The 111,080-nt window shown below is 56.9% G+C and carries 120 protein-coding genes and 1 tRNA gene (1 of these 121 running past the window's edge); 67 read left to right on the top strand and 54 right to left on the bottom strand.

Translation table 11 applies throughout. The features are described 5' to 3' along the window. From Q1B21_RS18935 to Q1B21_RS18920, 4 genes are all read right to left on the bottom strand, one after another. Positions 1-409 carry the 5' end (the start) of a type II and III secretion system protein family protein gene (locus tag Q1B21_RS18935; protein WP_299892130.1) on the bottom strand. The gene continues 998 nt to the left of window position 1, outside the view, so only the first 409 of its 1,407 coding nucleotides appear in the window; the start codon lies at positions 407-409; its stop codon lies off the left edge, out of view. 194 nt (positions 410-603) lie between these two features. Further along, positions 604-1,488, bottom strand: a complete 885-nt coding sequence (cpaB, locus tag Q1B21_RS18930) for a Flp pilus assembly protein CpaB (RefSeq protein WP_299892127.1) — start codon at positions 1,486-1,488, stop codon at positions 604-606. Between the two features lie 280 nt (positions 1,489-1,768). Further along, the gene (locus tag Q1B21_RS18925; RefSeq protein ID WP_299892125.1) at positions 1,769-2,011 is read right to left on the bottom strand and encodes a hypothetical protein; all 243 of its coding nucleotides are present in this window, start codon (positions 2,009-2,011) and stop codon (positions 1,769-1,771) included. Positions 2,012-2,396: 385 nt separating this feature from the next. Continuing rightward, positions 2,397-2,630, bottom strand: a complete 234-nt coding sequence (locus Q1B21_RS18920; protein ID WP_299892122.1) for a hypothetical protein — start codon at positions 2,628-2,630, stop codon at positions 2,397-2,399. Positions 2,631-2,983: 353 nt separating this feature from the next. On the opposite strand from Q1B21_RS18920, the gene Q1B21_RS18915 reads away from it, so the two are divergent. Further along, positions 2,984-3,850 (top strand): lytic transglycosylase domain-containing protein, encoded by an 867-nt coding sequence (locus tag Q1B21_RS18915; RefSeq protein WP_298937036.1) that lies wholly within the window; start codon positions 2,984-2,986, stop codon positions 3,848-3,850. 53 nt (positions 3,851-3,903) lie between these two features. Here Q1B21_RS18915 and Q1B21_RS18910 read toward each other — a convergent pair whose 3' ends face one another. The 5 genes from Q1B21_RS18910 to tldD form a co-directional block, all read right to left on the bottom strand. Continuing rightward, on the bottom strand, positions 3,904-4,530 hold the full coding sequence (locus tag Q1B21_RS18910) for a 3-oxoacid CoA-transferase subunit B (protein ID WP_298937035.1): 627 nt from the start codon (positions 4,528-4,530) through the stop codon (positions 3,904-3,906). Next, positions 4,530-5,234, bottom strand: coding sequence for a CoA transferase subunit A (locus Q1B21_RS18905; RefSeq protein ID WP_298937034.1), 705 nt, complete (start codon positions 5,232-5,234; stop codon positions 4,530-4,532). The genes Q1B21_RS18910 and Q1B21_RS18905 overlap by 1 nt, the downstream gene beginning before the upstream one ends. A 98-nt stretch (positions 5,235-5,332) precedes the next feature. Next, complete coding sequence (gene topA, locus Q1B21_RS18900; RefSeq protein WP_299892117.1) at positions 5,333-7,972, bottom strand: type I DNA topoisomerase; 2,640 nt, start codon at positions 7,970-7,972, stop codon at positions 5,333-5,335. Positions 7,973-8,157: 185 nt separating this feature from the next. Next, positions 8,158-9,291 carry a DNA-processing protein DprA gene (gene dprA / locus Q1B21_RS18895; protein ID WP_299892114.1) on the bottom strand — a complete coding sequence of 378 codons (1,134 nt, stop codon included), beginning with the start codon at positions 9,289-9,291 and terminating at the stop codon, positions 8,158-8,160. 238 nt (positions 9,292-9,529) lie between these two features. Further along, positions 9,530-10,951 (bottom strand): metalloprotease TldD, encoded by a 1,422-nt coding sequence (gene tldD / locus Q1B21_RS18890; RefSeq protein ID WP_299892111.1) that lies wholly within the window; start codon positions 10,949-10,951, stop codon positions 9,530-9,532. Positions 10,952-11,127: 176 nt separating this feature from the next. On the opposite strand from tldD, the gene coxB reads away from it, so the two are divergent. The 12 genes from coxB (at position 11,128) to Q1B21_RS18830 (ending at position 21,712) form a co-directional block, all read left to right on the top strand. Further along, positions 11,128-12,039, top strand: coding sequence for a cytochrome c oxidase subunit II (gene coxB, locus Q1B21_RS18885; RefSeq protein ID WP_299892108.1), 912 nt, complete (start codon positions 11,128-11,130; stop codon positions 12,037-12,039). Between the two features lie 86 nt (positions 12,040-12,125). Continuing rightward, positions 12,126-13,082, top strand: a complete 957-nt coding sequence (gene cyoE / locus Q1B21_RS18880; RefSeq protein ID WP_299892105.1) for a heme o synthase — start codon at positions 12,126-12,128, stop codon at positions 13,080-13,082. Beyond that, positions 13,079-13,240, top strand: coding sequence for a hypothetical protein (locus Q1B21_RS18875; RefSeq protein ID WP_299892102.1), 162 nt, complete (start codon positions 13,079-13,081; stop codon positions 13,238-13,240). The genes cyoE and Q1B21_RS18875 overlap by 4 nt, the downstream gene beginning before the upstream one ends. Then, complete coding sequence (locus Q1B21_RS18870) at positions 13,240-13,815, top strand: cytochrome c oxidase assembly protein (RefSeq protein WP_299892099.1); 576 nt, start codon at positions 13,240-13,242, stop codon at positions 13,813-13,815. Before Q1B21_RS18875 ends, Q1B21_RS18870 begins: the two co-directional genes overlap by 1 nt. A gap of 22 nt (positions 13,816-13,837) precedes the next feature. Beyond that, a complete protein-coding gene (locus Q1B21_RS18865) occupies positions 13,838-14,653 on the top strand; it encodes a cytochrome c oxidase subunit 3 (protein ID WP_299892096.1) in 816 nt (271 codons plus the stop codon). 165 nt (positions 14,654-14,818) lie between these two features. After that, positions 14,819-15,496, top strand: a complete 678-nt coding sequence (locus Q1B21_RS18860) for an SURF1 family protein (RefSeq protein ID WP_299892093.1) — start codon at positions 14,819-14,821, stop codon at positions 15,494-15,496. Then, the gene (gene thrC / locus Q1B21_RS18855; protein ID WP_299892090.1) at positions 15,493-16,881 is read left to right on the top strand and encodes a threonine synthase; all 1,389 of its coding nucleotides are present in this window, start codon (positions 15,493-15,495) and stop codon (positions 16,879-16,881) included. Before Q1B21_RS18860 ends, thrC begins: the two co-directional genes overlap by 4 nt. Continuing rightward, positions 16,878-18,140, top strand: a complete 1,263-nt coding sequence (locus Q1B21_RS18850) for a pitrilysin family protein (RefSeq protein ID WP_299082789.1) — start codon at positions 16,878-16,880, stop codon at positions 18,138-18,140. Before thrC ends, Q1B21_RS18850 begins: the two co-directional genes overlap by 4 nt. Then, the gene (locus Q1B21_RS18845) at positions 18,140-18,724 is read left to right on the top strand and encodes a GNAT family protein (RefSeq protein ID WP_298937023.1); all 585 of its coding nucleotides are present in this window, start codon (positions 18,140-18,142) and stop codon (positions 18,722-18,724) included. The genes Q1B21_RS18850 and Q1B21_RS18845 overlap by 1 nt, the downstream gene beginning before the upstream one ends. A gap of 25 nt (positions 18,725-18,749) precedes the next feature. Beyond that, a complete protein-coding gene (locus Q1B21_RS18840) occupies positions 18,750-19,277 on the top strand; it encodes a hypothetical protein (RefSeq protein ID WP_299892087.1) in 528 nt (175 codons plus the stop codon). Between the two features lie 162 nt (positions 19,278-19,439). Next, positions 19,440-20,258 (top strand): MBL fold metallo-hydrolase, encoded by an 819-nt coding sequence (locus Q1B21_RS18835; protein WP_299892084.1) that lies wholly within the window; start codon positions 19,440-19,442, stop codon positions 20,256-20,258. Between the two features lie 38 nt (positions 20,259-20,296). Next, entirely contained in the window at positions 20,297-21,712 is a 1,416-nt protein-coding gene (locus tag Q1B21_RS18830) for an FAD-binding oxidoreductase (protein ID WP_299892081.1), read from the top strand. Between the two features lie 39 nt (positions 21,713-21,751). Here the strand turns inward: Q1B21_RS18830 and Q1B21_RS18825 are convergent, their stop codons facing one another. From Q1B21_RS18825 to Q1B21_RS18815, 3 genes are all read right to left on the bottom strand, one after another. Then, positions 21,752-22,234, bottom strand: coding sequence for a fasciclin domain-containing protein (locus Q1B21_RS18825; protein WP_298937020.1), 483 nt, complete (start codon positions 22,232-22,234; stop codon positions 21,752-21,754). Between the two features lie 170 nt (positions 22,235-22,404). Next, the gene (locus Q1B21_RS18820; RefSeq protein ID WP_298937019.1) at positions 22,405-22,944 is read right to left on the bottom strand and encodes an adenine phosphoribosyltransferase; all 540 of its coding nucleotides are present in this window, start codon (positions 22,942-22,944) and stop codon (positions 22,405-22,407) included. 82 nt (positions 22,945-23,026) lie between these two features. Next, positions 23,027-23,161, bottom strand: a complete 135-nt coding sequence (locus Q1B21_RS18815; RefSeq protein ID WP_298937018.1) for a hypothetical protein — start codon at positions 23,159-23,161, stop codon at positions 23,027-23,029. Between the two features lie 107 nt (positions 23,162-23,268). Between Q1B21_RS18815 and Q1B21_RS18810 the strand changes: the two genes are divergently transcribed. Further along, positions 23,269-23,442: a hypothetical protein gene (locus Q1B21_RS18810; protein ID WP_298937017.1), complete on the top strand. Its 174-nt coding sequence runs from the start codon at positions 23,269-23,271 to the stop codon at positions 23,440-23,442. 9 nt (positions 23,443-23,451) lie between these two features. On the opposite strand, the gene Q1B21_RS18805 is transcribed toward Q1B21_RS18810, so the two are convergent. Further along, positions 23,452-24,081 (bottom strand): LysE family translocator, encoded by a 630-nt coding sequence (locus Q1B21_RS18805; protein WP_299082779.1) that lies wholly within the window; start codon positions 24,079-24,081, stop codon positions 23,452-23,454. Between the two features lie 245 nt (positions 24,082-24,326). On the opposite strand from Q1B21_RS18805, the gene Q1B21_RS18800 reads away from it, so the two are divergent. Then, positions 24,327-25,070 (top strand): hypothetical protein, encoded by a 744-nt coding sequence (locus tag Q1B21_RS18800; protein ID WP_299892076.1) that lies wholly within the window; start codon positions 24,327-24,329, stop codon positions 25,068-25,070. A 33-nt stretch (positions 25,071-25,103) separates the two neighbouring features. Here the strand turns inward: Q1B21_RS18800 and Q1B21_RS18795 are convergent, their stop codons facing one another. Both Q1B21_RS18795 and Q1B21_RS18790 read right to left on the bottom strand, forming a co-directional pair. Continuing rightward, a complete protein-coding gene (locus tag Q1B21_RS18795) occupies positions 25,104-25,976 on the bottom strand; it encodes an S-methyl-5'-thioadenosine phosphorylase (RefSeq protein WP_299892075.1) in 873 nt (290 codons plus the stop codon). A 107-nt stretch (positions 25,977-26,083) separates the two neighbouring features. Then, complete coding sequence (locus Q1B21_RS18790) at positions 26,084-26,971, bottom strand: sulfotransferase domain-containing protein (protein WP_299892072.1); 888 nt, start codon at positions 26,969-26,971, stop codon at positions 26,084-26,086. A 290-nt stretch (positions 26,972-27,261) separates the two neighbouring features. Here Q1B21_RS18790 and Q1B21_RS18785 point away from each other — a divergent pair, with 290 nt between their 5' ends. Next, positions 27,262-28,896 (top strand): SulP family inorganic anion transporter, encoded by a 1,635-nt coding sequence (locus Q1B21_RS18785; RefSeq protein WP_299892069.1) that lies wholly within the window; start codon positions 27,262-27,264, stop codon positions 28,894-28,896. A 30-nt stretch (positions 28,897-28,926) separates the two neighbouring features. Here the strand turns inward: Q1B21_RS18785 and Q1B21_RS18780 are convergent, their stop codons facing one another. Then, a complete protein-coding gene (locus tag Q1B21_RS18780; RefSeq protein ID WP_299892067.1) occupies positions 28,927-29,568 on the bottom strand; it encodes a CatB-related O-acetyltransferase in 642 nt (213 codons plus the stop codon). Continuing rightward, a complete protein-coding gene (locus tag Q1B21_RS18775; RefSeq protein WP_299082767.1) occupies positions 29,568-30,173 on the bottom strand; it encodes a flavin reductase family protein in 606 nt (201 codons plus the stop codon). The genes Q1B21_RS18780 and Q1B21_RS18775 overlap by 1 nt, the downstream gene beginning before the upstream one ends. Before the next feature lie 71 nt (positions 30,174-30,244). Here Q1B21_RS18775 and Q1B21_RS18770 point away from each other — a divergent pair, with 71 nt between their 5' ends. The 5 genes from Q1B21_RS18770 (at position 30,245) to Q1B21_RS18750 (ending at position 33,305) form a co-directional block, all read left to right on the top strand. Continuing rightward, entirely contained in the window at positions 30,245-30,739 is a 495-nt protein-coding gene (locus Q1B21_RS18770; RefSeq protein ID WP_299082765.1) for a GNAT family N-acetyltransferase, read from the top strand. Between the two features lie 53 nt (positions 30,740-30,792). Beyond that, positions 30,793-31,536, top strand: a complete 744-nt coding sequence (locus tag Q1B21_RS18765) for an EcsC family protein (RefSeq protein WP_299082763.1) — start codon at positions 30,793-30,795, stop codon at positions 31,534-31,536. Positions 31,537-31,673: 137 nt separating this feature from the next. After that, the gene (locus tag Q1B21_RS18760; RefSeq protein WP_299892062.1) at positions 31,674-32,135 is read left to right on the top strand and encodes an NUDIX hydrolase; all 462 of its coding nucleotides are present in this window, start codon (positions 31,674-31,676) and stop codon (positions 32,133-32,135) included. A 72-nt stretch (positions 32,136-32,207) separates the two neighbouring features. Continuing rightward, entirely contained in the window at positions 32,208-32,663 is a 456-nt protein-coding gene (locus tag Q1B21_RS18755) for a DUF1178 family protein (protein ID WP_299892059.1), read from the top strand. Positions 32,664-32,666: 3 nt separating this feature from the next. After that, positions 32,667-33,305 (top strand): SDR family NAD(P)-dependent oxidoreductase, encoded by a 639-nt coding sequence (locus Q1B21_RS18750; protein WP_299892056.1) that lies wholly within the window; start codon positions 32,667-32,669, stop codon positions 33,303-33,305. Here Q1B21_RS18750 and Q1B21_RS18745 read toward each other — a convergent pair. Then, positions 33,299-33,655 carry a hypothetical protein gene (locus Q1B21_RS18745; RefSeq protein WP_299892054.1) on the bottom strand — a complete coding sequence of 119 codons (357 nt, stop codon included), beginning with the start codon at positions 33,653-33,655 and terminating at the stop codon, positions 33,299-33,301. The genes Q1B21_RS18750 and Q1B21_RS18745 overlap by 7 nt on opposite strands. Before the next feature lie 165 nt (positions 33,656-33,820). On the opposite strand from Q1B21_RS18745, the gene Q1B21_RS18740 reads away from it, so the two are divergent. The 6 genes from Q1B21_RS18740 to Q1B21_RS18715 all read left to right on the top strand — a co-directional run bounded on the left by Q1B21_RS18740 (position 33,821) and on the right by Q1B21_RS18715 (position 42,653). Beyond that, on the top strand, positions 33,821-35,059 hold the full coding sequence (locus Q1B21_RS18740; RefSeq protein WP_299892051.1) for an aspartate kinase: 1,239 nt from the start codon (positions 33,821-33,823) through the stop codon (positions 35,057-35,059). 46 nt (positions 35,060-35,105) lie between these two features. Beyond that, on the top strand, positions 35,106-37,349 hold the full coding sequence (ptsP, locus tag Q1B21_RS18735) for a phosphoenolpyruvate--protein phosphotransferase (protein WP_299892050.1): 2,244 nt from the start codon (positions 35,106-35,108) through the stop codon (positions 37,347-37,349). Between the two features lie 161 nt (positions 37,350-37,510). After that, positions 37,511-38,956 (top strand): glucose-6-phosphate dehydrogenase, encoded by a 1,446-nt coding sequence (zwf, locus tag Q1B21_RS18730; RefSeq protein WP_299892046.1) that lies wholly within the window; start codon positions 37,511-37,513, stop codon positions 38,954-38,956. Between the two features lie 2 nt (positions 38,957-38,958). Beyond that, positions 38,959-40,764, top strand: a complete 1,806-nt coding sequence (gene edd, locus Q1B21_RS18725) for a phosphogluconate dehydratase (RefSeq protein ID WP_299082748.1) — start codon at positions 38,959-38,961, stop codon at positions 40,762-40,764. 5 nt (positions 40,765-40,769) lie between these two features. Beyond that, positions 40,770-41,405, top strand: coding sequence for a bifunctional 4-hydroxy-2-oxoglutarate aldolase/2-dehydro-3-deoxy-phosphogluconate aldolase (locus tag Q1B21_RS18720; protein WP_299892043.1), 636 nt, complete (start codon positions 40,770-40,772; stop codon positions 41,403-41,405). A gap of 51 nt (positions 41,406-41,456) precedes the next feature. Beyond that, positions 41,457-42,653, top strand: coding sequence for an aminotransferase class V-fold PLP-dependent enzyme (locus Q1B21_RS18715; RefSeq protein ID WP_299892040.1), 1,197 nt, complete (start codon positions 41,457-41,459; stop codon positions 42,651-42,653). Positions 42,654-42,758: 105 nt separating this feature from the next. Here Q1B21_RS18715 and Q1B21_RS18710 read toward each other — a convergent pair whose 3' ends face one another. Further along, the gene (locus Q1B21_RS18710) at positions 42,759-43,871 is read right to left on the bottom strand and encodes a pyridoxal phosphate-dependent aminotransferase (protein WP_299892038.1); all 1,113 of its coding nucleotides are present in this window, start codon (positions 43,869-43,871) and stop codon (positions 42,759-42,761) included. Between the two features lie 93 nt (positions 43,872-43,964). Between Q1B21_RS18710 and Q1B21_RS18705 the strand changes: the two genes are divergently transcribed. The 3 genes from Q1B21_RS18705 to Q1B21_RS18695 all read left to right on the top strand — a co-directional run bounded on the left by Q1B21_RS18705 (position 43,965) and on the right by Q1B21_RS18695 (position 46,251). Continuing rightward, a complete protein-coding gene (locus Q1B21_RS18705) occupies positions 43,965-45,035 on the top strand; it encodes an SMP-30/gluconolactonase/LRE family protein (RefSeq protein ID WP_299892035.1) in 1,071 nt (356 codons plus the stop codon). A 65-nt stretch (positions 45,036-45,100) separates the two neighbouring features. Next, positions 45,101-45,883 (top strand): crotonase/enoyl-CoA hydratase family protein, encoded by a 783-nt coding sequence (locus Q1B21_RS18700; RefSeq protein ID WP_299892033.1) that lies wholly within the window; start codon positions 45,101-45,103, stop codon positions 45,881-45,883. After that, positions 45,880-46,251 carry a VOC family protein gene (locus tag Q1B21_RS18695; protein WP_299892030.1) on the top strand — a complete coding sequence of 124 codons (372 nt, stop codon included), beginning with the start codon at positions 45,880-45,882 and terminating at the stop codon, positions 46,249-46,251. The genes Q1B21_RS18700 and Q1B21_RS18695 overlap by 4 nt, the downstream gene beginning before the upstream one ends. A 106-nt stretch (positions 46,252-46,357) precedes the next feature. On the opposite strand, the gene Q1B21_RS18690 is transcribed toward Q1B21_RS18695, so the two are convergent. From Q1B21_RS18690 to Q1B21_RS18680, 3 genes are all read right to left on the bottom strand, one after another. Continuing rightward, complete coding sequence (locus tag Q1B21_RS18690) at positions 46,358-47,521, bottom strand: benzoate/H(+) symporter BenE family transporter (protein WP_299892027.1); 1,164 nt, start codon at positions 47,519-47,521, stop codon at positions 46,358-46,360. Between the two features lie 139 nt (positions 47,522-47,660). Continuing rightward, positions 47,661-50,756: a valine--tRNA ligase gene (locus tag Q1B21_RS18685; protein WP_299892024.1), complete on the bottom strand. Its 3,096-nt coding sequence runs from the start codon at positions 50,754-50,756 to the stop codon at positions 47,661-47,663. Between the two features lie 81 nt (positions 50,757-50,837). Then, positions 50,838-51,566, bottom strand: a complete 729-nt coding sequence (locus Q1B21_RS18680; RefSeq protein WP_299082731.1) for a dienelactone hydrolase family protein — start codon at positions 51,564-51,566, stop codon at positions 50,838-50,840. A 114-nt stretch (positions 51,567-51,680) separates the two neighbouring features. Between Q1B21_RS18680 and Q1B21_RS18675 the strand changes: the two genes are divergently transcribed. Both Q1B21_RS18675 and Q1B21_RS18670 read left to right on the top strand, forming a co-directional pair. Further along, complete coding sequence (locus Q1B21_RS18675) at positions 51,681-53,972, top strand: xanthine dehydrogenase family protein molybdopterin-binding subunit (RefSeq protein WP_299892020.1); 2,292 nt, start codon at positions 51,681-51,683, stop codon at positions 53,970-53,972. Then, positions 53,950-55,026 (top strand): DUF2235 domain-containing protein, encoded by a 1,077-nt coding sequence (locus Q1B21_RS18670; protein WP_299892017.1) that lies wholly within the window; start codon positions 53,950-53,952, stop codon positions 55,024-55,026. Before Q1B21_RS18675 ends, Q1B21_RS18670 begins: the two co-directional genes overlap by 23 nt. Positions 55,027-55,028: 2 nt before the next feature. On the opposite strand, the gene Q1B21_RS18665 is transcribed toward Q1B21_RS18670, so the two are convergent. The 3 genes from Q1B21_RS18665 to Q1B21_RS18655 are packed head-to-tail and all read right to left on the bottom strand — an operon-like array spanning position 55,029 to position 56,999. Then, a complete protein-coding gene (locus tag Q1B21_RS18665; protein ID WP_299892014.1) occupies positions 55,029-55,835 on the bottom strand; it encodes a hypothetical protein in 807 nt (268 codons plus the stop codon). Next, positions 55,780-56,424 carry an NUDIX hydrolase gene (locus tag Q1B21_RS18660; RefSeq protein WP_299892011.1) on the bottom strand — a complete coding sequence of 215 codons (645 nt, stop codon included), beginning with the start codon at positions 56,422-56,424 and terminating at the stop codon, positions 55,780-55,782. Before Q1B21_RS18660 ends, Q1B21_RS18665 begins: the two co-directional genes overlap by 56 nt. A gap of 5 nt (positions 56,425-56,429) precedes the next feature. After that, a complete protein-coding gene (locus tag Q1B21_RS18655) occupies positions 56,430-56,999 on the bottom strand; it encodes a GcrA family cell cycle regulator (RefSeq protein WP_010441710.1) in 570 nt (189 codons plus the stop codon). Positions 57,000-57,126: 127 nt separating this feature from the next. Between Q1B21_RS18655 and Q1B21_RS18650 the strand changes: the two genes are divergently transcribed. Next, on the top strand, positions 57,127-57,930 hold the full coding sequence (locus tag Q1B21_RS18650) for an ABC transporter permease (RefSeq protein ID WP_299892008.1): 804 nt from the start codon (positions 57,127-57,129) through the stop codon (positions 57,928-57,930). Between the two features lie 27 nt (positions 57,931-57,957). Here Q1B21_RS18650 and Q1B21_RS18645 read toward each other — a convergent pair whose 3' ends face one another. Next, positions 57,958-58,836, bottom strand: a complete 879-nt coding sequence (locus Q1B21_RS18645) for a DMT family transporter (protein WP_299892005.1) — start codon at positions 58,834-58,836, stop codon at positions 57,958-57,960. A 300-nt stretch (positions 58,837-59,136) separates the two neighbouring features. On the opposite strand from Q1B21_RS18645, the gene Q1B21_RS18640 reads away from it, so the two are divergent. Then, positions 59,137-60,324, top strand: coding sequence for an aspartate aminotransferase family protein (locus Q1B21_RS18640; protein WP_299892002.1), 1,188 nt, complete (start codon positions 59,137-59,139; stop codon positions 60,322-60,324). Between the two features lie 75 nt (positions 60,325-60,399). Further along, on the top strand, positions 60,400-61,326 hold the full coding sequence (gene argF, locus Q1B21_RS18635; protein WP_299891999.1) for an ornithine carbamoyltransferase: 927 nt from the start codon (positions 60,400-60,402) through the stop codon (positions 61,324-61,326). Here the strand turns inward: argF and Q1B21_RS18630 are convergent. Then, complete coding sequence (locus Q1B21_RS18630) at positions 61,323-61,934, bottom strand: ferric reductase-like transmembrane domain-containing protein (RefSeq protein WP_299891997.1); 612 nt, start codon at positions 61,932-61,934, stop codon at positions 61,323-61,325. The genes argF and Q1B21_RS18630 overlap by 4 nt on opposite strands. Before the next feature lie 19 nt (positions 61,935-61,953). Continuing rightward, the gene (locus Q1B21_RS18625) at positions 61,954-62,433 is read right to left on the bottom strand and encodes a twin-arginine translocation pathway signal (RefSeq protein WP_299082711.1); all 480 of its coding nucleotides are present in this window, start codon (positions 62,431-62,433) and stop codon (positions 61,954-61,956) included. A gap of 232 nt (positions 62,434-62,665) precedes the next feature. Between Q1B21_RS18625 and Q1B21_RS18620 the strand changes: the two genes are divergently transcribed. The 4 genes from Q1B21_RS18620 (at position 62,666) to Q1B21_RS18605 (ending at position 66,679) form a co-directional block, all read left to right on the top strand. Continuing rightward, the gene (locus tag Q1B21_RS18620; RefSeq protein WP_299891995.1) at positions 62,666-63,499 is read left to right on the top strand and encodes a phytanoyl-CoA dioxygenase family protein; all 834 of its coding nucleotides are present in this window, start codon (positions 62,666-62,668) and stop codon (positions 63,497-63,499) included. A 122-nt stretch (positions 63,500-63,621) separates the two neighbouring features. Next, the gene (locus Q1B21_RS18615) at positions 63,622-64,584 is read left to right on the top strand and encodes a pirin family protein (protein ID WP_299891993.1); all 963 of its coding nucleotides are present in this window, start codon (positions 63,622-63,624) and stop codon (positions 64,582-64,584) included. Between the two features lie 151 nt (positions 64,585-64,735). Further along, on the top strand, positions 64,736-65,590 hold the full coding sequence (locus Q1B21_RS18610; RefSeq protein WP_299891992.1) for an MBL fold metallo-hydrolase: 855 nt from the start codon (positions 64,736-64,738) through the stop codon (positions 65,588-65,590). Between the two features lie 114 nt (positions 65,591-65,704). After that, complete coding sequence (locus Q1B21_RS18605; protein ID WP_299891990.1) at positions 65,705-66,679, top strand: 2-dehydropantoate 2-reductase; 975 nt, start codon at positions 65,705-65,707, stop codon at positions 66,677-66,679. A 31-nt stretch (positions 66,680-66,710) separates the two neighbouring features. Here Q1B21_RS18605 and Q1B21_RS18600 read toward each other — a convergent pair whose 3' ends face one another. The 3 genes from Q1B21_RS18600 to hrpB all read right to left on the bottom strand — a co-directional run bounded on the left by Q1B21_RS18600 (position 66,711) and on the right by hrpB (position 71,320). Then, a complete protein-coding gene (locus tag Q1B21_RS18600) occupies positions 66,711-68,168 on the bottom strand; it encodes an inorganic phosphate transporter (RefSeq protein WP_299891988.1) in 1,458 nt (485 codons plus the stop codon). Between the two features lie 92 nt (positions 68,169-68,260). Next, complete coding sequence (locus Q1B21_RS18595; RefSeq protein ID WP_298936976.1) at positions 68,261-68,719, bottom strand: NUDIX hydrolase; 459 nt, start codon at positions 68,717-68,719, stop codon at positions 68,261-68,263. 153 nt (positions 68,720-68,872) lie between these two features. Then, positions 68,873-71,320 carry an ATP-dependent helicase HrpB gene (hrpB, locus tag Q1B21_RS18590; protein ID WP_299892162.1) on the bottom strand — a complete coding sequence of 816 codons (2,448 nt, stop codon included), beginning with the start codon at positions 71,318-71,320 and terminating at the stop codon, positions 68,873-68,875. Positions 71,321-71,523: 203 nt separating this feature from the next. Here hrpB and meaB point away from each other — a divergent pair, with 203 nt between their 5' ends. Next, positions 71,524-72,504: a methylmalonyl Co-A mutase-associated GTPase MeaB gene (gene meaB / locus Q1B21_RS18585; RefSeq protein WP_299891985.1), complete on the top strand. Its 981-nt coding sequence runs from the start codon at positions 71,524-71,526 to the stop codon at positions 72,502-72,504. A 3-nt stretch (positions 72,505-72,507) separates the two neighbouring features. Here meaB and Q1B21_RS18580 read toward each other — a convergent pair whose 3' ends face one another. After that, a complete protein-coding gene (locus tag Q1B21_RS18580) occupies positions 72,508-73,050 on the bottom strand; it encodes an AAA family ATPase (protein ID WP_299891983.1) in 543 nt (180 codons plus the stop codon). Positions 73,051-73,766: 716 nt separating this feature from the next. Here Q1B21_RS18580 and Q1B21_RS18575 point away from each other — a divergent pair. From Q1B21_RS18575 to Q1B21_RS18560, 4 genes are all read left to right on the top strand, one after another. After that, positions 73,767-74,912 (top strand): Hint domain-containing protein, encoded by a 1,146-nt coding sequence (locus Q1B21_RS18575; RefSeq protein WP_299891981.1) that lies wholly within the window; start codon positions 73,767-73,769, stop codon positions 74,910-74,912. A 170-nt stretch (positions 74,913-75,082) separates the two neighbouring features. Further along, a complete protein-coding gene (gene rpmB, locus Q1B21_RS18570) occupies positions 75,083-75,370 on the top strand; it encodes a 50S ribosomal protein L28 (protein WP_299891968.1) in 288 nt (95 codons plus the stop codon). Positions 75,371-75,741: 371 nt separating this feature from the next. Next, the gene (locus Q1B21_RS18565) at positions 75,742-76,131 is read left to right on the top strand and encodes a hypothetical protein (protein WP_299891965.1); all 390 of its coding nucleotides are present in this window, start codon (positions 75,742-75,744) and stop codon (positions 76,129-76,131) included. Positions 76,132-76,172: 41 nt separating this feature from the next. Further along, positions 76,173-76,646 carry a copper chaperone PCu(A)C gene (locus Q1B21_RS18560; protein ID WP_299891962.1) on the top strand — a complete coding sequence of 158 codons (474 nt, stop codon included), beginning with the start codon at positions 76,173-76,175 and terminating at the stop codon, positions 76,644-76,646. Between the two features lie 112 nt (positions 76,647-76,758). Here Q1B21_RS18560 and Q1B21_RS18555 read toward each other — a convergent pair whose 3' ends face one another. After that, a complete protein-coding gene (locus Q1B21_RS18555; protein WP_299891959.1) occupies positions 76,759-77,367 on the bottom strand; it encodes an HdeD family acid-resistance protein in 609 nt (202 codons plus the stop codon). A gap of 76 nt (positions 77,368-77,443) precedes the next feature. Then, the gene (locus Q1B21_RS18550; RefSeq protein WP_299891956.1) at positions 77,444-78,142 is read right to left on the bottom strand and encodes an NAD-dependent deacylase; all 699 of its coding nucleotides are present in this window, start codon (positions 78,140-78,142) and stop codon (positions 77,444-77,446) included. 28 nt (positions 78,143-78,170) lie between these two features. Between Q1B21_RS18550 and Q1B21_RS18545 the strand changes: the two genes are divergently transcribed. Next, complete coding sequence (locus Q1B21_RS18545; protein ID WP_299891953.1) at positions 78,171-78,614, top strand: low molecular weight protein-tyrosine-phosphatase; 444 nt, start codon at positions 78,171-78,173, stop codon at positions 78,612-78,614. On the opposite strand, the gene Q1B21_RS18540 is transcribed toward Q1B21_RS18545, so the two are convergent. After that, complete coding sequence (locus Q1B21_RS18540) at positions 78,611-79,561, bottom strand: LysR family transcriptional regulator (protein WP_299891950.1); 951 nt, start codon at positions 79,559-79,561, stop codon at positions 78,611-78,613. The two genes, Q1B21_RS18545 and Q1B21_RS18540, sit on opposite strands and share 4 nt — an antisense overlap. A 68-nt stretch (positions 79,562-79,629) precedes the next feature. Next, positions 79,630-79,941 (bottom strand): hypothetical protein, encoded by a 312-nt coding sequence (locus tag Q1B21_RS18535; RefSeq protein ID WP_298936964.1) that lies wholly within the window; start codon positions 79,939-79,941, stop codon positions 79,630-79,632. Positions 79,942-80,183: 242 nt separating this feature from the next. Here Q1B21_RS18535 and Q1B21_RS18530 point away from each other — a divergent pair, with 242 nt between their 5' ends. From Q1B21_RS18530 to Q1B21_RS18505, 6 genes are all read left to right on the top strand, one after another. Beyond that, entirely contained in the window at positions 80,184-80,738 is a 555-nt protein-coding gene (locus Q1B21_RS18530) for an RNA ligase family protein (protein WP_366525417.1), read from the top strand. 87 nt (positions 80,739-80,825) lie between these two features. Further along, a complete protein-coding gene (gene lepA / locus Q1B21_RS18525; protein WP_299891944.1) occupies positions 80,826-82,625 on the top strand; it encodes a translation elongation factor 4 in 1,800 nt (599 codons plus the stop codon). Between the two features lie 115 nt (positions 82,626-82,740). Beyond that, on the top strand, positions 82,741-83,427 hold the full coding sequence (locus tag Q1B21_RS18520) for a hypothetical protein (protein ID WP_299891941.1): 687 nt from the start codon (positions 82,741-82,743) through the stop codon (positions 83,425-83,427). Positions 83,428-83,760: 333 nt separating this feature from the next. Continuing rightward, a complete protein-coding gene (locus Q1B21_RS18515; RefSeq protein ID WP_299891938.1) occupies positions 83,761-83,931 on the top strand; it encodes a hypothetical protein in 171 nt (56 codons plus the stop codon). A 108-nt stretch (positions 83,932-84,039) separates the two neighbouring features. Next, the gene (locus Q1B21_RS18510; protein ID WP_299891935.1) at positions 84,040-84,360 is read left to right on the top strand and encodes a hypothetical protein; all 321 of its coding nucleotides are present in this window, start codon (positions 84,040-84,042) and stop codon (positions 84,358-84,360) included. Positions 84,361-84,472: 112 nt separating this feature from the next. Next, the gene (locus tag Q1B21_RS18505; protein ID WP_298936959.1) at positions 84,473-84,925 is read left to right on the top strand and encodes a hypothetical protein; all 453 of its coding nucleotides are present in this window, start codon (positions 84,473-84,475) and stop codon (positions 84,923-84,925) included. 494 nt (positions 84,926-85,419) lie between these two features. Here Q1B21_RS18505 and Q1B21_RS18500 read toward each other — a convergent pair whose 3' ends face one another. Continuing rightward, positions 85,420-85,557: an entericidin A/B family lipoprotein gene (locus Q1B21_RS18500; protein WP_120633371.1), complete on the bottom strand. Its 138-nt coding sequence runs from the start codon at positions 85,555-85,557 to the stop codon at positions 85,420-85,422. A gap of 177 nt (positions 85,558-85,734) precedes the next feature. Continuing rightward, a complete protein-coding gene (locus Q1B21_RS18495) occupies positions 85,735-86,076 on the bottom strand; it encodes a helix-turn-helix transcriptional regulator (protein WP_299891930.1) in 342 nt (113 codons plus the stop codon). A 368-nt stretch (positions 86,077-86,444) separates the two neighbouring features. Here Q1B21_RS18495 and Q1B21_RS18490 point away from each other — a divergent pair, with 368 nt between their 5' ends. From Q1B21_RS18490 to Q1B21_RS18465, 6 genes are all read left to right on the top strand, one after another. Then, entirely contained in the window at positions 86,445-87,077 is a 633-nt protein-coding gene (locus tag Q1B21_RS18490) for an ATP-dependent Clp protease proteolytic subunit (protein ID WP_298936956.1), read from the top strand. Positions 87,078-87,209: 132 nt separating this feature from the next. Beyond that, positions 87,210-88,478 carry an ATP-dependent Clp protease ATP-binding subunit ClpX gene (gene clpX / locus Q1B21_RS18485; protein ID WP_298936955.1) on the top strand — a complete coding sequence of 423 codons (1,269 nt, stop codon included), beginning with the start codon at positions 87,210-87,212 and terminating at the stop codon, positions 88,476-88,478. Positions 88,479-88,545: 67 nt separating this feature from the next. Then, a complete protein-coding gene (locus tag Q1B21_RS18480; RefSeq protein WP_299082665.1) occupies positions 88,546-88,917 on the top strand; it encodes a Rid family hydrolase in 372 nt (123 codons plus the stop codon). Between the two features lie 80 nt (positions 88,918-88,997). Then, positions 88,998-89,381, top strand: a complete 384-nt coding sequence (locus Q1B21_RS18475; RefSeq protein WP_299891925.1) for an NADH:ubiquinone oxidoreductase subunit NDUFA12 — start codon at positions 88,998-89,000, stop codon at positions 89,379-89,381. 12 nt (positions 89,382-89,393) lie between these two features. Further along, entirely contained in the window at positions 89,394-89,843 is a 450-nt protein-coding gene (gene mlaD / locus Q1B21_RS18470; RefSeq protein ID WP_298936952.1) for an outer membrane lipid asymmetry maintenance protein MlaD, read from the top strand. Continuing rightward, complete coding sequence (locus tag Q1B21_RS18465) at positions 89,840-90,208, top strand: DUF2155 domain-containing protein (protein WP_299891921.1); 369 nt, start codon at positions 89,840-89,842, stop codon at positions 90,206-90,208. Before mlaD ends, Q1B21_RS18465 begins: the two co-directional genes overlap by 4 nt. Here Q1B21_RS18465 and aat read toward each other — a convergent pair. From aat to Q1B21_RS18445, 4 genes are all read right to left on the bottom strand, one after another. Next, positions 90,163-90,795, bottom strand: coding sequence for a leucyl/phenylalanyl-tRNA--protein transferase (gene aat, locus Q1B21_RS18460; RefSeq protein WP_299891918.1), 633 nt, complete (start codon positions 90,793-90,795; stop codon positions 90,163-90,165). The two genes, Q1B21_RS18465 and aat, sit on opposite strands and share 46 nt — an antisense overlap. Before the next feature lie 45 nt (positions 90,796-90,840). After that, positions 90,841-92,190 carry an acetyl-CoA carboxylase biotin carboxylase subunit gene (accC, locus tag Q1B21_RS18455; protein ID WP_299891915.1) on the bottom strand — a complete coding sequence of 450 codons (1,350 nt, stop codon included), beginning with the start codon at positions 92,188-92,190 and terminating at the stop codon, positions 90,841-90,843. Between the two features lie 9 nt (positions 92,191-92,199). Beyond that, positions 92,200-92,694, bottom strand: coding sequence for an acetyl-CoA carboxylase biotin carboxyl carrier protein (accB, locus tag Q1B21_RS18450; protein ID WP_299891912.1), 495 nt, complete (start codon positions 92,692-92,694; stop codon positions 92,200-92,202). A 151-nt stretch (positions 92,695-92,845) separates the two neighbouring features. Next, positions 92,846-93,382 carry a LuxR C-terminal-related transcriptional regulator gene (locus Q1B21_RS18445; RefSeq protein WP_299082659.1) on the bottom strand — a complete coding sequence of 179 codons (537 nt, stop codon included), beginning with the start codon at positions 93,380-93,382 and terminating at the stop codon, positions 92,846-92,848. A gap of 213 nt (positions 93,383-93,595) precedes the next feature. Here Q1B21_RS18445 and Q1B21_RS18440 point away from each other — a divergent pair, with 213 nt between their 5' ends. The 5 genes from Q1B21_RS18440 to Q1B21_RS18420 all read left to right on the top strand — a co-directional run bounded on the left by Q1B21_RS18440 (position 93,596) and on the right by Q1B21_RS18420 (position 99,521). Continuing rightward, a complete protein-coding gene (locus Q1B21_RS18440; RefSeq protein ID WP_299891907.1) occupies positions 93,596-94,888 on the top strand; it encodes a helix-turn-helix transcriptional regulator in 1,293 nt (430 codons plus the stop codon). Positions 94,889-94,966: 78 nt separating this feature from the next. Beyond that, positions 94,967-95,347: a response regulator transcription factor gene (locus tag Q1B21_RS18435; protein WP_298936945.1), complete on the top strand. Its 381-nt coding sequence runs from the start codon at positions 94,967-94,969 to the stop codon at positions 95,345-95,347. After that, positions 95,344-95,664, top strand: a complete 321-nt coding sequence (locus tag Q1B21_RS18430) for a hypothetical protein (protein WP_299891904.1) — start codon at positions 95,344-95,346, stop codon at positions 95,662-95,664. The genes Q1B21_RS18435 and Q1B21_RS18430 overlap by 4 nt, the downstream gene beginning before the upstream one ends. Further along, complete coding sequence (locus Q1B21_RS18425; RefSeq protein WP_299891901.1) at positions 95,652-98,330, top strand: ATP-binding protein; 2,679 nt, start codon at positions 95,652-95,654, stop codon at positions 98,328-98,330. The genes Q1B21_RS18430 and Q1B21_RS18425 overlap by 13 nt, the downstream gene beginning before the upstream one ends. 78 nt (positions 98,331-98,408) lie before the next feature. After that, positions 98,409-99,521 carry a FliM/FliN family flagellar motor C-terminal domain-containing protein gene (locus Q1B21_RS18420; protein WP_299891898.1) on the top strand — a complete coding sequence of 371 codons (1,113 nt, stop codon included), beginning with the start codon at positions 98,409-98,411 and terminating at the stop codon, positions 99,519-99,521. A 13-nt stretch (positions 99,522-99,534) separates the two neighbouring features. On the opposite strand, the gene Q1B21_RS18415 is transcribed toward Q1B21_RS18420, so the two are convergent. Then, entirely contained in the window at positions 99,535-99,966 is a 432-nt protein-coding gene (locus Q1B21_RS18415) for a TIGR01244 family sulfur transferase (protein WP_298936941.1), read from the bottom strand. 193 nt (positions 99,967-100,159) lie between these two features. After that, positions 100,160-101,023: an MBL fold metallo-hydrolase gene (locus tag Q1B21_RS18410; RefSeq protein ID WP_299891895.1), complete on the bottom strand. Its 864-nt coding sequence runs from the start codon at positions 101,021-101,023 to the stop codon at positions 100,160-100,162. Positions 101,024-101,268: 245 nt separating this feature from the next. On the opposite strand from Q1B21_RS18410, the gene Q1B21_RS18405 reads away from it, so the two are divergent. Continuing rightward, positions 101,269-101,484, top strand: a complete 216-nt coding sequence (locus Q1B21_RS18405) for a hypothetical protein (protein WP_298936939.1) — start codon at positions 101,269-101,271, stop codon at positions 101,482-101,484. A 9-nt stretch (positions 101,485-101,493) separates the two neighbouring features. Here Q1B21_RS18405 and Q1B21_RS18400 read toward each other — a convergent pair whose 3' ends face one another. Next, positions 101,494-101,712 carry a hypothetical protein gene (locus tag Q1B21_RS18400; RefSeq protein ID WP_298937052.1) on the bottom strand — a complete coding sequence of 73 codons (219 nt, stop codon included), beginning with the start codon at positions 101,710-101,712 and terminating at the stop codon, positions 101,494-101,496. Between the two features lie 163 nt (positions 101,713-101,875). Between Q1B21_RS18400 and Q1B21_RS18395 the strand changes: the two genes are divergently transcribed. Further along, a complete protein-coding gene (locus Q1B21_RS18395; protein WP_120633351.1) occupies positions 101,876-102,142 on the top strand; it encodes a DUF2312 domain-containing protein in 267 nt (88 codons plus the stop codon). A 9-nt stretch (positions 102,143-102,151) separates the two neighbouring features. Here the strand turns inward: Q1B21_RS18395 and Q1B21_RS18390 are convergent, their stop codons facing one another. After that, positions 102,152-103,027: a hypothetical protein gene (locus Q1B21_RS18390; protein WP_299891891.1), complete on the bottom strand. Its 876-nt coding sequence runs from the start codon at positions 103,025-103,027 to the stop codon at positions 102,152-102,154. A gap of 174 nt (positions 103,028-103,201) precedes the next feature. On the opposite strand from Q1B21_RS18390, the gene Q1B21_RS18385 reads away from it, so the two are divergent. Beyond that, positions 103,202-103,277, top strand: a tRNA-Thr gene (locus tag Q1B21_RS18385). Between the two features lie 438 nt (positions 103,278-103,715). On the opposite strand, the gene Q1B21_RS18380 is transcribed toward Q1B21_RS18385, so the two are convergent. After that, positions 103,716-104,198: a hypothetical protein gene (locus Q1B21_RS18380; RefSeq protein WP_299891888.1), complete on the bottom strand. Its 483-nt coding sequence runs from the start codon at positions 104,196-104,198 to the stop codon at positions 103,716-103,718. 156 nt (positions 104,199-104,354) lie between these two features. Between Q1B21_RS18380 and Q1B21_RS18375 the strand changes: the two genes are divergently transcribed. Then, positions 104,355-104,612 carry a hypothetical protein gene (locus Q1B21_RS18375; protein ID WP_299891885.1) on the top strand — a complete coding sequence of 86 codons (258 nt, stop codon included), beginning with the start codon at positions 104,355-104,357 and terminating at the stop codon, positions 104,610-104,612. A gap of 230 nt (positions 104,613-104,842) precedes the next feature. Here Q1B21_RS18375 and Q1B21_RS18370 read toward each other — a convergent pair whose 3' ends face one another. From Q1B21_RS18370 to Q1B21_RS18355, 4 genes are all read right to left on the bottom strand, one after another. Continuing rightward, entirely contained in the window at positions 104,843-105,706 is an 864-nt protein-coding gene (locus Q1B21_RS18370; RefSeq protein WP_299891883.1) for a hypothetical protein, read from the bottom strand. A gap of 363 nt (positions 105,707-106,069) precedes the next feature. Then, the gene (locus Q1B21_RS18365; protein WP_299891880.1) at positions 106,070-106,561 is read right to left on the bottom strand and encodes a hypothetical protein; all 492 of its coding nucleotides are present in this window, start codon (positions 106,559-106,561) and stop codon (positions 106,070-106,072) included. Positions 106,562-106,664: 103 nt separating this feature from the next. Next, a complete protein-coding gene (locus Q1B21_RS18360; RefSeq protein WP_299891878.1) occupies positions 106,665-107,075 on the bottom strand; it encodes a hypothetical protein in 411 nt (136 codons plus the stop codon). A gap of 9 nt (positions 107,076-107,084) precedes the next feature. After that, entirely contained in the window at positions 107,085-107,450 is a 366-nt protein-coding gene (locus tag Q1B21_RS18355) for a hypothetical protein (RefSeq protein WP_299891876.1), read from the bottom strand. Between the two features lie 180 nt (positions 107,451-107,630). Between Q1B21_RS18355 and Q1B21_RS18350 the strand changes: the two genes are divergently transcribed. Next, positions 107,631-107,894 (top strand): helix-turn-helix domain-containing protein, encoded by a 264-nt coding sequence (locus Q1B21_RS18350; RefSeq protein ID WP_299891874.1) that lies wholly within the window; start codon positions 107,631-107,633, stop codon positions 107,892-107,894. A gap of 10 nt (positions 107,895-107,904) precedes the next feature. On the opposite strand, the gene Q1B21_RS18345 is transcribed toward Q1B21_RS18350, so the two are convergent. From Q1B21_RS18345 to Q1B21_RS18335, 3 genes are all read right to left on the bottom strand, one after another. Beyond that, positions 107,905-108,600 (bottom strand): hypothetical protein, encoded by a 696-nt coding sequence (locus tag Q1B21_RS18345; protein ID WP_299891870.1) that lies wholly within the window; start codon positions 108,598-108,600, stop codon positions 107,905-107,907. Between the two features lie 904 nt (positions 108,601-109,504). Beyond that, positions 109,505-110,020, bottom strand: coding sequence for a hypothetical protein (locus Q1B21_RS18340; RefSeq protein ID WP_299891868.1), 516 nt, complete (start codon positions 110,018-110,020; stop codon positions 109,505-109,507). Further along, entirely contained in the window at positions 110,017-110,484 is a 468-nt protein-coding gene (locus tag Q1B21_RS18335) for a type VI secretion system amidase effector protein Tae4 (RefSeq protein WP_299891866.1), read from the bottom strand. The genes Q1B21_RS18340 and Q1B21_RS18335 overlap by 4 nt, the downstream gene beginning before the upstream one ends. Between the last annotated feature and the right edge of the window lie 596 nt (positions 110,485-111,080).

The raw sequence follows: 111,080 nt of genomic DNA, 5'->3' as shown, positions 1-111,080 counted from the left end.
CAATGCCGTCATTGGCTGTACGAACTTCAATTTGCTCAGTTGGAAGAATTTGGCGCAACCGCTCTTTGAATTCGGTCACATCTGGTGCAACGCGAACCCGAACATTGGCGATCAGATTTCCGGCGCCATCAAACAGTGTCATCGTTGTTGTGCCAGGTGCTTTACCTAACACGTAAATGGTACGATCAGAAAGCGATGAGATATCAGCAATGCCTGCGTTGGCAATACTAAGCTCTGCAAACGGTTGTTCGCTTTCAACAACGATCGCGCGGCTCATCGGCACATCCAGTGTTTCCACTGTGCCTTTCTTTACCACGCGAAGAGTTTCAGCCCAGGCGGCATCGCCGACCGGGCCCACAACAAGCGACAACCCCAGCAGGGTTGCGCTGATCCAGGAACGTATTGTCATGTGACCTGCCTCTCCGATCACGCCTCGTTTTTTGGGTCTTATGCCCTATGTTGAATGAGACTGCGCGAATTCCGAATTTATTGCAATAATCAATGGTTTCTGGAATTTTCCTTATGTGGACAATAGGCAACAACTAAAACGATCTAAGCCGCGCTATCGGCGCGGCTTAGATCAACTAACACTCTGAATTAAAGTCAATTTGTGCAGGGGATCTCGGTTACGACGATATCTCCGCCACGGCGTGTCTTGATGGTGCAAACTTGTTTCGGAGCCTTCTTTGGCGCGGGCGCAACATCCACAATACCAAGAAGCGACTTTTGGTCGACCTCAATAGTCGCCGTCGCGACGGCTTCTTCCTCAACGCCCACCAAGGCCAGCGACAGGCGACCTGTATTTTGGGCCTGGGCAAGCGATGCGACTTGCTGAGGCGTCGCGGCCACGGTGACCGTGCGTGCGATTGTGGCACCTGTAACGTCTGATCCCGCAGTTTGATCAACTGCGATCAGTTGGATTTTCGGCTGGATGAGGCGTGTGATCTCGCCTTCGGCACCGTCTACGATACCCCTAAGCGATCCCGTCCAATAGACATCGACATTGTCGCCAGGCCGCAAAAAACCGGACACGCCGGATGCCACGTCAACACTGATTGCAAAGGCGCGCATGCCTTTTTCGAGGCGCGACGTCAAACCGGCCTTTTCACCTGGTTCGGTGATTTTGACATCCATGAGTGCTTCGTCTTTTTCCATGGTCCTAAGAACGTACCGATCACCATTGGCCGTTTCAGGAAAAAGCGCAGTCATCTCAAGGAAACTTCCTTCGGGCACGGCATTCTCTGGCCAGTCCACGATTCGCACATCTTCTTGGGCTAACTTTTCACCGTACTTCAGTAGCCGGTTCGAAACGATGACGCTGACTGTAGGAATCACTTCCACCTGAGCATTTGCCAAAGCTTCTTGCGCCGCCAAGCGTTCCCGCGCGAGCTCGGCTTGATATGCTGAGATATAGTTGCGCGCCATATAAACCGCTCCGCCGGCCAGGGCGATCCCAACGATTAAGACAAGTCCAAAAACTGCTCGCATATAGGCACCTCTTTAATGCTTTGGCGACACGTGTACCGGCCTAAGCAAAATGATGAAACAGCGTATTCTTTAGAATGAAATTGTGTCGAAAAGTTGGACAAAAACACAGTTTGCGCGCTTCGATGCTATTTCGGCATCAATTTTACTTATCAGAAGTGCGGTTTTGCACACCTAAACGACGCTGTGGCGCCATTGATTATGGCGTTGCATCAATCGTCTGAACAGAACTCGTCCTTAGACGCGCTTAAGTGTGACATCTCAGTGAAACTCGAAAAGGCGATTAACCGCCACCGCCGGCTGTGCCTGCCGTTGCGAAGCCGCCACCGCCAGCGGCACTTGTGCCGGTACTGACGGTTGAACTGCTTAAGGCAGAGTTCACATTACCGCTTAAGCCAATCGTTCCTGTCTGGATTGCAAAGTATAGCAACGTGGCCAGGCCGATGATCAAAGCGGTTAACACAACCCAATCCACGGTTACGGCGCCGTCTTCTGACGCTTTGAAGGCTTTGAAAAACCGGTTCATGTTTTGCCTTTCTAGCGGTATGCCGTCAGGTGATACCCGACGAGAAGTTGAAAATCGAGTGACGCCAAATTTGACGTTCTGTTCATATATTTGTGATTGTTTGGGATGGCGGGAATTGGGCAAAACATTGATTTATCTGCCGTAATCTTGACTTTTTGGGCGACAATCAAGCGCTGGAATGCGGTATTATTCTTGTAACGAAAACCGTGTTTTAAGGGACCAAGCAAGCTATGTTGCGCTACCGTTAAACTTCCAACCATTCATTGGCCGCATTACTGAGTAGGGTCAAAGAAATGTTGGGTGACGTAAGGGGTTTTCCGACAACAAGAAATAGGCCGCGCCCCAAAGGGCACGGCCTCGTCTCTGTAAAAGAGACATATCAGGCTTAGTTGCTGGTGCCTGCGCCAGTGATACCACCGGCAGTACCGTTGGTGTCGCCGGTGCTGATGGTTGCACCTGACAGAGCAGTGTTCACGTCGGTGGCCAGGCCAACCGCACCGCCAGAAATCTGTGTGTAAGCAACGGTGCCCAGGCCGATGACTGCAGCGGTCAGAACGACCCAGTCAACTGTTACGGCGCCGTCTTCGTCTTTGCGGAAGTTCTTGATGAACTTGATCATGTTATGTCCCTCCTAAAGGATCTAAAAAAAGTCTGTTGAACCTCGGCGTCTTCCAGAGCTTTCTCTCTCAGTCCGCTCAAGTCCGTCTCGGTATGGGACAAGTTTTGCCCTTCACGCGTGGCAGGAATTGGGCCAAACGCGGATTTTTTGTCGTCGGGCTTAACTTTTTGATGATAAATTGCCTAACAATATGATTTTAAACAGTAAAAATTTCATTAACCAATGTCAGAGGTTGTTGTAGCGATGCAAAATTGCGGCAAATGAGGCGAAATTGCCCCATTTCGCTTTGTTTTTCTGGCCTTGCGGGAAGATTCGGGGTTCAAATCGCGGAAAAGAAAACATGAGGCAGGCAAATGAATTCCCGGGACGCACTTATATGCGCCGGCGTGTTGGCGTTTATGACATCGGGCGTGGCGCCAGCAATCGCGACCGAAGTTGAGCCGCGTGGTGTGTACAAGCGGATCAAGGCCCCAGCGCCTGGGGATCGCCCGCGCATCACCGTGCAGATCACCGAAGAAGAGCACGCTGCCAGACCTTCCGCCCCTAGTACAGGTGTTGAACTGGCTGTCCCGGAAGTCGCCACGCCTGCAAAAATCACTCCGCCTTCCGCCCCAGGTGCTGGTGTCAAAGCAAATCCAAAAGGGGCGTACACAGCTTTTTGGGACAGGATCTCGCCTGAACTGGCCCAGGCAGGATCAGGGCGGTTGGACGACGCCATCAACGCTCTGGCCGCAACCAGCGTAAGATCACCCCGGCTGCAGACGTTACAGAACATCGCGCAAGAGCAAGGGATTGAGATCCTGCGCTCTACGGTTGGCACCAACGTATCACCTGCGCTGGTCCTAGCAGTCATTTCGGTGGAATCTGCCGGTCGTGTGGATGCCGTTAGCTCCGCTGGTGCGCAGGGGCTCATGCAATTGATGCCTGCCACTGCCAAACGGTTTGGCGTTCAGGACAGTCTCAAACCAGAGCAGAACATTGCAGGGGGCGTGAAATATCTGAACTGGTTGATGGGAGAGTTCGGAAACGATCCGATTCTGGTCTTGGCTGGCTACAATGCCGGAGAAGGCGCCGTACGCAAACACAGTGGCGTGCCACCTTATTCTGAAACACGGGACTATGTTCCCAAGGTTCTTGCCGCGTTTCAAATCGCCCGAGCGCTGTGCACCACGCCTCCTGATCTGATTTCAGATGGCTGCGTATTTCAGACGTCAAACTAACAAAGCCCGCCAAATCCGGCGGGCTTTTGATTTGGATCCGGTCTCTTAAGGGGCTAGGTGACGATCTTTGCTTCGGTTGCGGCGCGCATTTCATCTTCGCTGACACCATCCGCCAGTTCGACGATCTTCAGGCCACCCTCGACCACATCCAAAACACCGAGATTGGTTATGATGCGATCCACAACGCCTTTGCCCGTCAACGGCAAAGTGCATTTTGACAGAACTTTTGAATCACCGTGCTTGTTGGTGTGGTCCATTACGACGATGACGCGGCCTACGCCCGCCACAAGATCCATGGCGCCACCCATTCCCTTAACCAGCTTCCCAGGGATCATCCAGTTGGCCAGATCGCCTTTTTCATCCACTTCCATTGCGCCTAGAATTGCAGCGGCGATTTTGCCACCCCGGATCATTGCAAACGATGTGGCACTGTCGAAATAGGCGGTGCGGGACAATTCCGTGATCGTCTGCTTACCCGCATTGATCAGGTCAGGGTCCTCTTCGCCCTCGAACGGGAAGGGCCCCATACCAAGCATGCCGTTTTCGGATTGCAGCGTGATGTCTTTGTCACCCACGTAGTTCGCCACCAGGGTCGGGATCCCGATGCCGAGGTTTACATACATGCCGTCTTCAAGCTCATCCGCTGCACGAGCAGCCATCTGATTTCGGTCCCAGGGCATTATGCGTCCTCCTTCTTGCGGGTGGTGCGTTGTTCAATACGCTTTTCATGGCTGCCTTGAACAATGCGATTCACATAGATGCCGGGCAGGTGGATCGAATCCGGGTCCAGCGAGCCGCGTGGAACAATCTCTTCCACCTCGGCTACACAGATTTTGCCGCAGGTTGCCGCTGGTACATTGAAGTTCCGAGCAGTTTTCCGAAACACCAGATTGCCTGTATCGTCCGCTTTCCACGCTTTGACGATGGCCAGGTCAGCGAAAAGGCCTTCTTCAAGGATATAGGTTTCGCCGTTGAAATCCTTATGTTCCTTGCCATCGGCAATCACTGTGCCCACACCAGTCTTGGTATAAAAGCCAGGAATACCCGCACCGCCGGCACGCATGCGTTCGGCCAGTGTGCCTTGAGGGTTGAACTCTAGCTCCAGTTCGCCGCTGAGGTACTGACGCATGAACTCTGCGTTTTCGCCAACATATGAACTGATCATTTTCTTGACCTGCTTGGTTTGCAGCAGAATACCGATGCCGAAATCATCAACGCCTGCATTGTTCGAGGCAAAGGTCAGATTCTGAGCACCGGAGTCTTTGATTGCCTCAAGCAGCAGCTCGGGAATGCCGCACAGGCCGAACCCGCCTGCGGCAATCAGCATGCCATCCGACAACACCCCATCGAGCGCCTCGGCGGCATTGGCATAGACTTTCTTCATGGAAAACTCCCCCAATGACATGGTGATGGGCAGGTTGTGCCGCCACGTCACGGGGAAGTCAATGAAACCAAGGGGGTGATGGTATTTCTACCTAACGGCTAACTGGCGGCCTTCTTGGTCGTTTTCTTCGGTGCCGTTTTTTTCTTTGGCGCCGCTTTTTTCTTGGAGCCTTTCTTGGCCGCCTTCTCGTTGGCCAGCTCGACCGCCATTTCCAGCGTTACATCCTCGGGCTTGATGTCTTTTGGCAAGGTCGCATTGACCTTTTCCCATTTGACATAAGGCCCATAGCGCCCATCCAGCACCTGAATCGCGCCGCCATCGGGATGCTCACCTAAATCTTTCAGCGGTTTTGCAGCCGCCTGTCCGCGCCGACCCGGATTGGCGCGTTTTTCGGCCAATAGCTCAACGGCGCGGTTCATACCGATCTCGAACACATCATTTGGGTCTTTGAGGTTGGCATAGACAGGTTTGGCTTCATCGGCCAACTGATGCATCAGGTAAGGACCAAACCGTCCGAAATTTGAGGTGATCATACCGCCTTCGGGATGATCGCCAATCTGGCGTGGCAGGCTGAGCAGGGTCAGCGCCTTTTCCAGATCAAGGTCATCCTTACTCCAACCGCGCGGCAGGGATGCGCGTGGCGGCTTTTTGTTCTCGGGCGTGGGCTCACCACGTTGCACATAAGGTCCGAACCGGCCGGACTTCAGCCAGATTTCATCGCCTGCGTCTTCGCCCAGCAGGCGCTCTTCACCCTGTGCGCCTTCGCCGGCGATAGGCCGCGTATAGGTACATTCAGGGTAATTGCCACAGCCGACGAACCCGCCGGTGCGTGACGTTTTCAGGTGGAGCTGCCCAGCACCGCATTTCGGACAGATACGCGGGTCACTGCCATCCTCGCGCGGAGGATAAAGCTGCGGGGCAAGCGCCTCGTCGAGCTTGTCCAGCACTTCGGAAATGCGAAGCTCGGACGTTTCGCCAATTGCTGTCGAGAAATCGCGCCAGAACTTGCTCAGCAACTCTTTGTAGTCGCGGCCACCGGCGCTCACGTCGTCTAGCTGCTCTTCTAACGTGGCGGTGAATTCATAGCCCACATATTGCCGGAAGAAATTCAGCAGGAAGATCGTAACGATGCGCCCCTTCTCTTCGGGGATTAGCCGGTTCTTGTCCTTGTGCACATATTCGCGATCCTGAATCGTAGTCACGATCGAGGCATAGGTTGACGGCCGTCCGATGCCTAGCTCTTCCATGCGTTTGACCAGCGTTGCCTCAGTATAACGCGGGGGCGGTTGGGTATGGTGTTGCAGGGCCAACACGGATTCGTTGTCAGATATGACCGCCTCTTTCGCAACTCTGTCACCGCCGTCGCTTGTCGCCTTGGCGAACTGGTCGCGCAGCGAAGCCTTGGCAAATGGCGCCGGATCGCCCTGCATGATTTGCGGCAGGCGCTTGTCGTCCTCATCGGCGACATCGTCACGGCCTTCTTCGTAAACCCGCATGAAACCATCGAACATCACCACTTGCCCGGTGGCGCGTAGCCCGACCTGTCCATCAGCGCTGCCGATCTCAACCGTGGTGCGTTCAAGACGCGCCGCCGCCATCTGGCAGGCGATGGTACGTTTCCAGATCAGGTCATACAGCTTGCGCTGATCCTCATCCGTCAGCTTCAGCGTCTTGGCATCGCGGGACATATCCGTTGGACGTATACACTCGTGCGCTTCTTGGGCGTTCTTGGCCTTGTTCTTGTACATACGCGGGCTGTCCGGCACGTATTCAGCGCCATAGCGGTCGCCAATCACATCGCGTGTGGCCGTCACAGCCTCGGGCGCCATGTCGATCCCGTCTGTCCGCATATAAGTAATGTAGCCAGCCTCATACAGACGTTGCGCCACCTGCATCGCATGGCGCGCGCCCATGCCGAACTTGCGGCTGGCTTCCTGCTGCAAGGTTGACGTCATAAACGGGGCGCTGGGATTGCGGGCGGCGGGCTTGGCCTCGACCGAGGTGACGCTCAGTGCGCGGCTGGTGATCGCTTGAACCGCTAACTCTGCCTGCGTCGCATTCGTCAGGTCGTGTTTATCCAGTTTTTTGCCGGCCAGAGTGACAAGACGCGCCTCATAGGTCTGACCGCGTGGCGTTTCGAACAACGCGCGCACCGACCAGTATTCGACGGGCTTGAACGCCTCGATCTCCATCTCGCGTTCGACGATCAGGCGCAGGCAAACCGATTGCACGCGGCCTGCAGATTTCGCTCCGGGCAGTTTCCGCCACAGAACAGGCGACAGATTAAAGCCGACAAGATAGTCCAATGCACGACGGGCCAGATAGGCCTCGACCAGCGGCATATCGACCTGACGTGGGTTCTGCATCGCCTCGGTCACGGCGTCTTTTGTGATCGCGTTAAAGGTCACGCGGCTAACTGGCGTGTCCTTCTTGATCGACCGGCGCTTGGTCAATGCCTCCTGCAAGTGCCAGCTGATCGCCTCTCCCTCGCGATCGGGGTCAGTGGCGAGGATCAGGGAGTTATCTTCTTTCAGTGCGTCGGCAATGGCTTTGACATGTTTGCGACTGTCGCTACCGACTTCCCATTTCATGGAAAATTCATCATCGGTATCAACCGATCCATCCTTGGGCGGCAGGTCCCGCACATGGCCGTAAGAGGCCAAAACTGTGTAGTCGGGGCCAAGGTATTTATTGATCGTTTTAGCTTTGGCCGGAGATTCTACAACAACTACAGGCATTTAAGGGAAGACCTCGCTCGACGGATATGGCGCCTTATATGGCGGTGCAAAATGTGTGGGGCAAGATCGAATTGTCAATGCGTTCCTTTTGACCAACGAGTTGGGGCCAAAAAACCATTCTACTACAACCTGGTCATACGCGAACTAATTTGAGGTTCACGCAGGGTTGCAGCCTTGTGGCGGCTTCAAGCCGACAGCGCCAGCAGGCCGCCTGGTTGTCGCTGTATGCGTCCATCCAGCTCTAGGTCGACCAGAGCCGGGCCGATTTCGCCAGCGCTTGCTGCGATGTCGCGGATCAATTGATCCTCGGCGATCGGTGAAGGACCAAGCCGTGTCAGAATCTCGTGATGCAGGGTTGCTGGCGATGCCCCACGCGAGGGCGTGGCAACCAGCGGTGCGATCACTTCCTTTTCAACCGTGTTCTGCCGCTGCGGCAGGGCGTCAACGACGTCGTTGGCTGATCGGACCAGTGTTGCACCATCGCGAATCAACAGGTTGCACCCTGCGGCCCTGGCGTCAAAGGGATGGCCGGGAACAGCGAGCACCTCGCGCCCCTGATCCAGCGCATCCCGCGCAGTAATCAGGCTGCCCGATTTCGCCGCTGCTTCAACCACCACCACGGCCTGCGCCAACCCTGATATGATGCGATTCCGGCGCGGAAAGTGCCGCGCCTGAGGCGTTACACCCATCGGTTGCTCTGACAATCGTAGCCCGGTTGTCGCAATGTCATGCGCCAGGTCCGCGTTTTCTGCCGGATAGATCACGTCGACGCCACCGGCCATTACGGCCACGGTGCCGGTGTTCAGTGCGGCCATATGGGCTGAGGTATCGATGCCGCGCGCCAGTCCTGAGACTACGGTATATCCCTGTTCCCCCAGCTCTTTGGCCAGACCACGCGCCATTCTTGCGCCCAGAGAGGAACAATTGCGTGCGCCGACCATTGCAATCGCGGGACGCTCCAGGATCGAGATGTCGCCAATGGCCCACAAAAGTGGCGGAGTGTCTGATACATCGTACAGAGCTTTGGGAAAATCGGCGGCGCCAAGGCACAAAAGCCCTGCTTTGGCAGCCTTTGCGGCCTTGATCTCCGCCTCGACGACGCCCGGAGGGCATATTTCATACCCTTCTATCCCGGCGGCGCGTGCCATTTCAGGCAGCGCGGCCAGCGCGTTCTGCGCTGACCCGTGCTCGCTGAGCAGGCGCCGGAACGTTGCCGGGCCAACCTTGCGCGAGCGCAACAGACGGAGCCAGGAAAACCGGTCCTCTTCCGTGGTGGGTGGGAGTGGGGGGTGATTGGAAGAAAGCTGCTCTTCGGTCATCCGATGCTCCGCCTGATTGCAGAACTGGTTTACGGGAGACCGGGTTAACACCTTGTGAATCTCAATAAATTATCCGCAATCCTTTCTGAGATTACTACGACAAACATGTTTATCTATATGTAAAATAAACAGGAAATGGTTTTGTCGGTATTCAGGGATACGTCAGGCAAAAAGAAAATGCGTCAAACAAAAAAGGCGCAAGGTTAACCCTGCGCCTTGTGAAAGGCCCGGTTCCGACTCAGGCGGCCGATCCTCCGATGGTCAGGCCATCCATCAGGACCGTGGGTTGACCAACACCAACCGGCACCCATTGTCCGTCCTTGCCGCAGGTGCCCATGCCGGGGTCCAGCGCCATGTCATTGCCCAGTCCGCGAATACGTTTCAGCGCCGATGGGCCATCGCCGATCAGCGTTGCACCCTTGACAGGTGCGCCGATCTTGCCGTTTTCAACACGATACGCTTCGGTGCAGGAAAACACGAATTTGCCGTTGGTGATGTCCACCTGACCACCGCCAAAGCCGACCGCCCAGATGCCATCCTTGATCTCGGACACCAACTCTGCGGGATCGGCGTCGCCGCCCAGCATGATCGTGTTGGTCATCCGAGGCATCGGTTTGTGCGCATAGCTTTGCCGCCGACCATTGCCGGTTGGTGAAACGCCCATCAAACGCGCGTTCTGTCGGTCCTGCATGTACCCGGTCAGGATACCATCTTCGATCAGCACCGTCCGCGAGCTTGGCGTGCCCTCATCATCTACCGAGATCGACCCGCGCCGATCTGCAATTGTGCCGTCATCCACAACGGTCACACCTTTCGAGGCGATCTGCTGGCCCATCAGCCCAGAAAAGGCCGAGCTGCCTTTGCGGTTAAAATCTCCCTCCAGCCCATGACCGATTGCCTCGTGCAGCAGGATACCGGGCCAGCCGGGACCTAGTGCCACTTCCATCACGCCCGCCGGGGCAGGGACCGCATCCAGGTTGACCAGAGCGACCCGCAGAGCCTCGCGGGCCTTGTCCTGCCAATCGGTTGGATCAATCAGCCCGCTTAGCCCCACGCGGCCGCCGCCACCTGCCGAGCCGCTCTCGCGCCGTCCGTTCTGTTCGACGATGACAGAGATGTTCACGCGTGTCATTGGACGCACATCGCGCACCAGCACGCCGCCGGGGCGCAGGATTTCGACCTCTTGCACCGCAGCGGCAATCGTCGCGCTGACTTGCACAACACGAGAATCCAGATCACGGGCAAAGGCGTCAATCTCGCGCAGCGTTTCAACCTTCACAGGGAAACTGGCCGAGTCGATCGGATCTTCGTCCGTGTACAGACGTTTGTTGGTGGCCATCGGCGCCCCGGCAAGCGTGCCCGCGCCATCGCCTACGGCCAACCGCGCGGTTTCTGCGGCCCGCTTCAGGGAGGGGATCGAAACATCGGTTGAATGGGCGTAACCCGCCACTTCTCCCTGCACTGCCCGCAGCCCGAACCCTTCGGATGCGTCATACGAGGCCGTGCGCAGACGGCCATCGTCAAAGACCAGCGCCTCGGATTTGCGCCGTTCTACAAACAGCTCACCGTCTTCCGCGCCGGCTGTTGCCGACCGCAGAACGGCCAGTGCTTCATCATGCGGAAGTGCGCTCTCAAATGGGCGAAACGGGGCTTGAGACATGGGTTGCGGCCTTTCCGGTTTGATCCAGATCAAAAATAGCGTCTGTTTGACGCAAGCATTTTGCTTTATCTACCCGACGGAATATGGTTTTTAACGCGGCCAAAGACAACGGGTGAGGTGTGACCGATTCACACCTTTTCGCCAGGGACGTAAAGATCAAACGATCAGGACAGAACATGAAGAATGCTTTGATGCTTTCGGGGTTAGTGACAGCCCTCTCCAGCCTTCCCGCCATGGCTCAGGAGCTTGAAATTATTGGCAAGCCAGTTGATGGCGGTTGGGGCTTTCAGCCAGCGGCCACTGTACTTGCCGATCAGATACATCGTCTCGATACGATGATTTTGGTGATCATCACCGTGATCTGTGTGTTCGTTGCGGGGCTTCTGGTCTATTGCATCGTGCGCTACAACAAGCGCGTCAATCCAACGCCAGCGGGCTTTTCACACTACACCCCGGTGGAAATTGCGTGGACGCTTGGACCTATCGTGATTCTGGTTTTTATCGGCGCTTTCTCATTGCCCGTTCTGTTCCAGCAACAGGAAATTCCTAAGGGCGATGTCGTCATTAAAGTTGTCGGCAACCAGTGGTACTGGACCTACGAATATGTCGATCATGATTTTGCGTTCGACAGCTATCTGCTGGGCCACCCGGCGACGTTGGACGAAGGAACGCGCCCCGCGGATGCCGATGTGACCCCGTTTGTTCTGGACGATGCAATGCGCGCCAAGCTGTCCGACGCCGGCTACAGCTCGGATGAATGGCTGCTGGCGACAGATACCGCAGTTGTTGTGCCGGTGAACAAAGTGGTGGTGATGCAAGTGACCGCATCAGACGTGATCCATTCGTGGACGATCCCATCCTTCGGCGTGAAGCAGGATGGTGTGCCGGGCCGCTTGGCCGAGCTGTGGTTTGAAGCTGAGAAAGAAGGCATCTATTTTGGCCAGTGTTCGGAATTGTGCGGCAAAGACCACGCCTATATGCCGATCACCGTCAAGGTGGTGAGCCAGGAAGCGTATGACGAATGGCTGACAGGCGCGATCGACGAGTACGCAGGCCTAACGCAGAGCTTTAAGGTCGCCTCGAACTGAGCGCGGATAGGGTAGGGTCTGCCTACCCGACCTAAAATGCAAGCTGCGCGAGGTTTCGCGCAGCTTTCGCCCCAGAAGGACCGGAAATGACCGACGCAAGCATCAATGCCAGCACCGTGACCGCGCAACCCCGCGTGGACGAGGCCAGCTTTGGCGATTACTTCGCCCTGCTGAAACCGCGCGTGATGTCTCTTGTTGTCTTCACGGCTCTGGTCGGATTGCTGGCCGCGCCGGTCCCGGTTCATCCGTTTGTCGGGTTCTGCGCTATTTTGTTCATCGCGATAGGCGGCGGTGCTTCGGGTGCCCTGAACATGTGGTGGGACGCGGATATCGACAAGGTGATGAAACGCACCAAAGGTCGTCCGATCCCCTCCGGCAAGGTTGAAGAAGGCGAAGCACTGGCGTTGGGGCTGGCGCTGTCCGGCCTTTCCGTGATCATGCTGGGGCTGGCGACCAACTGGATAGCCGGCGCATTTCTGGCTTTCACGATTTTCTTCTATGTTGTCGTCTATACGATGTGGCTGAAACGTTCGACGCCGCAGAACATCGTGATTGGCGGTGCTGCCGGGGCATTTCCGCCGGTCATCGGCTGGGTCGCAGCCACAGGCTCGATGCCACTTGAGCCGTGGTTGATGTTTGCCCTGACCTTCATGTGGACGCCACCGCATTTCTGGGCGCTGGCGCTGTTCATGCGGTCGGATTACGACGATGCGGGCGTGCCGATGCTAACCGTGACACATGGCCGACGCGCAACCCGGACGCATATCCTGATCTACACTGTCCTGCTTTCGGTACTGGCCGTTGGAACTGCGTTCTCCAATATTGGCGGTCCCGTGTATCTGACGGTTGCCCTTATCCTGAATGCGCTGTTCCTAAGCGGCGCCTGGAAGATTTCGCGCCGGACCGAAGCCGACTCGGAAGCGGATAACTTCAAGGTCGAGCGGTCTTTCTTCAAGCTGTCATTGCTCTATCTCTTCCTACATTTCGGTGCGATCCTGGTAGAAGCGTTGCTGAAACCCTACGGATTGGGAGGTTGGTCATGAGCTTGCGCAAAAGCCACGAACTGCATCAGCGCCGTTTCGGGCGCAATCTGGGCGTGGGGCTGACGTTGGCAGCGTTCATCTTCATCATTTTCGGCCTGACCGTCGTCAAGGTCTCGGGCACCGATTTTGGAATGGCGCAGCAAGAGGTTCAGAACTAATGGCACTGACCGGTCCTCAGAAGACTGTTGCGCAAACGGTGGGTGTGGTTGTTCTGATGGGTGGCCTGGCTTGGGCATCTGTGCCCTTCTATGACTGGTTCTGCCGCGTCACCGGGTTTGGTGGCACAACAGGTGTAGCTGAGGCCGCCCCCGAAGACATTCTGGATCGGACCGTGACAGTGCGCTTCGATGCGTCCAAAGACAAGGACATGGCCTGGGAATTCAAACCGGTTGCGCGCGAGATGGAGGTCCGCATCGGTGAAACCGGATTAGCCTTTTACGAGGCCTATAACCCGACTGACCGCCCCATTGCTGGACAAGCGTCATATAACGTGGCGCCCTATTCTGCAGGTGGGTATTTTCAGAAAATTGCTTGCTTCTGCTTTGAAGAGCAGGTGCTGCAACCCGGGGAACGGGTTGAGATGCCGGTAAGTTTCTTCGTCGATCCTGAAATCGTCGAAGATCTTGAAGCCAAATATGTGCATACGATCACTCTGTCGTATACATTCTACGAAATTGATCTGCCCGAGGGCTATGCCGCCCTTGACGCGCAGTCCGATAAAAAAACGAACTAACGCCTGTAGGTGAGGGACGCTGATGGCACACGCTAAAGACCATGACTACCATATTCTGAACCCATCAATCTGGCCGCTGATCGGTGCCGTTGGCGGATTTGTGATGCTGTTCGGAGCTGTACTTTGGATGCACGACAAAACACCGTGGGTGTTCTGGGCTGGCCTGATTGCCGTGCTTTACACCATGTTCGCATGGTGGTCCGAAGTTGTTGTTGAAAGCCGTCAAGGGGATCACACGCCGGTTGTCCGCATCGGCCTGCGCTACGGCTTCATCCTTTTTGTGATGTCCGAGGTAATGTTCTTCTTTGCCTGGTTCTGGTCGTTCTTCAAACATCGCATGTATCCGATGTATGACTATGCCGGCACGGAATACATCCAGCCGGATATTCACGCTGTCGACCCGTTCCACCTACCTTTGATCAACACGCTGGTCCTGCTGCTGTCAGGCTGCGCCATCACTTGGGCGCACCATGCGCTGGTGCATGACAATGACCGCAAGGCGCTGATCAATGGTCTGGCTATTGGTATTGTCCTTGGGGTTGCGTTCACCGCGCTGCAGGCGTTCGAGTATTACGAATTGCTGGCGCATGAGGGTTGGAAGTTCGGCGATGATCAATTCTATTCGAACTTCTTCATGGCAACGGGTTTCCACGGTTTCCACGTCCTTATCGGAACGATCTTCCTGTCGGTTTGTTTGATCCGGGCGCTGCGCGGGGACTTTACGCCAGAAAAGCATGTCGGGTTCGAAGCCGCAGCCTGGTACTGGCACTTCGTGGACGTTGTTTGGCTGTTCCTGTTCTTCGCTGTCTACATCTGGGGCCAGGCCCCGTTGATGTAGCGCCTGTCAGGCTATCCAATTGCAAAAGCCGCCCTGAGGGGCGGCTTTTTCTCTATCCGGGGCGCAAGATTGCGCCCCATACAATTGCGCGGTTGCATTTACGTCTGCGCAGACTTTAACAAGGCGCCGGTTCTGACGCCTAACTGCAACAAATACGGGTTCGAAATGCGCCGCATCCTGTTCCTGCTGATCTTCGGAATTGCCGGTTTGGCGATCCTGCTGTCGCTTGGCGCATGGCAGGTGCAGCGTTTGCATTGGAAAGAGGGTTTGTTGGCAGATATCGACACCCGCATCGCAGGAGATCCGGTAAGACTGCCTGACCTAATCGATCCCGAAACGCATCGTTATCTGCCGGTTGTTGTGGCCGGAGAGATGCTGCGGGGGGAAATCCATGTTCTGGTCTCGGTCAAGCAGGTGGGTCCCGGATATCGTATCATTGCACCGTTCAAATCGGGTGAGCGTACGTTGCTGATCGACCGTGGCTTTGTCTCGACGACAGCCAAATCAACCCTGCGTCAGATTGGCGAGATGGAGATCATCGGCAATCTGCATTGGCCGGATGAGATCGATGGTTACACGCCCGCGCCGGACATGGATGAAAACATCTGGTTTGCCCGCGACGTCCCTGCATTGGCCAGTGAATTGGGAACCGAGCCGGTGTTGCTGATCGCCCGCTCGCAAACCGACCCCGACATCACCCCACTGCCTGTGCTGACCGCAGGCATACCGAATGATCACCTGCAATATGCGGTGACCTGGTTTGGTCTGGCCCTGGTCTGGGCCGCGATGACTGGGTATTTTCTGTGGCGCAGCCGCGCCCTGTCTGAGAGTGAAACGCAATGAAATACATCTCGACCCGTGGGCAAGCGCCCGAACTGAGCTTTGAAGACGCGATGCTGACCGGGTTGGCCCGCGACGGCGGCCTCTATGTACCTGCCGAAATCCCGGTGATGTCGCAGGATGACATCGCTGCTTTGGCTGGTCTGCCCTATGAGGACATCGCGTTTCGGGTGATGTGGCCTTATGTGAGCGGATCGTTTGCTGAAGATGAGTTCAAGGAGATCATCGCCCGTGCTTACAAGGGCTTCGGTCACGACGCCCGGGCGCCGCTGAAACAGCTGAATGAGAACCACTTTCTACTGGAACTGTTTCACGGACCGACATTGGCCTTCAAGGATTTCGCCATGCAGTTGATTGGTCAGCTGTTTCAGGTGGCGCTTAAGCGGCGCGGGGATCGCGTGACCATCGTGGGCGCGACGAGTGGCGACACCGGCTCGGCCGCGATTGAGGCGTTCCGGGGGTTAGACGCGGTTGACGTGTTCATTCTGTATCCGCATGGCCGCGTGTCCGAGGTGCAACGCCGTCAGATGACGACGCCCGCGGACAGCAACGTACATGCACTGGCGGTTGATGGCGATTTTGACGATTGTCAGGCTGCCCTGAAAGACATGTTCAACGACTTCGACTTCCGCGATGGCGTGAAACTGGCCGGCGTGAACTCGATCAATTTCGCCCGGGTTCTGGCGCAGATCGTGTATTATTTCTCTGCCGCCGCCAGTCTGGGTGCGCCGCATCGCAAGGTCAGTTTCACCGTGCCCACCGGAAACTTCGGGGATATCTTCGCAGGCTACCTTGCTAAGCGCATGGGCCTGCCGATCGACCGTCTGGTGGTTGCGACAAACCAGAATGATATCTTGCACCGCTGCTTGTCGGGGCACGGGTATTTCAAGGGCGACACGATCCCCTCGATCAGCCCCTCGATGGATATTCAGGTCAGCTCGAATTTTGAACGCGCGCTGTTTTATGCTTATGGCGAGGACGGAAGCGCCGTTGCGCAGTTGATGGACGAATTGAAACAGGGCGGGTTCAACATCAGCCAGGGCGCGATGCAGGCCCTGAGTGAGAGTTTCGACTCGGGACGGGTGTCGGAAGAAGAAACTCTTGCGACAATCAAATCCACCTTGGCCAACAGCGTAGAACTGGTTTGCCCACACACCGCTGTTGGGATCAAAGTGGCCGAGGATCACCGCACGGCTGACGTCCCAATGATCACGCTGGCCACCGCGCATCCCGCGAAATTCCCCGCTGCGGTCGAGCAGGCCAGCGGCGTACATCCGCCTCTTCCCTCTCGCATGTCTGATCTGTATGAACGTCCGGAACGGGTGACCCGCATTGCAAATGATCTGGGCGCCCTCGAGGATCATATCAAAGGGCATATCGCCGAGTGACTGTCAGACAAGACCAACTGAAGAACGGATTTCGTATCGTCAGTGAACATATGCCGGGGCTGCAATCGGCAGCCATCGGCATCTGGGTAACCGCCGGTGCGCGCAATGAGCGGATCGAACAGAATGGCATCGCCCATTTCCTTGAGCATATGGCGTTCAAGGGAACCGAGCGCCGGTCTGCGCTGCAGATCGCAGAAGCGATCGAGGATGTGGGCGGTTATATCAACGCCTATACCTCGCGCGAGGTGACGGCCTACTATGCGCGTGTTTTGAAGGACGACGTTGCGCTGGCGATGGATGTGATCGGCGACATCGTTCTGAATCCGATCTTTGATCCGCGCGAGATCGAGGTTGAACGCGGCGTAATCCTGCAAGAGATCGGCCAGGCATATGACACGCCCGACGATGTGATCTTTGACTGGCTGCAAGAGCAGAGCTATCACGACCAACCTTTGGGCCGGACTATTCTTGGCCCGACTGAGCGGGTCAGCGCGTTTTCGAAAGAAGATCTGTCGGGGTTTGTCGCGGAACATTATGGCCCTGACCAAATGATCTTGTCTGCCGCAGGCGCAGTGGATCATGACGTATTGATGAAAACAGCCGAAGAGATGTTCGGCCACCTTCAGCCACGCAAGGGCCTGATCGCCGAGGCCGCCCGGTTCACTGGGGGCGAAGCGCGTCAGGACAAAGAGCTGGAACAGGCCCATTTCGCCCTGGCGCTGGAAAGCCCGGGCTATCGCGACGATGCGATCTATACGGCGCAGATTTATTCGACAGCGCTGGGCGGTGGCATGTCTTCGCGTCTGTTCCAGGAAGTCCGTGAAACGCGCGGGCTTTGCTATACGATCTTTGCGCAGACCGGGGCCTACGCCGATACCGGCACGACCACGATCTATGCGGGAACATCCGCCGATCAGATCAGCGAGTTGGCCAACATCACCATCGATGAGATGAAGCGCGCCGCCGAAGACATGACGGAAGAAGAAGTCGCCCGCGCCCGTGCCCAGATGAAAGCCGGAATGTTGATGGGGTTGGAAAGCCCGTCAAACCGTGCCGAGCGTCTGGCGCGGCTGGTACAGATCTGGGGGCAGGTGCCTTCGCTTGAAGACACGGTGTCCAAGATCAACGCGGTCTGCACCGAAGACGTGCGCGCCTTTGCCGAAGATATGGCTGTTCAGGCCCCGGCAGCGCTGGCTTTGTACGGCCCGGTCTCGGGCGCGCCGACGCTGGCTGAATTGCAGGAGAGGCGCGCGGCGTGATGCTGTTAGGCAGACGCAAGCTGAAACTCGAAACCGAGCGCCTGAGCTTGCGCCCGCCCGTGCATTCCGATTTCAACGAATGGGCGGCGCTGCGGCGATCGTCTAGAGATTATCTGACTCCGTGGGAACCGATCTGGGCCAGGGATCACCTGACTCGCAAGTCGTTCACCAATCGTGTTTATTGGGCTCAGCGCTCGGTCGCAGGCGGCACAGCGATCCCGCTGTTCTTGTTCCGCCGATCCGATGAGGCTCTGTTAGGGGCGATCACGTTGGACAATGTCCGCCGTGGGCCGGCGCAGGCCGGGACATTGGGCTATTGGACGGGGCAATCCTTTGCCCGTCAGGGATACATGCGCGAGGCCATTGGCGCCGTGTTGCACCACGCCTTCACCCGCCTTGACCTCAGCCGAATCGAGGCTGCCTGTTTGCCTGAAAACGCCGCTTCGCGCGGGTTGCTGGAAAGCTCAGGGTTCAAATACGAGGGCGTGGCGCAGTCGTATTTGCAGATCAACGGGCGGTGGCGCACGCATGTTCTGTACGCCAGCCTGCGATCAGACCGGCGCGGCCGCACAGACGCGGGGTAGAACCATGGTTCGGATGAAGCGACCAATGATTTGGATCAGCTTTGCAATGTATAGCACTGCGAGTTTGAAAGGATTCCGTTCTGATCAGTGGCTCAATGACATAAAATTCGTAGCTGATGCCAACAAAAGAAATGAGCAAGGGGAGCATTTGACATCTGACTTCTTCCCAACAGAAGAATTTGCTAAATACAAAGACAAGAAGGAAAAGAGGCAACCTGACCTATTTAAGGCGGCAGGGGCGTGGACAGTGTCGGCGGCCTATGCTGTAGTGTTGCGTCAGTTCGATCTGAGTGCGGGCAATCTCTATCCGATCAAACTGTTTCAACACGATCGCAAGACACCTGTCGACGGCGAATACTTCTGCTTGAACTTTGGCGCTCGGAAGACTGCGGTGCTAACGGATCAATCGCCGCGTATTGGTAAGCCCTATCCGAACCATGACATCTGGCAACCCCCCGGGGTATGCAGGACAACGATATTGCCGTCAGAGAGGAGGCGCTGGAAGGGCCGGATCTCTGGATTGATACCCAGATGCGTAGCGCGTTTTTCGTAAGCGATGCCCTGGCGCAAGCGTTGCGTGCGGCGAGAGTTTCGCGCCCGTTCAAGCTGCGCAAGTGCATTGTCGTCTAAATCTCCCCACACATTTGCTCTCTCAATTGGTTGAGCGCCGGATTCAGTGGGGTGACTTACACTTGCTGTGCGCTACACTTGGCTCATGCGGTGGATCGTTGCGGTATTGCTGGTGATCGGGGGCGGGGCTGTGGCGCAGGAGCGTCGGCCGAGCCATTGTATTGCCATTGCGGATGCGGCGCCGGGGATCGAATATCTGCACAAGGCAGCCTGGAGTGATCCGGTTCCCGAATACTCTGTACGCATCAGTTATATCGCCCATGCATCCTTTCTGATCCAGACCCAGGGTGGGCTGAATGCGGTGACAGATTTCACAGGGTTCATCGGCAGCGCGGCGCTGATCCCTGATATCGTCACCATGAACCATGCTCATGATACCCATTGGACGGCGCATCCCGATCCGGCCATCCCGCATGTTTTGCCAGGTTGGGGTGAGTTTGGGCAGGGTATCGAACATCACCTCGATCTGGGCGAAATGCTGGTGCGCAATGTGTCTACGGATATCCGTTCGGTCTATGGCGGGATTGAGGAACGCGGCAACTCGATCTTTGTGTTCGAGGTCGAAGGCCTTTGCATCGGACATCTCGGCCACTTGCACCATGTCCCGTCGGATGAACAATTCGCTGCTCTGGGGCGGTTGGACGTGGTGATGGCGGCGGTGGATGGCGGCACAACCATGCCATTGCCGGAAATGATTTCGGTACTGAAGAGGCTAAAAAGCTCGGTCATTATTCCGATGCACTGGTTTTCGGGATTTTCGTTGGACCGATTTCTGGTCGACATCCGCAATGACTTTCCGGTGGAACGCAAAGGAGTCTCGGAAATCACTGTGTCACTCAGCGACTTACCAGATCGGCCCACCGTCGTGGTGCTTGAGCCGCGCTATCTGATCGAGCTGGAATAGGGCTTGTCGTTGGGGCATGCGTTGGGCAAGGAAGGGGTATGAGTTTAAACCCTGCTGATGACCGCCTTGCTGCCCTGATCCGCTCAGAACTGGGTGACGATATTTTACGCCCGGTCTCTGACCGCTACCTTGACGAACCTCGGAACCGATTTGTGGGCCATATCGGCCTGCTGGCCCTGCCGCGCAACGTGGAAGACGTCGCTACGCTGGTGCGCCTTGCCGCCGCGGCACAGGTGCCGGTGGTGCCCTACGGTGGCGGAACTGGATTGGTCGGCGGGCAGGTAATGACCCAAGGCCCGGCACCACTGCTGATTTCGTTGGAACGGATGACGGCCATTCGGGCGGTGTATCCGACCGAAAACGTTCTGGTGGCCGAAGCGGGTGCTGTGCTGTCCGACGTTCAAGATGCCGCCGGAACGGCTGATCGCCTGTTTCCGCTGTCTTTGGCCGCGCAAGGGTCCTGTCGGATCGGAGGTAACCTGTCCACCAATGCGGGCGGGGTCAATGTCTTGCGCTATGGCAACGCGCGCGACCTGTGCCTTGGGTTGGAAGCTGTGCTGCCCGACGGTCAGATTTGGAATGGCCTCAGCCGTTTGCGCAAGGACAACACTGGGTACGACCTGCGCAACCTGTTGATCGGGGCTGAAGGCACGCTGGGGATCATAACCGCCGCCGCGCTGAAACTGTTCCCGCGTCCGGCTGCAACTGGAACTGCGGTGTTTCAGGTGCCGTCACCTGAGGCAGCAATCGATCTGCTCGCTGCCGCGCGAGATCAGGTAGGAGAAACCGTCAGTACGTTTGAACTGATCCACCGGCAGGGGCTTGATTTCCTGACCGAGGTCTTGCCGGATGTCCGCCAACCCTTTGAGGTCAAACCCAAATGGTGTGTGTTGATTGAACTGGGGCTGCCGAAGGGTCAGTCGCCTGCCGATGCGCTCACAACTCTTTTCGAACATGCCGAAGCGCAAGGATTGGTCAGCGATGGGGTCATTGCCCAAAGCGAAGCACAGCGGGCCGATCTGTGGGCGGTGCGAGAGCGTATCCCCGAAGCCAATCGTTTGATTGGATCGGTATCGAGCCACGATATCTCGGTCCCGATCTCAAGAATCCCTGAATTCATCCGACAAGGCGCAGACGTAGTGGCCGCGCTTGGCCCGTTCCGGATCAATTGCTTTGGTCATTTGGGGGATGGGAATTTGCACTACAACGTGTTCCCGCCCAAAGGTCAGAACCGGTCGGATTATGAGAAGGATCGTAGCTTAGTCAAAACCGCTGTGCATGACCTTGCGGATAGGTTCGATGGGTCCGTCAGCGCGGAACATGGGATTGGGCGCCTGAAGACATCTGATTTGGAGCGCTACGGCGATCCTGCAAAGCTCAGCGCTATGCGAGCGATCAAGGCCGCACTTGATCCCAAAGGCATCATGAATCCCGGTGCCGTGCTGATAGGGTGAACACGGCCTGGTCAGACCAAGCCGTGTTTGGACGTTCGGTTACGAACCGGGCAGGATCACTTTGTCGATGACGTGGATCACGCCATTCGAAGTCTCGATATCAGCCTGAACGACATTTGCATCATTGACCATCACACCCGAATCCAGATCGATGGTGATGTCACCGCCCTGCACGGTGGCCGCGGTCATGTCGTCGGACAGATCCCCCGACATCACTTTGCCCGGGACCACGTGATAGGTCAGGACAGCAACCAGCTGATCCTTGTTTTCTGGCTTCAACAGATCGGCCACAGTCCCTTCCGGCAACGCGGCAAACGCATCATCGGTGGGGGCAAACACGGTGAACGGGCCTTCGCCTTTAAGCGTGTCGACCAATTCAGCGGCCTGAACGGCGGCAACGAGGGTTTCAAAACTGCCAGCTGCGACGGCAGTGTCCACGATGTCCTTGCCGTGACCATCGGCCATGGCAGAGGTAGTGAACAGGATCGAAGCGACACCGGCGACGGCGAATTTGCGGAACATGATGTAGTCTCCCTGAGTTGAAATGCTTCATGCAGCATCAACAAGGATACGGAGCGACCACACAATAAGATCACCGGGCAAAAGCGGTATTCATGCTTGAAGTCGCGTCAAAGCGCACTAAGCCATCCGCTTCGCGATTATCCACTCACAAGTTTGTGAAATCAGAGGCGTCAAAGCCCTTCAAATTCGCACAGGACATGGACATCCATGCCCATATCCTCAAGCACTTTACGACCACCCAGTTCCGGCAGGTCGATGATGAACGCGCATGAGATAATCTCACCGCCCAGCCGTTCGATCAGCTTGATCCCTGCGGCCGCAGTGCCGCCGGTGGCCAACAGATCGTCCACCACCAGAATCTTCTCTCCGGGTTGGATCGCGTCATCGTGGATTTCAACGATCGCTTCGCCATATTCCAGTTTATAGTCCTGGCTGATCGTTGTGCCGGGCAGTTTGCCTTTTTTGCGGATCGGGACAAACCCGACGCTTAACTGATGCGCAATGGCTCCGCCCAAAATAAACCCGCGTGCTTCGAGGCCGACCACCTTGTCGATACGCTCACCAGCATAAGGGTGCAGCATCTGGTCAATAGCAACGCGAAACCCGCGCGGGTCGGCGAACAGGGTCGTTACATCGCGAAACATGATCCCTTCATGCGGGAAATCGACAATGGTCCGGATGTAGTCTTTGACCGTCTTGTTTCTGGACATGAGCCAACCCTTTTACGTCAAAACACGCGGGGCTGTTTGGCCCATTGGGGTCAGTCATGCAACAAAAGAATGCCTTGTGGGGCTATTTGCGGCCACCAGGCAGGGCTTTGGGCAATCCATAATAGCGATACAGCGCGACCGGCAGCCACGAAAGGTGGGGTTTGCGCCAGTTACGTTGGTCGCGCAAAAGGAATGCCTGAGCGACATTAAGATTCATTGCCATCATCCTATTTTTGTTGTTAGGTGCCCGATATCTACATTCTCTATGCTATGTATATACAATGCATAGAGAAAAGAATCAAGAAGTTGACAGGACCAAGGCGCGTGGCAAAGAAAGACGGTAAGGTATCTACCAAGAAAAACAGTCAGTTGGTCTTGCGGTTGGACAAAGATGAGCGTGACGCATTTGTAGATCTCTGCAAGAATCTGGACACCTCGGCCGCGCGGGAAATCCGGCGCTTCATTCGTAGTTTTATGAAAGAAAACGCTGAGGATTAACGCCCTGTGTCAGGCCGGTCGGCGCAGGATAGCTGTTGCGACGCCCATCCCGATCAACGTCAGCCCGCCGAACCGCGTCATCGCCGTGATGACACCCGCGCGTCCGATCATCCGGCGCAAACGATCGGCCAAGAGCGCATAGGCCAGCGCATTCAACCACGCCAGCCCGACGAACGTCGCGATCAGGATGGCAAATTGTGGGCCCAGCGGGTCGGCAGGGCGCAGGAATTGCGGCACGAAGGCAATGAAGAAAGCAATGGATTTTGGGTTCAACGCGGTCACGGCGGCGGTATGGCCAAAGACGTTGCGGGCGGTCACGCCTTGCCCGGTTTCAACGGGCGTGAGACCGCCTGACGGCGCGCTGCGCAGCAATTTGACGCCCAGCCATACCAGATAGGCCGCACCGACCCATTTCAGCACAGAAAACAAAGTGGCCGAGGCCAGCACCAGCGCACCCAATCCCAGCAATGACGCGGTCATTGCCACAAAGTCGCCCACTGCGACCCCGGTCGCCGATGCCACCGCAACGCTACGCCCTTTGGACAAAGCATAGCTAAGCACCAATAACACGGTTGGTCCGGGGATCAGCAGAAGCGCAGTCGAGGCTGCAACAAAGGTAAGCCAGAGATCTAAAGACATTTTTTGCAACTCCCGGATTCTACGACAATTTCCGTCAGCTAAGACACGGTCTGTTTCAAAGTCAATCCAGAGGGGAACGCCAACAGCCATCGGATTCGATCTGTAAGATTGCCAGCGAGTCGCTTTTTTCTGCGTTTTATGTTAAAATTGAAGCTTATTTTATTCGGAGTATTTCTTATGAAGTGGTTTGCAGCGGGGCTTATGCTCCTTATTTTTCTCGTTCCTGTAAGTGTTAGTGCCCAAGGATGCCCAAACGGTTATTCGGATTGCGGGGGCAACCTGTGTTGTCCAACGGTGCAGCAATGAACTTGTCTGGTTTTGGAGAAGCAGTGCGATCCCGCGCGGGCTACTTGCTTGCTGTCGCTGGTGTGATCGCAGTTGTGGCGGTCTGTGCGCCGCTCATTCTGGATGCGGACGAAGCTGATTTGCGCTATGACCGACACAGCATTCCGGCGCATCGACTTGATAGTCCCAATCCGGGTGACGCATACGCGTTTGACCATTCCACAGGCGATTTCTTTCCCATCAAACTGTGCAAACTGCACATGGCCGACTCTTACCCGATCGCGCCCGTAAGGTTTGCTGGTATCAATGAGTGGGGAAAGGGCTTTAACGACGCAATCTCTCAGGTCGGGCAGTTTGTTGGTGAGAAGATTCTCGCGAACATGAATCTGGACGATGCGCGTGTGGTTTGGGAATACAACAAGATCTACCGCAGTGCTGAGCTGAACTCGAAACTCGAACGCGAGTGCCTGGACCGGGTGATTGAACGCGTGCGGATGCCTGATCAGTCGGTGTACATCGTTGACATGGTCTATTTCCGACCAGACAGTCCCGATCGGCCTGAACTGGTGCAATTGTCACGCTCCAGTATCATTCCAAAAGACTGTGGCGCACACTGCGTGAATCCGACGCCGAAACATCAGGTCCTTAAGATTGGTTGGCTGACGCGCGTAAAAGCGGATTGGGAATTGGTGCGCATCGAATAGGCGCACAGAATTCTCTGTGGCTGAACTGGGCGGTTACAGAATTCGCCCAGCCACTGCATCCAACTTGGCCAGCAATGCTGGGTCGCGTTTTTCTGGGGCGGTCAGGATGGCATATTCCAACGCCCGATCGCAGCCATGGGGGCAGGGCGCGCGCTCAACTCCTAAAAGGGCGGGCAATCCCTTGACCAAGGCGCGACCTTTCTCGGCGTTGTCCGTCAGCGTCGCGATGATCGCGGTGACGTCGACCTCTCCGTGGTCGGGATGCCAGCTGTCAAAATCTGTGACCATTGCGACTGAGGCATAACAAAGCTCTGCTTCGCGGGCGAGTTTCGCTTCGGGCATGTTGGTCATGCCGATCACATCACATCCCCACTGCTCACGGTACATTTTGGATTCGGCAAGGCTGGAAAACTGCGGGCCTTCCATTGCCAGGTAGGTGCCGCCGCGATGAACGGTGATCCCAGCGGCTTTGCCAGCTGTTTCGCACGCGTCGCTCAGACGCGGGCAGGTGGGATGGGCGACGCTGACATGGGCCACACACCCGGTGCCAAAAAAACTTTTTTCGCGCGCGAAAGTGCGATCGATGAACTGATCGACGATCACGAAATCCCCCGGCGCCATATTTTCGCGAAACGATCCGCAGGCAGACACCGAGATCACATCCGTCACGCCCAGCCGCTTCAGCGCGTCGATATTGGAGCGGTAAGGCACCTCGGTTGGCGAATGCACATGGCCGCGCCCATGGCGGGGCAGAAAGGCCATGTCCACCCCGTTCAGCGATCCGGTCAAAATCTGATCTGACGGATCGCCCCACGGTGTTTCAACTGTAACCCACTCGGCATTTTCCAGGCCGTCGATGTCATAGATACCCGATCCTCCGATAACGGCGATTTTAGTTTGGGTCACGTGTCGTCTCCGCTTGATGAATCCGTTCAGACCTATCTGCGGCTCAGTTGCTCATTTGGCAAGTGGCACTTGCACCGTCTTGCGTGATCGGCTGCGGTTGAGATGGATCACGAGGCCACGGTTCCGTGTGATCCATATTCCAACCACGCGCGATCTTCACGCGTAAGATGTGCCTCCATGATCGCGTCATAAGCGGCCAAGTCTTTGTCTGTCAGCCTACCGCGCCACTTGCCGCTGGTACCGCTGTGAAAAAACTCTGAGTCTGATTTCATGAACCCTTTGCCGCCTGATGGAGCAAAACGCACAGCATTGGCCTTCATATTGTTGAAGGTTGCTGCCTGAACCAACTGGTCCATAACAGCGGTAGAATGTGATACGTCCAATATATCGGCCAGTCTGGCAAAGGTACTGGCCAGATCGCGGGTCATGTCGGCATAGTGAAAGAGCGACACGTTTGGTCGATCGGCAACGGCCATTGCAGCTTTGTAATGCTGAAGTATGTGCGCGAGTGGCATTGCATCCCCATCGAACCCTTCTGCTCCGCCATCCAAAAAACGGCGAAAGGTGATGCCGTCAGTATCATCCTCGGGGTACCATGTATCAAACCACGGCAACGGAATGTTGCGTACGTGTTTGCGAAACGAGAAATGCGCATCAAGGGGGTGACGAAACACGCAGATGTACTGTGCCCTATTGTCCAGCGGCAACCCGTCCATCGGCGTGTGGCTTTTCATGCTGCGCCGATGCTGCATGGCTTCAAGCCGATCAGCAACCTCTGGCATCTCGCGGATACGAATATCGACCCATGGCATTTTCACAGATAACTCTGTCTCGACCTCTGGATCACCGGAGAACAGCAGGGACACAATGGTTTGCATCCAGGTGGTTCCGCATTTCGGAGGGGTCACGACGAGCACATCGTCCGGGCGGATGTTGACCATATCCCAACGTCTGTTGTCGGTCAGAGGGCCGAGATAGAGCTTTCGGGTCGTCATGTTTGACTTCTCCTGCATGCGGGTTGCGTCAGGAAAGGTGGAGTGAAGGCAGAACGCAACAAAATTTGGCCTGTCACAGGCAGAAGAATATCCAATCAGTGCTTGCCGCTTTGTCGGGATAAGTTCGCTTTAGGCTTTGACGCGGATATTGGTTTAAGATCATGGGGCGCTTTACGCATAGCTATGCGTAAAGCGCATATCTGCATCCCGGTTGGCGCGGTATCCCGATGGGGCTATGACAGGTACAAGGGCGCCTTCGCGCCAACAGACCCAAGCCACAGGACAACCCGATGCCCCGAGCCATGCTGGCAAGCTTTGCCAAACGCCTTGCCATTCCCGATCTGCGCTGGTCGCCTGACGAAGGCCTGACCGTATCGCGGTTGCGGATCGAGTTGCTGTCGGGCCTGACTGTGGCTTTGGCATTGGTGCCCGAGGCGGTGGCTTTTGCCTTCGTCGCAGGTGTCCACCCACTGGTCGGCCTCTATGCGGCATTTCTGGTGGGCCTGATCACCGCACTGATCGGTGGCCGCCCGGGCATGATTTCGGGCGCGACTGGGGCGCTGGCCGTGGTGATGGTGGCGCTGGTCGCGCAGCACGGGGTCGAGTACCTTTTCGCGACAGTTGTTTTGATGGGTATTTTGCAAGTCACCGCAGGCGCGATGCATTGGGGGCGGTTCATCCGGTTGGTGCCGCATCCGGTGATGCTGGGCTTTGTGAACGGTCTGGCGATTGTGATTTTTCTAGCCCAGATGGGGCAGTTCAAAGTCCCGGGCACCATGGAAAACACCGGTCATGGCATGAGTGGGGGCGAGTGGCTTTCGGGTCTGCAGCTATATACCATGCTGGGTCTTGTCGGTTTGACCATGGCCGTGATCTGGGTGATGCCGCGCGTCACACGCGTTATTCCGGCACCGCTGGCCGGGATCGTCGTGGTCGCAGCGCTGGTGATCGGTTTTGGCCTGAACGTGCCGCGTGTTGGCGATCTGGCCTCAATCGAAGGTGGATTGCCGATGTTCCACATCCCGATGGTTCCACTGAACTGGCAAACGTTTGAGATCATCCTGCCATATGCCGTCATTCTGGCCGCGATTGGCTTGATTGAATCGCTGCTGACGCTGAATCTTGTAGGTGAGATCACGGGCAAGCGGGGTGGGGCATCGCAGGAATGTATCGCGCAGGGTGTTGCTAACGTGACCACTGGTTTCTTTGGCGGTATGGGCGGTTGCGCAATGATCGGTCAGTCGATGATCAACGTGAAATCCGGTGGTCGCACGAGGGTGGCCGGGATCGCTGCAGCCATGTTCTTGCTGATATTCATCTTGTTCGCCGCACCTTTGATCGAACAAATCCCACTGGCTGCTCTTGTCGGTGTGATGTTCATGGTTGTGATTGGCACCTTCGCCTGGAACTCGTTCAACATCATGCGCAAGGTGCCGCTGACCGACGCGTTTGTGATCGTTCTGGTGACGGTTGTCACCGTGATGGAGGACCTCGCGGTCGCTGTTGTGGTTGGCGTGATCGTCTCGGCACTGGCCTATGCCTGGAACAACGCGAAACGCATCCACGCGATCACCCGTGAATCCGAGACCGAAAAGGGTGCCAAAGTATATGAGATCCAAGGCCCGCTGTTCTTTGGCTCGTCCGAAGGCTTTTTGGAAATCTTCAACGTATCAAACGATCCTGAAACCGTCATTATTGATTTTGCGGCCAGCCGCGTGGTCGATCAATCGGCTTTGCAGGCGATCGAGAATATCGCGGGCAAATATGAAGCTGCTGGCAAACGCGTCATGCTGCGACACCTCAGTCGGGATTGCCACAAGCTGCTGAACAAGGCCGGGCACCTGATGGTCGACAGTGACGATGACCCGGATTACGAGTTGGCCGTCGACTATTCCGTCAGAACCGGCATTCTGGGCGGGCACTGAGTTTTGAAAGGCGGCCTATTTGGCCGTCTTTTACTTAGGCGCTATGTTTTCCAAGGCGCGAATATCCCCGGCCATCAAGGCACTTTCGGCCTTGGTGATGATCTCGGGTGGCCAATCCCACCACTCAAGCGCCAACAGGGCATCGATTGTATCATCTTCAAACCGAAGCCTGCTTATCTCGGCCGGGTTGCCGGCGACAATTGCATAGGGCGGAATAGCGCCCCGTACCACCGAACCAGCGCCGATGATTGCACCAGTGCCGATCTGCGCCCCTGGCAGAATCAGCGCGCCATATCCAATCCAGACGTCATGTCCGACAACCGTATCGCGTGTATCTGGTTGAAACCCAGACATGCGGTCCGGATCAAAGACCTGAAACGGAAAACAGGTCAGCCCGTCCATAGCGTGATTGGCCGAAGATGTGATGAACCGCACGCCATGTGCAATCTGGCAGAACTTGCCCAGCACCAGCTTTTCCCGCGAAAAGGGAAACAGGTAGGGGGCGAGCCGCGTGGCCCAATCCTCGTGCGCATCAAAATCCGAGGCATAGCTATAGGCCCCGGCCTCAAAACAGGGATGATCTATCGCTTGGGACAGAAAGACCGTGCCCTTGTGATCGGACCCATCGGGCAGCGTAATCGGGTACCGGCGTTTGGGATCAGGTAGCGGCATCAGTCGTCAGGCCTTGAAAGACTGAACAACTCGTTCACTACGGAATAGTCCCGATACCCCAACCGTGCCAGAGGCCGGAACGAGGTGACGTCGAATTTGCCATCACGCATATGGTCGTCATGCAGATGCACACCGGTCACTTGCCCAAAAACCACCCGGTTGGCCTCACCCTGCAATGTCACGATCTGGGTCAGCTTGCATTCCAACGACGCCGGGGCGCCTTGGATGCGGGCACAGGGGATGGTTTCGCATTCAACGGGGACCAGACCGGCATGATCAAACTCATCGACATGCTTCGCCACCCCCGCAGAGCTGGCATTCATCGCATCCCGATGGGCATATCCCACGACGTTGACGCAAAACACTCCTGTTGCTTCGATATTGGCGATACTGTCCTTGCCGCCATCTTGATCGTGCTTGGTTCCGGTAGATGCGAACATCACTTGCGGTGGTGTGTAGGCGACCCCATTGAAAAACGAATACGGTGCCAGATTATTGACCCCATCCGCATCGCGGGACGAGATCCAGCCAATCGGGCGTGGCGTGATAATGGCGTTGAACGGATTGTGCGGCAAACCGTGACCGTCTTCGGGGCGATAGAACATCTGATCTCCAAGCGTTTGCCCAAGGCGTACCGAAGTGCTAGGGCGAATTCCAGTAAGGAAAAGAGGGCAGGTTGCAGCAGTTCAGGATCAGACCGGAAGAGCCGGATGATTGGTGGGAGGTCGAAGCGCTCTATGACCTGTGCTTCGCCCCTGGGCGCGAGGCGCTGTCCTCGTACCGCCTGCGCGATGATGTGCCCGCCGTGGCGGGCCTGTCTCTGGTCGCGCGCGACGGGCAGGGCATTCTGGCTGGCGCCATCCGCTTCTGGCCTGTCCATGTCGGTGAACATGATGCATTACTGCTGGGCCCGGTTGCCGTTCACCCTACCCATCAAGGCGAAGGCTTGGGTGGTTATCTAATCCATGCCGGGGTCGAGGCCGGTCGTGCCAAAGGCTGGCAAAGGGTCATGTTGGTGGGGGATGCGCCCTACTACAAGCGATTTGGGTTTATACCGTTGCAGGGGGTTCAAATGCCACCGCCGACCAACCCTGACCGTGTTCTGGGCATGGAATTGATCCCCGGCGTCTGGGCCGATGTTCGCGGTGCGGTTAAGCGCTGGACCCAATGACCTATTGAAACGAAGGTGCTAAATGCCAATGTTTAACCGGCAGGAGGGCACAGATGCACGATATGGTTCTTGTCGAAAAAGTGGATGCCGAGGCGGAGCTTGACCGGTTGGCGGATCACTATCGTTCGGCCGGTGGAACTGGTGTCAAACTGTTGAACAAGCTGGGCGGGTCAGCAGAATCGCTGCTCGACCAATTGCCGGATCCGGTGCGGCAAGGCCTGACCGGGGCGACTGAGCATGCGTTGTGGGCGGCCATTCACGCAGCTCAGGGATCGCGACGGGCGGTTCCTGATCAAAAACCCTGGGTCAACACCGCTGTAACAACCGCAATGGGTGCGGCCGGGGGCTTGGGTGGGGTTTCCACGGCCCTGGTTGAACTGCCTGCAACAACGACCATGCTGTTGCGCTCGATCCAGGGTGCTGCTGCGCGCGAAGGATTTGATCCGGCAGAGGAAAACGTGAAGTTCGATTGTGTTCGGGTTTTGTCCGCCGCTGGCCCGTTGTCTTACGATGATGGCGCAGATTTGGGCTTTTTCTCTGTGCGCCTCACACTGACCGGCCCGGCGATGCAAAGGCTGATTGCTGCTGTCGCACCGCGGCTTTCAGTTGTACTGGGGCAAAAACTGGCGGCGCAATCCATCCCTGTGTTAGGGGCGCTGGCCGGAGGCGGAACCAATTTTGTTTACGCACGCTACTATCAACAGATTGCCCATGTTCATTTTGGCCTGCGACGTTTGGCAATTGATGCCGACATTCCACATGACGAACTGGTTCGAAAATTGTCTGCCCGCATGTGATCCAGAGCTGCTTAGGCGGCCGAACTTGGCTATAAACGCATCATATGGTATGCAATGTGTAGTCGGCCGCAAAATATGAACAACAAAAGTGGCCCGGCAAACAGGTAAAGAATCCAATTGAAGGGCGTGTCGGCGCGATGAATGCACGGCTTCTGCCAAATGCACTGCACGGGAACAGGAAATGCCCTGTTCTGCCGCAATCGGCCGCTTTGTGTTATAGGATCGAGCGTGGTCGCACCGAGGTTTTGTTGATCACCACAAGACGGTCGCGTCGCTGGATTGTCCCTAAAGGCTGGTTGATCAACGGCCTGACCCCAGCGGAAACAGCAGCAAAGGAAGCATGGGAGGAGGCCGGAGTAGAAGGCAAATGCAGTTCAGACAAACTGGGCCAGTTCACGTATCTTAAGCAACGTCCAGGTCAGGGGATCGTACTATGCGTGGTGGATGTGTTTCCGCTATATGTGCGCTCTTTGGCATCGAGTTATCCCGAAAAAACGGAACGCAGTCGCAAATGGTGCTCGCCTAAGAAAGCGGCATCAAAGGTCCGATCACCGGATCTTGCAGCCATCTTGCGAAGTTTTAAACGATTTTTGCACTGATGAGACAATAGGATGTCTTGATATTGCCAAGCCGGTCGGTATCTATTCGCCAACCGGTGTTTTGGAAAGACTATGATTCAATACGCACTAAAATGCACTGACGGCCATACATTTGACAGCTGGTTTCAATCGGCTGAAGCCTTCGACAAACTCGCAGCAGCGGGCATGGTGACCTGCGCGATTTGCGGGTCGGATGAGGTTGAAAAAGCCATCATGACACCGCGCGTCCGCCCGGCGCGTGCGGAAAAGACCCAACTCGAGCCTGCATCTCCGCCGTCAGGCGACATCGCTGTGGCGACAGCCGCGCCTGACGTTGAAAAAGTTCTGGCCGAGCTGCGGCGCAAGGTAGAAGAGAACTCGGATTACGTCGGCAAGGATTTTGCCAGCGAGGCGCGTAAGATTCATCTGGGCGAAGCGCCTGATCGCGCAATCTATGGTGAAGCCAAGCCCGAAGATGCCAAAGCATTGGTGGAAGATGGCGTGCCGGTTGCTCCGCTTCCGTTTGTACCCAGTAGGAAGACAAATTAAGCCATGCATATCGTGATCACCGGGGCCAATCGTGGAATCGGGCTGGCCTTGGCAGATCGGTTTCGTGATCGCGGCGACGACGTGACAGGAACAGCGCGCGACGAAAGTGCACAGGTTCGGCTGGACGTCTCAAACCCTGAACAGCAAGCGGCTATGGCTGGACAATTGAAGGGGCAACCCATCGATCTGCTGATCTGCAATGCCGGTGTTTATCTGGACAAAGGCCAAAGCATCGACGGATATCCGGCAGATATGTGGGCCGAAAGCTTTGCGGTCAATGTTACGGGGGTGTTTCTGACGGTTCAGTCCCTACTGCCCAACTTGCGCGCCGCGCAGGGAAAAATAGCGATTATTTCTTCGCAGATGGCATCGCATACCCGCGCACCAGGCGGGAGCTATATCTACCGTGCATCCAAGGCGGCGGCTTTGAATCTGGGGCGCAATTTGGCCGCCGATCTCAAAAGTGACGGGATCGCCGTGGGCATCTATCACCCGGGTTGGGTGCAAACGGATATGGGTGGATCAGCTGCTGCCATCAATGTCGATCAGGCCGCAACAGGTCTGATCGATCGTTTTGACGCCTTATCCTTGGATGCCACGGGTTGCTTTGAGACCTATGACGGGCAACCGCACGCTTACTGAGTGTTCAGCGCCGCTTTGGGGATTTCATAAACCTCACCCGGTTCGATGAAAATCACCAGCAGATCGCCGCGGGTCTCATAAGTGAGCTGTGAGGTCGAGCTGCTGGAATCCGGCACGCCGTCAGTGAAGTAGATGTTTCGCACGTCGCCATTTCCAATGGCCACGGCCAGTGTCGCTGTGCCGTCATCGCGTCGACGCAGTTCTGCGTTACAGCTTTGCAACGGATCGCCTGCTTTGGCAGCGCAAGGCACGGTCCCCAGTGCACTTTGACCGTCGGTTCCGGTCTGCGTTGCAACCTGCGCCAGGACAGGGGACGAGATGAGGGCAAAGGCGATAGCTAAGCGGTACATGAATAACCTCTTGGAACAACTGTTGCTGACAGGCTGGCACTGCGCCAACACATTGTAAAGCGGCCCTGCGCTGCAGGCGGGTCCTGTTTGCGCCCTTGCCCTTGCGGGTCCCCTCGCATAAGACGCACGGGACCAGAAATCCAAGGCGCGGAGACACTTGCCCCCATGCCCGTACTCGTGATGAAATTCGGTGGCACATCGGTTGCCAATCTTGATCGCATCCGCCGCGCGGCCAAACGCGTTGGCGTCGAAGTGGCCAAGGGATATGACGTTATCGTCATCGTTTCGGCGATGTCGGGCAAGACGAACGAGCTGGTGGGATGGGTCAACGAAACATCACCCTTGTTCGACGCGCGCGAATACGATGCGGTCGTATCTTCGGGCGAAAACGTGACCGCCGGTCTGATGGCTCTGACGCTTCAGGAGATGGACGTGCCCGCACGCAGCTGGCAAGGCTGGCAGGTGCCGTTACTGACCACCAGCGCTCACAGCCAGGCGCGGATCGAAGAAATTCCGACCGAGAATATCAGCCAGAAATTCGACGAAGGTATGAAGGTGGCCGTGGTGGCCGGTTTTCAGGGTCTCAGCCCCGAAGGCCGTATCACCACGCTGGGCCGGGGTGGGTCGGACACTACAGCCGTCGCGTTTGCGGCCGCATTTGGGGCCGATCGTTGCGATATCTATACCGATGTGGATGGCGTCTATACCACGGACCCGCGCATCTGCGAAAAGGCCCGCAAGCTGGACCGGATCGCATTCGAAGAAATGCTCGAACTGGCCTCGCTGGGGGCCAAAGTGCTGCAGACCCGTTCTGTCGAGCTGGCGATGCGCAACAAGGTGAAACTGCGCGTTCTTTCAAGTTTTGAAGAACAAACAGACGAGGCCGGGACACTGGTCTGTGACGAGGAGGATATTATGGAATCCAATGTTGTGGCCGGTGTGGCTTATTCCCGCGACGAAGCCAAAATGACCGCGGTGTCGGTGGCCGACCGTCCGGGCATCGCCTCAATCATTTTCACGGCGCTCAGCGATGCGGGCGTCAATGTGGACATGATCGTGCAGAACATCTCGGACGAAGGGCGCACTGATATGACCTTTTCCTGCCCGACCGATCAGGTGGCACGAGCAGAGCAGGCGCTGACAGGTATCAAGGACAGCGGCGAGTTGAATTTTGCCGAACTGGTTGCCGACGAAGATGTCTGCAAGGTCTCGGTTGTGGGCATTGGCATGCGCTCGCAATCCGGTGTGGCGGCGAAAATGTTCAAGGTGCTCTCGGATGAGGGTATTAACATTAAGGTCATTACAACCTCTGAGATAAAAATTTCCGTCCTCGTGGATCGGAAATACATGGAACTTGCGGTTCAGGCACTGCATGATGCCTTTGAACTGGACAAGGCGGCCTGAGCATCTCAGCCAAGGATCTCGCCTAACACACTAAATTGGTTGGGCCATGGTGGACGGCACCGAAACAGAATCCCGCAAGCTGCTTGGGCGGTTACGCGAAGAGATGGCGAGCGAAGCCGCCGGTCAGGAACGGCTTGACCGGATCACGCATCTGATTGCCGATAGCATTCAGCGCGAGGTCTGCTCGATTTATCTGTTCCGTGACGAAGACACGCTCGAACTATGCGCGACCGAGGGCCTGTCTCCGGAATCGGTGCACAAAACCCGCTTGCGTCTGGGCGAAGGGCTTGTGGGCCGTGTCGCCAAGTCCGGCAAAGTGGTCAACACGGCCGATGCACCGTCGGCCAAGGGGTTCCGTTTCATGCCCGAGACGGGTGAGGAACGGTATTCGTCTTTCCTTGGTGTGCCGGTACAGCGTCTGGGTCAGAAGCTGGGCGTTCTTGTCGTTCAATCACGTGAAGCGCGCGAGTTTACTGCCGATGAGATTTACGCATTAGAAGTGGTTGCCATGGTCCTGGCCGAAATGGCCGAACTGGGCGCATTTGTTGGTGAGGGCGCCGCTTTGTCGCCGCTGCACCAGCAATCTGTTTTGTTGCGCGGTGGCCCGGCACAGGAAGGATCGGCCGAAGGCCATGTCTGGCTGCACGAACCGCGCGTCGTTGTCACCAATCCCATTGCCGAAGATCCCCATCGTGAACGCGAACGTTTGACCGAGGCGGTCGAGGAACTGCGTGTTGGCGTCGACAAGATGCTGGAAATTTCCCAAGGGGGCGACAAGGACCAACTGAAGGTTCTGGAAGCTTATCGTATGTTCGCTAATTCCAAAGGCTGGATGCGCCGAATGGAAGAGGACATTGCGCTTGGCCTTAGCGCTGAGGCTGCGGTGGAAAAGGAACAGTCTCAGGCGCGTGCCCGCATGGGACAGGTTACAGATCCTTACCTGCGCGAGCGCTTGGCCGATCTGGATGACCTCAGCAATCGGCTTCTGCGCATTCTGACAGGGCAGGGCAAGACTGACAGTGCCGACTTGCCGCCAGACCCGATCCTGATCGCGCGAAACATCGGCCCTGGAGATTTGCTGGAATATGGCCGCTCGCTCAAAGGGATCGTGCTTGAAGAAGGCTCAGTCGGCAGTCATGCGACCATTGTGGCCCGCGCGCTGGCGATTCCGCTGGTGGTGCATGTGGGCCGGATCACGACCGAAGCCCTGAACGGGGATCATGTTCTGGTCGATGGTGATCAGGGAGTTGTGCATCTGCGGCCTGAGGATACCGTAGTCAGTGCCTTTCGCGACAAGATCGCCATGCAGGCCAAGGCGCAGGAACGCTATGCCTCGATCCGGGAAACGCCAACGGTCACGCAGGATGGATCACGGATCAACATGGTCATGAACGCCGGGTTGATGGCCGATCTGCCGTCCCTTGAAACATCAGGGGCCGAAGGGGTCGGATTGTTCCGGACCGAGCTGCAGTTCCTGGTGCGCAACAAAATGCCCAAGCGTTCCGAACTTGTGACGCAATATCAGCGTGTTCTGGACGCGGCAGGGGAAAAACGTGTGGTCTTCCGCACGTTGGATATCGGGTCGGACAAGGTTCTGCCCTACATGAAGCACGTGGCCGAGCCGAACCCAGCTTTGGGCTGGCGTGCGATCCGCGTCGGTCTGGACAAGCGCGGCGTGATGCGGATGCAATTGCAGGCATTGCTGCGCGCGGCAAACGGCCGTCCGCTGACCATCATGTTTCCGTTTGTGGCGCAGGCAGATGAATTTCGCGAGGCCCGATGGGAGGTCAACAAGACCATTGAACGCGAAAAGCGACTGGGTCATGCGCTTCCGGAAACGCTTGAGGTCGGCGCGATGTTGGAAACACCCTCATTGGGCTTTGCGCCGCAGAAGTTTTTTGATGAGGTGGATTTCATTTCTATTGGCGGCAACGATCTAAAGCAGTTTTTCTTCGCAGCCGATCGCGAAAACGAATTGGTGCGCCGCCGCTATGACACGCTCAATGTCAGCTTCCTCAGCTTCATTGAACGCGTTGTCGAACGCTGCGAAATCTCAGACACTCCGCTCAGTTTTTGCGGCGAAGACGCTGGTCGACCGGTTGAGGCGTTGTGTCTAGCCGCAATGGGCATTCGCTCACTGTCAATGCGCCCAGCGTCTATTGGTCCAGTCAAAAGCTTGCTTTTGCGGTCGAACTTGCAAGAGGTCCGCAAGATCATTGCCGATGCTCGCCATCGCGGTGAGCAATCCGTTCGACCTGCCGTAATGGAGTGGCTACGCAGTCAGGCCTGATCTGGAAAACAGCATCATCCGCGAAACTGTGCTTGATTTTTGCGCCTCTCCTTTCTATCTACGCGGTAAATGTTAGCGATAACATGTCTTGCTTTGTGTGTTTCGCACCAGTGCAAACACCGTGGTAAGCTGACCGCAGTGAACTCAAAAGGAGCCCGGTGATGGTTTCACGCGTAATTCCGGTAGATCCGTTCGATCTGGTATTGTTCGGCGCAACCGGCGATTTGGCGCAACGCAAGATCCTGCCCGGCCTGTATCACCGCTTTGAAGTGGGGCAGATGCCGGACAAGGCGCGTATCATCGGCACCGCAAGGTCTGACATGGACAGCGACGGGTTCCGTGATCTTTTGCGGGCTTCGATGCAAAAGTTTGCGCCGAGTTTTAAAAAAGATACTCTCGATCGGTTCTTGAAACAGGTTGAATATGTATCAGTCGATGCGCTTGGTGATGCAGGATGGAAGGCCCTTGGTAAATCGCTTCGCGACGATGCCGTTCGGGCCTTTTACTTGTCGGTCGGCCCCAGCCTGTTTTCCGGCATTGCCCAACGTCTGCATGATCACGGAATGGCCACACCGGACAGCCGTATCGTTGTTGAAAAACCATTTGGGCATGACCTGGCCTCGGCCAAGGCCTTGAACGAAGGGTTACGGGCCTGTTTCGACGAGCATCAGATTTATCGGATTGATCATTATCTGGGCAAGGAAACCGTGCAGAACTTGATGGCGCTGCGTTTTGCCAATTCCCTGTTCGAACCACTGTGGAATTCGACCCATGTCGACCATGTTCAGATCACCGTGGCCGAAACCGTAGGTGTCGAAGGGCGGGGGGCATATTACGACCAGTCCGGCGCGATGCGGGACATGATCCAGAACCACCTTGTGCAGCTGTTATGTCTGACGGCGATGGAACCGCCCTCTAAGTTCTCCTCGAATGCGGTTCGGGACGAAAAGGTCAAGGTGATCGAAGCGCTGGAACCCGTGACGCAAGCTGACATCGCCCGTGGGCAATACCGGGCCAATAAGGGCGAAGGCGGGTATGTTGATCATGTCGGCGACCCGGCTAGTCGCACCGAGAGTTACATCGCGCTCAAGGTTCATGTGGGCAACTGGCGTTGGGCCGGGGTGCCGTTTTATCTGCGCACCGGCAAGCGCCTGCGCGCCCGCGAATCCGAGATTGCGGTGTTCTTCCGCGACCCACCTCACACGATCTTTCCCAATGTCGGTCCATTGCATGGCAACGTGCTGGTGATCCGACTGCAACCGGACGAAGGCATCACCCTGCGCACCACGATCAAAGAACCCGGGCAGGGCGGGTTCCGCCTGTCCGACGTTGCGCTGGACATGAGCTTTGCCGACGCGCTGGGTAACGACTCACAATCCCCCGATGCCTATGAACGCCTGATCATGGACGTGATCCGTGGCGACCAGACCCTGTTCATGCGCGGGGATGAGGCCGAGGCCGCCTGGGCCTGGGTCGATCCCATCATTCATGGTTGGGAAGAGCGCGGCGACCGCCCGTCCCGCTATGATCAGGGCAGCTCTGGCCCGGAAGAAGCACTGATGCTGATGCATCGCGATGGTCGCCGCTGGCGCCAGATCGGAGGGTAATCATGGTTCATTCAGTCATTACCGACGTCACCCAGAGGATTATCGACCGCAGCGGGCCCTCACGCGGTCCGCATCTGGAGCGGATGGAACAGGCCAAGTCAAAAGGCCCTGCGCGCGCGCATCTGTCCTGCAGTGGTCAGGCCCATGCCTATGCTGGCGCGGGCGAAGATCAGCAGTCGATGGCCACCGGCACTGCAGGAAATCTGGGCATTGTAACGGCCTATAACGATATGCTCTCGGCACATCAGCCGTTCGAACGCTACCCCGGTCTGATCCGCGATGCGATTCGGGCCGCCGGAGGCACAGCGCAGGTCGCAGGCGGTGTGCCCGCCATGTGCGATGGCGTCACGCAGGGCGAGGCGGGGATGGAGCTTTCCCTGTTCTCGCGCGATGTGATCGCTCTGGCCACTGGTGTCGCACTTAGTCACAACACCTATGATGCTGCCGTGTTCCTCGGTGTCTGCGACAAAATCGTGCCCGGACTGGTGATCGGCGCTCAAGCCTTTGGTCATCTGCCTGCCGTTTTCCTGCCCGCTGGCCCGATGACCAGCGGACTGCCAAACGATGAAAAGGCCAAGATCCGCCAAAAATTTGCGGCAGGTGAGATCGGCCGAGAGGAATTGATGGCCGCGGAAATGGCCGCTTATCACGGCCCTGGCACCTGTACGTTCTACGGCACTGCCAACACCAACCAGATGCTGATGGAGTTTATGGGTCTGCACCTGCCGGGCTCCAGCTTCATCAATCCCAACACGCCCCTGCGCGATGCGCTGACCGAGGAAGGCGCTCGCCGTGCATTGTCCCTCAGCGCGCTGGGCAACAGTTATACCCCAGTTTACCAAGTCCTGGATGAACGTGCCTTTGTAAACGGTATCGTGGGCTTGATGGCTACGGGCGGTTCAACCAATTTGCTCATCCATCTCATCGCTATGGCGCGGGCAGGTGGTATCGTGCTGGATTGGCAGGATTTTTCCGACATTTCAGCGGTCGTACCGCTGGTGGCGCGGGTTTATCCCAATGGTCTGGCCGACGTGAACCATTTTCATGCAGCAGGTGGGCTGGGGTACACAATCGGAACGCTTCTCGAAGATGGCTTGCTGCATCCCGACACGCTGACGGTCGCCGGGCAGGGCCTGCACAATTACACCCAAGAACCCAAGCTGATCGAAGGTGAATTGGTCTGGCAGGATGGCGCAGGTCACAGCCTGAATGAAAAGATTATCCGCCCGGCCAAAGACCCGTTCCAGCCAACCGGAGGCCTGTCGCGCCTGACCGGCAATCTGGGAACTGGTGTGATGAAAGTCTCGGCCGTCGCCCCTGAACATCAGGTTGTCGAAGCACCTGTTCGCGTCTTCCACGATCAAGTTGAAGTCAAGGCCGCGTTCAAGGCCGGAGAATTCACCGATGATGTAATCGTAGTCGTCCGGTTCCAGGGCCCCAAGGCCAACGGCATGCCCGAGCTGCATTCGTTGACACCGATCCTGTCGATTCTTCAGGGCAGGGGGCAAAAGGTGGCTCTGGTCACCGATGGCCGCATGTCGGGCGCGTCCGGCAAGGTTCCTGCCGCGATCCATGTCTGTCCCGAGGCTTTGGATGGGGGGCCGATCGCCTATCTACAAGACGGTGATCTGTTGCGTGTTGATGCCGTGAACGGCGAGCTTGAAATCCTCACCGAAGGGGCTTTGGACCGCGCTCCTGCGACCGCCGATCTGTCGGCAAATCAGCACGGCATCGGGCGAGACCTGTTCACCCCTTTCCGCAACGCCGTCGGCTCGGCCGATAACGGTGCCAGCATATTCGGAGCCTGAGCCTCATGTCTGACAAAACCCAACGCACTCGCGAAATCTGTGCCCTTGCACCTATCGTTCCGGTCCTTGTGGTCGATGATGCATCCCAAGCGCGTCCGCTAGCCGAGGCATTGGTCGCCGGTGGCCTGCCAGCGCTTGAAGTTACGCTGCGCACACCCGCTGCGCTCGACGCTATTCGCGCGATGTCGCAGGTTCCGGGGGGAGTTGTTGGCGCAGGCACGCTGATCACGCCCGAAGATGTCCGTGCCGCCAAAGAGGCAGGCGCTCAGTTTGGCGTCTCGCCCGGTGCCACAGACGCGCTGATTGCGGCCTGTGAGGCTGAAGGCTTGCCCTTGCTGCCGGGCGCTGCTACCGCCAGCGAAGCCATGCGCCTGCTCGAACTTGGCTACGACATGCTGAAATTTTTCCCAGCCGAAGCTTCAGGTGGCGCGCCCGCGCTGAAAGCGATTGGCGCACCGCTGCCGCAGATCAGATTCTGCCCAACCGGTGGCGTGTCACCATCGAACGCGCGCGACTATCTGACCTTGTCGAACGTGGTTTGCGCCGGGGGCAGTTGGGTCGCGCCCAAACAGATGGTCGAAGGTGGTGACTGGGCGGGTATAGAATCGCTGGCGCGTGAGGCGTCAAAGCTGACGGATTGACGCCGCCTTTAGCGACGCTAGGGTAGGGCTCAATTCAAACAGGTTGACCTCATGACAAACAAAACCACTCTCGCGCAGGGGCGCGAGTATCTGGCCATTCCCGGGCCCTCGGTCATGCCCGACGCCGTCTTGCAGGCGATGCACCGCCCGTCCCCCAACATCTATGATGGCGCATTGATCGAGATGATGCCCGCCCTGACCGCAGATCTGCGTCAGGTTGCCCGCACGCAGTGTGATGTGGCGATCTACATTGCCAACGGTCACGGCACGTGGGAGGCCGCGCTATCCAACGTGATCGCCCCCGGTGAAACCGTTCTGGCCCCGGCCTCGGGCCGCTTCACCCATGGTTGGGCCGAGATGGCCAAAGGCATCGGCGCCGAGGTCGAGATACTGGATTTTGGTACCGCTTCCCCGTGGGATTTTGGCCGCATCGCCGAGGCGCTTCGGGCCGACACACACCGCCAGATCAAAGCCGTGCTTGCGGTGCATGTGGACACATCCAGTTCAATCCGTAACAACATTCCCGCGTTGCGTGCTCTGCTGGATGATCTGGATCATCCTGCGCTTTTGATGGCCGATTGCATTGCCTCGCTGGGTTGCGAGCGGTTCGAAATGGACGCCTGGGGCGTCGATGTTATGGTCACAGCCTGCCAGAAGGGGTTGATGACCCCGCCCGGTGTCGGATTTGTCTTTTTCAACGATAAGGCGCAGGCCAAACGGGCGGCGATGCCGCGCGTGTCGCAATATTGGGACTGGCAGCCGCGCGCCAATCCCGAACTGTTCTACCAGTATTTCAATGGAACCGCTCCGACCCACCACTTGTACGGGCTACGCGCCGCATTGGATATGATCGGTGCAGAAGGGATCGAGAATGTCTGGTCCCGACACGAACATCTGGCCGCAGCGGTCTGGACAGCTTGCGAAATCTGGTCTGGCGAGGGGGCATTGCAGCTCAATGTCACTGACCGCGAATATCGCAGCCATGCTGTCACATCCCTGCGTCTGACCGAAGAACGCGGGACCCCCCTGCGCGCCTTCACTGAAAATCAGTTGGGTCTAACGTTGGGGATCGGCCTTGGTATGGCGGATGCCGAAGGGTGTTTCCGCCTGGGCCATATGGGCCATGTAAACGGGCAGATGACTATGGCCATGCTGGGCGGCGTTGAAACGGCCATGGCTGCACTGAACATCCCACGGGGCTCAGGCGCACTGGATGCCGCTGCGGCCGTGTTGGCGGGACAAATCTAGCGGCAAGTAAAGACCCGCCCCCGCTTCATCTGGCTACAAATATCCTCGGGGGTGAATTGGCCTTAAGGCCAAGAGGGGGCAGACAGCCCCCTTAACCGTCATTACTCAGGCGTTGCCAGCGGCCACGGACAGCGCCACCGGCAGCGCAGCTGCAAAAGCATCCAAATCCGCCTCAGTGCCACAGCTCACCCGAATGCAGCGGTTTTGAGGGGCCGCAAACGGCATTCGCACAAAGACGCCCTGCGCGACCAGCGCATCTAAAACAGCCTTGGCAAACACCCCATCTCGTCCACAGTCGATGGCAACGAAATTGGTGGCCGAAGGCAAAGGCTGTAACCCGTTCTCCTCGGCAATCTTACCAATCCGCCTACGCGCCTGGCCGATCTTCTGCTGCACGTCGGCCAGCCAGGTCTGATCGCGCAATGCCGCCAACGCACCTGTCTGTGCCGCGCGGTTCATTCCGAAATGATTGCGCACCTTATTGAAAGCCGAAATCAAGCTCGGCGCGCCAAGGGCATAACCGACCCGAGCACCCGCCATACCGTAACCTTTTGAAAAGGTGCGCATTCGGATCACGCGCAGATCATCCGCAGCGACCGGTGCCGCAGTGCCGTCCGGGGCGCATTCTAGATAGGCTTCGTCCAGCACCATCAGGCAGCCCTCGGGCAAAGCGTCCAACGCCGCCACGATGTCCGCCCCGCGATGCCAGCTGCCCATGGGGTTGTCCGGATTTGCTAGGTAAACCAGTTTGGCGCCAACCTCAGCGGCTTTGGCAATCAGCGCAGTGGGGTCCTCTTGGTCATCGGAATAGGGAACCTTGTGCAAAATCCCGCCAAATCCTGCGACGTGATAGTTGAAGGTCGGGTAAGCACCGTCCGAGGTTACGACCGGATCCCCCGGACCCACGACCAGACGCACCAGATACCCCAGCAATCCATCGATCCCTTCGCCCACCACGATGTGGTCGGGCGTGACCTCGTGATGATCCGCCAGGGCATGGCGTAGATCGTGATTCTCCGGGTCACCATACATCCAGATCTCACCTGCTGCCTGTTGCATCGCTTCGATCGCCCGTGGGGATGGGCCAAAAACACTTTCGTTGGCGCCAAGCCGCGCATCAAAGCGCGCGCCGCGCAGGCGTTCCTGCGTTTCAGGACCCACGAAAGGGACGGTTGCGGGAAGGGATTGGGCAAGCGGGGTGTATCGGGGACCAGTCATGCGCGCACCTAATCGCAAGGCGGGCGGCGGGGCAAGCCTTGCACCCCCGGACATTCGCCGCCAGTGTGCAGGCAATTAAGCAAAGAGGATTTCATGCGCTATTTCATCGGTCTCATTCTCATCGGCCTTGCCTATCTGTTGTTCTGGCCCATCCCTGTTGAACCAATCGCGTACGAGCCGCCCGAAACGCAAGGTTTCACTGGCGATTTCGCTGAGAACAATGCTCTGGATCGGCTGGACCTAATCTCTTTGCCGGGCGGAGAAATCGGCCCGGAAGATATCGCTGTCCTGCCAGATGGCAGCATCTACACCACCAGCCTGTCCGGCGTCCTTTACCGCATTGACGGCGCAGAACCGGTTGAAATCGATCAATTGGGCGGGCGACCACTGGGCTTGAAACCCGGCCCTGACGGTGCGCTGTATATCGCCGACAGCTTTCGGGGCCTGATGCTCTGGAGCGGTCCGGGCACGCTGGAACCCGTGGTCTCGGATATCAACGGCGCCCCGGTCATCTATGCGAATCAACTGGACGTGGCACAGGATGGGACGGTCTATTTCTCGAACTCATCCGACCGGTTCGATCCCGAAACCATGGGCGGGACAAAACCCACGTCTGTCATGACAATTTGGGAGCAATCAAACGCCGGCTATGTCGCAAAACATAGCCCCGATGGAACCACAGAAAAGATCGCCGAAGGGTTTGTCTATACGAACGGTGTCGCGCTGTCGCCGGAAGAGGACTTTCTGTTGATCGCCGAAACTGGCCGGGCACGTGTCCATAAGCTTTGGCTCAATGGTCCAAAGGCGGGTCAGCAAGAGGTCCTGCTCGACAATCTGCCAGGCTATCCGGACAATATCGAAGCTCAGGGCGATGGTACGTATTGGATGGCCTTTGCCAGCCCACGTGTGCCAGCCGAGGCGTTGATGCCGTACCCGTTTCTGCGCAAAATCATTTGGCGGCTGGGGCCGACGGTCCGGCCAGCCGCTATCCATCGTGGAATGATGGTGCAATTCGACGGGGACGGGACCATCCTTCAGACATTGCAAGATCCCGATGGTCGGTTGGGCATTACGACCGGCGGCAAGATCGCCGGGGACCAGTTCTATGTGATGACGCTGGATTCGCCTTGGTTCGGACGAATGCCTGTGGCCCAGATGCCCTGACGTCGCAGTAGAACCAAGCCCGTCTTTTGGGGCATGATTGCACAAACAAGCTTTGGGAGGCCCGCATGGCGCGCGTATCTGTCGAATACAAAGACCACATTGCCCACGTCACACTGACCCGTGGTGACAAGATGAACGCGCTGGATGATGCCATGATCAAAGCGATCCTGTCCGCCGGGCAAGAGGTTGCCGCCTCGGACGCCCGCGCGGTGGTGTTATCGGGCGAAGGCAAAAGCTTTTGTGCCGGGCTGGACATGGCCAGCTTTGCGTCCATGGCCCACAAGGACCCGACCGAATGGCTGATGGCGCGCAGCCACGAAGATGCCAACGAAATGCAGGAGCTTGCGCTGGTCTGGCGGCGCGTCCCGGTTCCGGTGATCTGTGCCATTAAGGGGGTGGCTTACGGCGGTGGGCTGCAAATCGCGCTGGGCGCTGATATTCGCATCGCCCATCCGGACAGCAAACTGGCGGTGATGGAGATGAAATGGGGCATTATCCCGGATATGGGTGGGATGCTTCTGCTGCCACACCTTGTCCGCTCTGACGTGCTGCGCCTGTTGACCTACACGGCGCGCCCGATCGGTGCACAGCAGGCCGCAGACTGGGGATTGGTCACCAAGCTTTCGGATGACCCGCAAACCGAAGCATTGGCTCTGGCCGAAAGCATTGCGAACCAAAGTCCCTCGGCCATCCGGGCCGCCAAGCGGCTGATCGACATTGCTGAAACTGAACCGCGCGCCGAAGTTCTACTAGCCGAATCCGCCGAGCAGGTGGAACTAATCGGTAAGCCGGATCAGATGGAGGTCGTGATGGCGCAGATGCAGGGCCGCACGCCCGAGTTCAAATGAATTCACCGCCCCTCACGCGGCTAATTTTGTACACAAAGCGTATCGATCAGATGGTGCGCTTTTACGAAACTCACTTTGGATACACAGCGTGCCAGATAGAAGGTGACCGGATCATCGAGTTGAAGCCCGGATCGAGCGGGGCGCATCTTCTGTTGCACCCGGCAGGCAGAGGCGCGCGCGAAGGTCAGGCTGTCGTTAAGCTGGTGTTCGACGTGGCGGATGTCCCGGCGTTTTGTGCTCAAGCCTTGCAGAAAGGTTTGACGTTCGGGGCAATTCACCAGGCAGACAGCTATCAGTTCGCAAACGCAAAAGACCCGTCCGGAAATTCAGTTTCTGTTTCTAGCCGGGCGTTTGTGCCTCGCGAATAACGCAGTAAGATCCGCCACACCCCGAGTATAGTACCAATCTGCATCTCAAGAACTTTACTGCGCTCTTCCGGTTGGAGTGGGCTGTTCAGGGCAACGCTAAAGTCGACTACCGCACCCGGTTCGATACCAAATAGGCAATTCCACCGGCCAGCAGACCCCAGACCGCTGCCCCCAGACCAAACACCGTGATCCCCGAGGCGGTGATCGCAAAGGTCAGCATCGCGGCTTCGCGCTCCGCTGGAACTTCAAGCGCCGCAAAGATCGAATTGGCCAACACACCGATCAGCGCAACCCCTGCCAGTGTTCCCATCAACAGCGGGTCGGCATGGGCGGCAAAGCCTGTGATCGCCACGGCAAAGACTCCGAACAGGCAGTAGAACACTCCGCCCATGATCGCGGACCAATAGCGCAGGGCAGGGTCAGGATGGCTGTCTTCATTGGAGCACATCGCAGCGGTGATCGCGGCAAGGCAGGTGGCGGGTGCGCCGAACGGAGCCGATAAAAGGCTGGCTCCGCCGACGGCTGAAAACAGACTGCCTGTGACCGGCGCATAGCCAAAGCTGCGCATGACGGCGATGCCGGGGATGTTCTGAGTTGCCATCGTAACGATAAACAGCGGCACGCCGATCCCGATGGCCGAGGACAGTGTGAATGTCGGGGGTGTCCAGATCGGGGCCGCCACCAGACGCTCGGGCATGATCGTTGCGTCCCCTGCGTTGACAATAACAACTATTGCTGCCGCGATGACCGCAGCGGGAACCGCAAATAGTCGATTGAACCGTCCGGCAATGAACCATGTCAGGATCACAGGCATCGCCTGCCAGGGTATCTCAACCGCTGCTTTGAAAGGTAGAATGCAAAGAGGCATCAGCACCCCGGCCAGCATCGCCTGCGCCAGCGTCGTGGGGATTGCCGCGGCCAGCCGCCCCAACGGCTTCCACAGCCCGGCCATGACTGTCAGCGCACCGGCACACAGGAAGGCTCCGATGGCGCCCGAGAACCCCTCGGCTGGCGCCGCTGAGACGGCCAACAGGGCAACACCGGGTGTCGACCACGCCACGCTGATCGGCAGCTTGTACCAAAGGCTTAGAACGACGGCTGCCAGACCCATGGCAATGGCCGCACTCATCAGGCCCGAGGCGGCTTCGGACGGTGACGCACCCATCGCGCCCAACCCCTGCAGCACAATGGGGAAGGAACTGAAAAAGCCCACAACCGCCACTACCAGCCCGGTTGAGACGGTTTGCATCGGAGGAAAGGTCTGCGCCATCACGCCCTCGAAACTGCCACCCGCACTTGCTAACAATCGCAAGCTGTCAGAAACAAGGTCAAAAGCGTCAGGGGAACAGAAAACCCCGCCAGCAAAAGCGGCAGGGTTTGGAATTTGAGTACTTGGAAAAAGATGAAGATCAGGCGATTTCAGCCAGACGGGCCAGCGCTTCGTTCAGCTTTGCCTCTTCCTCTTCGCGCGCGGCGAGGTTGGCTTTGGCTTCCGCCACAACCTCTTCCGGGGCCGAAGCCACGAATTTCGGGTTGTTCAGACGACCGCGCAGACCGCCGAGTTCCTTAGCCAGCTTGCCCTTGGCTTTCTCCAGCCGTTCCTTTTCGGTACCGATATCGATGATATCCGCCAGCGGCAGGCCGAAGGATGCGCCGGGGGCGGCGATCGAAATGGTGCCTTTGGGCAACTCATCTGCTTTTGTCAGACTATCGATCCGCGCCAGTCGTTTGATCAGCGCTTCGTTGCGGTCCCAAGCGGCTTGGCCATTGCCGTCGATCTCGGTCACCAGCATCGGCACATAGAGGCCAGCGGGAACCCGCATCTGCGCGCGGGCCGAGCGGGTGTTTTCGATCACTGAGATCACCCAGTTCATTTCACGATCTGCGTCGGTGTCGATCAGGTCGGCGGCCGTGTAAGTCGGCCAGTCGGCGTGAACGACCATCTTGGCACGGATGCCGGTCAGGCCCCAGAGTTCTTCGGTGACGAAGGGCATGATCGGGTGCAGCAACACCATGCACTGATCCAGAACCCAGCGCATGGTGGCGCGGGTCTCGGCCTGTGCCTCGGCATCATCGCCTTGCAGCAGTGGCTTGGACAGCTCCACATACCAGTCGCAGACCTTGCCCCAGACAAAGGCGTAAAGCCCGTTCGCCGCGTCGTTGAAGCGATAGCTTTCCAATGCAGCGTCGACTTCTTCCCGCACGCGGGCAGTTTCGCCGATGATCCAGCGGTTCACTGCGGCCTTGGGCTTCAGATCGGTGACGTCCAACTGCGGAACGGCGTCGGTGAAGACCTCGTTCATCTCGGCAAAGCGGACGGCGTTCCACAGCTTGGTGCCGAAGTTGCGATAGCCGGTGATCCGCTCTTTGGACAGTTTCAGCACGCCGCCAACCGCCGCCATCGAGGCGTTGGTAAAGCGCAGCGCGTCGGCACCGAATTCGTCCACGATCTCCAGCGGGTCGATGACGTTGCCGGTGGTCTTTGACATCTTCTTGCCCTTCTCATCGCGGACGAGCTGGTGCAGGTAGACGGTGTGGAACGGGATTTGATCAACCACGGCCAGTTGCATCATCATCATCCGGGCGACCCAGAAGAACAGGATGTCGAAGCCGGTGATCAGAACATCCGTGGGGAAGTAGCGTTCCAATTCCTCGGTCTGCTCGGGCCAGCCCAGCGTGCCGATGGGCCAGAGGCCGGACGAGAACCAGGTGTCGAGGACGTCGGGATCGCGCCAAAGACCAATAAGTGTGACATCATCAAGGCCTTCCGAGGCTGCTCTATTTTCGACCTCAACGCCATTATCGAGTTCGTCGCCACCTATCCCATTGGAGCGGTAATACTCCATCGCGGCTTTCTCAGCTTCCTCAAAGGAGGGGGCGCAGAAGGCAACAACGGCGTCCGGTTCGTAGGAGAGTTCGGAAAGCTTGGCAGTCGTGTATTCGACATAGTCAGGAGTAGCGTCGACAACTCCCGGCCCATACCAAACCGGAATCTGATGCCCCCACCACAGCTGGCGCGAGATGCACCAGGGTTCGATGTTTTCCAGCCAGTGGTAATAGGTCTTCTCGCCCGACTCGGGGATGATCTTGACCGTGCCGTCCTTGACCGCATCTAGCGCGGGGCCGACGACCTTGGCGGCGTCGACAAACCACTGGTCGGTGAACATCGGCTCGATCACGACTTTCGAGCGGTCGCCGAAGGGCTGCATGATCGGCTTGCTCTCGACCAGCGGGACCAAAGCCGCCGGATCGTCATGCTCGCCCAGTTTGGTGCCCAGAACCGGATTGTCGGCGCGGGTCATCACCGCCAGGCCATCTGCGGTAATCTCTTCGACCACCTTTGCCCGTGCCTCGAACCTGTCCAGCCCGCGCAGGTGATCGGGGATCAGGTTGACGGCGTCGATCTCATTCTCGGTGAACGCTTTGCCGCGTGCGTATTCCTGCGCTTTGCCCGCCTCTTCGGCATAGGGGGCACCGTCGGCCCGCATCGCGCCGCGTGTGTCCATCAGGCGGTACATCGGAATACCGCCGCGCTTGGCGACCATGTTGTCGTTGAAGTCATGCGCGCCGGTGATCTTCACCGCGCCCGAACCAAAATCGGGGTCGGGATAGTCATCCGTGATGATCGGAATCTGACGGCGATGCTCTTTGGGACCAACCGGAATTTCACACATTTTCCCGATGATTGGCGCATAACGTTCATCTGACGGATGAACCGCAACCGCGCCGTCACCCAACATGGTTTCGGGGCGTGTCGTTGCTATGGAGATGTAATCCCGTTCTTCACGGAAAATCACATTCCCATCTTCATCTTTTTCCAAATACTCATATGTCTCACCACCCGCCAAGGGGTACTTGAAGTGCCACATATGCCCGGCGACTTCGATATTCTCGACCTCAAGGTCCGAGATCGCGGTTTCGAAATGCGGGTCCCAATTGACCAGCCGTTTGCCACGATAGATCAGGCCTTTTTCGTACATCTCCACGAAGACTTTAATGACCGCGTCATGGAAGTTCGCCGAGTTCTCGTGGCCTGTGCGCGGGTCACCCGGCGCGCCCGCCATGGTAAAGGCGTTGCGCGACCAGTCGCAGCTGGCGCCCAGACGCTTGAGCTGTTCGATGATCGTGCCGCCGTATTCGCCTTTCCATTCCCAGACTTTCTCAAGGAATTTCTCGCGCCCAAGTTCCCGCCGGCCTTCGTTGCCTTGCGCCGCCAGCATCTTTTCCACCTGCATCTGCGTGGCGATGCCTGCATGGTCCTGACCGGGCTGCCACAGCGTGTCGAACCCGCGCATCCGGTGCCAGCGGATGAGAACATCCTGAAGCGTGTTGTTGAACGCGTGCCCCACATGCAATGCGCCCGTCACATTGGGCGGCGGGATCATGATGGTAAAGCTTTCGTCGCGTGAGCGGTTCGCGCCTGCCTTGAAGGCTCCAGCCTGTTCCCAGGCCTTATAGATACGGGCCTCGGCGTCAGCCGCGTTGAATGTCTTTTCCATCGCCATAGGATGCGTCCTGCGTCAACAAATTCGGGTCAGCGCCTGCAATAGCGAATGGTTGCGGGAAGGGGAAGGGCGACTATGCGCTCAGGTCATCCCAAAGCGCGCTTTGAAATACGTGTCGACCTTCTGATAGGCCGGTTCGTGGAAATGCAGCGTCAACAGGGAATGACCCTTTCCAGGGAATTCGACCGTTTGCACCAGCCCACCAAACGCGTTTTCCAGAGCATGCATCAACCGCTGAGGCGACATCTTATCTTCAGCATATCGCATGGCCAGAGCGGGACCTTTCGCGGTCATGCCTGATGAGGCTTCACCGATGTCATGTTTGCTCATATGCAGCTTGTCACCGCCTAGTAGCGGCAAGGCAGGCTGGCTGGCCACGCCACCCAGCACCGCATCCTCGGCCATCAGGGTCAGGGCGAAACTGCCCGTCAGACACATGCCGATAACGCCCACACCCTTGCTGCCTTCGCGATCTCGGATGTCGCGGGTCAGCGCCCGCATCCATCCTGATATCGGGCTTTCGCGACCTTTCAGAAACATATTGATCTCACGCCGGACGCAAAACAGGCGGGCAAAGTTCTTTGCGGTTTCTGTTTTGCCAAAGGTGCCAAACAGATGTGGCAGATACACCCGAAAACCGGACGCATTCAGTCGCTGCGCAAGTTCAAGCGTCTCGGTGCCGATCCCCGGCAATTCCTGCAGGATCATGATGGGGGGACCTTCGCCGCCAACGTAAACGTCATGGGTGGTTTCAATCCCCGTGGTCAGGGGGGCGGTGAACGGGAAAACGGTATCATGTGTCCAGGTCATAGGGTTCAGGCTAGCCCAACTGGATGCTTAGGGAAACGAATTTCCCAGCCTGCGTCTGGACATCCCAATCGCGCGGGCTAGGCTCGCCCAAAGATCGTGCAGAAGGGATGCCCCGTGGAGAAATTCGGCAAAAGCCAACCTGTAAAACGGACCGAAGATCAACGGTTTCTGACCGGGCAAGGCCACTATATGGATGACGATGTGCCGGAAAATGCTCTGTTCGCAGCCTTTTTTCGCAGCACAGTGGCTCATGGCGAAATCACCTCTCTGGATCTCGATGCCGCACGTGCTGCAGATGGTGTGCGGCTAGTCATGACGCTGGAGGATCTGGTTGAGGCCGGCATCGATACGGTTTTGAATGCCGCTATTGTAGACAACCGCGACGGAACAAAAGCGGCGGCCCCCGATCGCCATATGCTGGCCGACAAACGTGTTCGGTTCGTGGGCGAACCTGTGGCCGTGGTGATCGCTGAAACGCAAGTTCAGGCGCAGGATGCGGTGGAACAGATCTGGATGGACACACAAGACCTGCCCGCCAAACTCGATCTGGCAGCAGGCGGGGAACCTTTGCATCGCGAGGCTCCCGATAATCGCGCCTTTGACTGGGGCATGGGTGATGAGGCTGCGACCGAGGCAGCATTTCAATCGGCTGCCCATACCGTGGCGCTGAACGTGTTGGACAACCGGGTGATCATCAACTCGATCGAACCGCGTGGCTGTCAGGCCAATTGGGCAGATGGGCGACTGCACTTTGCCTACGGCGGGCAAGGTGTCTGGGCGATGCGGGCGCAGCTGTCCCAGAAGCTGGGGATTGATCTCGAAGACATCCGGGTCACGACCCCTGATGTTGGCGGCGGGTTTGGCATGAAGGTGATGCCGTATCCCGAATACTTCTCGGTCGCCGTTGCAGCGATGAAACTCGGCCAACCCGTTCACTGGATGTCGGATCGGTCCGAGGCGATGATGTCCGACCATCATGGTCGCGATCTGACCTCGCTAGCCGAGCTGGCGTTTGACGAAGACCACAAGATCACGGCCTACCGGGTTCACAGCAAATGCAACTTGGGCGCATACAACAGCCATTTTGGGCAGGCGATCCAGACCAACCTGTTCAGCAAGGTTCTGATGGGTGTTTACGACGTCCAGACCACCTATTTGCGCGTTGAAGGGATTTACACCAACACCACACAGGTCGATGCCTATCGGGGCGCGGGTCGGCCCGAGGCGATCTATGTCCTGGAACGCGTGATTGACCGGGCGGCGCGCGAACTGGATGTCGATCAATGGAAGTTGCGGCGTAAGAATTTCATCAGACCCGATGCCTTCCCTTACAAAACGGCGACAGACGAAACCTACGATGTGGGTGACTTTGACATGGTTCTTGGCCTTGCTGGGGATCAGACACAAGGGTTCCAGGCCCGCAAAGCCGAAGACGCCGAGCGTGGCCTGATCCGCGGGCAGGGCCTGTGTTACTATATCGAAAGTATTTTGGGAGACCCTTCTGAAAACGCCAAAGTGGAGTTTTGTGAGGATGGAACGGTGAACCTGTGTGTCGGGACACAATCGAACGGGCAGGGCCATGAAACGGTCTATGCCCAGTTCCTGTCCGACCAGACCGGCATACCCGTCGATCGGATCACCATCGTGCAGGGCGACAGTGATCGGCTGACACATGGGGGCGGTACGGGTGGATCCCGTTCGGTGACGGTTCAAAGTACTGCGACGCTAGTGACAATCGACAAAATGATTGCCGCATTCATGCCCTACCTTGCGGATAAGATGGGGGTCGAGGAAAATGATATGACCTTCGACCATGAGACCTTTCGCGCGTCTGGATCAAACCTGACGCCCACCTTGACCGAAGCCGCCGATATGGCGCGCGCCGATGGCCGTACCGACCTGCTGCAGCACGAGGCGCGCGCGAACCTGGATGCGCGCAGCTATCCGAACGGGGCACATGTTGCCGAAGTCGTGATTGATTCTTACACCGGTGAGGTGGCAGTGGATCGATATATCGTCGTGGATGATTTTGGCAATCTTATCAATCCAATGCTGGCCGAAGGGCAGGTCCATGGCGGGGTGGTTCAGGGCATCGGTCAGGCCTTGCAGGAACGGGTTGTGCATGATGCAGATGGACAACTGCTCACGGCTTCGTTCATGGATTACGCCTTGCCCCGCGCTGCCGACGTACCCATGATTAAGTTTACCTCGGCACCGGTTCCGTCGACCTCGAATCCGATGGGAATGAAAGGCTGTGGTGAAGCCGGGACCGTCGGTGCGTTGGCTGCGGTGGCAAATGCGGTTCAGGATGCGCTCTGGGATTATGGGGTGCGACAGGCGGACATGCCTTTTACACCAGACAAAGTATGGGAATTGCTGAATAATGGTTCTGTCTCGGCTAAGTAGAAAGGTTCTGGGATGGCTTGGGCGACCGCTGCGGTCCGAGCACTCACCCGAGACGCGGCATCGCGAACCGGTCAGCCATGTGATCATCCTAGATGGCACGATGTCGACGCTCGAACCCGGCTTTGAAACACATGCCGGTCAAACCCTGCGGCTGAGTTGTGAGATGGGCAGCAAGGTTTCGGTTTTCTACGAGTCCGGGGTGCAGTGGGAAAGCTGGAAATCCTCGCTCGACGTAATGATGGGGCGGGGAATCAACCGACAGATCCGCCGCGCCTATGGCTATCTGGCCTCCCGCTACAAACCCGGCGACCGGATTTACTTCTTCGGCTATTCTCGTGGGGCTTATGGTGTTCGTAGTTTGGCTGGCGTCATCGACATGATTGGTTTGCTCAAGGCTGACCACGCGACAGAACGCAACATCAAGCAGGCTTACCGGCACTATGAATGCAACACGGGCAGCGCGGCGGCTGCCGAATTCCGTCGTCGGTTCTGCCATGAGGATGTGGCGATCGAGATGGTTGGTGTCTGGGATACGGTCAAAGCGCTTGGCCTTCGCCTACCGCTGCTGTGGCGTTGGGCCGAGGGACGCCATGCCTTTCACAACCACCAACTGGGCCCTGCGACGCGTCACGGATATCACGCCATGGCGCTGGATGAGACCCGCGAGGTTTACGAGCCAGTGCTTTGGACTTGTACGCCGGATTTCCAGGGCCATGTCGAACAGGTCTGGTTTCGTGGGACCCATGGCGATGTCGGTGGGCAACTGAACGGGTTCGAAAACGCCCGCCCGCTCAGCAACATTTCCCTGATCTGGATGCTGGACAAGGCGGAACGGCATGGCCTTCCGCTGCCCGAAGGCTGGCGCGACCGCTTTCCAACCTCGGCAGCCGCACCTTCCGTTGGAACTTGGCGGGGCTGGGGCAAGATTTTCCTGCTGCGCAAACACCGAAAAATGGGTCGGGACCGTTCAGAAAAGCTGCATGTTTCGGTCTCACCCGATGAATTGCCCCGTTGGGTCCCAATGCCGGATCTACCGTCGCACCCGGCGCAGTAGAATCAATTTGGAACGCAGACGTTACTGACAGGTTCGAATAGTAAGTTCGGGCGAGCTACTAGATCGAACCGCCATCTTCTGGGAGACCAGTTGTAGATCTTCTGACCTTCGAGGTGATCGACAATCATCAGACCGTGAAAGAACCATTCCGACGTGGATTTGTAACCGGTCTTCTCAGTATAAAATGAGAATCCACGCAGTTCGTGCAGTGTTTCGACCGGGGAATTCCGCGAATGATGGGCAATGCAGTATGGCGATCCATCGGCAATAAAACGTGCCTGGCCTAGGATCATCGGAACGGTCATAAGGCTCCAGAGCGCGGCGATTGTCGACACCGATATCCCGAGTTTCGCCACACGTGAAGGCCGGGGCTTTCCATCGTCCCCTGACCAAATAAGTATGCTGGAGGCGACGGCAATGGTCAGGGTTAGGCCATGCAATATCTGCGTGTCCGAAAACAGTGAAAAGACTCCAGCAGCAAGCGTCAAACAGAGGCCAGCGGCAACCAATAGAAAAGTGAACAACTTTGCGAAAACCGACGGAATCTGACGCAACCCAACTTGGGTCAGGAGGGCAATAAGCGCGGGCAGGCTCGGTGCGACCCAAGTTGCAAGATACAATCCAACGAAAAAAGGTGGAGGGGTATTCCCAACCAGATTAGGGGTGAACAACGATTGATCCAGCGGCTGCATATAGGCCGCGAAGATCAAAACTGCATAGGTGCAGAACAACACTTTCGGTTTCAGCAGGCGATCAATCAAAGCAGGTTTCAACTGGTACTGATCGCTGCGCTTCGAGCGCAGCTTCAATATCACGCGCCAAGTTTCGCGTTAGTGATAAGTCCGGCAACGCGTCGAGTGCAAAAAACGCAACTTCGCTTGTTTCTGTCCCGGTCTGCGGAACATTTGCGCCCACTTCGTCACATAGAAAGAACAGCTTGTAGAAATCCCGCGCATCTGCCGGGTAGGGATGCCGCGCCTTATGCCGCAGCGCGTATAGGTGTCGCGCTCGGACACGCAGCCCGGCCTCTTCCCAAACTTCGCGTTCAATGTTTTCTGCTGGAGAGCTGCCGATATCTGCGAATCCGCCCGGCATTGCCCACTTCCCGTCGCTCCGCTCGCGCACCAGCAAGATACGCCCATCCTTGATCAACGCGCCGCGAATATCGATGCTGGGCGTGGCATAGCCACCCGCGTGTTCGTAAATCAGCCCGTCGATCCGCGATAGGGGCACACGGCCTAAATCTGCCAGCATGGCAAGTGCCATCTGGGCAATCTCGTCATAGCGTTCGCGATCAAACGGGTCTTTGGTGAAATGCTGGCCGGTCTCGGCCAGCGCTAGCAATCGTTTTGCCCGGGCCAGCCAGGTATCCTCCATCGCTGTCGGATCCTGGCGCATCGGCCTTAGCGCCGCCGGTCGCGGCGAGAGCTCATCGGTTGGAAGGCAACGCCCACATGCGCCTCGCAATAGGGCTTGCCGGCCTCAACGGGCAGGCCGCAGAACCAGAAATCCTCGGTCGCCGGGTCACCGACAGGCCACTTGCAGGTTTTCTCGGTCAGTTCCATCAGCGTCAGCTTCTTGGCCTTTTTCTCGATCTCATTAACCTTGGCTAAGGCTTCGGGGCTGATTTCGTTGGCCGAGGGCTGTGGCGGCAGGGGTTGACCGGCCGGAATGATCTGGCGGCGGGCGGGAATGGCCGGTTTCGCTTCGGGCGCCGGGGCAGGCCGCGCCGGTTCGGTCTTGGGCGCAGGCTTTGGTTTCGCCTCGGCTTTGGGTGCGGGCGCCGGTTTCTCTTTCGGCTCGGCCTTGGCCGGGCTTGCGCCGGTGGCCCGGTTCGACAGGCCCAGACGGTGCACTTTGCCGATCACCGCATTGCGGGTCACACCGCCCAGTTCCTTGGCGATCTGGCTGGCCGACTGGCCCTCGCCCCACATTTTCTTCAGCAGTTCTACGCGCTCGTCAGTCCAGGACATCGGTTGCCTTTCAAAAGCGGGAAAGCGGCCCCGGATTCGGGCCGCCTTCGGAATTCGTCTCAGCCCCCTATTCTAAACACTGCGGCCCGAGTTACAAGCAGTCTTCGAATCAGTTTGGGGGCAGAAGATGCAGATTCTCACCGATCAGTCAGAGCGTCGGTTCGGCGCGGTCAACTGGATGGGTCTCTATACGCTGGCTCAGCGCGAAACACTGCGTTTTCTGTCGGTTTGGACTCAGACCCTGATGGCGCCTTTGGTGACGGCCGGTTTGTTCCTGTTGATTTTCAATATTGCCATCGGGCCCAGCCGACCCGATGTGATGGGTGTGCCATTCCTGATCTTTCTGGCCCCGGGCATCATGATGATGACCGTGATCCAGAACGCCTTCGCCAACACGTCGTCGTCCATGGTGATTGCTAAGGTTCAGGGCAACATCGTTGACACGCTGATGCCACCTCTGTCGCCACTCGAAATCCTGTTGGGCTATCTGGCGGGTGGTGTTGTGCGCGGAGTGCTGATCGCCTGCGTTGTGGCCATCGCTTTGGCGTTGGTTCTTGGATTGGTGCCGCAACACCCCTTGATCGCGCTGATCTTTGTCATTTTGGGCGGTGCGTTCATGGGCGCGCTTGGGCTATTTGCAGGAATCTTTGCCAACAAGTTTGACCAGATGGCAGCGATCACCAATTTCATCGTCACCCCCTTGGCCTTCCTCTCCGGCACGTTTTACTCGGTCGAGGCCCTGCCGCCGCTGTTGAACCGGATCAGCCACGCAAACCCGGTTTTCTATCTGATCGACGGATTGCGCTATGGAATGATCGGTGTTTCTGACAGCGCACCTTTGCTGGGGTTTGCAGTCTGCAGCGGTGCCACCATTTTTGTATGCGCTGTCACGTGGCAGATGCTGCGCACTGGCTGCCGGCTCAAGGCCTAGACGCTTTCGGACCTGGCCAACCGTCCGCTATCTGATGCGGGCCTCACGCCAAACGAGGATCAGGCCGCCGGTCAGAATAATCGCTGACCCCACGATGCTAATGACATCGGGTATTACGCTGAAAATAACAAAATCATAAAGCGCCGCAAAGATCAGCGTTGCATAGCTGATCGGTGCGACAAAGGACGCATCTGCTCGCGCCATGCCGTTGACGAAACAGGCCTGCGCGCAGGCCATCAGCACCCCGATACCCGCCAGCGCTGCCCATTGAGCGAGGGTCGGCATCTGAAACACGAAACTCACTGCGACGGTGGCAATAGCCAACCCCATCGCGTTATTGACCAGCAGGATCTGGATCGGAATTTCCCGGCCCGACAGCTTTTTGATAAAAATCAGCTCCATCCCAATCACCACCGCAGCCGTCAGCGCTAGCAGCGCCGCGGGCTGAAAGCTGTCTGGTGTCGGCCTCAGCAAGATAAGCGCACCGGCTAGGGCCACGGCTGCGGCCAGCCATCGCCAAGGGCCAACCCCCTCTTTCAGCAGCGGGATAGCCAGTAGCATCGCAAAAACCGGGTTCAGAAAGGAGATCGCTGTGGCATCCGCCATCGGAATGAACGCAACCGAGGCAAAAATCAGCGTAATGCCCAGCCAGCCAAAACTTGTCCTCCCGATATGCAGCCCCCAATGTGGGCGCCGTAGCGTTGGGCGCAGTACCGCAACCGCGCAGAGGATCATTAAAAACGCGAACATGAAACGGCCATGGCTGATTTGCATCGGATGCAATGGCGGGCCTAATGTGTCCGTTCCCAATGCTTTGGCCAAGAGCGTGGTGCTGGCCAGAAACGCACTGGCGACAAAGATGAGCAATGCGGCAAGGGGCGGATTATGGCTTTTTGGAACAAACATGCGCAAGCGGTGCGGCAGTGCGTTGCAAATGGCAAGCCGAAAAACATGCGCCGCGACGCCTCAGCCGTTTATTTGCATTAAACAAAATTCGGGGTTTCCAGATTGTGCGCACCCCGCTATACGGCCTGCATGATCAAACTCGCATATATCCTGCGCCTCCGACGCCGACGCTTTGCCGCGTAACCGGCCCGTTTGATCCATTTGCGCCGCCCAATTGGCGCAAACTCCACCAAATCAGTTGACGAACCCGGCCTCAGTGTATCAGTCACGAGGTCGAACCTACCTGAAAAGGATGATCCGATGATCCCGTCCGTTCTGCCGACCTATAACCGTGCGCCCCTGACATTTGTGAAGGGCGAAGGCGCCTGGCTGACCGAAGCAGACGGCCGACGTTTTCTGGACCTCTGCGCGGGCATCGCGGTGAACGCGCTGGGCCATGGGCATCCGGCGTTGGTGGCGGCGCTGACGGAACAGGCGCATACGCTATGGCATGTGTCGAACCTGTACAACATCCCGCAGCAACAGGCGCTGGCGGACAAGCTGGTGGAACACACCTTTGCCGACACTGTATTCTTTACCAACTCGGGTACGGAAACCTGCGAATTGGCTGTGAAAATGGCCCGCAAGTATTTCTATGACAAAGACCAGCCCGAGCGGGTCGAGATCATCACCTTTGACGGCTCGTTTCACGGCCGCTCCTCAGCCGGTATCGCCGCCGCCGGGTCCGAGAAGATGACCAAGGGGTTCGGCCCTCTGTTGCCAGGTTTTGTCCATCTGGCCTTTGGTGATCTTGACGGCGTCACCAACGCCATCACCGACCAGACCGCCGCAATCCTGATCGAACCCATCCAAGGCGAAGGCGGCATTCGCCCCGTCCCTGACGCCGAACTCAAAGCCCTGCGCCAGATTTGCGATGATAACGGACTGTTGCTGATCCTCGACGAGGTGCAATGCGGTGTTGGTCGGACAGGCAAGCTGTTTGCTCATGAATGGGCCGGCATCACACCAGATATCATGATGGTTGCCAAAGGCATCGGCGGAGGGTTCCCGCTCGGTGCAGTGCTGGCCACCGAAGACGCCGCCAGCGGAATGACCGCAGGCACTCACGGCTCGACCTATGGCGGCAATCCCTTGGGTTGTGCCGTGGGCAGCGCCGTGCTGGATCAGGTCGCGACACCTGCCTTCCTCGAAGGTGTGAACCGCAAAGCGGGCTTGTTCCGCCAAAAACTCGAAGGCCTGATCGCGGATCACCCCGAGGTTTTCGAAGAGGTCCGCGGTGCGGGCCTTATGCTGGGTCTCAAATGCAAGGCACCCAACCTGGATGTGGTCAACGCCGGCTATGATAATAAGGTCATCGTCGTCCCTGCGGCCGACAACGTGATCCGCTTGCTGCCGCCGCTGACACTAACCGAAGATGACATCGCGCAAGCAGTGATCCGCCTCGACAAAGCCGCGACTCAGGTCGAGGCCACTCTTGAAATCGCCTGATCTTCACCTTTTCTGAAATACTCCGGGGGCCCGGGGGCAGCGCCCCCGGCCATCGATAGACAAAAGTGACAGAATATGAACCACTTTCTCGATATTCACAAAACAGACGCAGCAGAATTGCGGACTATGATTGATCAGGCTGGTGCGATGAAACGGGCCCGCCTGGGTCGCCCCAAAGCCGCACCTGATGACGACCAACCTCTGGACGGTCGCATGGTGGCTCTGATCTTTGAGAAGCCGTCGACCCGGACCCGCGTCTCGTTTGATGTGGGTGTGCGCCAGATGGGCGGTCAAACCATGGTGCTGTCGGGTAAGGATATGCAGCTGGGCCATGGCGAAACCATCGCTGATACGGCGCGTGTGTTGTCGCGCTATGTCGATATGATCATGATCCGGACCTTTGATGAAACCATCCTGACCGAGATGTCGGAATACTCCGATGTGCCCGTGATCAACGGCCTTACTGACCGCACGCATCCCTGCCAGATCATGGCCGACGTGCTGACGTTTGAGGAACATCGCGGACCGATTGCAGGTAAAAAAGTCGTCTGGACTGGCGACGGCAATAATGTCTGTGCCTCGTTTCTGCACGCCGCAGGTCAGTTTGGGTTTGATTTGACCTTTACCGGACCGTCGCAGCTTGATCCCGAGGAAGAATTCATCGGTCTTGCCCGTCAGAAGGGTTCAACGATTGTTGTTGAACGCGATCCGCACAAGGCGGTCGAAGGCGCGGATCTGGTGGTCGCCGACACCTGGGTTTCAATGCATGATTCCCAATCCGCCAAAGAACGTCGCCACAACATGCTGCGCCCCTATCAGGTCAATGCGGAACTGATGAGCCACGCCAAACCTGATGCGCTGTTCATGCATTGCCTGCCGGCCCACCGCGAGGAAGAGGCGACCTCCGAAATTATGGACGGCCCCAACTCGGTCATTTTCGACGAGGCCGAAAACCGCCTGCACGCCCAGAAGGCTGTGATGCGCTGGTGCTTGGGTGTTTAATCGAACCGGCGTGTTCTGATCACCCAGACGCGCAGGTCGGCGAGCGTCTTAATGCTCGCCGACAAGACCAATACGCACAGGGCTGTCTTGGTCATATTCTCCATGGTTCCTTCAATCAGCATCGCATGCACCACGCTGCCCAGAACGGTCACGCTGGTCAATGTCGTATGACCCAGCCGCCACGTCCGAAATCGCAAATGCAACCGACGACGTAAAAGCGCTAAAAATGCTGCTGCGAACAACGCCCACATGGCGATAACACCCCAGGCCGAAAACGGGGTGGGTGAGACAAACAAAAGCGCGTCGACCATATCCGGCGGGCTGGTGACCCACAGACCGGCCACATGGCCAATGATCGCGGTAACCAACGCTGCTCCGACCCATCGGTGAATGTAGTGGCTGTGGTATGCCGACAGTCCTGGCAGGTATCCGCCCGCCAGCAAAGGCTGCACCAGCAACAGAACCATACCGATGATCCCGGCAAACCCGGCCACGATGTACACCGGTGACCGCCATGCCAGAAACGGGCTGTATGCTGCGGCGGCAATTGGCACCACGGCGACAATTGCCAAAGCCCCCCAAATCAGAGTCCTACGCGTGCGGCTCACCGAAATTCGTCCGCTGCGGTCAGGCCGGTTGCAGCACGAAATGTGCACTCAGTGTTTTGTCTTTGGAACTCGACATAACCGGGCGCAAGAACACGGTTTCATACTCTGCGCTGTCATAGGCCAGATGCCCATGCGGTTGACCAAAGGCCGGCACGATCTGCGGCATCTCAAGCCGGAATTCTCCGTTTGCGTCGGTTAGGGTTGCGCCATGGCTCTGCGGGTCGCGCTCATACCCTTCGGTCGTATGTGCCCAAATCTGAATGCGCTGTCCTGACAATGGTGCGCCATCTCCGGCGCGCCGGACGGTTCCTGTCATCCAGAATCCGCCACCGCCGATCCGGTCCACGATGGGTGCGCCGGGGCGATAGTTGTTGGACCCACCCCGCATCGATGGCGTCGGGGCCAGACCCGACGCATGCGCGGGAAGCAGCAACCCCGATGTCAACACAGCCCCTCCGGCGGCGATCAAAGAACGACGAGTGATTGGAGCACCAGACATAGAAATCTCCTGTAATGCGTGACGACCCTGACCCTTAAGATAGGAGCAGGTACATCCAGAAACAAATAATAGTGCGATGGTTACCTTTTCCGAGCCTGAACCGGTTGTGGGCTATCCAGCCTTTGCCCTGATGATCGCGGGGCAGGGCCGGTGGCCTGAATTTCTTTGACGGTCTGCCTGTGCGATGCAATCCTCACCACCACCCAAGTGAACACACCGGAAAGGGTGCCGTATGACTTCTCCAGCCTCAATCTCAGACGAAGACATCGCTGCGTTCCGGCGCGATGGTGCGGTCGTGCTGCGCTCCAGGTTTACCTCCGACTGGTTGTCTCTGCTGCGCGAAGGTATCGACGCTGATCTTGCAACACCGACTGACAATTTCACGCGCCACACCAAAGACCCTGATGCTCCGGCCTATTTCGAAGATTACTGGGCCTGGAACAAGATCCCGCAATTTGACGAGTTTGTCCGGAAGTCCCCATGCGCACCACTTGCCGCACAGCTGCTGGCTGCCCCTTCGGTCAATCTTGTGATGGATAACTGGTTCCTGCGCGAAGCCGGTTCAACATCGCGCCCGCCCTTCCATCAGGATCTGTCCTATTTCGATTTTGAAGGCACGATGTGTGTCCTCTGGCTGCCGCTGGAACCGGTGAGCAAGGATAACGGCATTGCCTTTGTGAAAGGATCACATCTGTGGGAAAAGCTGTTCATGCGGGTGCGCTTTGCCGATGGGCATCCCAGTTATGAACCCACCGAAGTCGCGGGCCAAACCTATCATCCGCCCCCCGACATCAACGCTGACCCAACGGCCTATGACCTGCTGCAATGGGATATGGATCTTGGCGACTGCATCTTTTTCGACATGCGCACGCTGCATGGAGGGTTGTCTTCAACCACCCCATCCGAAACCGTGCGCCGGTTCACCCTGCGCATGACGGCACCCGATGGCATGATCCGCTATCGCGGTGATTGGGCCAAAGATGAGCGTGCACAATTCGAAGCCGCAGGCTATCGCGAAGGAGATCGGATTGCCGGCTCGTTTTTTCCGCAGCTCTGGCCTCGCTAGCGCGGCCCGTATCGCATTTTGATTGTGCGAAATTGCGCTTTACTTGCCGTTGATCGGCAATATCTCATGCATGATCGAACGATGCGCCATTTCGGCCCGTCGGCACCTGAGGGAGAGCAGGCATGAGTTGGAACCCAACCCACAACCCGGATTGTACGTCCGAGAATTCGGCACTCGCCACCCTGATCATTCCACGTGCCCGCGATCTGGGCGGCTTCGAAGTGCGCCGCGCATTGCCTTCGGTCAACCGCCAACTGGTTGGTCCATTTATCTTTTTCGACCAAATGGGGCCCGCCGAATTCATCACCGAAGGCGGCATCGATGTCCGCCCGCACCCCCATATCGGGCTGGGCACCGTTACCTACCTATATCAGGGCGAGTTCGAACATCGCGACAGCCTTGGCACCCATCAGATGATCTACCCGGGTGAGGTCAACTGGATGGTCGCCGGGCGCGGCGTCACCCATTCTGAACGCACAAGTGACGAAACGCGTGGCAAAAGGCACAGCCTTTTTGGCATCCAGACGTGGATTGCCCTGCCCGAAGCGCATGAGGATATGGCCCCCGATTTCGAACACCACAAGCAGGGCGCGCTGCCCCATATTCAGGACACGGGCGTCAGCGCACGGCTGATTTTGGGCTCGGCCTATGGTGAGAACAGCCCGGTGACCATGCTGTCCGACACGTTCTATCTCGACGTGCAACTGGGCCCGGCTGCATCGTTTCCTTTGCCAGATGATCACGAGGATCGCGGGGTCTATGTGACCGAAGGCTCGGTCGAGATTGCGGGCGATGTGTTTGACGCCGGTCGCATGATGGTGTTCCGGCCGGGCGACAAACTCTCGGTCAAGGCGGGGCCCACGGGTGCGCGCCTGATGCTTTTGGGCGGCGCGACCCTGAACGAAGATCGCTACATCTGGTGGAACTTCGTCTCATCCTCAAAAGAAAAGATCGAAACCGCCACCCGCGAGTGGAAAACTGCTGACTGGGCCAACGGAGCGTTCCACCTGCCGCCCGGCGACGATCAGGAATTCATCCCGATCTCGCCAGAGCTTGAACGCACAAAGCCAAGACGGGCGCGCTAAACGCCGAACCGTCAATTCCAGAGACGACCTCTGATACGGGCTCGAAGGTTTCGACTGTTAAGCGAACACTCGACCGGAAATCCTCGTTGCAAGATATGTCGGGGCTGATAGCTTTGGTTCGGTTGTTTTCTGGTCACAAGGACGAAATGCTGTGCTGTGTAAGTTTGGTGATGTCGAGGTCTGGAGAATCCTGGAAATCAACGGCCCGTTTTTGCCGCCAGAGGAACTATACCCCAACGCAGGGCCCGACGTTGCGGCGACAATTGAAAAGCACGTTCCAGGCGGCGTGTGCCCCCAATCGGGACGGCTTATTTTGCCCGTCCAAGGTTTTCTGCTGAAGACACCGGATCACAATATCCTTGTTGATAGCTGTGTGGGAAATGACAAAACCATCCCGAAATACCCGGATTGGCACAAAAGATCCGGTACGCGGTTCGTGGCTGCGCTCACTGCGGCGGGCGTGACGTTTGAGGATATCGACTACGTGCTCTGTACGCATCTTCACGCCGACCATGTAGGTTGGAATACCAAACTTGAAGACGGTCGATGGGTCCCGACATTCCCAAATGCGCGCTACATCCTACCCACCGCTGATGAAGAGATGCAGCGACAGGGCGACGGCGATCTCTATTTGGAAAGCGTATTGCCCGTTGTCGAAGCGGGGCAGGCCGACATCGTCCAGCCCGGTCACAGGCTGGGCGACGAAGTATCGTTGATACCCACGCCGGGCCACACACCTGGCCACGTTTCCGTTCAGATCAGAAGCAAAGGCCATGAAGCCATAGTGACTGGCGATGCACTGCATTCAACGGCTCAATGCTGGCATCCCGATTGGCACTTCATCTATGACGCCGACATGGATCTGGCAAAATCCTCTCGCAGGCACCTGTTGGAGACCGCGTCTGAGGCAAATTGCATCGTATTGGGAAGCCATTTCATGCTGCCCTCTCTGGGGCGCGTAAAGGCCGATCAGGACGCGTTCAGATGGGACGAGCTTGAGTCTTAATCGCAATAGCCCGCGTCGCGGGCTATTGTCGCCTGTTTGCAAGGCATTAACGGAGTTGTTTGAAGACCCATGTCTATGGCAACAACCCAGCCCTCAACAGCAAGGAAAACTTCCATGAAGCTTGTCATCGCGGGTGCGGGTAGTATCGGGTGCTATTGCGGGGCATTGCTGGCCGCTGCCGGGCACGAGGTGACCCTCCTAGGGCGTGCCCGTGTGTTGGGGCCGATCCGGCAGCAGGGTCTGACCATCACTGACTATTCAGGACTGCGTCGCACGGTTCCTGCCAGCTCGATGATCCTTTCGGAGGATGCTGCCTGCCTTAGATCTGCCGATCTGGTGATTGTGACCGTGAAATCGGGCGCGACTGCTGAGATGGCCGAGTTGATCAAATTGCACGCGCCTGCACATGCAACGGTCCTGTCGTGGCAAAACGGGATGGAGAACGCCCGGACCCTGCGTTCGATCCTGCCCGATCACGACGTTCGGGCCGGTATGGTGCCGTTCAACGTGGTGCCAACGGACCCGGGCACTTACCACCGGGCCACATCGGGCGAGATCGTGATTCAGGCTGGCTCCGGTGATCTGGCCGGGCAACTCAGTAGTCCAGATCTGCCGGTCACCGCCAGTGATCAGATCGAAGCTGTGCAATGGGGCAAACTGGTGATCAATCTCAACAATGCCCTGAACGCGTTGTCCGGCCTGACGCTGGTGAACCAACTGATGGATCGCAATTGGCGTCGTTTGATGGCTGATCAAATGTCTGAGGCTCTTACCGTTTTGAAGGCGGCGGGCCATCCGGTTGCCTCAACCACGCCGCTGCCCGCGTGGATGACCCCTCATATCCTGCGCCTGCCGACTCCGCTGTTCAGCCGAGTTGCCGCGCGCATGCTGACCATCGATCCCAGCGCGCGCACCTCGATGGCTTATGATGTGATGGAGGGTCGCCCGACGGAAATCGACAGTCTTCAAGGTGAAATCACGCATCTTGGCCAGCAAACGGGCCTGCCGACGCCGATATGCTCTCGGGTGGCGGAATTGATCCGCCAAGCGCCTGAAACTCCGATGTTTCCGGATCAGATCAGGCCCTGATTGCAACACCCGTCTAGGCGATGCGCGATCTCTACGCGAACGCCGTCAGGATCAGGTAGATCATCGCCGACATCGACGCAGCGGCCGGAACGGTCACGATCCAGGCGGCAATAATGGTCATGAAATGCGACCGTCGCACCAGTTTTCGCCGCTGATACTCTTCGCGCGCCAAACGCAGCCCGGGCTGATTACGCCGGTTCGATTGCCATTCTCGATAGAACCCAACGCCAAAAACGGCACCCACCGCGATATGGGTAGAGCTAACCGGCAACCCAAGCCAACTGGCCAAAATCACGGTGATCGCTGCCGACAGGGCGACGCAAAACGCGCGTATCGGGTTCAGCTTGGTGATTTGGCGGCCAACCATCCGGATCAGCTTGGGCCCGAACAGGAACAGACCAAACGAAATTCCGAAGGCTCCGATGATCATTACCCATGTGGGAATAGGAACCTGCGCAGTGACGTCACCGAACTCGGCCGCGTGCACAATGGCTGCCAGAGGGCCCACGGCATTGGCCACGTCATTTGCGCCATGAGCAAAGCTCAGAAACGTGGCCGATATCACCAGTGGCAGACCAAACAGTGTTTTTAGCGAGCGTGTCCTGTTCTCCATCCCTTCAGATTTTCGCCGCACCCAAGGGACGGTGACTGTCCAGACCAGAAGCCCCGTGGCCACCCCGATCAGTAAGGCAATTTCAAGCTTGACGGTCACAACACGCTGCAGGCCCTTCACGGCGAGATAGATCACGAAAGCTGCGGCCATCAGCGCCACAAGGATCGGAACCCAACGTCGGGCGGCGGCGATCTTGTCGTCCCGAGACTGAATTTTTGCTCTGATCAGCGCCAGAAACCCGGCTGCGATTACACCGCCCAGAACGGGCGAGATCACCCAACTGGCGGCAATCGCGCTCATGGTGGTCCAATTGACCGCGCCCAGTCCCATTGCGGCGATCCCGGCGCCCATCACGCCGCCAACGACCGAATGTGTGGTCGAAACTGGCGCCCCGATCCAGGTCGCCAGATTGACCCACATGGCTGAAGAAATCAGCGCCGCCATCATGGCCCAGATCAGCACGTGGCTGTTTTCAACCGACATCGGGTCGATTATGCCGCCTGAGATGGTGGATACGACGTCACCCCCTGCCAGCAACGCACCTGCGCTTTCGGCGACAGCTGCGATCGCAATGGCACCGCCCATGGTCAGCGCGTTGGCACCCACCGCAGGGCCCATGTTGTTGGCCACGTCATTGGCGCCGATATTGATCGCCATGTAGGCTCCGAAAGCCGCCGCAGCTATGATAATGAAGCCGCCATTGGCCAGACCAAACAGCACCGCCGCGACCAGCCCGGCGACAGCCATGAACGCCAGTGCAATTCCGGGCGCAAGCAGGGGCCGGGCCACATGAGAGTTTGCGACCTCGACCCGCGAGATCCTGTGCAGGTCCGTGTCCAGCGTCTGCCAGCGTGGTTTTGCGTTCGAATTCGGCATCTGTTCAATCACGGCATTTGGGTAAACGCAGGCAGCTATAAGTTTACCACAGATGGGGCAACCTGCCTGCCATCAAGAAAATCAACGATGGGTTACATTTGCAGCAGCAGGGATTGCAGTTCCGGCTCGCGCACGCGCTTGGCGGCGACCGAGGGGGAAACCCAGCAGCGTTTGCGCTGATCCACCTCGGGATAGTCATCTGACAATTCACTGACCCTGATACGATAAACATTGGTCAAAACCGGCTGGGCCGACCCGTTGTTCAAGATCTTGTCGTAGGTATAGTGGCCCACCGGCTCCTTTTCGACGGCTTCAGCCCGCACTCCGGCCTCTTCCCACGCTTCCTGCGCGGCCGTTTCGGCGCCGTCCAGCCCGTCAATCGGCCATCCTTTGGGTATGATCCAGCGCCCGGTATCCCGGCTGGTGATCAGCAGCACATCTTCGCTCGCACCCTGCTTACGCGTGCACAACGCCGCAAACTGCACCCGCCGAGGGCGCAGGAACAGAGGTCGTCCGACCTCTTCCCAGATGTTTCGTAGCCATGAACTCATGTGTCGCGCGTCATGTTATTCGAACTATGTGAAGCCGAAGAGACATAGCAAGAGCAGGTCAAAAATTCAACGTTACCGCCGGAACTTGCCTGTTTTCGATTGGTTTTCTGGTGTTTTTGTGGGGACCTTGTGACAATTCGGACTCAGTCCACCCTATCTACGCTTGGCTCTCAGGGTTGGATCTGCCTGTGTCGGGTCTTCGGGCCAGGGATGTTTGGGATATTGCGCCCGCATATCCTTGCGCACATCCGCATAGGACCCGGCCCAGAACCCGGGCAGGTCACGGGTGATCTGTATGGGTCTTTGTGCCGGGGACAGCAGGGTGATCTTGAGCGGGGCGCCACCAACAACCGGATGTCGCGTGACCCCGAACAATTCCTGCAGCCGGACCGAGATTTCCGGTGCCGCGCCGCCATAGTCAATCGGAACCTTTCGCCCCAGTGGCGTTTCAAATGATCCCGGCGCGCGCCGGTCAACCTCTTGTGTTTGAGCCCAGTCCAGTCGCGCCCGCAAAGCAGGAAGCAGATTGAACCGCTTCCAATCATCGGCGTTGCGCACCCCACTGAGCATCGGCAACAGCCAGTCTTCCAAACTGATCATCAGCCCATCGGTCGAGAAATCCGGCAGATCCACGTCATCGGCCCGTACCAGCTCCACCCGGGTAGCCAACCGCGCCGCCGGCCCATCCAGACGCAGCCCCAGATCCCGCACGCCGTCCAGCATCGCACGGGCAACGGTGTCCGGCGGAACGTCTTTCCAGACACGATCCCCCAGCGTAATGGCCCTGAACCGTTCCTGCCGCCGCGCAATGACGCGCCGGTCCCGTTTCGACCACTCGCAGCGGTCGACCCAAGCAATCTGATCTGCAAACAAATCCCGGATATCGCGTTCCGCAATCCGCACTGCCATCCGGACACGCGCTTCTCGTGGGTTTCCATCGGTGTCGGTGACCACAAGATAGGGGGCCGCCGCGAGCGTATCACTGGTGTCGAGGATCGCACCTTTGCCGCCTGACAACACATATCGCGGCTCATCCCCTTTGCGCCGCTGTCCAATCCGATCGGGATAGGCGAGTGCCGCCATGGCAGCGATGCCCCTGTCTTCGGGCCCTTTCGCGGCTTGCGCCTTTAGGCGTTTGATCTCGCCCTTGATCCGGTCGACAACACTTGTATTCACCTGCCAGATCCGGTTGCGTTGAAACGCCTGCATATCCCTTACGGCGTCTAGCCGCAGCGTCATATCTGCCGGTGCTCCTCTCAGCGGGTCCCGCTCGGCCATCAACGCCGCCAAAGGGGCTGCCTGCGCGCCCGCGACCACCAGCATGTGCCCCAGGCGGGGATGCAAGGGCAGCGCGGCCAAGGCGCGTCCGTGATCCGTGATCCGTCCGTTTCCGTCCAATGCGCCCAACATGGACAGCAAGGCCCGCGCTTCGGCCAGTGTTCCTTCGGGCGGCGGCGTCAAAAACGCCAGATCAGTCGCGTCCGCGCCCCATAACGCCAGTTCCAACGCCAGTCCGGTCAAATCTGCGGCCTCAATCTCGGCGGGCGGGAAGGCGGCCAAAGCGCCATCCTCTCCCTTGGACCACAGGCGGTAACACAGCCCCTGGGCAACACGCCCCGCGCGGCCCGCGCGCTGGGTTGCCTCGGCCCGTGTGACGCGCTCCGTCACCAGGCGTGACATGCCCGAACCCGGATCAAACCGCGCCCGCCGCGCCTGGCCCATATCAACCACGACCCGGATATCCGGAATGGTCAGCGAGGTTTCCGCGATTGACGTCGCAAGCACAACTTTGCGCCCCCTTTGCACCGGAGCAATTGCGGCGCGCTGGGCGGCAAAAGGCATCGCCCCAAATAACGGGCATATTCTGCAATCCTCGGAAAGGCGACTGGACAGTGATGCTTCGGCGCGGCGGATCTCACCCTCGCCGGGTAGAAACACCAGCATCCCGCCACCCTCGGCCCGTGTGTCGCGTTCCGCCTGCACAACCAGATCAACCATAGCATCCAGCCGCCGGACACGCGCAGCCAGCGGTCGGTCGAGCCACCGCGTTTCCACCGGATAGCTGCGTCCGGCCGAGGTGACCAGCGGCGCCTCCATCAACTGACCCACAGGTTCCGCATCCAGCGTCGCTGACATCGCCATCAGGATCATGTCATCCCGCAGCGCGCCCGTCACCTCTAGACACAGTGCCAGCCCAAGATCCGCATTCAGTGAGCGCTCATGAAATTCGTCGAAGATCACTGCGCTGACGCCGGGCAGGTCAGGGTCGGATTGCAGCATTCGGGTCAGAATACCTTCGGTCACCACTTCGATCCGGGTCGTCCGAGAGGTTTTGGTATCCCCGCGCACAAGGTAACCGACCGTCTGGCCCACGCGTTCGCCCAGAGTTTCAGCCATACGTTCCGCGGCCGCCCGAGCCGCCAGCCGACGGGGCTCCAGCATCACGATCTTACCGTTGCACAATCCCGCTTCAAGCATAGCCAGAGGAACTCGAGTGGTTTTGCCTGCCCCTGGCGGGGCTTGCAGCACGGCACGACCGTGCTTGCGCAGGGCATCCAGCAGCTGGGGAATGGCGTCATCAATTGGTAGTCGCATTGTCATCCGATCCTTATCTGCCATCCCAAAGGTGCCGTCCAGTTCCCGCGAAGGCGTGTGACCCCGTGCCCCTGCCTGCTTTGATTTGCTTTGAATCGAACTGTGCAAAATGACGCATGCGCCGCATCGGGAACATTCGTGGCTTCTGCGGGCTGGACAAACCGCCCCGGAAACCGGCAACTACTCCTGCCGCAATGATCGGGGTCAGAATGCAGACGAACAGCCTTGGCGACAGGATCTTGAATGGGGAACGTCGGGCGCTGGCCCGGGCGATTACTCTGGTCGAAAGCAACCGCGCGGATCACCAGGCGCAGGCGGCCGAATTGCTGGCGCAACTGGCAGGCGCTGGGCGTCAGGCCCTGCGGATTGGGCTTTCCGGAACACCCGGTGTGGGCAAATCCACCTTCATCGAAAGCTTTGGCATGATGCTGACAGAGCAGGGGCTGCGCGTGGCCGTTCTAGCAGTGGATCCAAGTTCAGCCCGGTCGGGTGGTTCGATTCTGGGCGACAAAACCCGAATGGAACGTCTTAGCCGCGACCCAAACGCTTTTATCCGCCCATCCCCCAGCCAGACCCATCTGGGCGGTGTCGCCCGCCGCACCCGCGAGGCTATTGCCCTTTGCGAAGCCGCCGGGTTTGATGTCGTGTTGATTGAAACCGTCGGGGTGGGGCAATCCGAAACTGTTGTCTCCGAGATGTCCGATCTCTTCTTGCTGTTGCTCGCCCCGGCCGGCGGCGATGAATTGCAGGGCGTCAAACGTGGCATCATGGAAATGGCCGACATTATTCTGATCAACAAGGCGGATGGGGATCTCAAAGCCACGGCCACCCGCACCTGCGCGGACTATTCCGGCGCGCTGCGGCTGCTGCGCAAACGCCCGCAGGATCCCGAAGGGTTTCCCAAAGCGATGACCGTTTCAGCGGTTGAAGAACACGGGCTTGCTCAGGCATGGGAAGAGATGCAGGCGCTGACGCAATGGCGCCGCGACAACGGCCATTGGGGCACCAACCGTGCCACACAGGCGCGGTTCTGGTTCGATCAGGAGGTCCGGCATGCCTTGCTGGCACGTCTCGACACCCCGCACGCACGCGCGTTGATGGATCAGCTTGGAACCGAGGTCGGCACGGGCCAGACCAGCCCGGCCACCGCTGCTGAACGCATGTTGGCCGAACTGACCGGGGGCAGTTGAGACCTAGATGCGTGACTGGCCTTCGAGCCTTTCAAGCACAAAGTCGGCCCGGTTTTTGATCGAGGTTTTTGGAAGCAGCGTGATTGAATACCCCAGCTCCCGAAGGGCGATTGCCAGTCGCTCATATTCGGCCACGGCTTGATCAAACCCATGGCGACGATCTTCATCCTGCTTGAAATTTTCCGGCCATGGCGGGGCTAAAAAGACGTCCGTAGCGTAGTGCTTCTCGGGGCCAAGCGTCTCGTGGATGTCCACACCTGCTGCCACCTGCAAGGCTACAGCTGCATCGATCAAGCCTCGGTCAAAGAACACAAACCCGATCTTGCGCGCGGCGGTTCGAAGATCCTCGTGCGCCATCTTCAGCGCGCGATGTGCAAAGGCCTCTAGATTGACCCAAGGAAGGGCCGCGCCGGTGCCAGTTTTCTCCTCTGCGACGACGCGGCGACCAGGTTCGGCTACTGTCCATTGCCCTCGACGCCTGAGTTCCCCGAGCAGGGCCGACTTGCCGCCGCCAGAGCAGCCAGAAATCAATATACTTTGGTTCATAACCAATTGCCAAAAAACCTATTGGTTGTCCTACCTGCTTTCAAAACCGCAGTCAGCACTTTGCAGGGTAATACGACTGACAAACATGGATGCCTGTTCGCTTCATCAATAGCTTTTGCAGGATTGCGAGAAGTCAATCCACGCCTCCGGCGTATCATGATGTTTTTCGCTCATTGCACGCACGACAATATGCTGAAGACGCGCGCCTGAAACGCCTATTTGGGGCAACCCCAACGTACAAAATTCCACTTGGGTGAGACACAACGATGCCCGACTCCAACCTAAACCAGTCAACGCAGCCATGTCTTTTTGGGACCTCGCAGCCCGAAACCAAGCGAGCGCTATTATATCCATCTAACGCAAATGTGGCGTGCAGTTAAGCTTTGGTACTTGTGGGCGTGACAGCCACAGGACTATTCCAAAGCCAAGTGGGCCGGCTCTGATCAACCGGGGTTTTGCACCACAGCCTTGGTGCGCAATCTATGTATTGATCGGTTCATCTGATGAATTCGGCAAATCCCACTTCGCGCGTTCAACCTCTATGTCTTGTTGGCCTCAGGTGAACGTCAAAAAAAAACGTGGAGGTGGCGAAATCGCCACTGGTCCGCTAAACTGGCTCTGGATACGGCTTTGCGTTGTTTCTCGCCAAAGCGTTGAAAGTGTTTTGGGAATTGTGCAAACGCGCTTGCTAGATCGGACAAACGGGACCCGACCACATGCCCAATATTGTAGGGACAAATGGCGCCGACAATATAGATGTCACCAATGACAACGGCACCCTGAACGGTACGGCGCAGGGGTCGCCGATTGATGATATTCGCGCGCGTGGTGGGGCGGATACGATCACGGTGACCAACAGTACCATCATTGGCCGGGTCCGCGGCAATGCTGGCAATGATGACATCACCATCACCGGCAGCACGGTGAATGGGCAAGTCAACGCAGGCAATGATGATGATACGGTCACTGTTCAGGGATCAAACATTGGCGATATCCGTCTGGGTCGCGGGAATGACACGCTCAATTTTCAAAGCACCGATGTGTCGGGCGATGTGCGCGGTGGTACCGGAACGGACGCGCTGAACCTGCCGGTCGGAACTCTGATTACAGACAGTACCTTCGGCCCGATCACTGTTGCAGCCGGGGTCAGCTATTCGCTGTCCAGCGGTACCTTCACGCTGCCGTCGGGCAAGACGGTGACCTATACGACGTTCGAAACCGGAACGGGGTTTCCGTGCTTTACCCGCGATACCCTGATAAGCAGTCCGCGCGGCCAGATCCGGATACAGAACCTTGAAATCGGCGACGTAGTTCAAACCGTCGGCAACGGATCCTCGTCCATCCGGTGGATCGGTCGTCGCCGCTTTGACGCTACGGCGCTGCGGGACAATCCTAGACTTTTTCCCGTGCGCATTGTCGCGGGTGCGTTGGGTCAAGGTCTGCCCAGCCGCGACCTGCTTGTGTCCCGGCAACACCGCATGCTGGTGCAATCGCAAATCGCGCAGCGCATGTTTGGCGCCACCGAGGTGCTGGTCCCCGCGATCAAACTGACCTCGCTGCCGGGCATTTTTGTCGACGAAAAAGTAGAGAGCATTGAATACTTTCACCTGCTCTTTGATAGGCATCAAGTCATATGGGCCGAAAATGCGCCGACGGAAAGCTTGTTCACGGGTCCGGAAGCGCTCAAGTCCCTCAGCGATGAGGCACGGCAGGAAATCTTTGGCATTTTCCCAGAGCTGTCCGAGATGACCCATTCCGCTGATCCGGCACGCATGATTCCGTGCGGAAAGCTGCAAAAACAACTGGTCGCGCGACACCTGAAAAACAACAAACCTCTGTTGCAGGCGGCGGGTTCGGTCTAATCGAACGGCAATCAGCTCAAGGGTGCAAAGATTTCACTTTGTCCGTCTTGACCCTTGTTGTGATTCCCACTAAACGCATCCAACCAGTTTTCGGGCGCGACTTCGGGTTGTGCCCCTTGTGATTTGGCCGAGGGCCTTGTGCCCGGCCACCAGAAACAAAGGAAGAAACCATGTCGCGCCGTTGCGAACTGACCGGAAAAGGCCCGATGACTGGCAACAATGTCAGCCACGCCAAAAACAGAACTCGTCGTCGTTTTCTGCCCAACCTGAACGACGTCACCCTGCAGTCGGAAACCTTGGGCCGTGGCGTCAAGCTGCGCATCTCGGCGGCTGCCTTGCGCTCGGTCGACCACCGCGGTGGTCTGGATGCCTTCCTGGCGAAAGCCAAGGATGATGAGCTGTCCACGAACGCTCTGAAAGTGAAGAAGGAAATCGCCAAGGCACGAGCCTCGGCTTAATCCTTTCTCAGTTGCAAGAATTCAGCCTTGTACCCATGCGGTGCAGGGCTTTTTTTGTTTTTAATTTCGAAACGGTTAAACCCTATTGTTTTCATTTTTAGATTAATTGCACAGGTTGGTGACTTGGTTCACATACAAAGGGCCTGCGAGTATCTTACATTAGGACCTATCTAAAGTCGGTGGGGGCCAAGTTATGTCTTTAAAGAGTTTCTATTTTTTTCTGGTGCTGGCGGCGGTGTTTGGCAAAGTTGTTTCGGCATGCGCCCGGATGCAAAGACGGGTGAACCGAACCCATACCAACCTGACCGAACGGCCTGTAAAGCGACCCGGACTAGACTGGTAGGCCCGGTTCAGGCGCGACCCTTTGGCGCTTGAAGCGCCTTGAACCGCTGGCCTATATCCGGGTCAGGATGAAAGCCGCTTTAAACAGAGTTCTGCCCCTTATCCTGTCCCTGCTCGTGATTCTAACCGGGCAGGGCGTTGCGGCGTCGCGTGGTATGGACAATGCCGTGGGCCAGATGGTGCTATGTACCGGTTCTGGCCCAGTTGTTGTCTATATGGATGAAAACGGGCAGCCCACGTCGCCCCCGCATTATTGCCCGGACTACGCACTTTCGCTGCTGGGCGCGGTTATGGTCCCCTCTGTGGCACTGCCGGAAGTATCGCAGCAGAGGCTGCCATCGCCTAAGCGCCAAACCGGCAGTCTTATTGCCTTGCCCAAGCCGCGACGGCCAGCCCGGGCACCGCCTGTTCCCGTCTGAACAGCTTTCATATCTTTCAGACTTTATACAGGAGAGACACAATGTCGCTCAGATCGACACTGCTTGCATCGCTGGCCGCCGCAGCGCTTGCGCTTCCCGCCCTCGCCGAAAGCGTCATCAAGGTTGATGACGCCTATGCCAGATCAGTAGGCAAGTCCGCCAAGGCAGGCGCAGCTTTCATGATGATCCAGAATCAGGGCGATACCGATGATCGTCTGATCAGCGCGTCCTCGGACGTTGCGGCGCGTGTGGAACTGCACACCCATATGATTGATGAAAACGGCGTAGCCAAGATGGTTCATGTCGAAGAGGGTTTTGTGATCCCGGCAGGTGAAATCCGTATGCTGCAACGCGGTGGGGACCATGTGATGTTCATGGGCCTGACAGCCCCGTTCGAGCAGGACGCCAAGGTACCGGTTACATTGACTTTCGAACAGGCCGGCGTTGTCGAACTTGAGATACCGGTCGACCTTGAACGTCAGGACAAGGGCGGCCACGGGTCACATTCGAACTAGGCCAACGCCTGTCTTCGAGCCGCGCTGCGGCCGTCATCCATGCGTCAGGCCGGGCATTGCCCGGCCTGTTACTGTTAGGGCCAAGGGGTTTGATACATGGCAGGGATCATCGCTATTTGTGGATGGTCTTCATGCCCACCCGGTCACCGGCCTGACGAAACCGTGCAGCCAGCCAGAACATAACAAGCGCGAGTGTCAGCGCCGAGAATGCAATCGCCCATCCCAGGGCGACAAGACCGCTGCCAGGCCAAAACATCAGCACCAAACCGATGACGCAGGCGACACCGCCCGAGATGCGCATGGTCGCGCGCTGCGGATCCTGATCGTACATTTGTTGGCCCGCCATCAGCGAGCCGATCCCGATGATTAGCACCCAGGCTCCGATCAGGAAAAAGGCGAGCCGAGCAGCACCTTCGGGCCACAACAGCAGCACCAGCCCGATCAGCACAGCGGCGATGCCAGCCCCTCCGACCAGACCGCGACGCCCGAACCCCAGCAAGGTTAAGCCGCCATCCAGGATCAGCAGAGCGCCGACCAGCCGCAGCAGCAACGCAATGCTGCTGGTTGGCCAGAACAGGGCCGCCAGGCCAACAGTGCCAGCCAAAACACCGCGCAGAAGGAAAGTCCACCACAGGTTGGCCAATTGGTTGCCCAACTGATCACGGCCCGCCATGCTGTCATCATCCACGATTTCGCCGGTTTGGGGGTCTTGGTCTGTCATATGTCACGCTCCACCGAGTTTGGGATCAGAATAAACAAGAATGAACAGGGCTGTCTTTAGTTTTCGCTGCCGCAGATTAATCCTTCTGCTGCAACAGGCGGTTGACCCATTGAGGAACCGTTTCGGTCGCCTTACCAACCAGCCGGTCGTCAAACCCCGACGTTCCCATCGTTGGTTCAAGATTGATCTCGATCGTATGGGCACCTGCAGCCTGCGCCTCATGCACGAAGGCGGCGGCTGGATAGACTTGACCTGAGGTTCCGATGGCTGCAAAAACCGACGCGCTGGACAGGTGGGAATAGATCTCTTCCATGTGATAAGGCATCTCACCAAACCAGACTACATCCGGCCGGGCTGTTGGTTCGGCGCAGGCGGGGCAGGGCTCGCCCACTGCCATTTCCGGTGGAGCGGCCCAGCGATGCCCGCAAGCAGCACACAGCGCCCCGTCCAGACGTCCATGCATGTGGATCACATTCTCAGCGCCGCCCGCCTCGTGTAGGCTGTCGACGTTTTGGGTGACAATGACCACTTCGCTGGGCCATTCCGATTGCAACCGGGCCAGGGCCTGATGCGCCGCATTGGGTTGCACTTGAGCCGCTTGGACACGGCGTGCATTGTAGAAATCTTGCACCAGATCGGGATCACGGGCGAACCCTTCGGGCGTTGCGACATCCTCGATCCGATGCTGCGCCCACAATCCGCCTTCATCGCGAAAGGTACTCAGCCCGCTTTCGGCGGAGATTCCGGCCCCCGTCAGTATGACGATCTTTTCCATATCTCCTCCGTGCGCTACACTTTGCCCCATGACCCACCGTATCCTCTTTGTCTGTCTCGGCAATATCTGCCGCTCCCCCGCCGCCGAAGGTGTCTTTCGCATCCGGGCGCCCCATCATACAACCGATAGCGCTGGCACCATGGGGTGGCATGTCGGAAACGCACCTTACGGGCCGATGCAAAAAGCAGCCAGCGCCCGGGGTGTCGATCTCAGTGACCTGCGTGCGCGCCAGTTTACGGCGCAGGATTTCGACGAATTCGACCTGATCATCGGCATGGATGCTAGCAACATCGCGGATATCGAAGACCTGCGGCCACCGGGCAATACCACACCGGTTCACCTGCTGACTGAGTTCGCCCTCCAGAACGGCGCTGATCATGTGCCCGACCCATACTACACAAGGGATTTCGACGGCGCGCTGGACCTGATCGAAGCTGCGGTCACCGGGCTTGATGCGCATCTGTCGCGTTAGTCGATCACCTTCAGCTGGTCATTCAACCACGGCACCTGCGCCAGCGCCGGATCAATAATCTGGTTCTGCATCAGCCGCCGGATCATGCCTGCGACCTCCTGAGGGACCTGATCCGACCAGTCGGTGCGGGTGAACAGGGAAATGGTCCGGGAGAACGCCCCAAACGGGGCGGGATGCACTTCTAATCCGTCATGGAACCGGGCCGCCCGCATGTAACCCAGCGGCGTTGTGGCCGCCCAACCCAGCCCACGCGCAACCATGGCCATCAACGCCATATGCGAACCGATCTCGAACCGCTCCTCGAACTCCATCTGTTGCCGCGCCAGATGGCCTTCGATCTGCCGGCTGATCAATTGCTCGCGCGCATAGCGCAGAAACGGCAGGTCGCGCAGGGCCGCTTCAACGCCGCCCGCGCCTTTGGGTGTCGCCAGAATGAATGGATCCTGGACCAACGGGTATTCAATCACGCCTTCCAGCACTTCGCCGCTATGCGCCGAGATCGCCAGATGCAGCCGCTGCGCCTCAAGCGCTTCGAACAGATCGAGGCTGGACAGAGTGATCAGCTTGAATTTCGATCGGGTCAGGCTGTCGGCCAGCAACGTGGCCAGACGCGGTGTCAGATCGTTGTCGAAATCGTCGATCAACCCGATAGACAGCGTGGTCAGATGGCCCAGATCCATCACCGACAGCTCGCTCTGCGCCATCTGCAGCTCGGCCAGCACCGATTCAGCGCGGGCCAGGAAACTACGCCCAGCCTGCGTCAAACGCATGGGACGCCGTCCATGATCTACCAGATCGGTGCCCAAGGCCTTTTCCAGATTGCGCAATTGCTGGCTGACCGAAGGTTGGCTTAGCCCCGTGATCTCGGCCGCCTGAGCCACCGATCCGGTCCGTGCCAGCGCCTCGAACACCTCAAGGCCCCGCAGGGTCAGCCCCTTCATCACCATGAACAATCCCTTTCGCTGCGCCTTTTCTGAGGGGCAGCGGGGATCAGGTCAAGCGTTCAGATGGATGTCTACCGGCACAGCGCCTGAGCCAATTGGCCAAACGCCTGATATCGATCCCACAACGCGTCATCGCGCGCCGATTTAGACATCTTCAGGACTTGCGCCTGATGCGGATCAGAGAACCACTTGGCGACGGTCTTCTGATCGCCATTTGTCAGGGTGTCATTGGCGACGCCCTGAATGCACCTGCACCGCTGCCGCGTTGCCGCCTGCCGGTCGGATGCCAGACACGCCCGTTTGATCTGAGAAGCCTCAGCAGCAACCGGCGCTACCGTCGAAATCGACGTGGCACAGAGTGCGACTAGTAGGAACTGTTTCATGTAAAGCCTCGTTTTTGCCTGCCCGGAGAGATCTACGCCCCTCTCAGTCTGCGGCAGAGTATGAATCAAACTGGATTCGGGATCAATCATACGTTGCGAAAAAGTGATTGCATGGAACTCGTGTGTCGCGTTTTCTATCGCGACGTTAAATTTAATACTTCAGTTAGGCCGAGATGCTTAAGAAATACGGACGCACTTTTCACCTGCCACAATCACCTGGTGCCACCAGCGACGACAAGATTATGTCCAGCATTGACGTGTTGGCATCGGCCGATGAGGTGATCTTCACCGAAAAGATGGACGGCGAGAATACGACAATTCACAGCCAAGGCTGTCATCCTCGCAGCATCGATGCACTCTATCACCCGTCGCGAGATTGGATGAAAGCCTTCGCAGCCGGTATCGCGCCACAACTAGCTGAGGATGAGCGTATTGTCGGTGAGTATCTGTTTGCGCGTCATTCCATCGAATATTCAGAGTTGCCGACTTATTTCCTGGGCTTTGCTTGGGTCAAGGCAGACCGCGTGCAGTCGTGGGACGCGACGCTTTCACGCTTTGTCGAGCTCGGGATCACCTCTGTTCCCGAACTCTATCGCGGGCGGTTCACTGCTATAGTTGTGGCGGATGTGATCGCGGGTCTGAACCTCGGCATGCAAGAGGGCTTTGTCGTTCGCACAACTTCGGCCTTCAAGGAGGAAGACATGCCCACTCACCTCGCGAAATATGTACGCGAGGGCCATGTTCAGAGCGAGACTCATTGGATGAACGCGGAGCTGGTCAAAAATGGGTTGGTCTGATCGGTCGGAGACCTCTTATTCAAAGGGTTTCGCTGGGGCCTCGTCCCACCTTGACCACAGCCCATTTCCAACGCATATCCCCAACCCATGACAGACCTCGCTCATATCCGCAATTTCTCCATCGTCGCGCATATCGACCATGGCAAATCCACCCTTGCTGACCGGCTCATCCAAGAGACCGGGACAGTCAAGGATCGCGACATGAAGGAACAGCTGCTCGACAGCATGGATATCGAGCGTGAGCGTGGCATCACCATCAAGGCCAACACGGTTCGCATCGACTATACCGCCGATAATGGTGAGCAATATGTGCTGAACCTGATCGACACCCCCGGCCACGTGGATTTCGCCTATGAGGTTAGCCGTTCCATGCGCGCGGTCGAAGGCTCTCTGCTGGTTGTGGACAGCACCCAGGGTGTTGAGGCGCAGACGCTGGCGAATGTGTATCAGGCCATCGACGCCGACCATGACATCGTGCCGGTACTGAACAAGATCGACCTGCCTGCGTCCGACTGTGACCGCGTGGCCGAACAGATCGAGGATGTGATCGGTATCGACGCGTCTGAGGCCATTCAGGTTTCCGCCAAGACCGGACAGGGAATCCATGAGACGCTGGAATCCATCGTCACTCATTTGCCTGCGCCCAAAGGCACGCTTGATGCGCCGCTTAAGGCGATGCTGGTTGACAGCTGGTACGACGCCTATCTCGGCGTCATCGTTCTGGTCCGCATCATGGATGGCACGCTGAAAAAGGGCATGCGGGTCAAGTTCATGTCGAACAACACGCTGCACCATGTCGACCGCGTCGGCGTCTTCCGCCCCGAGATGGAGATGGTCGACAGCCTCGGCCCCGGTGAGATTGGCTTTCTCACCGCCTCGATCAAGCAGGTCCGCGACACCCGCGTCGGTGACACGATCACCAATGACCGCAACGGCACCGAAGTGGCGCTGGACGGCTTCAAACCCGCGCAACCGGTGGTGTTCTGTGGCCTCTTCCCCGTCGACAGTTCCGAATTCGAAGACCTGCGCGACGCGATCGACAAACTGGCGCTGAACGACGCCAGCTTCAGCTTTGAAATGGAAACCTCGGCCGCACTTGGCTTTGGCTTCCGCTGCGGCTTCCTCGGGCTTTTGCACCTTGAGGTCATCCGCGACCGTATCGAACGCGAATACGATATCGAGCTCATCACCACCGCGCCGTCGGTGATCTATCACGTCTATATGAAAGACGGCGAGATGATCGAGCTGCACAACCCCGCCGACATGCCCGACCCCTCCAAAGTCGACCATATCGAGGAACCGCGCATCAAGGCGACCATTCTGGTGCCCGACGAATTCCTCGGCGACGTGCTGAAACTGTGTCAGGACCGCCGCGGCATCCAGATGGACCTGACCTATGCGGGCAGCCGCGCCATGGTTGTCTATGACCTGCCGCTGAACGAGGTCGTATTTGACTTCTACGACCGCCTGAAATCGGTGACCAAGGGCTATGCTTCGTTTGATTACCAGATGACCGGCTATACCGAGGACGCGCTGGTCAAGATGTCGGTGCTGGTGAATGACGAACCGGTCGATGCGCTGTCGACCATGGTTCACCGCGACCGGGCCGAGATGCGGGGCCGGGCGATGTGCGAAAAGCTCAAGGACCTGATCCCGCGCCACATGTTCAAAATCCCGATCCAGGCCGCCATCGGAGGCAAGGTCATCGCGCGCGAGACCCTCTCGGCGCTGCGCAAGGACGTGACCGCCAAATGCTACGGAGGCGACGCCACGCGGAAACGCAAACTGCTGGACAAGCAGAAGGCGGGTAAAAAGAAGATGCGTCAGTTCGGGAAGGTGGATATCCCGCAGGAGGCGTTTATTTCCGCACTTAAAATGGATTCGTAATCCATTTTAAGTGCGAGTGCGAGTGCGCGAAAGCGTTTGGCGCAGCCAAACGCGTGCCCACACAGAAAACTAGCTGCATGTTGAAATATTCTCAACGATCGCTGATGGTGGTCGCATGAATAGAGAAACTCAGTTTTATCAATTTCTTCAGCAAAATCGAATCCGGTTGGCAGAGTTGCGGTCTGACATAGACTATGCCCGGGCAGTTATTTACGTGAACAGTGCCGTAGAGGCTGCCGATCAATTTGAAGTTCCGATTTCGGGTGTGTCCAAGGTAAGATTGCAGAATGTAAATCTTACGGAACAAGAAAAACATCTAGTAACTGCGCACTTGTTCCAATTGGAACAGTTTGTAACGGAGCTCCACTCCCGAAACATTTTTTCAATCGATGGAAGTCTTCGGCGAGATTTTGTAAGCTTGGATGAAGATTGGCGCGCGAGGGCGACGACTTATTTGGATCACATCAGGAAATGTGTCCAAGAGGCAGAGGTCGAACAGCTGCTAAGGGAAAACATCCTGAAGAAGCTTAATAACCTTCAGGCTGAAATAGACCGGAGCCGGGCTCATATTCATTCATTTTCGGAGGTGTTCTTGGTGCTAACAAACGCGGTCTCGGAAGGCGCTAAGAAATTGGATCCAGCAGTGAAAATCGTCGAACGGATCGCGGGCGCTATCTACGGTTTGCAAAAGATTGAAAACGAAGAGCAAAAGAAATCATTGCCACCTCCCGAGCGGTTGGGTTTGCCAGAACCTGAAACCAACGACGGAACGAAAAAGAGTGACTCGCCCGGATCGAGTTAGCATCTCCGCGTAATGCGTAGCTGAGCAATCAAGAAAGCTATTAGGCTTCTATCAACCCACCCGCCCGGCGGCACCGCCGGGCCGCGCCGACCCGCCCCCATGGGGCGGCGCGTTTGCGCCTCCCCTCGGGCCGGCGCTGCCCTTCGTTCTGTTGATCAACCGTCGCAAGCGCGTTTGCGCCCAGGGCTACGCCCGTTCGGCCCTGAAACGGTCCACTGGACCGTTTCCGAGACGGGCCTAACCCCCTCTGGCCGGTACTGCTCTTAGTGCTGTTGATCGACCGTCCGGTAACCGGTTGCAATTGTGCCAAAAACGGTCGAATTTGATACGATCATGTTTAGGTATGATCCCAGAATCGAATTCATCGCGTGTTGCATACTTGTGGCTGCTGTTGGTGCGTACCGTTGGGTGCACTATCAGCCGAACTACATCGTTGATGCGATTTGTGCGGGTGTGATCATCGGCGCGGCCTATTTTCACTATAGGTGGAAGCGAAAACAGTAGTTCGTAGCGGCTATTTCACCACCCAACCAACTGTGACCCACCTCACAGCCCCAACCCCGCTCACCTGCTATTGTTGACGCACCGGAAACAGTCCGAGGTAGCGTCCAAATGTCCACATCCATGATCCCCATCATCGCCCTCGGGTCAGCGGGTCTCTATTCCGTGGCCATGATCGCGATGAAGTTCTGGTGGAAACTCCCCGGTGTGGGCCTCGGCCTGTTGATCGTCGCAACCCTGCTGGCCGGTGCCACTCTGGAGCTCGCCGCGCTGCGCGAGGAACGGCTGGGCATCATCTATACCGGCATTCTGGGGGCCGAGGTGGTTCTGATCGCCATCGCCTCGTTCTTTCTGTTTGGCGAAAACTTCTCGTATCGCGAGGGGTTTGGCATCGCCCTGGTCATCCTCGGCACCGCGCTGGCCTGGGCCTGAGGCGAACATGAAGCCAACATTAAGCCTCCTTTAGAAAACTTGCATGCCCCCCGAACCCTCCCAATCTGTTTAAGGACGGCCAACGATGGCCAGACAGTTTGGAGGAGAGACCATGACCAGATATATGACTGCCGGAGCAGCCGCTTTGGCCACGAGCCTCACCCTTGGAACCGCCGCTTTGGCCGATACATCGCCAGACCTGCGCGGCACCTGGACCGGCACCTATAGCAAGGTTTCCCCGTCCCGTACTGCCACCGGTGATGCCCCGCGTTTCCACGATGGCGAATGGCTGCTGGATATTCAGAAGCAGCAGGAAAACCTGTTCTGGGGACCCAGCATGTGGCGGCCGAACAGCGATGCGGACTGGCGGGTATATGATGCCACCGGCACCATCAGCTTGGATGGGTCAGGCACGATCGGATTGGTCGAAAGCTCGGCCGACCCGGAGATCGGTGTGAACGCACTGGTGGATGCCAAGTATCAGGACGGTAAAATTTATGCGGATTTCCGTAGCCTGCGCCGAGGGACAGCGTACAGCGTTGTTCTAGAGCGTCAGGTGAACTGAAGCGTCTCTGGCCCGACGGGTTGAGGGGGTATGTACCGCCGTTATTATTAGAATGCGGCATTGTGTAATCAGTATCCCGCTCGGGTCAGAGCGCTTCTCATAATCGGAACCAACGCCCCCATCGGGGGGAGGTGGGCCGGGCGGCGATTTCGCCGCCCGCGATTGAATCCAGCCCGCCCCGCGCCAGAATGAGGTGTTCTTCGGCCCGGATCATCTGGACCTTGTCTTTTGTGCAACTCGAAAGACTGGGGGTCTGAGTGTTGTACAAAATCCCGCAATTTCGATCTAAGCGACCGTATGCTGCCTTTGTCGGTCGGTGGGGAGAATTGAAGGTTTCGCCGAGTGATTTTGTGCTTGGGAGGGATTTTACATCCCAAAACGGTCGTAAGACAGGGCCCCGTTGCGACAGCAAAAGAGCCCCGTTTTCACGTCATGTGATGCGGTGTTTGGTCAGCTTCGGTGTTGCAAACAAGCCAGCTACACTTGGCTGCGGTTCAGAGGTTTTCCTGAACGTCAGTTGCTGCGCCTTGTATGGCATCGCCAGCGTTTTCAATGTCTTTGCCAGCGCCTTTTGCGGTTTCGCAAGCTGTCAGTGCGAACAGGCTCAGGCCAATCAAAATTACGCGGATCATACGTGTCTCCTCAGTACATAATTCTCTTTCGGTAACATCTTTTGCGCACCTGAACCAGTGCCTTAGCCGCATATTGATACAAGCTGGTTTGAAAGCGCAACTTGGCTATTCACCTTGCTGGCGCTGATCTTTTGAGAATGGGCATGGTTCTAATTTATTGCGATCGGTCGGTTGACCTTAGGTGTTGTTATCGCTGCAAAAAAGCTCGTACACGACTTCAAGCATGCGGCGCGGACGCTCATCTGCCAAGCGATAATAAATCGCTTTGCCCTCGCGCCGAGGTGTGACCAGACCTTCTAGTCGCAGGCGGGACAGTTGTTGCGACACTGCAGCTTGCCGCGCCGATAGAAGATCTTCCAGCTCAGTCACGGATTTTTCGCCCGAGGTCAGGTGACACAGGATCATCATGCGGCCCTCGTGGCTTATTGCCTTAAGGAAATTTGATGCTCGTGTCGCATTGTCGATCATAAGATCCATGTCTTCCTTAGTCATGTCGTGGGACAGCTGGGGGAGTGCCATAATCGTCTTCCTTGCGAACCCGTCAGATGGGTGCTGCTCCAGTGGCGGTGCGACCCTTAAGGACGATCCGCGTTTGTACTTGCCTTATATGCTTATTTGCAAGCGCATGAATCAGATTATTGTGATGAGCAAAAGGGGAACTAAAGGCGAATTTCCCCGGTATCGCCAAAGGCCAAATACAGGCTGCATTCGATAAGGATCGGTCTGTGCCGGTCGATAGCTGGACCCGTTGTGTGGTTTAGGGTGGTGCACCAATCGGCTATTGTTCTCGAACACCCCCCCTTGCAGCCCCCCGGTGGCAATACTAAGACTCGGGTAACTCTCGTTGGGATAAAGTCCCGATCCATAGCAAAGCAGGCAGGTTCCGAATGTTCGATCCAGTAGATACCTACATGAATACGCTCGTTCCCATGGTCGTCGAGCAGACCAGCCGGGGCGAGCGCGCCTATGACATTTTCTCGCGTCTGCTGAAAGAGCGGATCATTTTCATCAACGGACCGATCCACGATGGGATGAGCCATCTGGTCGTGGCCCAGTTGCTGCATCTTGAAGCCGAAAATCCGAACAAGGAAATCTCGATTTATATCAACTCGCCGGGTGGCGTGGTGACCAGCGGTTTATCGATTTACGATACAATGCAGTACATTAAGCCAAAGTGTTCGACATTGGTAATCGGTCAGGCGGCCTCGATGGGGTCGGTTTTGCTGGCCGGTGGTGAGAATGGCATGCGCTTTTCGCTACCCAACAGTCGCATCATGGTGCACCAGCCAAGCGGTGGGTACCAGGGGCAGGCCAGCGATATCATGATTCATGCGGCTGAGACGCAGAAACTCAAGGATCGCCTTTATGATATCTACGTTCGTCATACCGGGCAGACCAAAAAGTCGGTTGAAAAAGCGCTGGACCGTGACAATTTCATGAGCCCGGAAGAAGCCAAAGAGTGGGGTCATATCGACGAGATCGTCGAAAACCGCGCAAAAATGGATACGGAAGAGGCCTGATGCCAAAACTCCGCGTCACCGGCGCGGGGGTCATTTTGAGATTGTAGCCGTCACAGTGCTGGCCTAAGCTGCATGAACAGGCGCAAACGTGTTCCGCAAAGGGGCGCAGGGATGGAGCCCGAAAGGTAGATCATGGCGACGAATTCAGGCGGTGACGGCAAAAATACGCTCTACTGCAGCTTTTGCGGCAAAAGCCAGCACGAGGTGCGTAAGCTGATCGCGGGCCCGACCGTTTTTATCTGTGATGAATGTGTCGAGCTGTGCATGGACATCATCCGCGAAGAGACAAAGGCCAGTGGGCTGAAGTCCTCGGACGGTGTACCGACACCAAAGGATATCTGCGAGGTTCTGGACGACTACGTGATCGGACAAGCCACCGCCAAACGGGTTCTGTCGGTAGCGGTCCACAATCATTACAAGCGGCTCAATCACGCTCAGAAGTCTGGCAGTGATATTGAATTGGCCAAATCCAACATTCTGCTGATCGGTCCAACGGGCTGTGGTAAGACGTTGCTGGCGCAGACGTTGGCGCGCATTCTCGATGTGCCGTTTACAATGGCTGACGCAACCACGCTGACCGAAGCGGGCTATGTGGGTGAGGATGTCGAAAACATCATCCTCAAGCTGCTGCAGTCCAGCGAATACAATGTCGAACGCGCCCAACGTGGCATCGTCTATATTGATGAGGTCGACAAGATAACGCGCAAGTCTGAAAACCCCTCAATCACCCGCGATGTATCGGGTGAGGGTGTGCAGCAGGCGTTGTTGAAATTGATGGAAGGCACTGTTGCCAGCGTTCCTCCGCAAGGGGGACGCAAGCACCCGCAGCAGGAATTCCTGCAAGTGGACACGACGAACATCCTATTCATCTGTGGCGGTGCCTTTGCTGGGCTGGACAAGATCATTGCGCAACGCGGCAAAGGCTCGGCTATGGGCTTTGGTGCTGATGTGCGGGACAATGATGATCGAGGCGTAGGCGAGATTTTCAAGGAACTGGAGCCCGAAGATCTATTGCGATTTGGCCTGATCCCCGAATTTGTTGGCCGTCTACCGGTTCTGGCAACGCTTGAAGATCTGGACGAGGACGCTCTGGTCACCATCCTGACCAAGCCGAAGAACGCATTGGTCAAGCAGTACCAGCGCCTGTTCGAGCTGGAAGATGCCGAATTGGGCTTTACCGACGATGCGCTGAAGGCGATTGCCAAGAAAGCCATCGAACGTAAAACCGGTGCACGTGGATTGCGCTCGATCCTCGAAGATATCCTACTGGATACCATGTTCGAACTGCCAGGTATGAAGAACGTGACCGAGGTTGTTGTGAACGAAGAGGCTGTAAACTCGGAAGCGCAACCGCTGATCATCTATGCAGATGCCGCGCAGGAGTCTGCTTCGGCCGGTTGAGTATCTGCAGATTGTTCAAAAAGCGGCGCGGTGATATCCGCGCCGCTTCTGTTTGAGGAGTAGCCAAATGATCAAACGAATTCACTCCGGCGGAGAATATGAAAAGAAGGTTGGTTATTGCCGTGCAGTGGTCGCAAATGGTTTTGTCTTCGTCGCCGGAACTTGCGCCCAAGGTGATCACATTCCTGAAGATATTGTTGGTCAATGCCAATCGTCTTTGGATGCGATTGGAAAAGCCCTGGCCGAGGCCGGAGCGGGTTTCAAAGATGTGGTCCGCGTGAACTACTATTTGCCGGATATGAGTGAATTCGAACTGTGTTGGCCGTTGTTGCAGGACGCATTCGGTGCAAACCCACCCGCAGCAACGGTGGTCGAATGCAACCTCATCACACCGAAAGACCGGATCGAAATAGAAGTCACCGCAGTTCTGCCTGAATAACGTTGAACCTAGGTCGGGCACTGGACCTTGGCGGGCCTTTGGTCCATACCTTTGCTCGACCGAAATGCCGGAGGCAGCCAATGGGAATCCTGAACACTCTTTTGCGGGCCGTGACGTGGTGGAACGGGGCAACCCTGAACACGCAAATCTATACCGCGCGTAAGGGCGTTAAAGTTGGCGAAGACAACGAAGGCAACGTGTTTTACCGCAATGCAGATGACAGCAAGCGCTGGGTGATTTTCAACGGTGAAGCCGAGGCCAGCCGGGTTGATCCCGAGTGGCACGGTTGGCTGCACCGGACCTGGGATGAACCACCAACAGACAAGCCGTTGCCACACAAATCTTGGGAAAAACCGCATCAAGAGAACCTGACGGGAACGGCCCTTGCCTATAATCCCGCAGGGTCGTTGCGCCGGGCTGAACCGGTTGAGCGTAAGGATTACGAGGCCTGGAGCCCGGAATAAACGAGGCGAGCAATGTCCCACAATTGGACCGAAGTTATTGTCGGTGGCGCTGTATTGGCGTGTGCCGTTGCGTTTGGTGTCTATGCCAGCCAATCCACTGGCCTGTCGCAAAACAGCGCCGGGTATGAGCTGGGCGCATCGTTCCGCTCACTTGAGGGCGTCGGTGTCGGCACTGACGTGCGGTTGGCCGGTGTCAAGATTGGTACTGTCACAGACGTGGCTTTGAACCCGGACACTTATCGTGCCGATACGACGTTTTCGGTAGCAGACGGTATCCTTGTTCCGGATGACAGCGCCATCGTGATCTCGTCCGAAGGGCTGCTTGGCGGGAACTTCGTCGAAGTTATGCCAGGCGGATCGCCTTTCTTTTTCGAACCCGGGGACGAGATCGAAGATACCCAAGGCGCAGTCAGCCTGATCTCTCTGCTGGTCAAGTTCGTGGCCGGGGATGGCAGCGAATGATGCGTGCGGTTCTGATGTCTTTGCTGCTGGTGGGAACAAGCGCCGCAGCACAGCAAAAGGTTCAATCCGGTCCGGGTGCCTTGTTGCGCGGTCTGGACAAAGTGAATGGGCAGACCGTTGATGTTGAGATGCAGAACGGCCAGACCCAATCGGTTTTTGGGCTGGATGTGGCGTTGGGCGATTGCCGCTATCCGGTGGACAATCCAACCGGGGATGCCTTCGCCTATCTTACAATCTGGGACACAGGCAAAGCGGATCAGTTGTTTGATGGCTGGATGATAGCGACCTCACCGGCGCTGAATGCTTTGGATCACGCGCGCTATGACGTTTGGTTGATCCGCTGTATCACGCCTTCGGCGGACTGAGACAGCGGCGCAGAGAAATCGGCGCTGGTGTTTATCGCTTCTTCCAGCAATGAACGGTACCGACTGCGCGGTATTTCGATGGCCCCCAAGGACGCGAGATGCGCGGTTAGAAATTGCGTATCGAACAATTGAAACCCGGTTTGCAGCAAACGGTCTGTCAGATAGGCCAACGCGATTTTCGACGCATCCCTGCGGCGCGAGAACATGCTTTCCCCAAAGAACGCAGCCCCCAGAACGACGCCATAAACTCCACCCACCAACGAGGTTCCGTCCCAGATTTCAAGGGAATGCGCGTGGCCCGAAACGTGCAGACGCTGATACAGGCTCCGTAGTTCGTCGTTGATCCAGGTGTCGGCGCGGTCGGCGCAGCCATCCACGACCCCGGCAAAATCCTGATCAATGGTCACATCAAATCTGCAGTGTCGGATCCGGCGGGCAAGGCTGCGTGAGATGTGAAACCCGTCCAACGGAAAAACGCCCCGAATTTTGGGATCGACCCAGAACAGCTCCGGATCATGACGATGTTCCGCCATCGGGAAGATGCCGATGGAGTAACCGTGGAGCAAAAGTTCAGGGGACAGGCTCATTTGGGTCGCCTGAGGGCCGGTGAGTGACCCACCCGCCCAGCGTTGTTATTCGGACATATTCTCCGCAAGCCAGTGCTCCAGCCAGTGGATGTTGTAATCGCCGCTGTGGATATCTGGGTTCTGAAGAAGCTCGTGAAACAACGGCACCGTGGTGTCGATGCCATCTACAATCAGCTCTCCCAGTGCCCTGTTCAGGCGCGCCAGTGCCTCGTCCCGGTCGCGACCCTGCACAATCAGTTTGCCGATCAGCGAGTCGTAATAGGGCGGGATCGAGTAGCCATCATACAGCGCTGAATCCATCCGCACGCCCAATCCGCCGGGCGCGTGATAGGCCGTGATCTTGCCGGGGCAGGGCGAGAAGTTGGGCAGCTTTTCAGCATTGATCCGAACCTCGATCGCGTGGCCGTTGATCACAAGATCGTCTTGCCCGAAAGACATCGGTTCTCCGGCTGCGACAAGGATTTGTTCGCGGACCAGGTCGACCCCGAAGATGCCTTCGGTCACCGGGTGTTCCACCTGAAGGCGGGTGTTCATCTCGATGAAATAGAACTCGCCATTCTCATAGAGGAATTCGATGGTGCCTGCGCCGATATAGTTGATCTTGGCAACCGCATCCGCGCAGACCTTACCGATCTTGGCGCGCTCTTCCGGGGTGATGCTGGGGCCTGGGGCCTCTTCAAAGACCTTCTGGTGGCGGCGCTGCAAGGAACAGTCGCGTTCGCCCAGATGCACGGCCTTGCCCTTGCCGTCACCGAAGACCTGGATCTCGATATGGCGCGGTGTGGTCAGGTATTTCTCAATATAGACCTCGTCATTGCCAAAGGCCGCTTTACCCTCGGCCCGCGCCGTCATGAAGGCACTTTCCATCTCATCCGCGCTCATCGCGACTTTCATGCCGCGTCCGCCGCCACCTGCAGTGGCCTTGATGATGACGGGATAGCCGAATTCTTCGCCTATACGTTTGGCCGCCGCCAGATCGGGGACACCGCCATCCGAACCCGGAACGCAGGGCACGCCCAGGGCCTTCATGGTGTCCTTGGCGGTGATCTTGTCGCCCATGACGCGGATATGTTCTGCGGTGGGGCCGATAAAGGTGATGTCGTGATCTTCGACGATCTGCACGAACTCGGCATTCTCGGACAGAAAGCCGTAGCCAGGGTGGATCGCCTGCGCGCCGGTAATTTCACAGGCTGAGATGATCGCAGGCACTGACAGATAGCTTTGCGGGCTGGGCGGGGGGCCAATACAGACCGATTCGTCGGCCATGCGCACATGCATCGCGTCGCTGTCGGCGGTGGAGTGGACGGCGACCGTCTTTATCCCCATCTCGCGGGCAGCGCGGATCACGCGCAGGGCGATCTCGCCCCGGTTGGCAATCAGGATCTTATCAAACATGAGCCCGCCTTACTCAACGATGACCAGGGGGGTGCCGAATTCAACGGCATCGCCATCACCGACAAGAATACGCTTGATGGTACCCGATTTGGGTGCGTGGATGTGGTTCATGGTTTTCATCGCTTCGACGATCAGCAACGTGTCGCCTTCGGACACGGACGCGCCAACGCTAATGAAAGACGGTGCGCCCGGTTCGGGCTGCATATAGACGGTTCCAACCATGGGCGAGGTCACGGCACCGGGATGGCTGGCCGGATCTTCCTGCGCCGCTGGGATCTCTGCTACAGGGGCCGCGGCTGGGGCAGCAGCAGGTGCTGCAGCGGCAGGAACGGCAACCTGGACCGGTGCAGGGGCGGCTTGCATCATTCGGCTGACGCGGACGTTCAGGCTGTCTTCCTCGCCATACTCGCGCTTGACCTGCAATTCGGTCAGGTCGTTGTCACGCAGCAATTCGGCCAGTGCTTTGATGAACGCAACATCCGCTTCGTGTTTGGTATCTGTCATGAGTGTCCTCGACGGTTCCCCTTTGGCCCGTCTGTTTCATGCGGGCTTTGATCTGATTACGCAGCGTTATAAGCTATGCGATGTGTCATGAAAAGCGCAGTCTGGCAATGTTAATCCGAGGGTTAAGCAGGCCCAGAAATGGTCGGCTCGATCACAAGGGCATTCCCGACAGTTTCGCCACCAGTTCCGGCAACTTGCGGGCACCGTGTTTCTCCAGAAGTCGGGCGCGATAGGCCTCGATCGTGCGGTAGCTCAGTCCTAATTCTATGCCGATTTCCTTGGCGGACAGGCCGCGGCAAGACAGGATCGCCACTTCGCGTTCCCGGACCGTGAGCTCAACCAGTGGCCTCTCTTCTGAGATGTCGGAAAAGCTCCAGATGCCGTGGCGAAATGGATCCTCGGGCGTCAGAGACCGCCCCCGTGCCCGACACCAGAACAAATCGCCATTGCGTCGTCGCATGACGCGCTCGTCGGAGTAATACCCGGTGTCCCTCATCACCTGCAGGCTGCGTTCGCCGATCCTCTCCCAGTCAGCAACCGAGGGGTAGAGTTGCAGCAAGGGCATGTTGCGATACTCGACTTCTTCGCCGCCGAAGGTCCGCGCAAACTGCAAATTGCAGCGTCGGATAACCCGGTTTTCCAATTCGACCAGTCCGATCGGAGCATATTCAAAGGCGGGGTCACTCATCTGCCTATGGTGCAGGGAAACCGAGTGGAAATGAAGGGGTGATCCATGGTCTTGCCCACCAGAACCTATGGCGCGGGTGCGGCGGGCGGTGTTTTCGTTGTCAAAGCTGTAAAGGAAATTTGAAAACTAGTGCGTAAGCTCCAGGAATTGATAAGATGTTCTGAAAAGTGATTGCTTCTAATGTAGGGTCACTTGCCACGAGGATTGTGACGAATGCGCAATACGCTGACTGGAAGCCGAATCCGAGAAAGACGGCAGATCGCAGGATTGCGGCAGGCCGAGCTTGCGCGTCGGGTCGGGATTTCAGCCTCCTATCTGAATCTGATTGAACACAACCGACGCCGGATTGGGGGGAAACTCCTGGTCGACATCGCGCGGGCTTTGTCGGTCGAACCCTCGCTTTTGACGCAGGGGATCGAAGCCACTTTGATTTCGGCATTGCGCGAAGCCGCGGTGGACTCTGTTGGTCACCAGGCCGAGTTGGACGTGCTTGAGGAGTTCGCCGGACGTTTCCCGGGATGGGCCGGCGTTCTTGCGCAAATGCATAGGCGTGTCGTGTCGTTGGAGCGCACAGTAGAGACCCTGTCCGACAGGCTGACTCATGATCCCCATCTTGCGGCATCTATGCACGAGGTGCTGTCTACGGCGGCCGCAATCAGATCAACCGCAGCCATTTTGGCGGACACCCAGGATATCGACGATGAGTGGCAGGATCGTTTTCACCGGAACCTGCATCAGGATGCCGAAAGACTGGCAGACAGTTCCAAGGCGCTGGTCACTTATTTGGATGACAGTGACTCAGCCGCGGATCCGCGCGGGGTCCCGTTGGAGGAGGTCGAAGCCTTCTTTGAAGCGCGGGGCCACAGCTTTCCTCAGCTTGAAACTGATGGTGATGCCGGGGCTATCGACTTGGGCGGCCTGAACACTGCGGCCGCCCGCAAAGTTGCCCGCGATTTGCTGAACCTCTGCGCCGCTGATGCGCGTGCCATGCCCTTGAATAAGCTCAAAGCCGTGTTGAAAGAGAAAGAGCCTGAACCGATCGAGTTGGCGCAGATGTTTTCCGTCGACATGGCCACAGTTCTCAGGCGACTTGCCTTCTTGCCCGAAGGCTGTCTGCAGCGTCCCGCGGGCCTTGCGATATGCGACGCGTCCGGCGGTATCTTGTTTATCAAGCAGATTCCTGGCCTTGCCCTACCGAGGCATGGCGAGGCCTGCCCACTATGGCCGCTGTATTCGGCCTTGAACCAACCTTTGGTGCCGATACGAAGGCGTATTGTGCAGCTGGGGCGCAGTGCGGCAGAGTTCGAGTGCCACGCATATGCCTGGCCACATTCGGTGTCTGGCTATGACCTGACTCCGGCCTATCGATCGGTGATGCTGGTGCGTCCGGCGGGGGATAGCGCGCTTGGCACGACCGCGACGACCGTCGGTCCAAACTGCCGTGTTTGCCCCAGTGGTGACTGCGAGTCGCGACGTGAGCCATCGATTTTGAGCGAAGGTTTTTGACAGTTTCCTGACTGAGCGCTTAATCTGGTCGCGGCGGGTTGCCATGTGTGCGATCCGTCATGGGGAGGAACTGAAAATATGAGCCGAAAGGTTCTGTTGATTGAGGATGAGCCGAACATAGCTGAGGCGATCCGGTTTTTGCTGACCCGTGAGGGGTGGCAGGTTCAAACGCATGGCGATGGTGCGGATGCGCTCCAGGTGATTCGGGCCGCGAATCCCGATCTGGTGATTCTGGATGTCATGTTGCCGGGCAAAAGTGGCATGGACATTCTGCGTGACCTGCGAGAGCAGGACGGCATGCAAAGCCTGCCTGTGCTGATGCTGACCGCGCGTGGCCAGTCCCGTGACCGTGAAATGGCCGAAAACGCCGGCGTCAGCCGGTTTATGACCAAACCCTTTTCAAATGCCGAGGTGCTGACCGCTGTACGCGACCTGCATGCTCAGGCAACGCGGTTATGACTGCAGAGGAAAATTCCGAAGCTAAGCCGTCGGGTCCAAGGCCCTCAGTTTTTCTGGAGCGACAAAGTTATCGCCGTCGCAGGCTTACGGATGCAGCACGTTTGCTGCCGTTTTTGGGGGCGGCGCTGTTTGCACTGCCGTTGCTTTGGCCTGGGCAGTCTATTGAAGGCCAGGCAGTTCCACTGTCTTCGGCAATGTTCTACATCTTCGCTTGCTGGGGCGGGTTGATCCTGGTTGGCTTGATCTTCGGCGTGGCGGCCCGCCGTCTGAGGACGCGCGAGGATCCCGAAACGGATACCGATCAATGGCAACGCTGAACATCCTGATCCTGGTTTGTCTGGGGTATGTCGTTTTGCTGTTCGGTGTCGCGTTTGCAGCCGATCGCATGGCTGCGGCTGGGCGGGGCAGGTGGCTGCGGTCTCCGGTGATCTACACCTTGTCCCTGTCGATCTATTGCACCGCTTGGACGTTTTATGGCGCAGTCGGGAATGCCGCACGATCCGGGCTTGAGTTTGTGACCATCTACTTAGGTCCGACTTTGGTCATGGTGAGTTGGTGGTGGGGATTGCGAAAGCTTGTGCGCGTAGGCCGCAGTCAGAGGGTCACTTCGATTGCCGACTTGCTGTCCTCGCGTTATGGAAAGTCAAACACCTTAGCTGTGTGCGTCACCATTCTGGCTGTCCTCGGGGGCACGCCCTATATCGCGTTGCAACTGCAATCGATCACCCTGTCCTTCTCGATCTTTGCCGAAGCGGACACTTCGGGTCTATATCGCGAAGGGTCGAGTGTATTCTGGGTGGCTGCCGGGCTGGCTATGTTTGCTATTCTATTCGGCACGCGCAATCTGGATGCCAATGAGCGTCACCATGGCGTTGTTACCGCCATTGCATTGGAATCAGTCGTCAAATTGTTTGCTTTGTTGGCGGTGGGTATCTTTGTGGTTTGGGGCGTGGCGGGTGGTATGGGCCCGATGATGGACCGCATCGACGCCTCGGAAATCGGCCAGTGGAATGTGGATGCCGGGCGCTGGACCACCTTTATCTTTCTATCCGCTGCCGCCTTCGTCTGCCTACCGCGCATGTTTCAGGTTATGATCGTCGAAAACGATGACGAGGGCCATTTGCGGACGGCTGCATGGGCCTTCCCGTTGTATTTGCTGCTGATGAGCCTGTTCGTGGTTCCGATCGCCGTTGTTGGGTTGGACTTGCTGCCTGAAGGCTCAAACCCGGATTTGTTTGTTCTGACGGTCCCTTTGTCGCAAGGCAATGACTGGCTGGCGATGCTTTCGTTTATCGGTGGCTTTTCTTCGGCCACATCCATGGTGATTGTGACCGCGATGGCCCTGTCTACCATGGTGTCGAACCACGTGGTCATGCCGATCTGGCTGAGCACTCAGGAAGGTTCTGGTTCGATTTCGGGTGACGTACGCAACATCGTATTGATGGCACGCCGGGTTTCGATCGCGGTGATTATGGCGCTGGGCTATTTCTATTACAGCCTGTCTGGTGGCGGGACTGCGCTGTCGTCGATCGGACTGATTGCTTTTGCCGGGATATCTCAGATTCTGCCCGCTTTGGTCGGAGGGTTATTTTGGCGCGGGGCGACGCGGACCGGAGCGTTGGTTGGGCTTTCGGTAGGCTTTGTCCTGTGGATTTATACGCTGCTATTGCCGGGAATGGGCGCTGCCTGGATGCCCGCCTCGATCTTGGAAAGTGGCCCATTCGGTCTGGGCTGGCTACGCCCGCAGGCTCTGTTCGGGATCGAAGGAATCGACCCGATGGTTCATACAGTCATGTGGTCGCTGTCTCTGAACACGGTCGCCTTCTGTGTGACTTCCCTGCTGAGTTTCCCCAGCCCGCTGGAGCGTTTGCAAGGCGCGCAGTTTGTCAACGTATTCGATCATTCCGCGGCGCCGCGTGGATGGACCGGCTCGGTGGCGCAAAGCGAAGACCTGATGATCATGACGCAGCGCATTTTGGGCGCTGGCCCCGCGCAGGAGTTCTTTCAGGCTGAAGCCGAACAACAAGGGGGGCGATCGCGCCTGCCCGAGCCGACACCGGGTTTTCTCAACCGTCTTGAACGCGAACTAAGTGGTTCGGTCGGTGCAGCCACAGCGCATGCAATGATCGGTCAGATTGTCGGGGGATCGTCTGTTTCGGTCGAGGATTTGCTGGCGGTGGCCGACGAGTCTGCTCAGCTATTAGAGTATTCCAGCCAACTGGAAGTCAAATCCGCCGAGCTGAGCCGAACCGCTCGAAAACTGCGAGAGGCCAACACAAAGCTGACCCAGGTATCTGAACAAAAAGACAGTTTTCTAAGTCAGGTCAGTCATGAGCTAAGAACGCCCATGACCTCGATCCGCGCGTTTTCCGAGATCATGCGTGATACCCGAGGGCTGAGCGGGACGGAACAGACGCGCTATGCCGCGATCATTCACGATGAAGCCTTACGGCTGACACGCCTTTTGGATGATCTGCTGGACCTGAGCGTGTTGGAAAGCGGTCAGGTAAGTTTGAATGTCGGCGATGACAGCCTCCGCTCGGTTCTGGATCGGGCGGTATCGAGCGCGTTGGCCGGAACCGACGAGAAATTGGCCGTGCGGCGCAGCCGTGCGTCAGAACGTATTCCGCTTCATACTGATCTGGACCGTCTGGGCCAGGTGTTTATCAACCTGATTTCAAATGCGCGAAAGTACTGCGAGTCTCCTGAACCAGTTCTGACGATCTCAGCCCATGATGTCGGAGGGCGGTTGGTGATCGACTTTACGGACAATGGCAGTGGCATTCCGCCCGAGGCACAATCGATGGTATTCGAGAAATTCGCGCGTGTCGGTGGCGACAAGGCAGGGGGCGCCGGGCTGGGATTAGCGATCTGCCGTGAGATCATGCAGCGCCTTGGGGGCGAGATCAGCTATTTGCCCGGGCAGGGCGGGGCCGCCTTTCGTGTAAGCCTGCCGCTGGCCTATCAACAGGCGGCGCAGTGACGGAGGCATAAAGAACTTCGTAACGGTCGTCAGGTTACACCAAGTGTCAGTTGCTGGAACAATTGGTGAATTAGAGCCATGGCACATTCTGTCAGCGCTGCTTTGGCGCGCAAGCTGTCGGTTGGGCAGGATGATTTGAGTGATCGTCCACGCTCGATTCTGCGCGCATTGCGACTGGGATTCGCACGGGCGGCGGGGGATAGGCTGAGCCTGCCGCTTACGGTTATCGGAGTCAGGCAATCCACCCGGCAACAAAATGAGTTTGTTGAAACGCTCGGCGAAAATTTGTTGCTACTGTTGTTCAGTGGTCCCGAAGGGATTGCGGCGGCCTGTTTGGACCCCAGCTGTGTTTCCGCCATCGTTCAAACCCAAACAATAGGAGAGGTGACAGAAGCCCGGCCAAACGCGCGTGCGTTTACTGATACAGATGCCGCCATGGCGGCACCATTGATCGAAGAAGCCCTGGCGCGCGCTGCCACTCTGGTCGAGGCGGCAGCCGATCAGGCTTGCCTTACCGGATACGAATTCAGATCACGTTCTGCGGACTTGGGGAAGCTGTCCCTTGCCCTGGTTGACGATGCCTATCGCGCATTCGAACTGACTGTGGATCTGGCAGGGGGATTGCGGCAGGGGCAAATCACCGTTCTGTTGCCTGATCATCCGTTTCTGCCAGATGAAGGCGCTGCGTCTCCGACGGAAGCTGGACCAAGCTTGGAACAATCTGCAGGCGTTGTTCGGGCAGAGTTGAACGCTGTCTTGTGCCGTATGGTATTGCCACTGTCGAATCTGTCCTGGCTGAAAGTAGGAGATCTGGTGCCTCTAACCGGATCCCGTGTGGATCGGACCGAGATCCTGAGCATAGATCGCACGCGCGTGGCAGTGGGGCGTCTTGGCCAGTGTGGCGGTCTGCGGGCCGTTCGCGTAAATGAACACGCGTCGCTGCCTGCCTTGGCAGACCCTGAGCTGGGAAAATTCGTTGCCAGCGAAACAAGGGCGCCACAACAGGACATCCAGGACGCCTCGAACCTGATTCCGGACACGCTGAACGTGACACCGTACAAGGTTGAAACTCCAGACCCTGAATCGCTTGAGAGCGATCTGGATTTTGCGAATTCGGATCAGATTGCAGCCGAGATTTCTCAATTGGCGGGTCTAACCGGACCAGAGGATGCGTCGGAGCGCGGCGGCTGATTCTACGGTCGGGTTAACCCGATGTTTTTCGAATCTGATCCAAAGTCGGACGCAGACCTTCCAACTGATATCCAGCTTTCGTCGTCGCGTTCAAAATCTCATCCGTACTCATGGAGTCGCATTGCCCCAACGCCCAGACGACCGAACAGCGCGTGCCCGAGGCACAATAAGCCAGGACTGGGCCGCTGCAACTCTCTGCCAGATCACGTTGTAGCGCAACGTTTTCTGGGGTCATCGTCTGGTGGGTCAATTCCAGAACCTCATATTCCAATCCGGCGGCGCGGACAGCCTCGCCAATCGCATCGGATTGCATATCCGCAGGAACTTCCATGTTGGGGCGATTGCAGATGACTTTGACGAACCCAGCCTCGGCGATGGCAGGAACATCCTCGACCGCGATCTGCGGCGAGACGGAATAGCGGGGGGTTATTGGTCGAATCTCCATGCCATGTCCTTAGGCCGCGTCTGCGGGTCTGTCTAGTTGCACCCTTAATGTTGCACTATGTGCTGTCGCCAGTCTTTGGTCTATCGGCTTCCCAAGTAGCTCGGGTTGGGCCGCGGCTTGAGAACGCACGCCTAGATTTCTTTGGCCTTCGTCGGGCCAGGATGACCGGCGTCCAACCTGCATGCCGACAGAACTAAAGTTTGTTGATGGGCACTTTCAGAAACACATCACCCTGTTCGTCTGCGGGGGGCATTTGCCCAGCGCGCATATTGACTTGCAGGGAAGGCAAGATCAGGCGCGGCATGGCCAGAGTCGCGTCTCGGGCGTCGCGCATCTCCACGAATTCTTCGATGCTGCGCCCTTGGCCGATATGGACGTTCAGCGCTTTTTGTTCGCCCACTGTGGTTTCCCATGCGTATTCGTCGCGGCCCGGCGCCTTGTAGTCATGCCCAACGAAGATGCGTGTCTTATCCGGCAAGCTTAGTATCTTTTGGATCGACTCGAACAGCGTTGTGGACGATCCACCAGGGAAATCGCACCGAGCAGTTCCAAAGTCGGGCATGAATAGAGTGTCGCCAACAAATGCCGCATCGCCGATCACGTAGGTCAGGCAAGCCGGAGTGTGCCCCGGTGTGTGCAGAACATCCCCGCGCATCTGCCCGATATGAAAGCTGTCGCCTTCGGAAAACAGAGCGTCGAACTGGCTACCGTCACGTTGGAATTCGGTGCCTTCATTGAAGACCTTGCCAAACGTGTCCTGCACTGCAACGATCTGCGCTCCAATGCCGATTTTGCCGCCCAATTTCTGCTGCAGGTAGGGGGCGGCAGACAGATGATCGGCGTGGACGTGGCTTTCGAGAATCCATTCAACCTTCAGCTCCTCGGACCCTACATACTCGGCAACCTTGTCCGCGGCATGTGTTGTTGTCCGACCCGACGCGTGATCAAAATCTAGAACGCTGTCGATGATTGCGCAGGCACTGCCTTCAGGCTCTTGCACAACGTAGGAAACCGTGAAGGTCTGGCCGTCAAAAAAAGCTTTCACTTTAGGTGTCATGGTGTCCTCCGCTCAGGCAGTTCCGGTCACCTATCAAACTTGGAATATGAAGCAAAAGTCAATCCGACCTTTGATGTCCATCAAAGCAGCATCGGCTAAATCGGATTAAACTTTAGCCGAACCGTGCCTGATTGCGGAAACTGCCAGGATGTCCGGCAAGATTCCGCACAACTTCAAGGTAACATATTCGGGTCTTATTCTCGTTACCTATATCTGTCAGAATGACACCACTTGGGAGGATGGTTATGACAACAGCTAATCTCTATTCCGAAGCTGAGCAACTTGAGCAGAAGCTTCACAACGCGTGTCTGGATACGCGTCTGGCCCTGCAACCCAGCGTGAGCAAAGTTATTGATCGGATGCGCCGGCAAGGGATGCATGTCCCTTCACGCCTGCGCCGTCTGGATGCTGCGCTTTGCGAAGACGCTATGGAAGCGCGGTTTGACAATATGCCGGTTTGAACCGGTCGGTCATCCAAAGGAGATCCCGAGGATGACCAGCATCAAACCAATCACGGAAAGAAACAGTGAACCCAGATTCCACGGCAGCACGCCTTGGACCACTGCGCGCAAATCATCATCTGACAGCCCGGCCTTACGCGCTTTCATAACGCGAAAGATGCACCAGATCAGCCCGACGAGCCCGGCCAGCGAAAGGGCGGCGCCGCCCCAGGTGATGAATTCGAACATAGTGCCCCGCAATTGTCCGTAAACTGTGCCCGCGCTTAGCGGATCAGACCGGATCGCACAAGCCTGGTCCCGGATTGGGTGCTTGCGACCCGAGCAGCGGCGATGTATCCGGCATATTGCGCGATGTGACAGCATCAGATTTCAGCCTCTGGGAGAGACCTATATGGAAGATATGACCGAAGATCAGGCCGCCGCCAATTACCGGGTGACCGCTGGTGAACTGCGCCAGTTTGTAGAACGGCTCGAACGGTTGGAGGCAGAAAAGAAAGACATTGCCGAACAGCAAAAAGAGGTCATGGCCGAAGCCAAAGCACGCGGCTACGACACCAAAGTCATGCGAAAGGTAATTGCCCTGCGCAAACGCGACAAAGACGACATCGCGGAAGAAGAGGCGGTGTTGGAAATGTATAAAGAAGCGCTGGGCATGTAGGCGGATTGTTTAGGGGTGCAAAACCCGAACATTCGGCATTGTGCGGATTTTGGCCAGATCTTGTTCGTACAACTCCGAAAACGCGCTGACGATGTCCGAATTCCAACCCGGTAGATCCAGTTCTTCTTCGATCTGCTCGGGTTGGGCGTGATCTTCAAAAATTCCGGCCAAACTGTCCCGCAGCGATTGTCTGTCCTTTGCGGTCCCTTGCTGGATCAGTTCCAGTAGCTGGGTTTTCCCGGTCCCAGTGAGAAGCGACAAGAGCAACGCATATTCATCCTTTAAAGCAACGTCGTCAGCTAGCCCCGCCATAGCGCGCACAATGTCTCCCCAAATCAGTGGCGTGTCTTCGTTCTCCCACAGCGTTAGCTTAACCCCGGGGGCCAGATCGCCAAGATCGTCGATCATGTTTAACCAGCTCAGGCAACTCAGGTCTGTGCTGCCCAAGATCGATTCTCTTTGGTCTTCATGCAGGGACATCAGAATTTTGGGAATGAAACTGCCCGGATTGACCAAACCGACAAAAAGCTCGATTTGGGCCCCTTCAAGCAGTTTTTCGGAATAGGCCGTTCGCTTGCCAGCAAAAGGGTAGATCTGGCCGTGCTGAAGTGCTGTTCTTCTAGGCCCAAAGAACTTGTCGCTAGAGATGATCAAACGCTCGGCATTCAGATCCTCGGGAAATATCTCGCGCAGATCCTCTTGTGCGTCGTCGACTGGCACGTCTTTGATCACCGAATCGGACATTACTTTTACAAACTGTCGGCTGTGACGCGGGCCAAGAGGAAGGGACCGGCTTTGGGCAAGGGCCGCTTTGTTTGCCAAAAGGGACCCCAGCAGTCGGCCGTCATCGGTAAAAGCGGCACCAGCATGGATAACAACCTGCATTCTTTTAACACCCTGCGGCTTTGCCAAGCCTGTCACGGCCTGCGTTTTTAACAGTAAATCCTGCATTTTCAACAGAATGAATATCTGCACGTTCTCGCTAAATCGGGCAATCCCCAAGTTAGAGTAAAAATCAGACTTGCAGTCCTCTGCCAGAGACGGTAACCGACAGCTCGTGCCCCTATAGCTCAGCTGGTAGAGCAACTGATTTGTAATCAGTAGGTCCGCGGTTCGAGTCCGTGTGGGGGCACCATTTATCCACGTAAGAAACTGTTTTAGTTTACGTTTTCCTGATTGGCCGTCTGTATCCCCTGATTTATCCCCTGAAATCTCACTGGTAGACAGCACTCGAACCACTGCCTTCACGATTCCCAAGCTGGACCAAATTCCACCATTATTAGAAGGTCGATTGAATGTGAGGTTTTGACAGGTTCTCGCCTAACCACACTTACTTGAAGATACCCACCGGCACACAGCAAGAGCCAGCAGAAAGCCTGTTTATTTTCTGCAGGCAGGAAAGGGCTTTGAGCTATAGGGCATTCAGCGCCGCTGTTTATCCGCTGTATTATCAGCGAATGAGTCGGTGAGTTTGCCGGTCCTCCACCGCCTATCGAACCTGGATCTGATCCGGCGAACTCAGGATGATTTGCGGCTTACCTTTTATGGCTGTTTCGACGGCTGGATATCTCGACTACAGCCATATGGCGTACATCGCAGCGCTGAGAGGAAGGACTAGGAACCAGCCCCAGAGATACAGTTTTGCGTGCAAATCCAGAATTGAGGTGGATTTGGTTAGTGAGCGGGCCGATGCTGCGAGTTCCTTGTTGAGTTGCGGTAGGTCTCTATTCTTGTTCTTTCGCGGATCTTCAGCAATGTCTGCTAGAAGACGGTCATACTCATCCAAGCGCAAAGCCAGAAGATCCAATCGGGATACTTGTTCGTTCGCCGGTGCGTCTAGGTTCATGTTTGAGGAGAGCTTTCCCGGGTGGTTCCAAGCGACAAAGCTTTTCAGGTCGCCGAACCAAGAGAGCAAATGGTTCAGTACTAAGAATACCAGTAGGAGGTCAGTGACTGTGTGAATTTGAGCTGGTCCGGGCGAGACACCCAAGAGAGCAAAGCCACTCAAGTCAACTGCCAGCCTGACAGTAAGGATTTTTGTGAGTGCCAATGCCATCAGGCTTCGGTTTGAGACATATGTAGCTCTGGAAATCAGTTCTTGCCCTTGAAAGTTCACGGTAACCTCTTTTTTGCTGCCCAACTCAACCAATGGCTTTAGTATCGCTCTGATACAATGATGGTTTTGAATCTGTACTAATTGGGGGCGCAAGCGATGGCTAACGTAATTCGTGAACTGATGCTGATGGAAACTGGCGGCTACCCACTAGACCAACCGATGATTATTGACGATGGCAGTGGCACTCCTTCAGTCGTAGCGTTTATTGAGGACGCGGAATCAGATGTGCTGATGCTCCGCTTCAATACGGATGGTGAAGTTGAAATCCAAACGAAAGAGTACAGCTATGTATCCTTTTTCAAGGCATTACTCTCCCAGCTTGATGATATGATTGACGAAGCAGGCGAGCTGTAGGGAACCCTGCAGGTCTACTGGGACGACAAAGAAGGAAACTGGGTTGGTTGGGAGCACACGGCCACGCAACCTAAGACGGTTGGATGACCGTGAAACTACCCGTTATTCCCGGTTAAACCAACGGCCCGTTACACTGCTTTCAGTGAAACAACCGGCCCATTTTTGGACCGGCTGCTCGCTGGCCACCATGCAGCCGTTCGCTGCACCCGCAGCGAGATTTGAGATCAAGGTCAGCTTTGCGTTAGTTTGTCTGCCAGTTCATAGCCTTTAGCAGTCATCTCAAATATTTCACGCTTAGCACTAAGCGCTTTTACGAGAGCTTCCAATTGCAACTGCTCAAGGGCCGCCTCCCAGCGCGCGACAGACCTTCTGTCTTTAGAATCCGCAAAGTTTATTCCGTTCGTCTGGATGGCTTGCCCGCCCAAGTAGCGTAAGTGAGAGATAGTTCCATTTCGGTCTTTCGATGCCTCCAACAAAAGCCTTACTGCTTCTTCGCTCAAACGACCAACTATCGGTGTTCCTTCGCCTGTTGATATGTAATTTCCCTCTGTACTCACTGACTTTTCCGACAGATTTTTTGAAAGCAATGGGTGGTCCCGAACTTTCATCTGAATGTGCCTTCTGAACTTGTCAGAAAAATCTGAAATATTGTCGTAAGTCTCAACCAATCCCTGACCGAAACACCAATCCTTGAATGTTTTTAGCGCTTGGTATTGCTCTGGTTCCAAACTTTCTGGCGCTACCGGAGCCGTTGAAAAGTAGACCATGGCGGGTTTGCTGCCCGAGACATGCCGCTTGATTTCTTCGACTGTCCCACTCTCAAAGTCTCCAGTTGGAGTGCCCAGTCGCGTCCAAAAAACGCCAACCAAAAAGTCGCAATGCTCCAATACATCTTTGTTAATGATATCTTGAGCCCGCCCGGCTAAATCCGGGGCAGAATGTGTCTCCCATCCGACTGGAAGCAATACGCACTGAGTCGCTTTAGAATTGATATCGTTCCACTCGTGGATAACATCTCGAATGAGATTGCGTTCTTCGGTTACGTCCCCTGGGGATGCTATCATGACCGACAAAACGGTAGCGTTATATGCCATTTTCGCCTCAAACAATCTGAAATATAAGTATTTTTGGCACGCTAGCGCGGGAATCCTAACTTGTCACGCGACAGATTTTCACGTGCGAAGAACCATGCGCATTTAGATCCTTATGCCTTACCCCGAGACCATGCGTGTGATCCCAGAGCAGTCAACGGAAACGAATCCAATGTTCAATCAACCTACTACTAAGGATAGCCCTAAGTCCTAGTTCCTTTGAATCGACAGGTTCTCTCCCGGTCTGCTTGATCTGTAATGATGCCATTTACACCTGCAGCGTTGGAGTGTCCTGGCAACGGCAGTTCAGGGCTCGTAGCTGCCTTCCGAAGCAAAAGCCGCCCGGCCCAAGTTACAGTTTTACCCTCAGCCCCTCGCCACCACCAACGGCGGTTCCTTCGGAAACGACCTAATATCGAACCACTTGAAGCACGTTCCATCCGGGTTGCGCATGTCGCCCATTTGCAAGTGCGCCCCTGTTGTCCGGTGTCGGATCAGTGCCGCCCTAAAAGCACTCAGGTCTATCAGCCACCAGTTCACAATCGTCTGCCCGTCCGGTCCTGCATGGCCATAAAACATCCAGTCTCCATAGCCATTCACAATCTTGGATAGCTCGGTCTCGGCACCTGTTGGCAGCTTGGCCCGGATGGTGAATTGGTGCGGGTATCTGTCTGCGTACCCGTGGCGTCTCACTCTGGCCGCAATCCGCATGTCCTTTGCGTCCAGCGTTAGCAGGTCGGTTGCCTGGAAGTGGTCCAGTGGATCTGGCGCGGTCTGAAGCAACCGCGAACCGATGATGCTCTTTATCTCCGGCAAGAACTGATCCGACCATCGTCGGTTGGCGCTGTAGAAACTCATACCAAATCTCGAATCCAGTTAACGTGCGGCTCAGACGCTCGGATCTCGGGGCACCTCAGATTTATGAGGGAGGTCTGTTGGAATACTTCGTGCAGAAGCGGGCTCAGAGATTTACACTTCCCAAGATCCTGTCTGCATCGGCTCGGATAAGCCGGTTGTGATTGTCGTCAATAACCCCGTCTGTGCGTGCTGAAATTCGGGCCTTGATTGCTAGGTCTTTGAAGTCCTGCGACGGCAATTCCATCATCTTGTGTTCAAGCGCCAAGAACTCATCGCAAATAGGTTCAACGCATTCCTTGTAGTGGTCGTCGGCGTGCCGGTGGTCCGGAAGCGCATCGTTTTCGTCGAGCGCATTGCCATACCTGTTACCCAGGTCAGCCCATGCAGTATAGAGGCTCTGGATTGGTGTTTGTCCGTTATCGTCCAGCAGTTCACCGGCTGCTGCGCCTGTAGCTATTGCTCCCGCCAATAAGGGCAGGCTTGATTTCAACATAGTTCTACGGTGGATAGTCATGTGCGCTTCTCAGATCAGGGATTTCAAGGTGGTTAAAACGTTGCGCAGGACTTGGCCGTCCAAATCCTCGGCAACACCACCGGTTAGGTCAAAGTTGGCCTCCTCGCTCATAGCGAACTCCAACTGCGCCGCAGCGCCAGCGGGTGTTTTGGCCTGGGTTGTACTGATTAGCTTGTCTAACTCAGTGCAGCGGACCCATCTTGGATCATCTAATTCCGCATCCGGTGCGCCTGGTGCGAAAATGCTCTTAAAGAGCGTTTTTTGCTCGGCTACCCATTCAGCGTGTAGGTCTGTTGCTTCAGCGGTGTTAGCGGTCGCTCCGATAGCCAGAGCAGCAACAGGTGCAGATTGGATTAATGTGCGACGGTCAATCATATGGTGGCTCCTATCGGTGGGCGTTCGTCGGTCAGGTTTGCAACGCTGCCGCAAGGCTCTGGCACCCTTTGATGAAGTCATTGGGCAAATCTTCTCTGTTCGCGCAAACGCGTTGTTCAATCATTGCTATGTCCTCCGGCTGTGATATTGATAGAAAAAATATCATAACGAGCAGCAAGAATGTCAATAGAAATTCTATCAATTAGGCAAATCAAAGCCGCAAGAGCACTGTTGGACTGGTCACAAATGGATTTGGCGAAGCAATCAGGTGTGTCTTATCCGACCATAGCCAGACTTGAGACCAAGGACGGCCCAGTCGGGGGTCGCAAAGATACAGCAGACGCCATCCGAGCGACCTTGGAATCCCAAGGCATTCAGTTCCTAGTTGAAGGGGACACGGCCAACGGTGTTGGGGTAGTGCTTTCAAACGCAGAATCGGATTGAAGAGTCGCTATCAATCGTTGGAAGCAGCTTTGCTTGAGATCCTAGCTTGAACAACTTTCTTTCTGAAAACTTGCTCTGTGTGTTTCCACTCAGCCAAAAGAACATAAAAAAGGCATGCGAGAGCAACAAGCCCGAAAGCGGTAGCGGCTCCGATTACCAAGAAACTGCTCTTATCGAGAATTCTCCGCCATGCATAAATAATAGCGTAGCACGGCAATCCTAGAGTAATCGCAACTGCAGTGTATTTTGTTATGCGATACATGTGAACAGACAACAATCTCACTGTTTTTGAGTTTTTGAACATCGTATCCGACAAAGATATCATCGAACCAGTTCGATTCAGTGTCGGGTGAGACAGCATAGTGAAAAACTGACGTTGCTTAATTTTAACGCCGTCGAACTCTGTCATCTCATCACACAAGCTATGGGCCAAATCATAGGGAACCAGAGTTCCGCTGCGAGCAGAAGTGAAGCTAATAATCATACAGACAAGAATGAAATGAATAAGAACATCAAACTGGTCAACGGAATATTCACCAAGCCCGAATGGCAACTTCCTAGTGTCATCCTGCACTTTACTTAACAGTAGGGAAATTGGGAGAAGCATTGCCAGCCAAATGCGATTAGCGACCTTAGATTGGATGCTAAAGCTCTCTGCCAAGTCCTTTATCGCAGGTGAAGCACCAGCTTGTTCTTCTCGCACCACAAACTTACCCGACTTAATGCACTGGAGTACTCTAGCACTAAGTGTGTTGGGCCACCAATGGCAGTGTTGAATACAACCGCCGTCGGTTATTATTCATCCTGTGTGACGCCCTCAGCGCGGGAAACGGCGCGGTTGATAGCGCGCTTGTCCACGCCAGTTGTCTCTGCGGTTTCACTCGCGAACCCCTTTTCTTACTGTGGCTTCTTGGTGGGGCAATTTGTCCCGGCAAGCTTTCGTGCCTCCCATAGCTCTTTACGCTTCGCTAGGTGTTCGGCCATTTGCGTCGGGGTTAGTTCCGCCCGCATCAGGTTTTCATCAATCTCCCAAAGTTGGCGGTCTCAACCCGCTTTTTGAGACGTTCAACCAATGTGACGCAACGTCCAATGGGAAAATAGATTACTTAGGAAGTTGACGTAAGCGTAAGCTTATTAAGTGGAAATTTGACTGAATGGTCAATAAGGGCAATTTTCTGGCGGAATCCCCTACCTTGCCCGGTTAGAAAAAATTTGTAGATGCGCCCTGTCGCTGCGGGTTCCACTCACTCACAAAATTCCTTGAGCCTTACCACTCGCGGTTCGGAAACGACTCGCAGCGACACCATTGGTTATTGAATTCGTTTGCTGGAGTTTAACAATGTCGATCAAGTCGCTCTTGGACCATTGGTTGGAAAACAGAACGGTCCGCGTCTGTATACCGGGAAACCTTGATACGGAACAATTTGACAATGAAGGTTTCGAAAAGTCTTTGGATCAATCGGAAATCGAGGCCCTTTTTCAGAGCGTGCTTCAAGAAGAGCAACGGGACGCTCGTCTAGGCAGTAGTATCAATCACTAGGTAAAATATGGCGCAGGCGCCCTGCTACATCTGCTATATGGGCCTCGCCTAGGGTAATGTAAGCTAGGGTTTATTGTGGGGATACAAGCAACCAGGCCTCCTTGGCGCTGACACCCAATTCTGCGCAAAACAGACCGACACGCTCACGTTTAGGGGAAAGGCGAATCCCTTGTGTATCAACCAAAACACCCTGCAAACTTGCGCCACACGTCAATCCTTGGCTTTTTCGCAGTTGATACAATTCTTGACTATGCCACTCGGTGGGAACCGGGTCGCCGATTACCGGTATGACCAGGTCACCATTCCCAAATTGCCAAGCCGCTGCTTTTCTGCTGAATGCGTCGTCATCGGCAGCGGTTGACGATGGATCAGACGTAGGCAGGGCAAACGTGCAAGGGGGTTTAAGCCCAAGCTCTATAGTCTGCAGCTTCGAACCATCGGTACGATACTTAAAGATGCACTTTGTGCTGGTCTCATTCGTTTCTACCGTCGCCAATTCGACAACAAGCTCTTGTGTGAACGCTGGCGTTGCACAAAAAATAACGGATGCTAAAGCCGACGTGAGCGCATTGGATATCCGTTTCAAGTCATTTTCCAGTACCAGATTTGCTCTGAACGCTCGAAGTAATCCCGGCTGCCATGAGCTACACTTTCACCGTTCCATAGATCAATGTGATCTCCTTGATTTCCTTCGCCCCAAAAGTTGATAAATGCGACAATGCCTCGTTTACCAAGGTAGTCAACGAACGTCTTTTGCGGTACCGCCGGGCTGCTTCTTGATATCTTTGCTTTGCCAACAAATTTTGCGCGGTCTGAATTGAGCCAAAGTTTCATCTCCTCAACACGCAAAGGGTGTTTTTTGCCATGGCCATGCCAACAAAAGACACCAGGGTAGCGTGAAATCTTTATCCCTGATTTCGTAAGGGCCACACCCAATCGGATACAACACTGGTTAGTAAAATTCGGAGAACCGTCGGTCGTGCAAGGTTCGACTAAAGGGGGCGACTGATTGGTAGGATGGTTGTTCCATAAATCATCAAATTTCGACATTTTTAAACCCTCTGCGGCTATAGCACCGTCAAACAGGTCTGATCCGGCGCAAGATTACCTAAAATTGAATGACGAAGATGATAGCACAAAATACCTTGCGATTGGACGGCGTCATAACAAACAGCATTCTTGCATCTGACTTTGGTTAAGTCTCGCTATCCTGGTTGCGACCTGCCATCGTGTGTATCTTTTTCGGAAGCTGCCTTTGATATTGTTGCGGTTTTGGGGCTAACTCCCCTGCGGGGTTTACAGCCGGTCAGCCAGTAACCATCTTACGAGTATGACAGTGGCCGACCTATCGATATTCCAACTCTATTGCGTGATTGCTGCATCCGCCTCGATATTTGCGTCTTTCTGCTGGGCATTCAGGGGCGTGGTGACAGACACTGACAATCAGCTTTCATGGCTTGGATATGCGTTCGTAGGGCTTGGTGCCATCTGCGGAATAATAGGCCCCGCGCTATACGGGGCCTGGATACTTTACTCAGGGCTTAACTGAGGCCCGGTTGCGTTCATCATTAGGCACTGGACCCATTAATTTGATTGCAGCCGTCTCTGCTGCGTGATTCAAGCCCGTGAGTTTCAGGGGTATATCA

This window comes from uncultured Ruegeria sp. (assembly GCF_947504215.1).
Classification (GTDB): domain Bacteria; phylum Pseudomonadota; class Alphaproteobacteria; order Rhodobacterales; family Rhodobacteraceae; genus Ruegeria.
Note: the sequence above shows the minus strand (reverse complement) of the source record. Positions and strands in the feature narration are given on the sequence as shown.

Bases quoted from the DNA above. Each gene is read 5' to 3' on its own strand.
- Q1B21_RS18560 (WP_299891962.1), top strand. From the start codon at position 76,173: ATGTCGCTCAGATCGACACTGCTTGCATCGCTGGCCGCCGCAGCGCTT.
- Q1B21_RS18555 (WP_299891959.1), bottom strand. From the start codon at position 77,367: ATGACAGACCAAGACCCCCAAACCGGCGAAATCGTGGATGATGACAGC.
- Q1B21_RS18760 (WP_299892062.1), top strand. From the start codon at position 31,674: ATGAATGCACGGCTTCTGCCAAATGCACTGCACGGGAACAGGAAATGC.
- accC (WP_299891915.1), bottom strand. From the start codon at position 92,190: ATGTTTGATAAGATCCTGATTGCCAACCGGGGCGAGATCGCCCTGCGC.
- Q1B21_RS18490 (WP_298936956.1), top strand. From the start codon at position 86,445: ATGTTCGATCCAGTAGATACCTACATGAATACGCTCGTTCCCATGGTC.
- Q1B21_RS18335 (WP_299891866.1), bottom strand. From the start codon at position 110,484: ATGTCGAAATTTGATGATTTATGGAACAACCATCCTACCAATCAGTCG.
- Q1B21_RS18780 (WP_299892067.1), bottom strand. From the start codon at position 29,568: ATGCCGCTACCTGATCCCAAACGCCGGTACCCGATTACGCTGCCCGAT.
- Q1B21_RS18615 (WP_299891993.1), top strand. From the start codon at position 63,622: ATGAGTTGGAACCCAACCCACAACCCGGATTGTACGTCCGAGAATTCG.
- Q1B21_RS18375 (WP_299891885.1), top strand. From the start codon at position 104,355: ATGGCTAACGTAATTCGTGAACTGATGCTGATGGAAACTGGCGGCTAC.
- Q1B21_RS18505 (WP_298936959.1), top strand. From the start codon at position 84,473: ATGACCAGATATATGACTGCCGGAGCAGCCGCTTTGGCCACGAGCCTC.
- Q1B21_RS18700 (WP_299892033.1), top strand. From the start codon at position 45,101: ATGGCGCGCGTATCTGTCGAATACAAAGACCACATTGCCCACGTCACA.
- Q1B21_RS18575 (WP_299891981.1), top strand. From the start codon at position 73,767: ATGCCCAATATTGTAGGGACAAATGGCGCCGACAATATAGATGTCACC.
- Q1B21_RS18510 (WP_299891935.1), top strand. From the start codon at position 84,040: ATGTCCACATCCATGATCCCCATCATCGCCCTCGGGTCAGCGGGTCTC.
- Q1B21_RS18830 (WP_299892081.1), top strand. From the start codon at position 20,297: ATGAGTTTAAACCCTGCTGATGACCGCCTTGCTGCCCTGATCCGCTCA.
- Q1B21_RS18825 (WP_298937020.1), bottom strand. From the start codon at position 22,234: ATGTTCCGCAAATTCGCCGTCGCCGGTGTCGCTTCGATCCTGTTCACT.
- Q1B21_RS18430 (WP_299891904.1), top strand. From the start codon at position 95,344: ATGACTGCAGAGGAAAATTCCGAAGCTAAGCCGTCGGGTCCAAGGCCC.
- Q1B21_RS18710 (WP_299892038.1), bottom strand. From the start codon at position 43,871: ATGACTGGTCCCCGATACACCCCGCTTGCCCAATCCCTTCCCGCAACC.
- tldD (WP_299892111.1), bottom strand. From the start codon at position 10,951: ATGTCTCAAGCCCCGTTTCGCCCATTTGAGAGCGCACTTCCGCATGAT.
- Q1B21_RS18755 (WP_299892059.1), top strand. From the start codon at position 32,208: ATGATTCAATACGCACTAAAATGCACTGACGGCCATACATTTGACAGC.
- cpaB (WP_299892127.1), bottom strand. From the start codon at position 1,488: ATGCGAGCAGTTTTTGGACTTGTCTTAATCGTTGGGATCGCCCTGGCC.
- Q1B21_RS18720 (WP_299892043.1), top strand. From the start codon at position 40,770: ATGTCTGACAAAACCCAACGCACTCGCGAAATCTGTGCCCTTGCACCT.
- Q1B21_RS18820 (WP_298937019.1), bottom strand. From the start codon at position 22,944: ATGTCCAGAAACAAGACGGTCAAAGACTACATCCGGACCATTGTCGAT.
- Q1B21_RS18650 (WP_299892008.1), top strand. From the start codon at position 57,127: ATGCAGATTCTCACCGATCAGTCAGAGCGTCGGTTCGGCGCGGTCAAC.
- Q1B21_RS18815 (WP_298937018.1), bottom strand. From the start codon at position 23,161: ATGAATCTTAATGTCGCTCAGGCATTCCTTTTGCGCGACCAACGTAAC.
- Q1B21_RS18680 (WP_299082731.1), bottom strand. From the start codon at position 51,566: ATGACCTGGACACATGATACCGTTTTCCCGTTCACCGCCCCCCTGACC.
- Q1B21_RS18645 (WP_299892005.1), bottom strand. From the start codon at position 58,836: ATGTTTGTTCCAAAAAGCCATAATCCGCCCCTTGCCGCATTGCTCATC.
- clpX (WP_298936955.1), top strand. From the start codon at position 87,210: ATGGCGACGAATTCAGGCGGTGACGGCAAAAATACGCTCTACTGCAGC.
- Q1B21_RS18620 (WP_299891995.1), top strand. From the start codon at position 62,666: ATGACTTCTCCAGCCTCAATCTCAGACGAAGACATCGCTGCGTTCCGG.
- Q1B21_RS18745 (WP_299892054.1), bottom strand. From the start codon at position 33,655: ATGTACCGCTTAGCTATCGCCTTTGCCCTCATCTCGTCCCCTGTCCTG.
- edd (WP_299082748.1), top strand. From the start codon at position 38,959: ATGGTTCATTCAGTCATTACCGACGTCACCCAGAGGATTATCGACCGC.
- dprA (WP_299892114.1), bottom strand. From the start codon at position 9,291: ATGACCGAAGAGCAGCTTTCTTCCAATCACCCCCCACTCCCACCCACC.
- Q1B21_RS18875 (WP_299892102.1), top strand. From the start codon at position 13,079: ATGAGCTTGCGCAAAAGCCACGAACTGCATCAGCGCCGTTTCGGGCGC.
- Q1B21_RS18750 (WP_299892056.1), top strand. From the start codon at position 32,667: ATGCATATCGTGATCACCGGGGCCAATCGTGGAATCGGGCTGGCCTTG.
- Q1B21_RS18785 (WP_299892069.1), top strand. From the start codon at position 27,262: ATGCCCCGAGCCATGCTGGCAAGCTTTGCCAAACGCCTTGCCATTCCC.
- Q1B21_RS18860 (WP_299892093.1), top strand. From the start codon at position 14,819: ATGCGCCGCATCCTGTTCCTGCTGATCTTCGGAATTGCCGGTTTGGCG.
- Q1B21_RS18840 (WP_299892087.1), top strand. From the start codon at position 18,750: ATGATTTGGATCAGCTTTGCAATGTATAGCACTGCGAGTTTGAAAGGA.
- Q1B21_RS18550 (WP_299891956.1), bottom strand. From the start codon at position 78,142: ATGGAAAAGATCGTCATACTGACGGGGGCCGGAATCTCCGCCGAAAGC.
- Q1B21_RS18690 (WP_299892027.1), bottom strand. From the start codon at position 47,521: ATGGCGCAGACCTTTCCTCCGATGCAAACCGTCTCAACCGGGCTGGTA.
- Q1B21_RS18920 (WP_299892122.1), bottom strand. From the start codon at position 2,630: ATGATCAAGTTCATCAAGAACTTCCGCAAAGACGAAGACGGCGCCGTA.
- Q1B21_RS18845 (WP_298937023.1), top strand. From the start codon at position 18,140: ATGCTGTTAGGCAGACGCAAGCTGAAACTCGAAACCGAGCGCCTGAGC.
- Q1B21_RS18835 (WP_299892084.1), top strand. From the start codon at position 19,440: ATGCGGTGGATCGTTGCGGTATTGCTGGTGATCGGGGGCGGGGCTGTG.
- Q1B21_RS18775 (WP_299082767.1), bottom strand. From the start codon at position 30,173: ATGTTCTATCGCCCCGAAGACGGTCACGGTTTGCCGCACAATCCGTTC.
- thrC (WP_299892090.1), top strand. From the start codon at position 15,493: ATGAAATACATCTCGACCCGTGGGCAAGCGCCCGAACTGAGCTTTGAA.
- Q1B21_RS18915 (WP_298937036.1), top strand. From the start codon at position 2,984: ATGAATTCCCGGGACGCACTTATATGCGCCGGCGTGTTGGCGTTTATG.
- Q1B21_RS18905 (WP_298937034.1), bottom strand. From the start codon at position 5,234: ATGAAGAAAGTCTATGCCAATGCCGCCGAGGCGCTCGATGGGGTGTTG.
- zwf (WP_299892046.1), top strand. From the start codon at position 37,511: ATGGTTTCACGCGTAATTCCGGTAGATCCGTTCGATCTGGTATTGTTC.
- Q1B21_RS18740 (WP_299892051.1), top strand. From the start codon at position 33,821: ATGCCCGTACTCGTGATGAAATTCGGTGGCACATCGGTTGCCAATCTT.
- rpmB (WP_299891968.1), top strand. From the start codon at position 75,083: ATGTCGCGCCGTTGCGAACTGACCGGAAAAGGCCCGATGACTGGCAAC.
- Q1B21_RS18910 (WP_298937035.1), bottom strand. From the start codon at position 4,530: ATGCCCTGGGACCGAAATCAGATGGCTGCTCGTGCAGCGGATGAGCTT.
- Q1B21_RS18545 (WP_299891953.1), top strand. From the start codon at position 78,171: ATGACCCACCGTATCCTCTTTGTCTGTCTCGGCAATATCTGCCGCTCC.
- Q1B21_RS18685 (WP_299892024.1), bottom strand. From the start codon at position 50,756: ATGGCGATGGAAAAGACATTCAACGCGGCTGACGCCGAGGCCCGTATC.
- Q1B21_RS18660 (WP_299892011.1), bottom strand. From the start codon at position 56,424: ATGCGCCAGGATCCGACAGCGATGGAGGATACCTGGCTGGCCCGGGCA.
- Q1B21_RS18705 (WP_299892035.1), top strand. From the start codon at position 43,965: ATGCGCTATTTCATCGGTCTCATTCTCATCGGCCTTGCCTATCTGTTG.
- Q1B21_RS18540 (WP_299891950.1), bottom strand. From the start codon at position 79,561: ATGGTGATGAAGGGGCTGACCCTGCGGGGCCTTGAGGTGTTCGAGGCG.
- Q1B21_RS18440 (WP_299891907.1), top strand. From the start codon at position 93,596: ATGCGCAATACGCTGACTGGAAGCCGAATCCGAGAAAGACGGCAGATC.
- ptsP (WP_299892050.1), top strand. From the start codon at position 35,106: ATGGTGGACGGCACCGAAACAGAATCCCGCAAGCTGCTTGGGCGGTTA.
- Q1B21_RS18640 (WP_299892002.1), top strand. From the start codon at position 59,137: ATGATCCCGTCCGTTCTGCCGACCTATAACCGTGCGCCCCTGACATTT.
- Q1B21_RS18670 (WP_299892017.1), top strand. From the start codon at position 53,950: ATGGTTCTGTCTCGGCTAAGTAGAAAGGTTCTGGGATGGCTTGGGCGA.
- Q1B21_RS18495 (WP_299891930.1), bottom strand. From the start codon at position 86,076: ATGGCACTCCCCCAGCTGTCCCACGACATGACTAAGGAAGACATGGAT.
- Q1B21_RS18925 (WP_299892125.1), bottom strand. From the start codon at position 2,011: ATGAACCGGTTTTTCAAAGCCTTCAAAGCGTCAGAAGACGGCGCCGTA.
- Q1B21_RS18865 (WP_299892096.1), top strand. From the start codon at position 13,838: ATGGCACACGCTAAAGACCATGACTACCATATTCTGAACCCATCAATC.
- mlaD (WP_298936952.1), top strand. From the start codon at position 89,394: ATGTCCCACAATTGGACCGAAGTTATTGTCGGTGGCGCTGTATTGGCG.
- Q1B21_RS18390 (WP_299891891.1), bottom strand. From the start codon at position 103,027: ATGCAGGTTGTTATCCATGCTGGTGCCGCTTTTACCGATGACGGCCGA.
- Q1B21_RS18350 (WP_299891874.1), top strand. From the start codon at position 107,631: ATGTCAATAGAAATTCTATCAATTAGGCAAATCAAAGCCGCAAGAGCA.
- Q1B21_RS18395 (WP_120633351.1), top strand. From the start codon at position 101,876: ATGGAAGATATGACCGAAGATCAGGCCGCCGCCAATTACCGGGTGACC.
- Q1B21_RS18425 (WP_299891901.1), top strand. From the start codon at position 95,652: ATGGCAACGCTGAACATCCTGATCCTGGTTTGTCTGGGGTATGTCGTT.
- Q1B21_RS18405 (WP_298936939.1), top strand. From the start codon at position 101,269: ATGACAACAGCTAATCTCTATTCCGAAGCTGAGCAACTTGAGCAGAAG.
- Q1B21_RS18435 (WP_298936945.1), top strand. From the start codon at position 94,967: ATGAGCCGAAAGGTTCTGTTGATTGAGGATGAGCCGAACATAGCTGAG.
- Q1B21_RS18515 (WP_299891938.1), top strand. From the start codon at position 83,761: ATGTTTAGGTATGATCCCAGAATCGAATTCATCGCGTGTTGCATACTT.
- Q1B21_RS18420 (WP_299891898.1), top strand. From the start codon at position 98,409: ATGGCACATTCTGTCAGCGCTGCTTTGGCGCGCAAGCTGTCGGTTGGG.
- Q1B21_RS18480 (WP_299082665.1), top strand. From the start codon at position 88,546: ATGATCAAACGAATTCACTCCGGCGGAGAATATGAAAAGAAGGTTGGT.
- Q1B21_RS18520 (WP_299891941.1), top strand. From the start codon at position 82,741: ATGAATAGAGAAACTCAGTTTTATCAATTTCTTCAGCAAAATCGAATC.
- argF (WP_299891999.1), top strand. From the start codon at position 60,400: ATGAACCACTTTCTCGATATTCACAAAACAGACGCAGCAGAATTGCGG.
- Q1B21_RS18695 (WP_299892030.1), top strand. From the start codon at position 45,880: ATGAATTCACCGCCCCTCACGCGGCTAATTTTGTACACAAAGCGTATC.
- coxB (WP_299892108.1), top strand. From the start codon at position 11,128: ATGAAGAATGCTTTGATGCTTTCGGGGTTAGTGACAGCCCTCTCCAGC.
- Q1B21_RS18360 (WP_299891878.1), bottom strand. From the start codon at position 107,075: ATGACTATCCACCGTAGAACTATGTTGAAATCAAGCCTGCCCTTATTG.
- Q1B21_RS18790 (WP_299892072.1), bottom strand. From the start codon at position 26,971: ATGACGACCCGAAAGCTCTATCTCGGCCCTCTGACCGACAACAGACGT.
- Q1B21_RS18595 (WP_298936976.1), bottom strand. From the start codon at position 68,719: ATGAGTTCATGGCTACGAAACATCTGGGAAGAGGTCGGACGACCTCTG.
- Q1B21_RS18380 (WP_299891888.1), bottom strand. From the start codon at position 104,198: ATGGCATTGGCACTCACAAAAATCCTTACTGTCAGGCTGGCAGTTGAC.
- Q1B21_RS18475 (WP_299891925.1), top strand. From the start codon at position 88,998: ATGGGAATCCTGAACACTCTTTTGCGGGCCGTGACGTGGTGGAACGGG.
- Q1B21_RS18370 (WP_299891883.1), bottom strand. From the start codon at position 105,706: ATGGCATATAACGCTACCGTTTTGTCGGTCATGATAGCATCCCCAGGG.
- Q1B21_RS18765 (WP_299082763.1), top strand. From the start codon at position 30,793: ATGCACGATATGGTTCTTGTCGAAAAAGTGGATGCCGAGGCGGAGCTT.
- Q1B21_RS18530 (WP_366525417.1), top strand. From the start codon at position 80,184: ATGTCCAGCATTGACGTGTTGGCATCGGCCGATGAGGTGATCTTCACC.
- Q1B21_RS18400 (WP_298937052.1), bottom strand. From the start codon at position 101,712: ATGTTCGAATTCATCACCTGGGGCGGCGCCGCCCTTTCGCTGGCCGGG.
- Q1B21_RS18715 (WP_299892040.1), top strand. From the start codon at position 41,457: ATGACAAACAAAACCACTCTCGCGCAGGGGCGCGAGTATCTGGCCATT.
- Q1B21_RS18535 (WP_298936964.1), bottom strand. From the start codon at position 79,941: ATGAAACAGTTCCTACTAGTCGCACTCTGTGCCACGTCGATTTCGACG.
- Q1B21_RS18800 (WP_299892076.1), top strand. From the start codon at position 24,327: ATGCCCAAACGGTTATTCGGATTGCGGGGGCAACCTGTGTTGTCCAAC.
- Q1B21_RS18605 (WP_299891990.1), top strand. From the start codon at position 65,705: ATGAAGCTTGTCATCGCGGGTGCGGGTAGTATCGGGTGCTATTGCGGG.
- Q1B21_RS18600 (WP_299891988.1), bottom strand. From the start codon at position 68,168: ATGCCGAATTCGAACGCAAAACCACGCTGGCAGACGCTGGACACGGAC.
- Q1B21_RS18805 (WP_299082779.1), bottom strand. From the start codon at position 24,081: ATGTCTTTAGATCTCTGGCTTACCTTTGTTGCAGCCTCGACTGCGCTT.
- Q1B21_RS18355 (WP_299891876.1), bottom strand. From the start codon at position 107,450: ATGATTGACCGTCGCACATTAATCCAATCTGCACCTGTTGCTGCTCTG.
- Q1B21_RS18500 (WP_120633371.1), bottom strand. From the start codon at position 85,557: ATGATCCGCGTAATTTTGATTGGCCTGAGCCTGTTCGCACTGACAGCT.
- Q1B21_RS18445 (WP_299082659.1), bottom strand. From the start codon at position 93,382: ATGAGTGACCCCGCCTTTGAATATGCTCCGATCGGACTGGTCGAATTG.
- Q1B21_RS18410 (WP_299891895.1), bottom strand. From the start codon at position 101,023: ATGACACCTAAAGTGAAAGCTTTTTTTGACGGCCAGACCTTCACGGTT.
- aat (WP_299891918.1), bottom strand. From the start codon at position 90,795: ATGAGCCTGTCCCCTGAACTTTTGCTCCACGGTTACTCCATCGGCATC.
- Q1B21_RS18465 (WP_299891921.1), top strand. From the start codon at position 89,840: ATGATGCGTGCGGTTCTGATGTCTTTGCTGCTGGTGGGAACAAGCGCC.
- topA (WP_299892117.1), bottom strand. From the start codon at position 7,972: ATGCCTGTAGTTGTTGTAGAATCTCCGGCCAAAGCTAAAACGATCAAT.
- Q1B21_RS18415 (WP_298936941.1), bottom strand. From the start codon at position 99,966: ATGGAGATTCGACCAATAACCCCCCGCTATTCCGTCTCGCCGCAGATC.
- Q1B21_RS18870 (WP_299892099.1), top strand. From the start codon at position 13,240: ATGGCACTGACCGGTCCTCAGAAGACTGTTGCGCAAACGGTGGGTGTG.
- cyoE (WP_299892105.1), top strand. From the start codon at position 12,126: ATGACCGACGCAAGCATCAATGCCAGCACCGTGACCGCGCAACCCCGC.
- accB (WP_299891912.1), bottom strand. From the start codon at position 92,694: ATGACAGATACCAAACACGAAGCGGATGTTGCGTTCATCAAAGCACTG.
- Q1B21_RS18580 (WP_299891983.1), bottom strand. From the start codon at position 73,050: ATGAACCAAAGTATATTGATTTCTGGCTGCTCTGGCGGCGGCAAGTCG.
- hrpB (WP_299892162.1), bottom strand. From the start codon at position 71,320: ATGACAATGCGACTACCAATTGATGACGCCATTCCCCAGCTGCTGGAT.
- Q1B21_RS18625 (WP_299082711.1), bottom strand. From the start codon at position 62,433: ATGTCTGGTGCTCCAATCACTCGTCGTTCTTTGATCGCCGCCGGAGGG.
- meaB (WP_299891985.1), top strand. From the start codon at position 71,524: ATGCAGACGAACAGCCTTGGCGACAGGATCTTGAATGGGGAACGTCGG.
- lepA (WP_299891944.1), top strand. From the start codon at position 80,826: ATGACAGACCTCGCTCATATCCGCAATTTCTCCATCGTCGCGCATATC.
- Q1B21_RS18655 (WP_010441710.1), bottom strand. From the start codon at position 56,999: ATGTCCTGGACTGACGAGCGCGTAGAACTGCTGAAGAAAATGTGGGGC.
- Q1B21_RS18365 (WP_299891880.1), bottom strand. From the start codon at position 106,561: ATGAGTTTCTACAGCGCCAACCGACGATGGTCGGATCAGTTCTTGCCG.